General features: G+C 52.9%; 101 protein-coding genes and 1 tRNA gene (2 of these 102 running past the window's edge). 34 read left to right on the top strand and 68 right to left on the bottom strand.

The genetic code is table 11. The features are described from left to right. The 4 genes in view from purF to VFT64_05140 are tightly spaced (at most 57 nt apart) and all read right to left on the bottom strand, a layout consistent with a single transcriptional unit that may run on beyond the window. Window positions 1-87, bottom strand: the 5' end (the start) of a protein-coding gene (gene purF, locus VFT64_05155) for an amidophosphoribosyltransferase (protein ID HEU5047216.1). 1,395 nt of this gene lie to the left of the window's left edge; 87 of the gene's 1,482 nt are visible here — the first part of the coding sequence; its start codon is at window positions 85-87; its stop codon lies beyond the left edge, outside the window. A 24-nt stretch (window positions 88-111) separates the two neighbouring features. Next, entirely contained in the window at window positions 112-735 is a 624-nt protein-coding gene (locus VFT64_05150; protein HEU5047215.1) for a CvpA family protein, read from the bottom strand. Next, entirely contained in the window at window positions 732-2,186 is a 1,455-nt protein-coding gene (gene radA / locus VFT64_05145; protein HEU5047214.1) for a DNA repair protein RadA, read from the bottom strand. The genes VFT64_05150 and radA overlap by 4 nt, the downstream gene beginning before the upstream one ends. Before the next feature lie 57 nt (window positions 2,187-2,243). Beyond that, complete coding sequence (locus VFT64_05140) at window positions 2,244-3,524, bottom strand: transcription antitermination factor NusB (protein HEU5047213.1); 1,281 nt, start codon at window positions 3,522-3,524, stop codon at window positions 2,244-2,246. A gap of 84 nt (window positions 3,525-3,608) precedes the next feature. Between VFT64_05140 and VFT64_05135 the strand changes: the two genes are divergently transcribed. The 5 genes from VFT64_05135 (at window position 3,609) to VFT64_05115 (ending at window position 7,833) form a co-directional block, all read left to right on the top strand. Next, entirely contained in the window at window positions 3,609-4,331 is a 723-nt protein-coding gene (locus VFT64_05135; GenBank protein ID HEU5047212.1) for a class I SAM-dependent methyltransferase, read from the top strand. Continuing rightward, window positions 4,328-6,100, top strand: a complete 1,773-nt coding sequence (gene recJ / locus VFT64_05130) for a single-stranded-DNA-specific exonuclease RecJ (protein ID HEU5047211.1) — start codon at window positions 4,328-4,330, stop codon at window positions 6,098-6,100. The genes VFT64_05135 and recJ overlap by 4 nt, the downstream gene beginning before the upstream one ends. A gap of 146 nt (window positions 6,101-6,246) precedes the next feature. Further along, window positions 6,247-6,504 carry a hypothetical protein gene (locus VFT64_05125; GenBank protein HEU5047210.1) on the top strand — a complete coding sequence of 86 codons (258 nt, stop codon included), beginning with the start codon at window positions 6,247-6,249 and terminating at the stop codon, window positions 6,502-6,504. 124 nt (window positions 6,505-6,628) lie between these two features. Continuing rightward, window positions 6,629-7,309 carry a response regulator transcription factor gene (locus VFT64_05120; protein ID HEU5047209.1) on the top strand — a complete coding sequence of 227 codons (681 nt, stop codon included), beginning with the start codon at window positions 6,629-6,631 and terminating at the stop codon, window positions 7,307-7,309. A gap of 215 nt (window positions 7,310-7,524) precedes the next feature. Further along, window positions 7,525-7,833, top strand: a complete 309-nt coding sequence (locus tag VFT64_05115) for a hypothetical protein (protein HEU5047208.1) — start codon at window positions 7,525-7,527, stop codon at window positions 7,831-7,833. A gap of 114 nt (window positions 7,834-7,947) precedes the next feature. Here the strand turns inward: VFT64_05115 and VFT64_05110 are convergent, their stop codons facing one another. Then, a complete protein-coding gene (locus tag VFT64_05110; GenBank protein ID HEU5047207.1) occupies window positions 7,948-8,691 on the bottom strand; it encodes a 3-oxoacyl-ACP reductase family protein in 744 nt (247 codons plus the stop codon). A 28-nt stretch (window positions 8,692-8,719) separates the two neighbouring features. Beyond that, window positions 8,720-9,439 carry a pirin family protein gene (locus VFT64_05105; protein ID HEU5047206.1) on the bottom strand — a complete coding sequence of 240 codons (720 nt, stop codon included), beginning with the start codon at window positions 9,437-9,439 and terminating at the stop codon, window positions 8,720-8,722. 223 nt (window positions 9,440-9,662) lie between these two features. Between VFT64_05105 and VFT64_05100 the strand changes: the two genes are divergently transcribed. The 3 genes from VFT64_05100 (at window position 9,663) to VFT64_05090 (ending at window position 13,075) form a co-directional block, all read left to right on the top strand. Next, entirely contained in the window at window positions 9,663-10,571 is a 909-nt protein-coding gene (locus VFT64_05100; protein ID HEU5047205.1) for a LysR family transcriptional regulator, read from the top strand. A 152-nt stretch (window positions 10,572-10,723) separates the two neighbouring features. After that, complete coding sequence (locus VFT64_05095; GenBank protein ID HEU5047204.1) at window positions 10,724-12,097, top strand: ATP-binding protein; 1,374 nt, start codon at window positions 10,724-10,726, stop codon at window positions 12,095-12,097. Between the two features lie 126 nt (window positions 12,098-12,223). Continuing rightward, a complete protein-coding gene (locus VFT64_05090; GenBank protein HEU5047203.1) occupies window positions 12,224-13,075 on the top strand; it encodes a prepilin-type N-terminal cleavage/methylation domain-containing protein in 852 nt (283 codons plus the stop codon). 6 nt (window positions 13,076-13,081) lie between these two features. On the opposite strand, the gene VFT64_05085 is transcribed toward VFT64_05090, so the two are convergent. From VFT64_05085 to VFT64_05055, 7 genes are all read right to left on the bottom strand, one after another. After that, window positions 13,082-14,155 (bottom strand): mannuronate-specific alginate lyase, encoded by a 1,074-nt coding sequence (locus tag VFT64_05085; protein ID HEU5047202.1) that lies wholly within the window; start codon window positions 14,153-14,155, stop codon window positions 13,082-13,084. Between the two features lie 82 nt (window positions 14,156-14,237). Further along, complete coding sequence (locus tag VFT64_05080; protein ID HEU5047201.1) at window positions 14,238-14,900, bottom strand: methyltransferase domain-containing protein; 663 nt, start codon at window positions 14,898-14,900, stop codon at window positions 14,238-14,240. A gap of 27 nt (window positions 14,901-14,927) precedes the next feature. After that, window positions 14,928-16,502 carry a response regulator gene (locus VFT64_05075; protein HEU5047200.1) on the bottom strand — a complete coding sequence of 525 codons (1,575 nt, stop codon included), beginning with the start codon at window positions 16,500-16,502 and terminating at the stop codon, window positions 14,928-14,930. After that, window positions 16,495-16,944, bottom strand: a complete 450-nt coding sequence (locus tag VFT64_05070; GenBank protein HEU5047199.1) for a response regulator — start codon at window positions 16,942-16,944, stop codon at window positions 16,495-16,497. Before VFT64_05070 ends, VFT64_05075 begins: the two co-directional genes overlap by 8 nt. Then, window positions 16,919-19,264: a PAS domain S-box protein gene (locus VFT64_05065; protein HEU5047198.1), complete on the bottom strand. Its 2,346-nt coding sequence runs from the start codon at window positions 19,262-19,264 to the stop codon at window positions 16,919-16,921. The genes VFT64_05070 and VFT64_05065 overlap by 26 nt, the downstream gene beginning before the upstream one ends. Window positions 19,265-19,267: 3 nt before the next feature. After that, a complete protein-coding gene (locus VFT64_05060) occupies window positions 19,268-19,822 on the bottom strand; it encodes a YfiR family protein (GenBank protein ID HEU5047197.1) in 555 nt (184 codons plus the stop codon). After that, the gene (locus VFT64_05055) at window positions 19,810-21,804 is read right to left on the bottom strand and encodes a TonB-dependent receptor (protein HEU5047196.1); all 1,995 of its coding nucleotides are present in this window, start codon (window positions 21,802-21,804) and stop codon (window positions 19,810-19,812) included. The genes VFT64_05060 and VFT64_05055 overlap by 13 nt, the downstream gene beginning before the upstream one ends. A 302-nt stretch (window positions 21,805-22,106) precedes the next feature. Here VFT64_05055 and VFT64_05050 point away from each other — a divergent pair, with 302 nt between their 5' ends. Then, the gene (locus VFT64_05050) at window positions 22,107-23,813 is read left to right on the top strand and encodes a hypothetical protein (GenBank protein HEU5047195.1); all 1,707 of its coding nucleotides are present in this window, start codon (window positions 22,107-22,109) and stop codon (window positions 23,811-23,813) included. A 9-nt stretch (window positions 23,814-23,822) separates the two neighbouring features. Here the strand turns inward: VFT64_05050 and VFT64_05045 are convergent, their stop codons facing one another. From VFT64_05045 to VFT64_05025, 5 genes are all read right to left on the bottom strand, one after another. Further along, window positions 23,823-25,235, bottom strand: a complete 1,413-nt coding sequence (locus VFT64_05045) for a TolC family protein (protein HEU5047194.1) — start codon at window positions 25,233-25,235, stop codon at window positions 23,823-23,825. Further along, window positions 25,228-28,386, bottom strand: coding sequence for a multidrug efflux RND transporter permease subunit (locus VFT64_05040; GenBank protein HEU5047193.1), 3,159 nt, complete (start codon window positions 28,384-28,386; stop codon window positions 25,228-25,230). The genes VFT64_05045 and VFT64_05040 overlap by 8 nt, the downstream gene beginning before the upstream one ends. A gap of 33 nt (window positions 28,387-28,419) precedes the next feature. Next, on the bottom strand, window positions 28,420-29,619 hold the full coding sequence (locus VFT64_05035) for an efflux RND transporter periplasmic adaptor subunit (protein ID HEU5047192.1): 1,200 nt from the start codon (window positions 29,617-29,619) through the stop codon (window positions 28,420-28,422). A gap of 115 nt (window positions 29,620-29,734) precedes the next feature. Continuing rightward, window positions 29,735-30,367: a TetR/AcrR family transcriptional regulator gene (locus VFT64_05030; protein HEU5047191.1), complete on the bottom strand. Its 633-nt coding sequence runs from the start codon at window positions 30,365-30,367 to the stop codon at window positions 29,735-29,737. A 107-nt stretch (window positions 30,368-30,474) separates the two neighbouring features. Further along, window positions 30,475-30,636: a hypothetical protein gene (locus VFT64_05025; GenBank protein HEU5047190.1), complete on the bottom strand. Its 162-nt coding sequence runs from the start codon at window positions 30,634-30,636 to the stop codon at window positions 30,475-30,477. A gap of 148 nt (window positions 30,637-30,784) precedes the next feature. Here VFT64_05025 and VFT64_05020 point away from each other — a divergent pair, with 148 nt between their 5' ends. Then, window positions 30,785-31,807, top strand: a complete 1,023-nt coding sequence (locus VFT64_05020; GenBank protein HEU5047189.1) for a hypothetical protein — start codon at window positions 30,785-30,787, stop codon at window positions 31,805-31,807. Between the two features lies 1 nt (window position 31,808). Next, a complete protein-coding gene (locus VFT64_05015; GenBank protein ID HEU5047188.1) occupies window positions 31,809-32,552 on the top strand; it encodes a heparin lyase I family protein in 744 nt (247 codons plus the stop codon). A 6-nt stretch (window positions 32,553-32,558) separates the two neighbouring features. Here the strand turns inward: VFT64_05015 and VFT64_05010 are convergent, their stop codons facing one another. From VFT64_05010 to VFT64_05000, 3 genes are all read right to left on the bottom strand, one after another. Then, a complete protein-coding gene (locus VFT64_05010; protein HEU5047187.1) occupies window positions 32,559-33,875 on the bottom strand; it encodes an HD domain-containing protein in 1,317 nt (438 codons plus the stop codon). 72 nt (window positions 33,876-33,947) lie between these two features. Beyond that, window positions 33,948-34,538 (bottom strand): SCO family protein, encoded by a 591-nt coding sequence (locus tag VFT64_05005; GenBank protein HEU5047186.1) that lies wholly within the window; start codon window positions 34,536-34,538, stop codon window positions 33,948-33,950. A 20-nt stretch (window positions 34,539-34,558) separates the two neighbouring features. Further along, a complete protein-coding gene (locus VFT64_05000) occupies window positions 34,559-37,006 on the bottom strand; it encodes a membrane-bound PQQ-dependent dehydrogenase, glucose/quinate/shikimate family (protein ID HEU5047185.1) in 2,448 nt (815 codons plus the stop codon). Window positions 37,007-37,115: 109 nt separating this feature from the next. Here VFT64_05000 and VFT64_04995 point away from each other — a divergent pair, with 109 nt between their 5' ends. Further along, on the top strand, window positions 37,116-39,128 hold the full coding sequence (locus VFT64_04995) for a TonB-dependent receptor (GenBank protein ID HEU5047184.1): 2,013 nt from the start codon (window positions 37,116-37,118) through the stop codon (window positions 39,126-39,128). 67 nt (window positions 39,129-39,195) lie between these two features. Here the strand turns inward: VFT64_04995 and VFT64_04990 are convergent, their stop codons facing one another. Together VFT64_04990 and VFT64_04985 are read right to left on the bottom strand one after the other, a co-directional pair. After that, entirely contained in the window at window positions 39,196-39,612 is a 417-nt protein-coding gene (locus tag VFT64_04990; protein ID HEU5047183.1) for a hypothetical protein, read from the bottom strand. A gap of 104 nt (window positions 39,613-39,716) precedes the next feature. Continuing rightward, a complete protein-coding gene (locus tag VFT64_04985) occupies window positions 39,717-40,103 on the bottom strand; it encodes a hypothetical protein (GenBank protein ID HEU5047182.1) in 387 nt (128 codons plus the stop codon). A gap of 144 nt (window positions 40,104-40,247) precedes the next feature. On the opposite strand from VFT64_04985, the gene VFT64_04980 reads away from it, so the two are divergent. The 4 genes from VFT64_04980 (at window position 40,248) to VFT64_04965 (ending at window position 42,137) form a co-directional block, all read left to right on the top strand. Next, window positions 40,248-40,766 (top strand): CreA family protein, encoded by a 519-nt coding sequence (locus VFT64_04980; GenBank protein ID HEU5047181.1) that lies wholly within the window; start codon window positions 40,248-40,250, stop codon window positions 40,764-40,766. Window positions 40,767-40,837: 71 nt separating this feature from the next. Next, window positions 40,838-41,002 (top strand): Flp family type IVb pilin, encoded by a 165-nt coding sequence (locus VFT64_04975; GenBank protein HEU5047180.1) that lies wholly within the window; start codon window positions 40,838-40,840, stop codon window positions 41,000-41,002. Between the two features lie 29 nt (window positions 41,003-41,031). Then, window positions 41,032-41,571, top strand: coding sequence for a 2'-5' RNA ligase family protein (locus VFT64_04970; protein HEU5047179.1), 540 nt, complete (start codon window positions 41,032-41,034; stop codon window positions 41,569-41,571). A 143-nt stretch (window positions 41,572-41,714) separates the two neighbouring features. After that, entirely contained in the window at window positions 41,715-42,137 is a 423-nt protein-coding gene (locus VFT64_04965; GenBank protein ID HEU5047178.1) for a PEGA domain-containing protein, read from the top strand. 43 nt (window positions 42,138-42,180) lie between these two features. Here VFT64_04965 and VFT64_04960 read toward each other — a convergent pair whose 3' ends face one another. Then, a complete protein-coding gene (locus VFT64_04960; GenBank protein HEU5047177.1) occupies window positions 42,181-42,576 on the bottom strand; it encodes a hypothetical protein in 396 nt (131 codons plus the stop codon). 105 nt (window positions 42,577-42,681) lie between these two features. Beyond that, window positions 42,682-43,233 (bottom strand): thioredoxin family protein, encoded by a 552-nt coding sequence (locus VFT64_04955; GenBank protein ID HEU5047176.1) that lies wholly within the window; start codon window positions 43,231-43,233, stop codon window positions 42,682-42,684. Between the two features lie 1,387 nt (window positions 43,234-44,620). Here VFT64_04955 and VFT64_04950 point away from each other — a divergent pair. The 3 genes from VFT64_04950 to VFT64_04940 all read left to right on the top strand — a co-directional run bounded on the left by VFT64_04950 (window position 44,621) and on the right by VFT64_04940 (window position 55,732). Then, window positions 44,621-47,368 (top strand): hypothetical protein, encoded by a 2,748-nt coding sequence (locus tag VFT64_04950; GenBank protein ID HEU5047175.1) that lies wholly within the window; start codon window positions 44,621-44,623, stop codon window positions 47,366-47,368. A 92-nt stretch (window positions 47,369-47,460) separates the two neighbouring features. Further along, window positions 47,461-53,595, top strand: coding sequence for an MG2 domain-containing protein (locus tag VFT64_04945; protein HEU5047174.1), 6,135 nt, complete (start codon window positions 47,461-47,463; stop codon window positions 53,593-53,595). A 1-nt stretch (window position 53,596) separates the two neighbouring features. Further along, on the top strand, window positions 53,597-55,732 hold the full coding sequence (locus VFT64_04940) for a transglycosylase domain-containing protein (GenBank protein HEU5047173.1): 2,136 nt from the start codon (window positions 53,597-53,599) through the stop codon (window positions 55,730-55,732). Between the two features lie 78 nt (window positions 55,733-55,810). On the opposite strand, the gene VFT64_04935 is transcribed toward VFT64_04940, so the two are convergent. The 3 genes from VFT64_04935 to VFT64_04925 are packed head-to-tail and all read right to left on the bottom strand — an operon-like array spanning window position 55,811 to window position 58,530. Further along, a complete protein-coding gene (locus tag VFT64_04935; GenBank protein ID HEU5047172.1) occupies window positions 55,811-57,286 on the bottom strand; it encodes an alkaline phosphatase family protein in 1,476 nt (491 codons plus the stop codon). 23 nt (window positions 57,287-57,309) lie between these two features. Next, window positions 57,310-57,630: a hypothetical protein gene (locus VFT64_04930; protein ID HEU5047171.1), complete on the bottom strand. Its 321-nt coding sequence runs from the start codon at window positions 57,628-57,630 to the stop codon at window positions 57,310-57,312. A 9-nt stretch (window positions 57,631-57,639) separates the two neighbouring features. Next, entirely contained in the window at window positions 57,640-58,530 is an 891-nt protein-coding gene (locus VFT64_04925) for a hypothetical protein (protein ID HEU5047170.1), read from the bottom strand. Between the two features lie 106 nt (window positions 58,531-58,636). On the opposite strand from VFT64_04925, the gene VFT64_04920 reads away from it, so the two are divergent. Both VFT64_04920 and VFT64_04915 read left to right on the top strand, forming a co-directional pair. Continuing rightward, complete coding sequence (locus tag VFT64_04920) at window positions 58,637-58,981, top strand: DUF423 domain-containing protein (GenBank protein HEU5047169.1); 345 nt, start codon at window positions 58,637-58,639, stop codon at window positions 58,979-58,981. A 32-nt stretch (window positions 58,982-59,013) separates the two neighbouring features. After that, window positions 59,014-59,102, top strand: a tRNA-Leu gene (locus tag VFT64_04915). 2 nt (window positions 59,103-59,104) lie between these two features. Here VFT64_04915 and VFT64_04910 read toward each other — a convergent pair. The 3 genes from VFT64_04910 to VFT64_04900 are packed head-to-tail and all read right to left on the bottom strand — an operon-like array spanning window position 59,105 to window position 61,648. After that, entirely contained in the window at window positions 59,105-59,977 is an 873-nt protein-coding gene (locus tag VFT64_04910; GenBank protein HEU5047168.1) for a DMT family transporter, read from the bottom strand. A 13-nt stretch (window positions 59,978-59,990) separates the two neighbouring features. Next, window positions 59,991-61,088 carry a 3-dehydroquinate synthase gene (gene aroB, locus VFT64_04905; protein ID HEU5047167.1) on the bottom strand — a complete coding sequence of 366 codons (1,098 nt, stop codon included), beginning with the start codon at window positions 61,086-61,088 and terminating at the stop codon, window positions 59,991-59,993. Further along, entirely contained in the window at window positions 61,085-61,648 is a 564-nt protein-coding gene (locus tag VFT64_04900) for a shikimate kinase (GenBank protein HEU5047166.1), read from the bottom strand. The genes aroB and VFT64_04900 overlap by 4 nt, the downstream gene beginning before the upstream one ends. Window positions 61,649-61,685: 37 nt before the next feature. Here VFT64_04900 and VFT64_04895 point away from each other — a divergent pair, with 37 nt between their 5' ends. From VFT64_04895 to VFT64_04885, 3 genes are all read left to right on the top strand, one after another. After that, window positions 61,686-61,817 (top strand): hypothetical protein, encoded by a 132-nt coding sequence (locus tag VFT64_04895; GenBank protein ID HEU5047165.1) that lies wholly within the window; start codon window positions 61,686-61,688, stop codon window positions 61,815-61,817. Continuing rightward, window positions 61,798-63,219, top strand: coding sequence for a hypothetical protein (locus VFT64_04890; protein ID HEU5047164.1), 1,422 nt, complete (start codon window positions 61,798-61,800; stop codon window positions 63,217-63,219). The genes VFT64_04895 and VFT64_04890 overlap by 20 nt, the downstream gene beginning before the upstream one ends. 102 nt (window positions 63,220-63,321) lie before the next feature. Next, entirely contained in the window at window positions 63,322-63,831 is a 510-nt protein-coding gene (locus VFT64_04885) for a hypothetical protein (protein ID HEU5047163.1), read from the top strand. Between the two features lie 3 nt (window positions 63,832-63,834). On the opposite strand, the gene VFT64_04880 is transcribed toward VFT64_04885, so the two are convergent. From VFT64_04880 to VFT64_04860, 5 genes are all read right to left on the bottom strand, one after another. Continuing rightward, window positions 63,835-64,545 (bottom strand): prepilin-type N-terminal cleavage/methylation domain-containing protein, encoded by a 711-nt coding sequence (locus VFT64_04880; protein ID HEU5047162.1) that lies wholly within the window; start codon window positions 64,543-64,545, stop codon window positions 63,835-63,837. Further along, the gene (locus tag VFT64_04875) at window positions 64,542-66,635 is read right to left on the bottom strand and encodes a glycosyltransferase (protein HEU5047161.1); all 2,094 of its coding nucleotides are present in this window, start codon (window positions 66,633-66,635) and stop codon (window positions 64,542-64,544) included. The genes VFT64_04880 and VFT64_04875 overlap by 4 nt, the downstream gene beginning before the upstream one ends. Window positions 66,636-66,699: 64 nt before the next feature. Beyond that, on the bottom strand, window positions 66,700-67,875 hold the full coding sequence (locus VFT64_04870; protein HEU5047160.1) for a glycosyltransferase: 1,176 nt from the start codon (window positions 67,873-67,875) through the stop codon (window positions 66,700-66,702). A gap of 14 nt (window positions 67,876-67,889) precedes the next feature. Then, entirely contained in the window at window positions 67,890-68,861 is a 972-nt protein-coding gene (locus tag VFT64_04865) for a glycosyltransferase family 2 protein (protein ID HEU5047159.1), read from the bottom strand. Further along, window positions 68,794-70,320 (bottom strand): glycosyltransferase, encoded by a 1,527-nt coding sequence (locus VFT64_04860; GenBank protein HEU5047158.1) that lies wholly within the window; start codon window positions 70,318-70,320, stop codon window positions 68,794-68,796. Before VFT64_04860 ends, VFT64_04865 begins: the two co-directional genes overlap by 68 nt. A gap of 64 nt (window positions 70,321-70,384) precedes the next feature. Here VFT64_04860 and VFT64_04855 point away from each other — a divergent pair, with 64 nt between their 5' ends. Further along, window positions 70,385-71,197 carry a glycosyltransferase family A protein gene (locus VFT64_04855; GenBank protein HEU5047157.1) on the top strand — a complete coding sequence of 271 codons (813 nt, stop codon included), beginning with the start codon at window positions 70,385-70,387 and terminating at the stop codon, window positions 71,195-71,197. On the opposite strand, the gene VFT64_04850 is transcribed toward VFT64_04855, so the two are convergent. Beyond that, on the bottom strand, window positions 71,194-71,451 hold the full coding sequence (locus VFT64_04850) for a PqqD family protein (GenBank protein ID HEU5047156.1): 258 nt from the start codon (window positions 71,449-71,451) through the stop codon (window positions 71,194-71,196). The genes VFT64_04855 and VFT64_04850 overlap by 4 nt on opposite strands. A gap of 54 nt (window positions 71,452-71,505) precedes the next feature. On the opposite strand from VFT64_04850, the gene VFT64_04845 reads away from it, so the two are divergent. Then, window positions 71,506-72,462, top strand: coding sequence for a glycosyltransferase family 2 protein (locus tag VFT64_04845; GenBank protein ID HEU5047155.1), 957 nt, complete (start codon window positions 71,506-71,508; stop codon window positions 72,460-72,462). Here the strand turns inward: VFT64_04845 and VFT64_04840 are convergent. Then, window positions 72,459-72,734 (bottom strand): hypothetical protein, encoded by a 276-nt coding sequence (locus tag VFT64_04840; protein HEU5047154.1) that lies wholly within the window; start codon window positions 72,732-72,734, stop codon window positions 72,459-72,461. The genes VFT64_04845 and VFT64_04840 overlap by 4 nt on opposite strands. A 170-nt stretch (window positions 72,735-72,904) precedes the next feature. Between VFT64_04840 and VFT64_04835 the strand changes: the two genes are divergently transcribed. Further along, a complete protein-coding gene (locus tag VFT64_04835; GenBank protein HEU5047153.1) occupies window positions 72,905-73,933 on the top strand; it encodes a cupin-like domain-containing protein in 1,029 nt (342 codons plus the stop codon). Here the strand turns inward: VFT64_04835 and VFT64_04830 are convergent. From VFT64_04830 to VFT64_04790, 9 genes are all read right to left on the bottom strand, one after another. Then, window positions 73,924-75,999, bottom strand: coding sequence for a hypothetical protein (locus VFT64_04830; protein ID HEU5047152.1), 2,076 nt, complete (start codon window positions 75,997-75,999; stop codon window positions 73,924-73,926). The two genes, VFT64_04835 and VFT64_04830, sit on opposite strands and share 10 nt — an antisense overlap. A 184-nt stretch (window positions 76,000-76,183) precedes the next feature. Further along, window positions 76,184-76,759 (bottom strand): flavodoxin family protein, encoded by a 576-nt coding sequence (locus VFT64_04825; GenBank protein ID HEU5047151.1) that lies wholly within the window; start codon window positions 76,757-76,759, stop codon window positions 76,184-76,186. A gap of 81 nt (window positions 76,760-76,840) precedes the next feature. Further along, window positions 76,841-77,722 carry a succinate--CoA ligase subunit alpha gene (gene sucD, locus VFT64_04820; GenBank protein ID HEU5047150.1) on the bottom strand — a complete coding sequence of 294 codons (882 nt, stop codon included), beginning with the start codon at window positions 77,720-77,722 and terminating at the stop codon, window positions 76,841-76,843. Window positions 77,723-77,755: 33 nt separating this feature from the next. Next, the gene (gene sucC, locus VFT64_04815) at window positions 77,756-78,928 is read right to left on the bottom strand and encodes an ADP-forming succinate--CoA ligase subunit beta (protein ID HEU5047149.1); all 1,173 of its coding nucleotides are present in this window, start codon (window positions 78,926-78,928) and stop codon (window positions 77,756-77,758) included. Between the two features lie 27 nt (window positions 78,929-78,955). Continuing rightward, the gene (gene mdh, locus VFT64_04810; protein HEU5047148.1) at window positions 78,956-79,900 is read right to left on the bottom strand and encodes a malate dehydrogenase; all 945 of its coding nucleotides are present in this window, start codon (window positions 79,898-79,900) and stop codon (window positions 78,956-78,958) included. Between the two features lie 111 nt (window positions 79,901-80,011). Continuing rightward, a complete protein-coding gene (locus tag VFT64_04805; GenBank protein HEU5047147.1) occupies window positions 80,012-80,728 on the bottom strand; it encodes a prepilin peptidase in 717 nt (238 codons plus the stop codon). Next, window positions 80,728-81,960 (bottom strand): hypothetical protein, encoded by a 1,233-nt coding sequence (locus VFT64_04800; protein ID HEU5047146.1) that lies wholly within the window; start codon window positions 81,958-81,960, stop codon window positions 80,728-80,730. Before VFT64_04800 ends, VFT64_04805 begins: the two co-directional genes overlap by 1 nt. Window positions 81,961-82,035: 75 nt before the next feature. Then, window positions 82,036-84,816, bottom strand: coding sequence for an AsmA family protein (locus VFT64_04795; protein ID HEU5047145.1), 2,781 nt, complete (start codon window positions 84,814-84,816; stop codon window positions 82,036-82,038). 30 nt (window positions 84,817-84,846) lie between these two features. Beyond that, window positions 84,847-85,368 carry an FYDLN acid domain-containing protein gene (locus VFT64_04790; GenBank protein HEU5047144.1) on the bottom strand — a complete coding sequence of 174 codons (522 nt, stop codon included), beginning with the start codon at window positions 85,366-85,368 and terminating at the stop codon, window positions 84,847-84,849. A 115-nt stretch (window positions 85,369-85,483) separates the two neighbouring features. Between VFT64_04790 and aroA the strand changes: the two genes are divergently transcribed. Continuing rightward, entirely contained in the window at window positions 85,484-87,499 is a 2,016-nt protein-coding gene (gene aroA / locus VFT64_04785) for a 3-phosphoshikimate 1-carboxyvinyltransferase (GenBank protein ID HEU5047143.1), read from the top strand. 52 nt (window positions 87,500-87,551) lie between these two features. On the opposite strand, the gene VFT64_04780 is transcribed toward aroA, so the two are convergent. The 10 genes from VFT64_04780 to rpsF all read right to left on the bottom strand — a co-directional run bounded on the left by VFT64_04780 (window position 87,552) and on the right by rpsF (window position 97,078). Next, window positions 87,552-88,487 (bottom strand): stomatin-like protein, encoded by a 936-nt coding sequence (locus VFT64_04780; protein HEU5047142.1) that lies wholly within the window; start codon window positions 88,485-88,487, stop codon window positions 87,552-87,554. Between the two features lie 10 nt (window positions 88,488-88,497). After that, a complete protein-coding gene (locus tag VFT64_04775) occupies window positions 88,498-88,977 on the bottom strand; it encodes an NfeD family protein (GenBank protein HEU5047141.1) in 480 nt (159 codons plus the stop codon). A gap of 1 nt (window position 88,978) precedes the next feature. Then, window positions 88,979-89,560 (bottom strand): cytochrome c family protein, encoded by a 582-nt coding sequence (locus VFT64_04770; protein HEU5047140.1) that lies wholly within the window; start codon window positions 89,558-89,560, stop codon window positions 88,979-88,981. 122 nt (window positions 89,561-89,682) lie between these two features. After that, window positions 89,683-90,849 carry an MFS transporter gene (locus tag VFT64_04765; protein HEU5047139.1) on the bottom strand — a complete coding sequence of 389 codons (1,167 nt, stop codon included), beginning with the start codon at window positions 90,847-90,849 and terminating at the stop codon, window positions 89,683-89,685. A 44-nt stretch (window positions 90,850-90,893) separates the two neighbouring features. Continuing rightward, the gene (gene odhB, locus VFT64_04760; GenBank protein ID HEU5047138.1) at window positions 90,894-92,081 is read right to left on the bottom strand and encodes a 2-oxoglutarate dehydrogenase complex dihydrolipoyllysine-residue succinyltransferase; all 1,188 of its coding nucleotides are present in this window, start codon (window positions 92,079-92,081) and stop codon (window positions 90,894-90,896) included. Between the two features lie 36 nt (window positions 92,082-92,117). Next, on the bottom strand, window positions 92,118-94,835 hold the full coding sequence (gene secA, locus VFT64_04755) for a preprotein translocase subunit SecA (protein ID HEU5047137.1): 2,718 nt from the start codon (window positions 94,833-94,835) through the stop codon (window positions 92,118-92,120). Between the two features lie 161 nt (window positions 94,836-94,996). After that, window positions 94,997-95,176 carry a hypothetical protein gene (locus VFT64_04750; protein ID HEU5047136.1) on the bottom strand — a complete coding sequence of 60 codons (180 nt, stop codon included), beginning with the start codon at window positions 95,174-95,176 and terminating at the stop codon, window positions 94,997-94,999. A gap of 236 nt (window positions 95,177-95,412) precedes the next feature. Continuing rightward, complete coding sequence (locus VFT64_04745) at window positions 95,413-96,339, bottom strand: hypothetical protein (GenBank protein HEU5047135.1); 927 nt, start codon at window positions 96,337-96,339, stop codon at window positions 95,413-95,415. A gap of 68 nt (window positions 96,340-96,407) precedes the next feature. Next, a complete protein-coding gene (gene rpsR, locus VFT64_04740; protein HEU5047134.1) occupies window positions 96,408-96,677 on the bottom strand; it encodes a 30S ribosomal protein S18 in 270 nt (89 codons plus the stop codon). 32 nt (window positions 96,678-96,709) lie between these two features. Then, window positions 96,710-97,078: a 30S ribosomal protein S6 gene (gene rpsF / locus VFT64_04735; protein ID HEU5047133.1), complete on the bottom strand. Its 369-nt coding sequence runs from the start codon at window positions 97,076-97,078 to the stop codon at window positions 96,710-96,712. Window positions 97,079-97,305: 227 nt separating this feature from the next. On the opposite strand from rpsF, the gene fabD reads away from it, so the two are divergent. Together fabD and VFT64_04725 are read left to right on the top strand one after the other, a co-directional pair. Then, a complete protein-coding gene (gene fabD, locus VFT64_04730) occupies window positions 97,306-98,247 on the top strand; it encodes an ACP S-malonyltransferase (GenBank protein ID HEU5047132.1) in 942 nt (313 codons plus the stop codon). Window positions 98,248-98,261: 14 nt separating this feature from the next. Further along, entirely contained in the window at window positions 98,262-98,768 is a 507-nt protein-coding gene (locus tag VFT64_04725) for a CHAP domain-containing protein (GenBank protein ID HEU5047131.1), read from the top strand. A 205-nt stretch (window positions 98,769-98,973) separates the two neighbouring features. Here the strand turns inward: VFT64_04725 and VFT64_04720 are convergent, their stop codons facing one another. From VFT64_04720 to VFT64_04705, 4 genes are all read right to left on the bottom strand, one after another. Beyond that, window positions 98,974-100,584 carry a Dyp-type peroxidase gene (locus VFT64_04720; protein ID HEU5047130.1) on the bottom strand — a complete coding sequence of 537 codons (1,611 nt, stop codon included), beginning with the start codon at window positions 100,582-100,584 and terminating at the stop codon, window positions 98,974-98,976. A gap of 14 nt (window positions 100,585-100,598) precedes the next feature. Further along, a complete protein-coding gene (locus VFT64_04715) occupies window positions 100,599-101,234 on the bottom strand; it encodes a hypothetical protein (GenBank protein HEU5047129.1) in 636 nt (211 codons plus the stop codon). Window positions 101,235-101,251: 17 nt separating this feature from the next. After that, on the bottom strand, window positions 101,252-101,926 hold the full coding sequence (locus VFT64_04710; GenBank protein ID HEU5047128.1) for a hypothetical protein: 675 nt from the start codon (window positions 101,924-101,926) through the stop codon (window positions 101,252-101,254). A 123-nt stretch (window positions 101,927-102,049) separates the two neighbouring features. Beyond that, on the bottom strand, window positions 102,050-103,249 hold the full coding sequence (locus VFT64_04705; GenBank protein HEU5047127.1) for a cytochrome P450: 1,200 nt from the start codon (window positions 103,247-103,249) through the stop codon (window positions 102,050-102,052). Between the two features lie 212 nt (window positions 103,250-103,461). Between VFT64_04705 and VFT64_04700 the strand changes: the two genes are divergently transcribed. The 3 genes from VFT64_04700 (at window position 103,462) to VFT64_04690 (ending at window position 106,231) form a co-directional block, all read left to right on the top strand. Further along, on the top strand, window positions 103,462-104,490 hold the full coding sequence (locus tag VFT64_04700) for a DUF2235 domain-containing protein (protein HEU5047126.1): 1,029 nt from the start codon (window positions 103,462-103,464) through the stop codon (window positions 104,488-104,490). A gap of 34 nt (window positions 104,491-104,524) precedes the next feature. Beyond that, window positions 104,525-104,899, top strand: a complete 375-nt coding sequence (locus tag VFT64_04695; protein HEU5047125.1) for a hypothetical protein — start codon at window positions 104,525-104,527, stop codon at window positions 104,897-104,899. 186 nt (window positions 104,900-105,085) lie between these two features. Beyond that, window positions 105,086-106,231, top strand: coding sequence for a glycosyltransferase (locus tag VFT64_04690; protein ID HEU5047124.1), 1,146 nt, complete (start codon window positions 105,086-105,088; stop codon window positions 106,229-106,231). Here the strand turns inward: VFT64_04690 and VFT64_04685 are convergent. Continuing rightward, a complete protein-coding gene (locus VFT64_04685) occupies window positions 106,215-107,180 on the bottom strand; it encodes a glycosyltransferase family 2 protein (GenBank protein HEU5047123.1) in 966 nt (321 codons plus the stop codon). The genes VFT64_04690 and VFT64_04685 overlap by 17 nt on opposite strands. 94 nt (window positions 107,181-107,274) lie before the next feature. Between VFT64_04685 and VFT64_04680 the strand changes: the two genes are divergently transcribed. Next, complete coding sequence (locus VFT64_04680) at window positions 107,275-108,375, top strand: acyltransferase (protein ID HEU5047122.1); 1,101 nt, start codon at window positions 107,275-107,277, stop codon at window positions 108,373-108,375. Here VFT64_04680 and VFT64_04675 read toward each other — a convergent pair. The 6 genes in view from VFT64_04675 to VFT64_04650 are tightly spaced (at most 28 nt apart) and all read right to left on the bottom strand, a layout consistent with a single transcriptional unit that may run on beyond the window. Next, on the bottom strand, window positions 108,356-109,438 hold the full coding sequence (locus tag VFT64_04675; GenBank protein ID HEU5047121.1) for a glycosyltransferase: 1,083 nt from the start codon (window positions 109,436-109,438) through the stop codon (window positions 108,356-108,358). The two genes, VFT64_04680 and VFT64_04675, sit on opposite strands and share 20 nt — an antisense overlap. 5 nt (window positions 109,439-109,443) lie before the next feature. Beyond that, complete coding sequence (locus VFT64_04670; GenBank protein ID HEU5047120.1) at window positions 109,444-110,457, bottom strand: glycosyltransferase family 2 protein; 1,014 nt, start codon at window positions 110,455-110,457, stop codon at window positions 109,444-109,446. Next, a complete protein-coding gene (locus tag VFT64_04665; GenBank protein HEU5047119.1) occupies window positions 110,454-111,956 on the bottom strand; it encodes a lipopolysaccharide biosynthesis protein in 1,503 nt (500 codons plus the stop codon). Before VFT64_04665 ends, VFT64_04670 begins: the two co-directional genes overlap by 4 nt. 9 nt (window positions 111,957-111,965) lie before the next feature. After that, complete coding sequence (locus VFT64_04660) at window positions 111,966-112,784, bottom strand: CpsD/CapB family tyrosine-protein kinase (GenBank protein ID HEU5047118.1); 819 nt, start codon at window positions 112,782-112,784, stop codon at window positions 111,966-111,968. Further along, entirely contained in the window at window positions 112,781-114,472 is a 1,692-nt protein-coding gene (locus VFT64_04655) for a hypothetical protein (GenBank protein HEU5047117.1), read from the bottom strand. Before VFT64_04655 ends, VFT64_04660 begins: the two co-directional genes overlap by 4 nt. A gap of 28 nt (window positions 114,473-114,500) precedes the next feature. Then, window positions 114,501-115,343, bottom strand: the 3' portion of a protein-coding gene (locus VFT64_04650; protein HEU5047116.1) for an outer membrane beta-barrel protein. It continues 417 nt past the right edge of the window; only the last 843 of its 1,260 coding nucleotides appear in the window; its start codon lies beyond the right edge, outside the window — the gene reads right to left on this strand; the stop codon is at window positions 114,501-114,503.

Below are 115,343 nucleotides of genomic sequence, written 5' to 3'. Positions count from 1 at the left end.
TTCCGGAGAGTTACCGAAAATACCGAAAACACCGCACTCTTCATGCAGCCTGTCGTCATCAAAAGGATTCGTTGTGATGTTGTCCATACTACTTACTGTTGCTACTCGTTACTACCTGATCGCGTTGTTAAGATTCGGGTGAAAATCATGCTTCGTATCCGGCGCAGGATAATTTTGCGGATTATTGGCATGATCGGCCTGCGCTTTCATTGCCTGTTCGATATCCATCATATATTCCGGCGCGGCACTGACTAAAATATCCGCTCCCTGTTTCAGGAAAGGCTTTGTGATCGACGTTTTCAGCCATTGCGGCTCTTCCGGCCCTTTGGGCGTCACGGCGGAAATTGCGATATAGGCGAAGGAAACGATGAAGATGCCGCGCAACAGGCCGAACATCAGGCCTAAGAAATTGTCCAGCAGGCCAACTTCAAGTCCGGTTTTAGCATAACGTAAAATGATGGAGTTGACGATGGAAATCGAAATCAGGGCCACGAAATAGGTGATAAGCGCGCCGGCACCAGCGGCTACTTTGATATTCTTCACATAGTGGCGCATCATCTCGTCCGAATGCGGGAAGAGATAGATCGTAATCACCGCCGCGCCGACCCAGGCACCGAAGGACAGAATTTCCCTCAGGAATCCGCGGAAAAATGCAATAATGGCAGAAAGCCCAACCACTGCCAGAATAATTATATCAAACGTATTGATGCTCAAATGCACGTTCACATCGGTCATACATTTCCCTTTCGTGCGGCAGCCGCCCCGTTGCCTGTTTCGTCTCCTGCTTCCGCCAGCTCCGGCATACGTGTCTGCGATCTATCCCTATTCGGGCGAGATTGACGGAAGAATGACAGGAGCTCTTGTACATGATGCAACCCCTCATTGCCAATAGCCAATTTTCCCGATTTGATCACGGGGGTAATGGAGGTCTTAAACCCTAGTTTTTCCGACTCTTTCAGGCGCGCTTCGCTGCGGCCGACCTGGCGCACTTCACCGGAAAGACCGATTTCGCCGAAAATAACGGCCCCGTCCGGCACGGGAATATTCGTCAAAGCCGATAAAAGCGCCGCCGCCACCGCCAGATCCGCCGCCGGTTCATTCACTTTCAGACCGCCTGCTACGTTAAGATATACTTCCTTATCGTGCATGACCACTCCGCAGCGCGTTTCCAGCACCGCCAGAATCATGGCGAGACGAGCACTATCCCATCCCACCACTGCACGCCTTGGCGTTGCCAGCGGGCTTGCCGCCACCAGCGCCTGAATTTCCACCAATAACGGTCTTGAGCCTTCCATAGCCGCAAGCACCGCCGCTCCACTCACCTGCCCCTGCCGCTCGGACAGGAACAAAGCAGAAGGATTACTGACTTCTTCCAGCCCCTTATCCGTCATCGCGAATACGCCGATTTCGTCCGTGCCGCCGAAACGGTTCTTCACCGCACGCAGGATTCGGAACTGATGGCCGCGCTCGCCCTCGAAATACAGCACCGTATCCACCATATGCTCCAGCACGCGCGGCCCTGCGATTTGCCCGTCCTTCGTTACATGGCCGACGATGAAAAGCACCATATCGCGGCGTTTGGCGAGCTTGATAAGCTCAAGCGATGCCGCGCGCACCTGCGTCACCGTGCCCGGTGCGGATTCAATGTTATCCAGAAACATGGTCTGGATGGAGTCGATCACCGCCACATCCGGTGCGTTCGGCCCGTCGAGCGAGCTGATAATGTCACGCACATTCGTTGCCGCCGCAAGTTCTACATTTGGCTGCAGAAGGCCGAGCCGGGAAGCGCGCAGGCGCACCTGCGCTATGGATTCCTCACCGGAGATATAGGCCGTCCTGCGGCCCGATTTCGCCAGAGCGCTTACTGCCTGCAGCAACAAAGTGGATTTGCCGATGCCCGGGTCACCGCCGATCAAAATCGCGGAACCGGCCACGAGTCCGCCGCCCAGCATCCTGTCCATCTCACCGATGCCCGTGGCAATGCGCGGCGGCTGCTCCATACTGCCGACTAAGCTTTCAAACTGGATTTTGCGGCCTTTGCCGACACCGAGCCCCTTGGGAGTAATTTCCGCTGCCTGTTCCTGAACAATGCTGTTCCACTCGCCGCACGCTTCGCATTTGCCCGCCCATTTGGTATAAGACGCCCCGCAGGACTGGCAGACGAAATGACTAGAGGATTTGGCCATGTATTTTCAATGCAATATGGGTGTTGCGCTAGACTATACAGTTTTATACGCGATTGATCAAATCTTCTCCAGCAGGGCGGCAAAAAATCCGTCCATGCCGCCGGAGTCTGCCCAGAAAGACGGCAAAGTACGTACCATTCCCTGCTCATTCACACATTCTGCAGGTACGCCTGTGGCCGGAACCAGCCTAAAATCCGGATGCGTGGACAGGAAATGCTCGATCTGGCGCTCCCCCTCTTCGGGCTGCAGCGAGCAGACGCAGTACACAAGCCTTCCGCCTTTGCCGAGCCAGCCGGAAACGCGGTTCAGCATTTTGCGCTGAATGCCCATGAGTTCGGTTACGTCTTCAGGCTTTTTATGCCATGCCGCTTCCGGGTGGCGGCGTAATGTGCCCGTGGCCGAGCAAGGGGCGTCCAGCAAAATGGCATCGGGTGTAAAAGGCGGTTTCCAGCGCAAGATATCGGACTCTGCTATTTCTACTTCTAATTTAAGGCGTTGCATGTTTTCCTGCAAAAGCTGCAACCGCCGTTTCGACTGGTCTACCGCCAGCACTTGTGCTCCTGCTGCGGCTAATTGCGCGGTCTTACCGCCGGGAGCCGCACATAAATCCAGCACCTTCTTTCCCGCCATATCCCCGAGTAGCTTAGCGGGCAATGAAGCTGCGGCATCCTGCACCCACCATGCACCGTCCGCATATGCGGCAAGCACATCTACCCTGCCCGCCTGTGTGAGCCGTACGGAGCCTGTGGGTAGTACCACACCGCCCAATTTTTCTGCCCATATTTCGGCATCTTTCTTCACGGTGATATCGAGCGGCGGCGGGGATTCCAGCGGGAGGGCGAGTTTGTGTGCCGCTTCCTCGCCATATGCCTGGCTCCAGGCGTTAAACAACCACTCCGGCACGCTGAGAAGCGCCGCATCCTGCTGCGCAATGATGCTTTCACCCTCGCCTGCCACGCGCTTCAGAACCACGTTCACAAGTCCTTTCATGCGCTCATGCCCAAACTCAGCCACCGTATCCACCATTGCATGCACGGCTGCATGGACGGGCGTTTTGAGCCAGATAATCTGCGCGACACCCAGCCGCAGCGCGTGCATCACCTCGTTGCCCTTGCCGTGCAGCGGCTTTTCAAGCATTGCGGCCAGCAGCGCGTCTATCTGCCCGAGGCGGCGCAGCACGGTCATTATCATCAGGCGCGCGAAATTACGGTCACGCTCGGAAAGCACCTGCAGCCCTGCATGGCGTGCCACAGCCTCATCAAACGGGCGCTTGCGGTCCAGTATCTCGGACAACAGCTCAACCGCACAAAAGCGGGCTGAATTTTCTTTTGCAGACATAGCCTTGTTCATAATAACATTGTATAATTCGCTGCCGTAAGGTAGATGGATAACTATAGCAGTAGGATTAGGCAACGTTATTTTATGTTCTGGCCGGACGTTATAGCCCTTAAGGAGTTCTACAATTCGGCGCTTGGCCGCATTACAGGGCGGCATATCGGCACCTGCATCAGACAATTCTGGTCGGATACCACAGATTGTACGGTGCTGGGAATCGGCTTTACCCTGCCCTATCTGCAGCATTTCACCGCCAATAACCGCTGCACCTTCTCCCTCATGCCTGCCGGTCAGGGCGTAATCCACTGGGCACCGAATAACCTCAATCTTTCGCTGCTGGCGGATGAAACCGAGCTTCCTTTCCCTGATAACAGCATTCAACGCGTGTTGATCGTCCATGCGCTGGAAAACAGCGAAAACACCAAGCAACTCATGGCGGAAATCTGGCGCGTGCTGGCTCCCACAGGCAGGCTGCTTGCCGTCGTTCCGAACCGACGCGGTATCTGGGCGCGTTCGCTGCAAAGCCCGTTCGCCCACGGCCAGCCTTTTACACACTGGCAGTTGCGCCAACTATTCGCCAAGCATTCCTTTACACCGGTCAGTATCGGCTCTGCCTTGTTCTTTCCGCCCAGCAACCGGCAATACATATTGCGCAGCGCCGGATTCTGCGAGCAAGTGGGAAGGAATTTCTTTCCCGGATTCGGCGGCGTGCTGATCATGGAAGCGGAAAAGCAAATTTATGCTCCGGCAATACAGAAGGCGATGCGTTCCCCTAAGATGACTTATATTCCTGCGGTACAGCCCATATGAACGATTTGCAATCCGTCACCGGGCGCACCTGGCGCGAACGCCCTTTCGATCCACGCACCGCAATGGCCATCTCGCAGCAGCTTGGCCTGCCGGAGATTGTAGGAAGAATTCTTGCCAGCCGCGGCATTGCTCCGCATGAGGCCGAAGGCTTCCTGCAGCCAACACTGCGTGCATTTCTGCCTGATCCGTTTCATTTAAAAGACATGGACAAGGCCGCGCGGCGCGTGGCGGAAGAGATAATATTATCTAAGGGGGCGAGTGCATCGCCTTCCTCTATCGCTATCTTCGGCGATTACGATGTGGACGGGGCTACCTCCAGCGCACTGCTGGTGCGGTATTTTCGTATGCTCGGGATTGAGCCGCTCGTGCATATCCCCGACCGTATTAAGGAGGGCTATGGTCCTAATGCTGCAGCATTGCTGGCCTTAAAAGAAAAAGGTGCAAGACTTGTTATTACAGTGGATTGCGGAACGCTTTCTTTTGAGCCACTGGCAGAGGCAAAAAAAGCAGGACTGGATGTCGTTGTTATCGACCATCACAAAGGCGAAGCGAAAATGCCGGAGTGCTATGCTCTCGTCAATCCGAACCGTTATGACGAGACCAGTCCCCATACACAGCTTGCAGCCTGCGGCGTAGTATTTTTGCTGCTGGTAGCGGTGAATAAAGTATTAAAGGAAATGGGGGGCACGCTACCTCTTCCCGATCTCATGCAGCTACTGGACATCGTAGCGCTTGGCACCATCTGCGACGTTGTTCCGCTTACCGGTCCTAACCGTGCATTCGTGACGCAGGGTCTAAAGATCATGAGCAGGCGTAATAACCCCGGCATCAATGCAGCGATGGATGTTGGGCGACTGACCGAGGCTCCCACTGCCTATCATGCCGGATTCGTGATCGGCCCGCGCATCAATGCGGGAGGGCGTGTCGGCAAACCGGACCTTGGCGTGCGACTTCTCTCCACCGATGATGTTCTGGAAGCACGCGCTATTGCGGCGGAACTGGATGCATTCAATGCGGAGCGCAAAGCGATCGAAGCACTCGTGCAGGAAGAAGCGATGCAGGATGCGATCACCTTGCCGGAATCAGATGCAGTTATTGTAGTTGGGCGCGCGAGCTGGCATCCCGGTGTGATCGGCATTGTGGCGGGCAGGCTGAAAGAACATTTCGGCAAACCCACGGCGGTCATTGCATTGAAAGACGGCGTCGGCAAGGCATCCGCGCGCTCTATTCCAGGAATCGATCTGGGCGCAGCCGTCATTTCGGCAAACCAGGCGGGGCTACTGCTCGGTGGGGGCGGTCATGCGATGGCAGCGGGGTTCTCCGTTGCTGAAGATGGTATTCAAGCCTTACGCGAATTTTTTAATCAGAGACTTGCTTCCAAAGTGGCCGAATTGGCGCGTGAGAAAATCCTGCATTATGACGGGCATGTGAGCCTGCAGGGTATTACGCCGGATCTCGTACAGATGATCGAGCGAGCCGGCCCATTCGGCGCGGGCAACCATTCCGTGCGCCTGCTGCTGCCAAAGGTCAGGGCGGTACGTGTGGATATCATCGGCGACGGGCATGTGCGCGCAATATTAGTGGATGCAGAAGCCGGCTCCACTTCTTCAGGATTAAAATGCATGGCATTCAGAAGCGCCGATACTCCCATCGGCCAGACATTGCTGAATGCACGCGGAAAGCCGCTGCATGTTGCCGGGCAGGTTAAAATCAATCTCTGGCAAGGAAGGCAAAGCGTCGATTTCTATATCGACGACGTCGCTTGTTAACCAACATTGCAAATAATTAATGTGACGGTAAAACTGTCATAATGAAAGCGTTGTATGATGGGTTGCAAGTTAAATGAAAGTCAGGGTTTTGGGTTGTCCTTTAAACCGCATTTAGCCGCTTACGTAATCTAACAGGAGACAATACAATGAATAAACTTCTCGCCACTGTTGCCGCTGCTGCAATCCTTTCCGCTTCCGCTGCTTTCGCTCAGGAAGCTGCTGCTCCGGCTGCTGCTCCCGCTACCGAAGCTGCTGCTCCGGCTGCTGACGCTGCTCCGGCTGCTAAATCCGAAGCTCCGAAAGCTAAGAAGCACGCTAAGAAGCACAAAGCTTCCAAGAAGCACAGCAAGAAGCACAAAGCTGAAGACGCTGCTGCTCCGGCTGCTGAGGCTCCGGCAAAGTAATCTTGCCTTAAGTCAGGTATAAAGAGATCCGCACCAGTTTTTCTGGTGCGGATTTTTTTTGCCGGGTATAATCGATCTGCCGGAAGTATAATGATGAGATAATGAATATTTTAGGTAATGCATCATGCGCATACTGATAGTGGAAGACGATAAGAGTAATGCTGAATATGTCCGCGACGGGCTGATCGAATCCGGTCATAACGTGGATGTGGCTTATGACGGCATGGATGGACTTTACCTTGCGACCGAGCAGAAATATGACGCGCTGGTCGTAGACAGGATGCTTCCCAAGCTCGACGGGCTTGCATTGATCCAGGCATTGCGTTCTTCCGGCAATAAAACACCGGTGCTTGTGCTGAGTTCCCTTGCCAAAGTGGAAGAGCGCGTGAAGGGACTACGTTCCGGCGGCGATGATTATCTCGTCAAGCCATTTGCCTTCTCCGAACTGCTGGCAAGATTGGAAACATTAACGCGGCGTGGTGACCCTGCGCAGGCACAGAACGGCACCCTGCAGGTGGGCGATCTGGTGATGAACCTGATCAGCCATACGGTCACGCGCAGCGGAAAGGTTATTCCCCTGCAGAATCGTGAATTCAAATTGCTTGAATTTCTCATGCGCCATGCGGACCAGGTGGTCACGCGCACGATGTTGCTGGAAGGCGTGTGGGACTTCTATTTTAACCCGCAGACTAATCTCATTGATGCTCAGGTCAGCAAACTGCGCCAGAAAATCGACAAAGGATTTGATAAGTCCCTGATCCATACGATTCGCGGCGCAGGATACAAGCTTAGCACAAATATGTAATAATTGCAGTAACTTACCCTTGTAACAAATCTTTCACTACCGAACCGCTTTTTGCCCATGCTACTATGCCTAGGTTGTATTGGTGTGGTTTTCGTTCCATCGCGTATTGTGGTTCGTTGCTCCCGCCAATTGCGGCGTGAGTACCATGCCCGTATGACAACCGCAGTACAGCATTGAGGAAGGGACCAGCCCTTCCCAGTCCCCGAGGAGGACCTATGCTGGCACAGCTAATCGCAGAGAAGGTGGCCCGGCAGCGACGCGCTGGGCGGCCGTTCTTCGCTCCGCAGGACGCCGTCGTGTTCGTCGTGGGTGGGATCGTGGTGTGGGTCGCCCACAGCCCCGACCCGGTCGCACAGCACGTCCGCCGGACCGCTTCCACCGCCCGGAACGCGGCTTCCGCGGGTCTGACGGCGTTTGTCACGGCCTGGAAGGCGCAGACCACCGACGCGGTCGACGCCGAGATCAAGGACGTCCCTGCAAACAGCGCCGCTCCCGGAGTCACCGGAGGCGGTTGCACGCAGTAACACACTGCGTGCTGAGCTGAACTGAACCAGGCGGCCGTTCGTGAAGGAAGAAGTTTTTCCTTTTGTGCCCGATGCACCACGAACGGCCGCTGCAGCTCTATCTTCTATTATTCCTTACGCATTCGCCCCGCCATCGACATTCAACGTCGCGCCCGTGATGAAGCTCGCATCCGGTCCGGCAAAAAATGAAACCGCTGCGGCAATCTCCTCAGGTCTGCCATAACGCCCCAGAGCTGTCATTGCACGCTGCGAGTCCGCATGGTCGCTGTCTTCCGGATTCATATCGGTTGCAATCGGCCCAGGCTGCACGGCATTAACGAGAATACCCTTTGCTCCAAGGTCCTTCGCCCAGCTGCGTGTGAAACCTGTGACTGCAAATTTCGACGCGTTATAGACGCCGAATGCTGGCATGATTGCACGTTCGCCAAGAATCGAGCTGATATTGACGATACGGCTACCGGATTTCAAATGGGGTACGACTTCGTTAGTCAAAGCAAATACCGCCTCCACATTCACGCTGAACACTTTGTTATATTGCTCCAGCGTGATTTCACCGATCAGACCACCTTCCGCGACACCTGCATTATTGACGAGGATGTCGATGCTGCTGTAATCCTTCAGCACATTCTGCACAAGCGCTGAAAGTGCTTTAGCGTCGGCAGCATCCGCGCGGTAGGCTTTCGCTTTCGCACCTGTTGCCGTCAGTTCTTTTACAAGCGATTCCGCTTCGGCGGCAGACTTGCCATAGGTGAACGCAACCTGCGCCCCATCCCTTGCCAGCCGCCTGACAATCGCTGCACCAATGCCGCGTGAACCGCCTGTAACGAGTGCAGTTTTTCCTGAAAGTGTTTTGCTCATAACCTTCTCCTTTTTATTATCGTTGTTATTAATGTTGTGCAGCGGAACCGGCAGGCACATCGATCACGATCACTTCCGCATCGCTTTGCGCAATAATGGAAAGTTCTTTCTCGTCCGTGACTTCCGCACCGTCACCCTGCTGCAGTGTCTTGCCGTTCAGCGTGATGCTGCCGATGGATGCCAGCACATAGGCCTGATGGCGGATCGTTTGCGTGACTTGTGTGCCTTTCAGCAGGCGGCCACCGTAAATCGCCGCATCCTGATAGATCATCAGCGCATCGCTTCCGGCATGTTGTGCCTGCCCGGAGACGAGCACTTTCAGGCTGCCCTGCACGGGTTCTTTCGGAAACTGCTGGCTTTCCCAGCGCGGTGTCACATCGCGACGGTTCGGCTGGATCCATATCTGGTATAGCGTCGTGTCTTCCGGCTCCAGATTATATTCGGAGTGAAAGACTCCCGTGCCAGCACTCATGACCTGAACATCACCCGCCTCTGTGCGGCCTTCATTGCCCATACTGTCGCGATGCGAGATAGCCCCCTTGCGCACATAGGTAATGATTTCCATATTATCGTGCGGATGAGTGCCAAAACCCATGCCGGCCTGAACGCGGTCGTCATTGATCACGCGCAATGTGCCGAAGCCGACTCTTTGTGGGTTCCAGTAACGTGCGAAGCTGAAATGATGCCTTGCGTCCAGCCAGCCGTGATCGGCGTGGCCCAGCGCATTATAAGGATATACTTTAATCATAATATGTCTCCTTTCGTGTGGTGAATAAGGCCATCTTAACTCTTTCCTAAAAAATGATAATATAATAATATTGCACTATATTAGTAATTTTTAGTTATTAATTAATATGGATTGCGTTCAGACGCTAAAGCGTCTTGGGCGCCACGTGAGGCTCACGCTCCCGCTTGGTCGCTAGTCGTCGCTGCGCTCCTCCCTCCGAGGAAATTAACTTGAGGATAGAAATATGCCTACCATCGGACGTACGGAAATCTTTGTAGAAGTGGCGCGGCGGCAAAGCTTTGCTAAGGCCGCCAAGGCGCTGGGCATTACCGGTCCCGCTGCGAGCAAACAGGTCATGGCGCTGGAAGCGGAACTCGGCGTAAAACTGCTGCACCGTACGACACGTCTCGTTACGCTTACGGACGAGGGCCATATTTATTATGAGAGCGCACGGCTTGCGCTTGAGCAGATGCAGGATGCCGCCGAGCAATTGCGCAATATGCGTATGGCACCGCAAGGCGCGTTAAAAATCAGCGCACCGGTTTCCTTCAGCCTGGTGCACCTGCTGCCTGTGCTTTCCGGTTTTGCCAAGAAATATCCGGATATCACGCTGGAAATCGTGCTGGATGATAAGATGATCGACGTGCTGGCGGAAGGGTTCGACATTGCCATCCGTGTCGGCGCACCGACGGATTCCTCGCTTATCTGCCGTCATCTGGCCGCCTGTCCGCCTCACCCTATTGTTGCATCACCAGCTTACCTTGAGCAACATGGTTTGCCAGAAACGCCTGCTGATCTCAAGCAACACCGCATGATCGCCTACACCAACCAAGGCGGCACGGCGCAATGGCATTACCGCACACCGCAAGGACGAACCGGCATGTTCCGCTATACGGGGGCATTCCGCTCCAACAACGCCAGCATGATGCTGCAGGCAGCTTTGGATGGCGTCGGTATTGCCATATTGCCGATGTTCTGCGTGGCGACACACCTTCAGGCTGGTCAGCTCGTGCAGTTACTGCCGGATTATGAAACCCTGCCGCAACGCCATATCTGCGCACTCATGCCGCCTAACCGTTATCGTCTGGCCAAGGTAAACCTCTTACTGGACTGGATTGCGCAGTCCTGCAAGGCCATGCCTCTGGATATTTAGAATAAGGGGGGAACGCTTCCCCCATTCCGGCTCCGCCGGAATCCCCCCGCGAGGTCGTCGTATAGAACTCCTCCGCGTACCCTCGCTTCTTTCGTGTTACTTATTGCTTGCTGCTTGCCACCAGCCTCGCCGCCCGCTAAATATTGTAAATCATGCTGACCCGCAAGCTTTTCAACTCAACTATCCTGCGCCTGACCCTGCTTTACGCGGCGTTTTTCAGTATTTCGATCATTTTCATCCTGACCTTTGTTTATTTCGCCACCGTGCGCGAGATTGAGAACCAGATCACGCACCGTATCAACGTTCAGCTCAATCAGGCGCAGAGCATTTACCATGCAGGCGGGCTGGATGCGCTGAAGAAGGCCACCAGCGAATTTCTGGAAGAGGATGATGACGGGCTTTCCATTTACCTGCTCGTGGATAATCAGGGCAAGCAGCTTGTGGGCAATATGGAAGCCTGGCCGCAGGAGGTGGAATATTCCGATAACTGGATGATGTTTTACATCGAATCCCAGGTGGAGGCAGGCGGCATTCATGTGCTGGCGCGCGAGCGCACTTTCCCAGGGGGTTACCGCCTTCTCGTCGGTTACAGTCTCAAAGGCCCCGACCGAACGCGCAAGATCATGTTTGACGTCGTCTCGGCCAGCATCGTGCTCGCCTTCATTATCACGGCCTTCGGCGGCGCGATGTTTTCCGGCGTTATCCGCAAGAAACTCGAAGGGGTGAACCAGATCTGCCGTCAGGTGATCGGCGGCAATCTCGATGTGAAAGTGCCGGTCACCGGCAGCGGCGATGAATTCGATCATCTGGCCGATAATGTTAACGGGATGCTTACGCGTATCGCCGAGCTCGTCAACGGCCTGAAACAGGCTTCGGATAATATCGCGCACGATCTGCGCACACCGCTTAACCGCCACCGCATCCGCCTGGACGGTATCCTTACGCATGACCTGCCCGTTCCCAAGATGCGCGAGAATGTGAAAGCGGGCATCGAAGAGGTGGATATGATCGTGGAAACGCTCAATTCCATCCTGCGTATTTCACAGGCGCAGTCCGGCGTGGCGAGCGGGCATTTCGTCACATTCGATCTCTCGCTTGTGGTGGAAAACGTTATCGATTTTTACGGCGATCTCGCCGAACAGAAGCATATTACTTTGGACAGCACGATTCCTCCCGGCATCTCCGCCACCGGCGATAAACCGCTGATCACGCAAGCGATCGCCAATTTGATCGACAATGCGATTAAATACACGCCCAAGAACGGCAAGGTCAGCGTGACGCTGCGCGTGAACGAACAATATGTGGAATGCATCGTTGCCGATAACGGCACCGGCATCCCTCCGCATCTATACGACAAGGTCAAGGAACGTTTCTTCCGCATGGAAGCAAGCCGCACCTCCGCAGGCACCGGGCTCGGCTTAAGCCTCGTGGATGCCGTGGCCAAGCTGCATCGTGGCGAGCTTATTTTTGAAGACAATGCGCCGGGGCTTAAAGCGACTTTCAAATTTATGCTTTTGTCGTTGTAGTAATGGAGCGACGGTATCCAGTATATTACACTGGTGGTTGTACCATACCGGTTAATTATATTGTATAATAAACTGTCTGAATTTATAGTAAGACTATCAAATAATTGATATTTTCGCTTGGTTATTATGCAATATCGCAACTCCGGCTTCACTCTCATCGAAGTTTCTATTGTTCTGGTTATTATAGGACTGATTGTGGGAGGAATACTGGCAGGACAGGATTTAATCAATACTGCTGCAATTCGTGCGCAGATAAGCCAGATTGAGAAATACAATACCGCTGTCCATGCATTTCAAAATAAGTATGGGGGATTGCCCGGGGATTTATCCAATACTCTTGCAAATCAATTCGGATTTGTTACCACCAGTTGCAATGCTAGTTTGGGCCAACGCGATGGAAATGGAATCATTGACGGGTATTGGTCCGGCGGTCCTGTTTATACGACAGAGCAAGGTGAAGCTGTGTTATTCTGGTCTGATTTAAATATGGCAGGCCTCATTGGAGACGTATCTCCCAATAACTCTGCTGGCATTTTTACTGTTCAGTGCGGCGCCCCGAGCACTGCGTTATCTCTTACCGCTGGAACTTATTATATCGGTAATTTTTTACCTGTCGCTAAGATAGGCAATGGTAACTTCGTTTATGTATACGATAGTAATACTGTTGATAACGGGATCGATAATAACAATTGGTTTGGTATTTCCGCGGTTACATCCGTACCGACAAACGGCAGTATGCTCACCAATCCTGGAATGTCGGTAACGCAAGCCTACCGAATTGATCAAAAAACAGACGATGGCTTCCCTCTTAAAGGAAACGTGAGAACAGGTTATCTAACGGGAGAATGGGTTCAACATTCTCCGGATGCTGCAAGTGATAGCACTACAACATGCTATAACTGGACTACAAACACCTATTCTATCAGTATCAATCAGGGAACAGGTATAAACTGTGCACTCTCTATGAGACTGCAGTAATAGAAATTACTGCTGGAATATAGTTGTAACCTCTCCGCCAAGATTAGTGTTGCTGATCACACCGTAGGTATTTAATCGTTGCTCTACAGCGTCAAAACAGGGTTCTGCATAACAAAATGGCGGTATCCATGCCTGCCTTGAATTATGTGTAATCTCATCAGTCTGCTGCTTTATTCCGGTTTTGGCCTCAAAATCGCTTTTATCATCCATTCCCTTCAGTACTACTTTTGCCACGCGACCAATCGCATTATTTCCTCTGCTTGCTTCATTGATATTATTTGCTCTAGCAAAAGCCGCTATCATTGAAAGCGGTAACAGAGCATACTGGTGATAACTAAATGCTCTGGTCTTGCGTGCTAACTCATTGGGTAGATATCCGTCTTTATCTACCTGAGTAGTAAAGTAATCATATGTTTTAAGCGACCAATCGAACATGTCCTGCCTGTTGAGCACGACCGAAGTGGCCATTACCGCCCATGCAGCCCAGTAATAATGGTTATTGATCTTGTGCGAGGAAGATGAATCTATGTTCCAGTCGGACATCACCTGTTCACCTAATCGTCCTAACCATGCTTCTATCTTTTTATTCTGCTCAGGGTAGGCCTGTAATGGCTCAGAACGTGAAAATTCCAGGCGAAGATAGGCACCGCTTAGGCTTCCCAGTGCCCATTTCCTTACCGCTTTTCCCATGTAATCATTCGTAGGTTGCTCCAGAGCATGCGCATCGCTCCATGCTGCCATCCAGGAAAGTATACATTCTAATCTTTGTGGGTCGCCCTGCTTCATATATTTATTCGTCATCACCACAATCCCTTTTTCAAGATCATCAACGGCTTTGGTTGACTCTTGATATTCAGCAAAGGCTTGAGGGTTCAGTTGATCCTGGGAAGGGCCGGAACCTTGATACTTACTTGTAAAAGCCAAAGTGCCAGTAAAAGGAGGGGGCGGTGTTTCACAAGTAAAGGATTCTCTTTTTTTCTCGATAACCGGTTGGTAGTAGCCTGGAGGGGGATGCAAGGAATCTGCGTAAGCTTGTACGGAGAAGAAAGGTAACGCTATCAAGAAATACAAAAAACGCATATTGCCGCCTGCTGAGCCATATATTCTCCATAATATACGGAACAAAATTGATATTCAACAAAAGCGAACTAGCAGATTAAGGTTATGCATGAAGGCCTTTGCCCCTAAAAAGCGCCACCTTACCGTGTCTTTGAACATCCACCTCTTTGAAATGCTTTTCCAATATGAATTTCAGCTCCTGCATTGTGTCGGCCTGATTGCCGAAAATGCCTTTTTGGTTATAGATTTTCATCAGTTTTTTGCCGAACCGATTATGGTTTGCCTCTTCCCCCAGAATGGTTGCGCCATAGAGGATTCCGCTCGGAGAAAGTTTCTGTTTCAGGTTGGCGATTGCTTTTTCCTTTTCGCTGAACTTGCCCGGCAGGCAGTGCAGCAGATAGAACAGGGAAATGGAATCGAACTCTATCTGTTGCGGCAAAGGCTGCATGATATCATGCTGAACGCGCTGCGTCTTCATATGCGGGATGCGTGCACCGGCGGCTTCAAGGCTATTACGGTTCAGGTCCAGTAATGTGATCTCCGCATGGGCCGGAAATTCCGTATTCGCGGGATAGAACCCTGTCCCTACGCCCACATCCAGATGCCGGGTGCTGGTATGACGGGCGAAAAACGGCAGCAATATCTGATGCGTCGGGCATTCCCAAGCGAAGCGGTTGGAAACACCGAGCACCCACCAGTCGTAAAGCTTTAGAATCAGCGGTGTGTAGATTGCCGAGCTTTTCTGCGCATGATGAGCTGAAGCCATGAGAAATACATCCCTGTTGATATTGTATTAAGCGGCACGCAGTAAAGCATAACCGCTTCCCCGCGAACAGAGCGAAATGGTGGGTATCGTCTCGATGATGGGCTTTAACCCCTCCAGCCCTGCAGGCTTGGTGATATAGCCTTTCGCACCCAGTTTCTTCGCATTGTTTACGTCCTTACCGTAATCGGATGTGGTGCACATGACAACGGGTATACGATGCAGTTCCTCTTCTTTCTGCATGTGCTCAAGCAGCTCGAACCCATTCATGCCCGGCATATTGATATCCAGCAGCACCAGATCCACCGACTCATTCTTTTCCTGATTTGCATGCATGGCGGCAATCGCTTCCTGCCCATCATGCGCCACAATCAACTTACATTGCAGCCCTGCTTCTTCAATCAGCATGATACGCGCAAGTTCAATATCCGCTTCGTTATCTTCGACCAGCAGGACATTGGCAAGAGGGAGTTCACCGGTTTTCGCAGGCCCGTTCTGGGTTGCTTTATCCTGTGCAGCCGATTGACTCGCTGCCGCAGAGGCAGGCTTGGATATGGTAAATAAAAATGTTGTGCCCTTGCCTAGCTCAGATTCACAGCGGATTTCTCCTCCGTGCGATTCCACCACTTTCTTGCAGATCGCGAGCCCCATGCCCATTCCCTGCTCTTTGTTATGCGAGAATTTCCGGAACGGTTCAAAGATCTTCCTGCTGAGCTCGCTGCTGATGCCGGGGCCATTATCGCTCACCAGGAATTGCCAGTTTCCTTCATGTTCTTTCACGCTGACATGTATTTTGGGAGTCGTCTGCGCATGATAAATGGCATTGGCAATCAGATTCTGCAGCACCTGAATCAACTGCATCCGGTTCGCGTACACTTCAGGCAGATTGTCGCTGGTCACCACAGCGCCACGTTCGCGGATAAGCTCGCTGAGATTCTGTTTTGTCTCTTCAAGCACAGTGTTGGCATCGCACATTTCCCTTGAAACCTGTGCATTATCCAGCTGCGTATAAAGAAATACCGTATCGATTAACGCGTGCATGCGCTTCGCCGCTTTCTGGACGTAATCGAAATGCACTTTTCCTTTTTCCGAGAAATTCTCGTGCGCTTTCATCACGTCCAGAAAAGAGCGGATGGTTCTTACCGGTTCTTTTAAATCATGCGCAAGCGCATGCGCGAATATTTCCAGCGACGCACGCTGTTCATGAATGCGTTTATGCAGGACGCAGCGCTCAATGGCGCTCTCTATGACGCGTTGCAGGGATTCCGGTGTGATGTTCGCCTTGGCAATATAATTCTGCGCCCCTTCCTGAATGGCGCTTACGGCCACCTCCTCATTCCCCTGCCCCGTCAGCATGACGACCGGCACAAAAGGAAACTGGCTGCGGACCTGTTTTAATACTTCAATGCCGTTATGGCCGGGGAGTGAGTAATCCAGCAGGATACAGGCGGGCAAACCGGATGACAGGCTTTGTATCCCCTCCATGCCATTTTCCGCTTCCGATACGGCATATCTTTGCTCAGCAATTTTCTGCAGAGTGCGCTTGTAGAACATGCGATCATCTTCGCTGTCATCGATGATCAGTATTGCGGTCTGTTCACTCATGCATTCCCTCCTTCGGCAGCAAGGCTATTTCAAACCAGTATTCCTTGAGCTGTTTTAACGCATCTATGAGCCCGTCAAAATCGACCGGTTTCTGGATGTAGGTATTGGCCCCCAGATCATAGCATGCCGTTACATCACGCTCATCGTCAGACGTGGTCAGAATCACCACAGGAATATGTCTCAGTGATTTATGTTGCTTGATAGTCTCAAGCGTTTTTCGACCATCCATGCCGGGCATGTTCAAATCCAGCAGAATGAGGCCCGGTTTTGCATTGCTTTCGTCTCTCAGATAGGCAAGCGCTTCCTCGCCGGAATAAGCATGCACGATGGGATTATGCAGATTCGCCTTGGTGAAGGCGCGGCGCGTTGCGTCGTAATCATCTTCGCTATCCTCCACGATCAGAATAGGTTGCGACTTACTCACCGGCTTTCCGACTGTCATGTTGCCCTCCTAAAGTGAAATAAAATGTGGTGCATTCCTTACCTTCAGATGCGATCCAGATTCGGCCATTATGACGTTCCACGATTTTCTTGACGAAAGTGAGGCCAACGCCTGTTCCCTCCGTCTTTGCATTCTTACTGCTCTGCAGGCGCTTGAATATCCTGAAAACCTCTTCGTGGAATTCGGGAGCAATTCCTCTTCCGTCATCCTTTACATAAAAGACGTTGTGCAGCATGGTCCCATCCGTATAAGGATGCGCTTCCAGGAATCCTATTTCAACATGTTTTTCCGGCCTGTCATTATACTTTACAGCGTTGATGATCAGGTTGCGGAATAGCTCAGTTACACGCGTCTTATCGCAAATGATGGCAGGCAGCGGGAACGGTATGATGATATGCGCGTTATGCTCTGCCATAAACACGTCCAGCGTGTTTTCAATATCATGAATCACGGCATTGATATCGGCCTTACCGATCGCCAGATCCTGACGCCCCAGACGTGAAAAATACAGCAGGTCGTTTACCAGCTTTTCCATACGCTGGCTGAGATAGGTCAGACGGTCCAGACGCGCTGTGCTGTCGGGATCCAGCTTATCCTGATTGTCTTCCAGCAGGAACCGTGCGTGATTATGTATGCCGCGCAGGGGTTCCTTAAGGTCATGCGAGGCGATGTAGGCAAAATCGTCCAGCTCTTTATTACTGCGCTCCAGCGCCCTTGTATAATGCAGCAGCTTGGTTTCAGCTTCCTTGCGAGCCGTAATGTCGCGGATCATACCCACAAACGCTTTTTCACCCCCGGCCTGAAACATGTTGATTCCCAGTTCCATGGGAAAAATTGTTCCATCCTTGCGTTTGGCTGTGACTTCCCGCCCGATTCCAATGATCTTGGCCGTACCGGTGCGCAGGTAATTGGAAATATAGGAATCGTGCTCGGTGTGATAAGGCTCAGGCATCAGGATCTTTACATTCTGCCCCATTACCTCTTCGGCCTTATAACCGAATATCCGTTCGGCCGACGCATTGAATCCCTGAATGAGGCCCCTGCTGTTTATGATAATGAGCCCATCCAATACCGTATCGAATACGCTTTGCAGACGGGCAGTGCCATATTTGATTTCTTCAATATTGCTCTGGACTGCCTGCAATACCTGCGTCAGTTTTCCTATTTCATCATGGGTGTTGGCGGCATGCGGTACGGATACCGTTTCGCCTTTCGTTGTTCTGACCAGTGCGGACACTATCGCGTTGATGGGATAAATAACACGATGATTCACCACGCGGAAGCTGTATAAGGACAGCGCCAGAACAAACAGGAGAAATACGGAATCCATCATAATTCTATGACGCGCTTCGGCTTCCAGCCCGGTCATATATCGCCCGCTTTGCCGCAATGCTTCATCCTTCAGCGCATACAATGAATCCGTTGTCTGTGTTGCAAGTTCCAGCCAGAAGATGATGCTGATCGGATAGGAAGCCCCATGACCGCCGGCACGTGGTATGAAGAACATATCCCTGGTCATATTATAAAGCATGAAATAATGGCTGCGCGCATCTTTAAGATAAGGAGTAATGGCAGGCGTTAAACTTCCCTGATCGGCCAGTGTGGCGCTGATTCTCCAACCGAGATCCACCGCCCCCTGCCATTGCAGCAACGCTGCCTGCTCGGACGCCTGCGGATCGGCATTTTCCGCTATCAGCCGTCCAATCACAGAACGTTCCCTGCCGGAATATTCCATGATAATGCCCAGCACATGCTTGAGGCGCACATGTAATGTTACCAGCGGGTCGATATCGCTGAAGTGGCCCGCAAAATCCATCCATAAATTTTGTGTCTGCAGAATCAGGGAAGTTGCCTGCTCAAACCATTGCGGCGACAGCGCATGGTCTCGCTCTTTTGGGGGCAAGGACAGAGCCGTATCTATTTTCTTGCGCAGCTCCTGCAGTTTTAAGAATTGCTCTGCAGTCTGCTGCAGCTGTTCAGCCTGACCGGGAAAATGGTATTGCCCTATTACTTCCAATACTTTCAGTAACTTCTCATCCGCTTGCTTACGGACAAGAGTCAGCCTGGGTGTAAGATCAGCAACACTACCTTTATCCTGTGTGTAGAGCAGCGAATAGGCTATGTCACGCTCCTCTGCAAGCTTCTCAGTGGCATCAAATATCTGGTCGCTTATGACCATGGCACGTTTCAAAGTCTGAATCCTGTCCAGACGCTGCCATTGCATATAAATTCCATGCGCGGCAAATAACACGATGAGTAAGGCCAGCGTACTGATCGTTGCCAGCAAAATGGTCCGGATGGAGGGTTGTTCCATACGCATGGGTTATGGCCTCCCACTTCCCAGCACAGGATGCACCACCGTTACCAGTTTCAGCAGGCGATCCTGTACCTGCAGACGGGCAGCCGTGAGCGCCTCCATATTCAGATCAACATTTATATGATCATTTTTGCGGCCGAATTCGATCATTCCGCCTTCTTCTGCAAACCCCTTGTAATCGCTGACAGTTAACACTGCCTTGCCTGCAATTGTCTTTTGTACTTGCGGCCAGACCGTTTTTTCATCGGCATTCAGGAATAACAGATTACAGCCCTCCGTTTCCTGCGGGACGGTAATTTTATGCAGAACTATTTCCGCCTGATTGACGGAACGTCCGGCAATCGGCTGTAAATAACCCTCGAACGGATCTTGTCCGTAAATACATATCACCATGGAGCGTGGTGCTGCGGGCCATTGCGTGTATTTCAGAAAGTTATAGAGCAGCCCGGCTTTGATTTCCTGCTCCTGCAACTGGAGTTCCGTATCCGCGCAGACCCACGCCGGAAAACCCGCCGTTAATAACAGCACAAAAAACCATAGCTGTCTGATCAGTAACGCCATGTGATGCTGCCAAAAATACTGCGCGGAATTTCCGCGGCGCTTACATCGGTGGCCGACGAGAACTCCCGGTGGCTGGACATCAGCAGGTTCTGTCCTGTAAGACTGAATTGAAGCCCGTCCATAATCCGCCAGCTATAGCGTGCATCCAGACGCCAGTAATGCGGTATCTTATAATATGGCAGCTCAGACGTATAATACAGCGTCGTATCGAACGAAGTATTGGACGTCACATCCCACCGTGAGGTCGCGTTAAACTGACTGGTCGGGGACTGCGTATCAGCTTGCTGCGAGGAAATGGCTTTGCTGCTGGGGGGACCATGCAGATCCACCTGCAGCAGGCTATAGGATGCCGAAAGTTTCAGGTTCTTTTGTGCACGCCAATCTGTCAGAAGCTCAATACCATGCGTTTCCCCGGAAGTATCATTGGTAAACTCAAAAGGAAAAATGATGTGAGTTGGACTGCTTCCCACTGAGAAAGGCATCAACGTATTCGTTTCCAGATTACTGTAATCATTATAAAATGCCGCAATGTCAGTGGATAATTCAGGCGTAATCTGACGCCGGTATCCGATTTCATACGCCACGAGATCCTCGCTCGCAAAGTCCGGATTCGCTCTTAGTATCAGGTCAATAGGGGTGGTGGATGGCGCTCTTGGTGGAATAGTGAACTCATTAATCGTCAAATCGTGCTCAAGGCGGCTGGGAGTGCGCACCGCGCGGGAAACGGAGGCCCATGCCATCTGATTATCGTCGGGGAACCATTGCAGCCGTGCGTTCGGTTCAACCTCAACCCCTGTATAGTCGTTATGCTCTATCTTGGAACCCAGCGTCAGGAACCAGCTTTTGGGCACAAGCGTTATTTTATCCTGCAGGAATCCGCTGAAGATCGTCGTCCCTTCAAATGCGCCAGGATAACTAATAAAAGACGAGGAACTTGACAGATCGTCCGCACTGTAACGATAATCTCCGCCGATCGTTATAGCATGACGCCCTATCGGTGCCAGATCGTATTGCGCCTCCACGTCGAACGTCGTGCGTCGGTCATTAATTATCTCCTGGCTTTGCGTAAAATAATCTACATAGCTCTGAAGCATAAAGGTGGACTTATCCGCAAATGTCCGGTTCCAGCGCCCCAGAATATTGGCGCCGTCCTCATTCAGATTTTCGATCTGCGTTAACCCGTAAGGAGCGACCAACAGCGGGGTCGTTCGGTAATCGCTCGCCTCATTACGAAAAATATCACCCTGCACGGTGAAGTTATCCCGGGAACTACTGCCGTTCAGGTCGGCACGGAATCCGGCGCGGCTATCCGTCATGCCGTCATGCGCATCGGCACCGGATGGTGTTTTGTCGTCGGCAACGCTGCGGTATTTTCCATATATGCGGTAATAACCTTTCTCGCCATTCTCCCCTATGGCACCGCCAAAGCGGTCCTCCACGGTTCCCCGCTCCTTATTACCCGCGGTCACACTTGCCAGATTGCCCTGCGTATCCTTTGCTTTCTTTGTGATGATATTGATCACGCCATTAACTGCATTGGCTCCCCAGAGGCTCGCGCCCGGGCCGCGAACAACCTCTATGCGCTCAATATCCTCAAGCACCATATTCTGCGCATTCCAATGCACTCCTGAAAACAGAGGATCATACACTGTTCTGCCATCCACCAGCACGAGCAGTTTATTCGCCAGAGCGCTATTGAATCCTCTTACACTGACTGCCCAGCTATTGGCATTGATCTGTGCTACCTGCACCCCCGGAACCAGCCGCAAAGCTTCGGGAATTGAGGTAGCGCCTGAACGTATGATATCTTCATTGGTCAGCACGTATACCGCTGCCGGCGCATCCATCACTCTTTCAGGAGCTTTGGAAACTGATATAACCTTTGCATCAAACAACTCTTCGGGTGAAAGATTAAAGTCATCTATTGGGGCTTCTGCATACGCTTCGCAATGCATACCGGCCGCTGCAAGTATAACAGCCATGCATTTCCAGATACTGTCTCGTTTTCTGCGATATCCTGAACGCCGCTGCATCCACCCACCCATTGTATTGGTTGCTTCATTTTGAATGAAAGGCGGTTTCAGCATACCCCAATTAAAGAGAGTGTAAATAATTTTTTGCCTACTATCAGTTGTGCATTAATAACAATTGCTACAGATGCAATGTTCCGCTAAAGGCTAAGGAAGCAATAACTCACAATGTGTTTCATTGTGAGAAAATTATCTATGCAATATTCCGGATACATTGTAACAAATTAGTAGTTATTTATTTCTTACTAAAAGATATGCAACGTTCTGACTATTTCAGCTTCTGTATTGGCAAAAATTTTAAAATACCTGGCATAGTAAAGCTGACCTTATTGATATGCCTGCTCCTGATCACAGGCATTGACCATGATCCCTGGTGGAAGCGTGGTGAAGCCTATAGTTTCGGCGTTATTTATAATTTTTATATTACTCATACATGGATCATTCCCATGAATGCGGGCGTTCCTTTTATGGAAAAGCCTCCGCTTTACTATTGGACAGCCGTTTTATGCATGAAATTATTTGGCGGGATATTGCCTTTGCACGACGCGGCGAGGCTTGCAAGCCTGCCATATCTCATCCTGACGGGTTTTTTCATCTGGAAGACTGCAAAGACATTATTTCAGGATCATGATCATTGCGATACGTTAAGTAAGATAACAGTATATCTTCTGCTGGGCACTTACGGCTATATCCGCTTCAGCCATGTGTTGATCACCGATACCGCTCTCGTTGCCGGCACTGCGATAGCGCTTTACGGTATTGCCCTGCAATGTAAAACGCCAATGCGCTACCTCTCAGCAGGATGCTGGCTTGGCATCGGCCTTGGCATAGCTTTTATGTCCAAGGGGCTCGTCATTCCCACTATCATGGGAATATCGGGTATCATTTTGTGGCTAACGCTTACATCACTCCATAACCGCTATACCTGGCGCGCTTTGCTGATCGCCGGCATCACAATATCCCCGTTCCTGCTGATCTGGCCTTATTTAGTATATACGCATTCTCCGGAACTATTTCATGACTGGCTGTGGGATAACAATATAGGCCGCTTTTTCGGTTCATCTGTTGCACGGCTGGGGGCGGAAAACCGTCCCGGATATTTTATCTGGATGGCGCCGCTTTATGCATTTCCTGTTTTTCCGCTTGCATGCGTTCATATCGTCAGAGCCAGAAAAGAATGGCGCACACCTGAATATTTATTGCCGGTCTCCGTATCTTATATCGGGCTGCTTGTCCTTTTAATCTCCGCATCCGGCCGAGCCCCTTATCTTTTACCGCTTATGCCGGGATTTGCGCTGCTGGCTGCACAGGCTGTGATGCGCTTCTCCGATGGCTGCAGGATCATTCTGAACAAAATTTTGTTAACTGCATTCAGCGTGGCTGCTGCTACAACATGGCTGATCTGGTGGACATTGCATTATCCACGCGCTCATCGCCCTCTGGTCTGGCTGTCTTCCATGTTCAAAAAGCTCCCTCCCGATTTTATACCGCCGGCATCGCAGGGACTGGCATGTCTCGTGGCACTTCTCGCAGCATTATTCTGGATATCATGCTTAAGACTGGAAAAACATAATCCGCTGAACCTCGCCCGTATATGGTTTCTGGGCGCTCTTTTGATGTGGTGCACGATCTATACACTTCTCATGCCCTGGATTAATGAAAGCATGAGCTATTTGCCTGTCCTGAAACGCCTGGATAGTTTCATTCAAAAGTCCGGTTATTCCACCGATTGTATAGGGGACATTGAGCTAGGTGAGAATATTGCTCCCCTGATACAATATTACTATGAAAAAACGCCGTGGCCCCGGGTGACATGGGAGAATAGCAGATGCCCGCTTATTCTTGCATTCATGCCCCGGGAGGCTTCCGAAGATGCTTATCCTCAATGGAAAATGGTATGGAAAGATTCTCATCTTCCCAGCATCAAGAATATGGACTTACGACTGTATAAGAGAAATTAACCCGCTTTCTTATTCCTTCCATCCTCCACCTGCCGCAGCGTAAATATTCACGAGGTCTTTACGCAAGTTTGCATCTGAAGCGGCCTGATTTGCTTCCGCATCAAGCAGATTGCGCTGCTCCACCAGCAGATCCAGCAATCCGGTGTAACCGTTCTGATACTGTTCCTTGGCAAGTGCAGTGGCTTTGCGGTTCTGTGCAACACCCGCAGTTAAAGCAGCGTTACGCGTCGTTTCATGGATATAACCCGAAAGCGCATTTTCCATGTTTTCCAGCGCCTGCAATACGGTCTGCTGGTAATTCAGGAAAGCCTGTTTCTGCCTTGCGTCCGCAGCATCGATCTGTGACTCGATACGGCCGAAATTCAGCACGGGCTGAACGAGGCTTGCCCCCACTCCCCACGGCGTGGAGGAAAACGGAGTCGCAGATTGCGCGCCAAAAAGCGCGGTCAGGGAAATGTCAGGGAAGAGCTCCGCTACAGCGGCTCTGCGCGCTGAAATGCTTGCCGCAAACTGGCGCTCTGCCGCACGCACATCCGGCCGTTCCGCCAGCACTTTAGCAGGGGCTGAGATGACAATATGCTGGTCGAGCGGCTTCATTTCCGCTTTGGCCGTCAGCATGGCATCCTTGCTGCCGGGGGCATAGCCTAAGAGTACGTTCAGTCGGTTAAGCGACGTATCATACGCCGTCTGGAGGTTCGGTATAAGCGCTTCTGTGTCTGAAACCTGAGCCGCCGCACGCTGTACGTCAAAGTCGCTGGCCAATGCGCCTTCCTTTTGGACCTTAATCAGCTCCAGTGTCTTTTTCTGCGTGTCGAGATTTTCTCTGGCGATAGCGACCTGACGCTCGAAATTACGCATATCGAAATAGGTGCGCGCCACCTCCGCCAGCAATCCTACGCGCACAGCCTGCCTGCTTGCTTCCGCAGACTGCCATATCGCTTTTGCTTCCGCAGTGCGTGCCTGATTGCCGCCGAACAGGTCCAGCTCCCACGTCGCTGCAATATCGGCCTGAGAAATATTGACCACCTTGTTGGCGGTCGCAAATCCCTGATTACCGCGTTGCGCACTTGCTTCCGCGTTGATCTGCGGTAACAGACTGGATTGCGCCAACAATCGCCCTGCCCGCGCTTCTTCCACACGGGCGGCGGCTATCTGAAGGGTTTTATTATTCTTCAGCGCTTCCGCAATGATGCTGTCGAGCGTGGGATCATTGAAATGTTTCCACCATGTCTGGTCCACATCCGCATCGTTATTCGCCACGAGCGGCTGATTAGACGGCCCGGATGCTGTTCCCGTCAGCCTGCTCCATAACGTTGGTGTTTCGATGCCGGAGTTCTGCTGCCCTGCCGGTTCGGTGCAGGCAGAAAGCAGAATTGTGCTGGTGAGAAGCACCGCAAAGAAAGAGCGTGTTGTGTTATACATGATGATGTACCTTTTCTGTTTTGGTGATGCGCTTTTCCAAAGCACGGATCAGCACATAAAATACAGGCGTGAGAAATATGCCGAAGACCGTCACACCGAGCATGCCCGCAAATACGGCAATCCCCATCGCATGACGCATTTCTGCACCTGCACCGGAAGTGAACACCAGCGGCGTAACGCCCATGATGAACGCCATCGACGTCATCAGAATCGGGCGAAGGCGCAGGCGGGCGGCTTCAATGGCAGCATCAAGTGTCTTGCTGCCCTGAATCTCCAGCTCACGTGCGAACTCCACGATCAGAATGGCGTTTTTGCAGGCCAGACCGATCAGAACGAAGAACCCGATCTGCGTAAAGAGGTTGTTGTCACCACCGCTGATCCATACGCCTGTAATAGCAGACAGCAGGCACATCGGCACGATCAGGATGATGGCGAGCGGCAGGAAGACACTTTCATACTGCGCCGCAAGCACGAGGAACACCAACAGCACGCAGATAGGGAATACAAGCAGCGCCGTATTGCCGGAAAGAATCTGCTGGTACGTCAATTCCGTCCACTCGAAGCCCATACCTTTAGGCAGCGTCTCATTCAATATCTTGATGATCGCTTCCTGCGCCTGCCCGCTGGAATATCCGGGAGCCGGACCACCGTTGATATCGGCAGAACGGAATGCGTTATAGCGCATTGCGTTATCCGGACCGGTAGTTTCCGACACATTCACGATCGCACCGAGCGGCACCATCTTGCCATCGGCATTACGCGTCTGCAGCTTCTTGATGTCATCCGGCTTGGAACGGAACTGCTTATCCGCCTGCGCAATGACTTCATACGTACGGCCGAATTTATTGAAGTCATTGATGTAGAGCGAACCAAGATAGATCTGCATGGTGTTGAATACATCCTGCACATCCACCCCGAGCTGCATGGCCTTGGTACGGTCCAAATCGGCGAAGAGCTGCGGCGTGTTCACGTTATAGCTGGTAAAGACACGCGACAATGCCGGGTCCTGATTGGCTTTGGCAAGCACCGCTTTCACAGCCTTATCCAATGCGTCATACCCCTGGTCGGTACGGTCTTCCACCTGCATCTTGAACCCACCAATGGTGCCGAGACCATGCACAGGCGGCGGCGGGAAGATGGCGATGAACGCATCTTTTACACCCATATATTTCTGCTGCAGCTTCTGCGAAATGGCAAAACCGGACAGCTCAGGCGAAGTGCGTTCTTCAAACGGTTTCAGTTTTACGAATACAATACCTGCCGAAGGCGAGTTGATGAACCCGTTGATCGAAAGGCCGGGGAATTCCACGGCGCCTTCCACGCCCGGTTCTTTCAGCGCGATGTCAGACATCTCGCGGATTACCGCTTCCGTACGGTCAAGCGTAGCGCCGTCAGGCAACTTGGCGAAGCTCACCAGATACTGCTTATCCTGCACCGGCACGAACCCCGGAGGCACTTCATGGAACCCGACAAAGGTAAAGGACAGCAGGCCGACATAGATGGCAATGGCCAGTGTCTTACGATTCAGGATTCCTGCCACGCTGCGCCCGTATTTTTCCGAACTGCGGTGGAAGAAACGGTTGAACATCGCAAAGAAAGGCCCGAACAGATTGTCCATGAAACGAGTCAAACCGTCTTTAGGCGCATCATGTCCCTGCAGCAGCAGTGAAGACAATGCCGGTGATAGTGTCAGCGAGTTGAACGCTGAAATCACCGTTGAAAACGCGATGGTCAACGCGAACTGGCGATAGAACTGTCCCGTCAGACCTGTGATGAACGCAATCGGTACGAATACCGCGCACAGCACCAGCGCGATGGCAATAATTGGCCCGGTTACTTCGCGCATGGCTATCAGAGTGGCCTCACGCGGTGTATGTCCGTTCTGAATGTTACGCTCCACATTTTCCACGACCACAATCGCGTCATCCACTACGATACCAATAGCAAGCACGAGACCAAAGAGGGACAAGGCGTTAATCGAGAACCCGCACATATGCATGATGGCAAATGTGCCCACAATGGAGACCGGCACGGCGAGCAGCGGAATAATCGAAGCCCTCCATGTCTGCAGGAACAGAATCACCACAAGCACGACCAGTACAATCGCTTCCAGCAGTGTGTGCACTACGGCTTTAATGGAGTCGCGCACGAAGATGGTCGGATCGTAGACGATTTCATAGTCAACATCCTCAGGGAAGTTCTGCTTCAATTCCGCCATCGTCTTGCGAACGCTATTGGAAATATCCAGCGCGTTAGAACCCGGAGCCTGGAAGACCGGAATAGCAACGGCAGGCTTATTATCCAGCAGCGAACGTAAGCCGTATTCGGCAGCATCGATCTCGATGCGTGCCACATCCTTAAGGTAAGTGACGACGCCGTTCTCACGTTTGATGATGATCTTATTGAACTGCTCCACATCGGTCAGGCGTCCCTGCGCGTTGACGGGCAACTGCAGCTCAATGCCTTTATCGTAAGGAGGACCACCGATCACACCTGCAGCCACCTGCACGTTCTGGCGGCGGATTGCAGCAACCACTTCCTCCGCTGTCATACCGCGTTCTGCAATTCTCTGCGGATTGAGCCAGATACGCATAGCATAATCACCCGAACCGAACAGACCGACATTGCCGACACCCGGAATCTTGGCCAGCTGATCTTTCACGTTCAGTACCGCATAATTGCGCAGGTAGAGCATGTCATACCGCTCATGGGGTGATTTCAAATGCACCACCATCGTCAGGTCAGGCGAGCTCTTAACCGTCGTCACACCAATCTGGCGCGTCACTTCCGGCAAGCGGGAAAGCGCCTGATTCACGCGGTTCTGCACGAGCTGGGTCGCAAGATCCGGGTCCGTGCCGAGCTTGAAGGTCACCGTTAAAGTCAGCGTACCGTCGCTTGCGGCCTGCGAGAACATATACAGCATGTTTTCCACGCCGTTGATCTGCTCTTCGATAGGCGTTGCCACCGTTTCAGCGATTACCGTGGGGTTAGCCCCCGGAAACTGCGCTTTCACTACCACTGAAGGAGGAACAACTTCCGGATATTCCGAAATCGGCAATTGGAAGACCGAGATCAGCCCCGCCAGAAAAATGATAATAGAAATCACTCCGGCAAAAATCGGCCGGTCGATGAAGAACTTGGATATGTTCATAATACTGTTTCCTGAAACGGAGCTTGTGAAAGACTAGTTAGCGGCAACCTTATCAGCGGCGTTCTTGTGAGCGACTGCCTCCTTCGGCTGCACGACCGCATCCGGCCTTACATGCTGGAGACCGTCAACAATCACCTTATCGCCGGGATTGAGCCCACTCAGAACAATACGCTGGCTTTCATCTGCCTGCTCGCCAAGGCTGACCTCACGATATGCCACCTTGTTGTCATTGCCGACCACATAAACGAACCGCTTGTTCTGGTCGTTGCCAATGGCACGGTTGGGGACAAGCAGTACATTCTCAGCCATATTGCTGGCAAGCTTCACAGAGACCATCATTCCCGGCACGAGGCTGCCGTCTTCATTGGCAAATTTAGCGCGTGCCCTGATCGTGCCCGAGCCTGTATCGATATGATTGTCAAAGCTGTAGACGGTCCCTTTATAAAGATGTTTTTCGTCCCCCTGCACTGCCAGTTCCACCGGAATGGATTGTTCCTCATTCTGCGTAGCGGCATGCGAACGGATGCTTCTCATATAGGTTTGTTCGTCCACCTCAAAATCCGCATAGATGCCGTCATTAGAAACGATCGACGTCAGAAGCGGCGCATTCGAGCCAGACTGCACGAGATTGCCTACTGTGATTTCCGCGCGGCTGACACGGCCTGAAATCGGCGCCTTCACATAGGCATGATCCAGATCCACTTTTGCCTGCTTCAGCGCAGCTTCTGCTGCTTTTACATCGGCTTGCGCAACGCGGTTGTCGTTCGCGCGTTCGTCATAGACGCGCTTGGCAATAGCCTGTGATTTAATCATATGGGTGGCGCGGTCCAGCTCGGTTCTGGCAAAGGCTGCCTTGGTGGTCGCCGCCGCAAGGTTTGCTTCCGCCTTGGCGACTGCCGCTTCGTAAGGCTGCGGCTCGATCACCATCAATACGTCACCGGCTTTCACCACCTGGCCGTCATTGAAGCGCAGGCTGGCAATACGTCCGCTGACTTCCGGACGAATCTCAGCGTAGTCCACTGCTCTCATCCTGCCCGAAAAGGCAGACCAGATGCGGATATTCTGCGGATTGACGGTCTGCACATCCACCGGAACCGCCTGACTTGCCGCAGCTGCAGGAGGGGTAGACTTGGACAGGCCATGGATGGCAAATCCCGCTGTCGGCAGGATGATAATGGCAACACCTGCCAGTAACAGCGCTTTATTTCGTATATAGAGTGAAAATTGAGTCATGGCATTTCTCCTGTGTCTTTTTAGGATTTGACCGGTCGGTTTAGTAAGGGTTTCAAAAAAAAGCCGTGCATACGACTTCCCTACCGTTAGATCCTTATATTAAATAAATTCTTTGTTACTTCTGCTGGTGTTGAGGGTTGATAATTTTCAGTAGTCCTGGTTTTAAGTCACGCTTTAATAGTTCAAGATCATTCTGAATCCGGGCAAATGTGAGCTGCCCAATCAGATAGGTTACTATTTCCTGCCCTTTTGCCTTCACATCCGTATTGGCAGGCAGCAACCCATCTGCGATCAGATCACGAACCCCACTTTCATAATAGCGCTCGAAGCGCTTGGTGAGCTCGGTCATTTTCTCGCGTATACCCTTTCCTTCTTCCTGGCCCGCCATCTCCGAACTCAGAGAAGCGTGGGGGCAGCCACATACCTGACCATGCTTGGTGGCCGCTGCTTCCTGCATATTATAAATAAAATCTGCGAGCTGTTCGAACCGCTGCAGCGCAGGCGTTTGCGGTGAAAAAATACTATCATAAGCCATCTTCTTGCTCTGATAGAATTCTTCCATTGCAGCGATCGCCAGATCCACCTTGGAAGGAAAGAAATGGTAAAAACTGCCTTTTTTTACATTAGAAGCCTTACAGATATCGTCGACACTGACCGAGCCATAACTGCTCTTCCAGATCAGCTCCGAAGCCGTGTCGATTAATACCTGCTTGGTATCTTTCGTGTTTGTTGTTGCAGCCTTGATCATACAAAGCCTCCTTATTTACTCACTATAAGGAGATTTGACCGATCAGTCAACAGTGATTTGCTGGAATCCGCCATCTCTCTGGAAACAAATAAAAAACCCAGCATATTTCAACCGGATGCTTCGCCTACAGCAACAGGATCAGAGCTTTCCGTATCCATTTCGCTGGTCGCTCTGGACTTCTCAAGGGTTGCCACATCGACAGGCTTCTTTGTCTTCGTATTCGTTTCGCTGTTCTTAATATCCTTATTCGTTTCGATTGTGTCAGTCATATATCCTCCTCAAAAGAAAGAAGGCTGTCATTATTCATCTAAAATTTCTATGTGATATTAATTCACTTTCTCGCGTTAGTGCATTGGAGTATATTAGTACTTCTTACGCTTTATACATGCACTATCATCCCATTCATGGAATATTGATATGTCCTCATCCTTTACCGGTTCTGTCGCCCTCAATATCAGCGGTGGAACATTATCGATCACCAACAGTTCGGATCTGGGGCCTACGCAAAGCCCTTATTATTTCTTTCATGGTTTCGCCGGGAACCAGATTGCGGGAGATCCGGTTTTTTACGATATGTCCGGCGCCATGGATAATGCCGTATTTGGCACCCAGCTTATTTCCAGCGTGGCGTGGGGAAACAACGGGTATATTTCGACGCAGCAGCCTGCATCGGCTTCTTTCACAGGAACGATCTCCGGCACAACGCTCACGGTCGTTTCCGGATTGACCGGCACTATTACCATCGGACAGACTGTCACCGGCACAGGCGTCACCGCGGGAACCTATATCGTATCCGGCAGCGGTTCCACATGGACGGTCAATCTGAGCCAGACGGTTGCCTCCACTACCATCAGCACCAGCGGCACCAACGCATCGCTGCGTATGCCGGCGCTTAATCTGGATTATCTGGGAGGTGAAAAACTTATTCTCTGGTGGCTCGGCAGAATCGCGACACCGGCTGCAACGCTCCAGATTATGGGAGACGGTGCCAGTGCAACCTATCACGGCCTCAATGTCAGGGCCACCACTGCCGGCAAGTGGCAGCTCAATCTGGTTGATGGCACCAACAGTATTTTCAGCGGCACCTCTGTCGGCGTTCCTTTTGACGGCGGACTGCATAGTTTCGGTTTTGTAATCGACGGTACGGCAAAACAATACGGCGCATGGACCGATGAGCTATACGATACCAACCTGGGCGGAAACTATGCAGCATTAGGAGGCGGCACAGCAGTGGATACGCGTACGACTAATACTTTTAACATAGGCACGGCATTTCCGGCGGTAGCCAATAGCACAAGCGGCACGATCGTGCAGACAAGAGCCCTGGCCATTCTGAGGCTCCCTTCTGCGACTGCGACACCGTCTATCGCCACAGTCACGGCATTATTCCAGCAGCTACGCGCCAATCCCGGCCAACTTGTAACCAACTCGGCTTTTTAATATGACACAGATTATTAATTATCCGCTATCCTCGACCTTTGCAGGCGTGAATAAACTGCAGGCTAACGGTATTATTGACACAGGCAATAATCTTCCTAACGGCATCCCGGGAGCGCTGGTGATATCCAACAGCGCCATGCTGGCTACCATCAACCAGAGCATGACACCGACGGCTACCGGTATCCGGTCGGAAATTACAATGCCTGCCTGTACACCAACCGGAGAATACTGGTTCTATTGGGAGTTCATGCTGCCTACAGGGTTTGCGCCTCTGCTCGACCCTATTATTCTAATGCAGATCCATACTCCGGATGCCGATCCGGTCAATCCGATCCCGTTTGCCTTTCAGTATCAGCAGCCCGGATACCTGGCCATTTCTGTTCCTTCCCAGACGTTACCCGCAAGCGGTTCAAGCACTACGATCGTAGGGAGCATCAATCCGCAATATAACCACTGGTACCAGGCCTGCTTCCATGTCAACTGGCAGCCCAACAGCAATGGTTTTCGCGAATTCTTTATCGACGGTCAGCCTTTGTTTCGCCAATATAATGTCGCCACCACTTATAACGATCTCGGCAATGGCGGTAATTACTTCAAGGTGGGCTGTTATGACGGCACCCATAACGCACGCTTCGGTTCCTGTCAGATGTATGTCAGAAATGCCAATTGCTGGACAGGCAATGACGGTTACCAACAGGTTATGGGCCGCCTGCCGCTGCCACGCACATTGTTGACGGCCTTATAATAGCGATTACCGATATCGGTGAACACCAGGCTGGGTAGACATAACGGCTAATTCCAGTTCTCTGTCTATGACATTGAGATCCTGCCGCAGCTCAAGTGTGCGCATTCTCTCGAGGAATGTTCTGGGGCTCATAGGCGGCTTTATCCTGAAATCACGGACATGAAGCACTTCGCTATGCATTTCGACACCTTCTTCCCGAACACGTATTCTCTGAACAGATTTATTCCCGGTATCGATTTTCACATCCCTCAGCGACTCCAGCTCGTCACGTATAATATGAGCAATACGATTGGCAGGCGCTTTGTCATCCCCATCCGGTGACACCACAACGCCTATACTGACAATTTTCCCTGTTGTGCGTGATATGGTCACTCTCTGTATCCCGGTTTCACTGTCCGGAGCATAGAAATGCTTTACGATATCAGGTAATGGCAGTTTTTTATCAGCGGAGTTGCGAAAACGTCTCGTATATGAAGTTGCTCGCTTTATCATAGGCTCGATTCCGTCATTCGCCATATTCTCACGGAGAGCCGCTATACCGTCATAATTCTCTTTTTTCTGAAGTTCCTTTAGCTCCTGGAGTTTTCCATATAAATCCTGAAAGAGATATAAAGGTGCCTTGCGATGCATTCTGTCCGCAGCCGAGGTGGCGACGTCATACCCTTTCAGCGCAAGCCGAATTGCCTTTCTGGTCTCCCTCCACGCAGCTTCGTGCGAGATATCCGCCGCCGTGCCGCTGCCGGGCATTGGAAGATGCATGATGTCATCCAGGACGCTGGCCGCCTGATCCACTATTTTTATAGGTTTGACGAGCGGGCTCATGCGAGAGGCCTGATCGACCTGATAACTCCGTTTGCCTTCAAAGCGAATTGCACCAAGGCTCATTTGATATACGCCCTGGCATATTTTAAGGGACAACGCCTCCGCCTTATCTACGCCAAGTTCGGCTATATCCGCATCTATATCGCTATCCTGCAATGGTCTGCCGCCGTTTTTGCGCTCGCCAAGACTCGTAATCACCGCATCGTCCCGGATCGTGCACGGGACCTCAAGTTCTTCGCACAGCTGCCGATGGAGTTCTTTCACGGATTCCAGCTTATCCTCTACCGTATCATGCAGCAGGGCAATGGCTTTCTGTTCGCTACTGCAACCAAACTTATCCAGAATATCATATATAAGCAGCACATGATCCAGATACGGCCTCTGGCTATTGCGGCGTTCCTGCCCTTCATGTGCGCGTTCTGCTACCGTGAGGGCGGCTTTCAGCAGTGGATCATCCGGAATAGCGACCGGATAATCATGGCCATACAGATTATAGAGCATATTGATGGAGAAATTGCCTGATGCGTGCAGCTAATCTACCTGCACACACATGAAAATCCACTCCTAATTACCCTAACTTGCGTGAATCATACGCCGCAGGTCATGCACGATCTTTTCATCTGTATCTTCCGGGGTTGCCAGCAGCCGCGCCTTTCCTGCCGCATTAAAAATATACACAGCGCTGCTATGCGGCAGATCGCCGCTATCCCGGCTGCCGGGTTTATGCGTAGCATGCAGACGCAGGGCAAGCTGCTTGATTTCGCTCTCGCTGCCTGTCAATCCCGTAATATTGGATGAATGAAAACGTGCCAGGTAGTTATGCAGCACAGGGGAAGTATCATTTGCAGGATTGATGCTGACAAACAGCACCTGTACGTAGTTCGCATCATTTCCCAATTGCGAAAGCACATGGTTAAGCCGTTCGAGCGTCAACGAGCATTGCTGCGGGCAGCCTGTGAATCCGAAATACAGCAGCAGAATATTACCGCGATAGTTTCCTTCATTCACATGTTTTCCGGTATCATCGATAAGCGAGAAATGCAGATCCGATACGCGGCCCTTTACATTCCTCAATTCCCACTTATTTCCCGAGAAGGTAAACAGCAGGATACTTGCTGTCACGAGCGCAATTATTCCACCGGCAATCCAATGTATCTTGGGCATACTTCCCTCGCTGGATCACCTTATTGTGCCTTGTTTGTATCGGGCAGCGCATAGGCGATGACATAATCACCCGATAATGTCTGCAGCCCCCCATGTCCGCCTGCAGCAATCACAATATACTGCCGCCCGTCGCTACCTTTATAGGTCATAGGCGTTGCGTTCCCCCCTGCGGGCAGGTGATCCCGCCAGAGCATTTTTCCGGTTCCCTCATCGAAGGCGCGGAAATCGTCATCGGCAGTGGCTGAGATAAAGACAAGGCCGCTTGCGGTAATTATATTACCTCCCATATTGAATATTCCGGTCGGCAATGCGGGACCAAAGTGCGTGCGGAACAGGCCGCTGCCATAGGTGGTTCCGAGCAGGCGCTGCCATACGACTTTACGCTTGTCCAGATCGATGGCCGTAAGTTTACCCCAGGGCGGTGCAATACAGGGCACGCCGAGATAGTTCAGCCAGGGTTCGATCTCAATCGCATAAGGGGTGCCATATTGCGGATTGTAAGATACGTTAAGCAGCTTCGGCACAGGATGGCCCCAGCCCTGCCACGGCAGAACCTTGCCTTCTTTGAGTGCCTCCTCCTGCGTCATGTAGTGCATGACCATTGGCAAGTAGCTGGAGTTGGAAATCAACAGCTTGCGCGCAGGATCGATCGAAGCGCCGAACCAGTCCGTCACCCCGAAGAATGCGGGATAAGCCAGGTATTTTCCTACAGTGGGCGGCGTGAACTGTCCGTCATACCGGCGCTCACGAAAATCGATACGGCACAGAAGCTGGTCGATAGGTGTCGCACCCCATGTGCCTTTTTCCGTCACGTCCGCAGGAGCGAGAGATGGAAATCCGACAGGATAAGGCTGGGTCGGCGACAGATATTCTCCCGACGCAGGCTTTTGCGGCACGGGTCTTTCCTCAATCTGTGTCAGAGGCTTTCCGTTACGGCGGTCGAGCAGGAAAAACTCCCCGCGCTTTGTCGTCTGCACCAGCGCGGGGATAGTACCTGCAGGAGTATTCAAGTCCACGAGCGAAGGGCCGATGGGCAGATCAAAGTCCCACAGATCGTGATGCACGGTCTGGAAATGCCAGCGCTCCTTCCCCGTTGCGATGTTCAGCGCTACGACAGCGCTGGAATATTTGTCGTCAAACGGACGGCGCTTGCCACCGAAATAATCCGGGGTGGCGTTACCCATGGGCAAATACACCAGACCAAGCGCAGCATCGGCGGTCAATGTTCCCCATGCGTTTGGCGTGCCGCGGGTAAAATGCTCACCCGGTTTCAGCGGCGCTGTCGGGTCTGCGCGCCCCAGATCCCACGACCAAACCAGCGCGCCCGTTGTTGAATCATAAGCCCGCACCACGCCTGAGGGTTCACCCTCTGCCTCGTTATCATATATCCACCCGCCCACGATAACGCGGTTATCCACCACCATCGGCTGCGAACTGATGAAATGAAAGCCCGGAGGCACTTCTCCCATATGCTCGGTCAGGCTTACATACCCCTTATTGCCAAAGCCCTGACATAACTCCCCTGTATCCGCATTCAGCGCCACCAAGCTGGCGCTTCCCGTGCCGGAAATAATGCGGCGCGGACATTCAGCGCTTGCCATGTTTTCGGAGTAAGCAACTCCGCGGCATGTCACAAATATGGAGTGCGAGGTTTCACTGTGAGGATCGAATTCCCAATTCTTCTTGCCCGTAGTGGCATTGAGAGAAATGATATGGCGATGGGGCGTGCAGAAATAGAGATTATCATGCACTTTGATCGGCGTTGCTTCGAAACTGAATTCTTTTCCCTTTTCGATATCCTTCTGCGTTGGCAGATCGCCCGTGCGGAATTGCCATGCAACCTTTAACTTCGAAACATTCTCAGGCGTGATTTGTGCCAGAGGTGAAAAACGATCACCATCAGCCGTGCGGCCGTAATAAAGCCATTCATCGTCAGCCACGGGGGGAACCGGCTGCGCTGTAGCGGTTTGCTGCCCCATTGTACCGGGGCGTTGGTATTCCGGTGCAGAAACACGGTATCCCAAAATTATCACAGAAGCTGCCAATACGAAGCAAGCCGTTGTTCCTGCCCAAATATAGCATTTCCTGCGTTGTGCATTTCCCTGAATTCCCTGCATCCTGCCCGCAACCCAGGGCAGGTAAAGCCATATGCCAATGATGGCAGGCGCAAAGACGCGCGGCAGGAGCTTCCAGCCGTCCAGTCCCACTTCCCATATCGCCCAGATCACCGTGCCAAGCAGAATAAGTGCATAGAGCCAGAGGCCCTCTTTCTTGCGCGCAGTTACGAGCAGGCCGGAAAGAATCAGCAACGCACCGGTAATGGCGTAATACCAGCTACCGCCGAGCATCACCAGTTTTGCACCCAGCACGAGCAGCGTAAGCCCGATCAAGGCGACCACCAAACCAGTAATACCCGGTACGGAAATAATATTGCGCCGTGAAAATAAAAATTTATTCTGGGTGTCCATAATAGATTCTTTATTTGTTTGTTAAATAATTTGGGCTCAAATATTCAAGTAACCTCCCTAAGACTTCAGTAACGAAATGTCCTGCTTGCGTAAAAAAACAATAAGGCGGATGTCCGGCATTGTTCTATGTACCATGGCGCAACTGACTCCCTGCCTGGGGCGGGCTGATGTCACTAAGATCACTATCAATCCGCTGCCTAAACCTGTCACGGTGAATGAAGCGCGGCAGGAAGAGGAGCAAGTGCTGAACGCGCCCGGAGGCACTTCCTTCACGGACGATAAGGCCTGGAGCAACCAGCGCGCCACCACGATCAAGGATATTACGGATTACATTCCGGGCATCATCGACCAGCCGCATGACGGTGCGGAGTCTTTCCGCCTTTCCATGCGCGGCTCGGGGTTGGCCAATACTTTTCAAGGACGCGGGCTGCTGATCATGCAGGACGGCATTCCCATCAATATGGCGGACGGAGAGTTCGAGTTTCCCGTCATCGACCCATGGCTTATCCAATATGCCGCCGTTTATCCCGGGGCGGATGCGCTTAAATACGGCTCCAGCACACTTGGCGGCGCTATCAATTTCATTACGCCTACAGGCGCCACGGAAAATGGCTATTATGCACGGGCGGAAGGCGGAAGCTTCGGTACCCTGCACGGCCAGCTTGCTGCAGGGAAGACATGGAATGGCGGCGATATATTTGCTTCTGCGACAGGTTTTTTCCAGCAGGGCTTCCGTGACCAGAACGAACAGCGGACACAACGACAGAATATGAATCTGGGCTGGCAGGTCAGCGACCATTTTGCCAATCGCATTTATGCAAGCCACACGACCGCCGACGCGGATATTCCCGGAGCCATTTCGCTTGCCATGAGCGCACGCAATCCCGAGCAGGCCAATCCTCGCAATCTCTCCGGCAACTACCAGCGCAACCTGGATATTACCCGGCTTGCGGATCAGAGCGTATGGGACAAAGGCAATGATCATGTGGAGACGACGCTGTATTATACCTACCGTACGCTCGTCAATCCAGTGACGACCTTTGAGTTCCAGCAGAATAACGATACCGGCATGCGCATGGAATATACGCATCAGTCGGGCCTCAACCAGTGGCTTATGGGATTCAATCACTATTACGGCAATGCAGGCGAAACACGTTACCAGAATAATGCCGCCGTTGCAGGCTCGCGCATTCTAAACCGCTCGCTCTATGCCTACACTGCCGAAGGGTATGCGCAATACCAGCAGCATGTGGCAGGCGCGCTCTATGCGATCGGTGGCATGCAGACTTCTTATGCCATGCGCGACATCCATCAGGGCTTTCCCTCTATCGCTTCACAGAATGAAAGCTATCGGGGTTTCAGCCCTCGCATCGGACTACGTTATGACATGGCGGACGGTACACAGCTCTTTACCAATTTGAGCCGTAGTTTCGAGCCGCCCACCTGGAGCGAGCTTTCGGGCGGCAATGTGCCGGGTTTCAGTTACCTGCGCGCCCAGCGCGCCACAACCGCGGAAGTGGGCGGCAGAGGAACGCAAGGCAAGCTGCACTGGCAGGCAGCTTATTACCATAGCTGGCTTACCAATGAGTTCGTGCAATATCGTTTCGCGGACGGCGACACCGCCACCATCAATGCGCCGCGCACCCGCAAGGACGGCATCGAACTGGGGCTGGACGGGGATATAAAACAGAATATCTGGATGAAGAACGATGCGCTTGTGCTGCGTACCGCCTACACTTTCAGCCGCTTTACACTCAATCATGATCCCCTATACGGCAATAACACCGTTCCCGGCGTACCGGAACATTATTTGCGCGCCGAGATGCTGTACCGCCTTGCTTCCGGCATCAGTTTCGGCCCTAATGTCGAATGGTCGCCGACCGCATCGCCGATCGATCTTGCCAATACGCTTTATGCGGACGGTTATGCTATTTATGGCGCTCGTGCTTTCTGGGAAAGCCCGGATCAGAATTACGGTATCTATCTTGAAGGCCGCAATCTCGCGAATACAAACTATATTGCTACCTATAATGTTATTCCGGACGCTTCCGGACATGACGGCAATTACTTCTATCCCGGTGAAGGCCGTGCGGTCTATCTCGGGCTGAAGTGGAAGTTATAGAAACCGTTTAAGACGCAAAAAAAGCGGCTCCTGTTCGGAGCCGCTTTCTTGAATATAACCGCCAGCGTTAGCGCGTAGCGGGCTGCTGCAGGTTATGCATGTCTTTGCGTATATCGTCCTTCTGGCGGGCGGCATCCTGACGCTGCCTGTCGATATCCGCTTCCTGGTGCAGGATATCCTGACGGTTCCTGTAGAGATCGCGTTTTTGCTTGTCGATCTGCTGGTCCAGTCTAGCTGCTTCCGCCTTGTCGCCTTTCTTCAGAGCGGCCGCACGTTCTTTCATCTCCTCGTTATAACGGATCTGATCGCGGTTATAATTGGCTTTTTCGTCTTTGATGGCCTGTCCTTCCTGATTGATCGCTTTCATATCGTTCCTGATTGCCTGTCGGTCGGCATTCATATCATTGCCCGCATCCTGCGCTATTGCCGGCGCTACAGAAGATACGGTTGCCAGCAAAGCCAGCACGGAAAGTAATTTCTTCATAGTAAGCCCTTTCTTTTTTTAATGGCATTGCACTATGCCACTATTTTCCATCAGGAAGTTATAGGCGGGGCGATCCTATTTAATAATGATTCCATTAGCAGGACTTAGTAGCAATTCACAATGGGGCCGTTGGAGAAACAGGTCATGGGTTGCCTTGGAGCCGTCATCATCTGTTGCTGCTGATAAGCATTTACCTGATTTGCCCGAAACTCGATCCACTTCCTTCTGGCCTCTTCCTGCGTCATTTCACCGCTTTTAACCGATGCCACGAGGCTATCCGTATAGGCTACGAATGCATTGTCGTTCGACGTGCAATTCTGATGCTCCGTGCACCATGCATTGCGCTTAGTTTCCCCGCAATTGGCTATGGCGGAGAAAGAGGAGAGTTGCTGTGCGCACTGGTCGTAGAAGGTCCAGGGCGGAACATAATTGTTTGCCATGCAGCCTGCCAGCAGGAGAATGGATGGAAGAAACAACAAAAAACGTTTCATGACAGCCTCCTTTTTCCGTTATTCTAGCATGGATTGCTATTCATATCAAATCAGCGGCCACCGCAATTTTATAAGGATGTTCTTATTTTACTTCCTGCGGCAAGCGCATTATGTTTAGCCCTTATTCATTAACAGGAGAATAGGATGCATATTTTCAAACAGGCGGCTTTTGCCTTTATCTCTCTGGCCTGCATAGGAGCAGCCGATTCGACTTTTGCAGACTCCACCCGCGATATCGGGGCGATCAGCACCGAATTCAAACTTCTAGGGCCGAATCACAAAATCGTTGTTTCCGCCTTTACCGATCCGAAAGTCAAGGGGGTAACCTGTTATATCGCCCGCCCAAGGACCGGTGGGATTAAAGGCGGGTTAGGACTCGCAGAAGATCCTTCTATCGCCAGCGTTTCGTGCGTGCAGACCGGGGCCATTACCTATAGCGACAGTATCGAACCCGGTGAAAAAGGCGAAGAAGTGTTCGATGAAAGCCGTTCGTTTATTTTCAAGACATTGAAAATAAATCGGCTCTATGACCAGGAAAACGGCTCTCTTATTTACGTAGCCCGCACCACGAAGATCATTAACGGCTCGCCTATGACCGCCATCTCCGTCGTCGCTCCTGCAAGCTGGAACGGCACGCCTGCCCAGAAGCCTGCTTTGAAATAAGCAGCGCTGTCTTGTATTTATAGAATTTTTGTATATTAATTATTAATATAATTGCTCATAGGATATTGATTATGAAAATGCTTTTAGAATGCCTGCGTAACGAAAATGGTGCAACTGCTATCGAATACGGCTTGATCGCAGCGCTTATTTCCATCGCAGCTATTGTTGCCATTCGCGCTGTTGGCGGCAACCTTACGAACACATTCAATAAAGTTTCCGCTAACCTGAGCCGCTAGTTATTCTCTACCGCAAGGGAGGCACACCCATGCGCTACGGGATTTATTTCTGTTTTGACCCGGAAACAGAGAAACGGCTGCAAAGCCTGCGTGAGCGGTTAGCATCGGATATTCCCGGTCTGCCAAGCATTACCGGTAAGATGCGGCCTCATCTTACCTTGCTCGTGTTCAATGGTTCAGATTTATCAGAAATCCAGCAGCTCTTTGCGGCTTACGCAGAAAGTGTAAGCCGTTTCGCCATCACCCTTCAACAGATTAATGTCTTTCAAGGCCGTAATCATGTTGTCTATGCGGAGCCTTCTCCTTCGCAGATGCTGCAGCAGCAGTTTATTTCCTGCCAGCAACATTTTCCACACTACGTATTCCCATCCACATACAGTGATGCCGCACACTGGCATCCGCATGTGACACTGGCGAAAGGCATGGATCTGCAGTCGTTTCAGATGGCCCTGACACTCGCGAAGCAACTCTGGCACCCGTTGGAAGCGTTAATAAGCAACATTGGACTTATCAATCTTCAGAAGCCGCTGGATGTGCTGGCGGAGCGCCAGTTAACTGGCTGCACTTAAGCCATTTCCACTAACATATTTAATAATCACAATAATATTATTGTGATACAAAATCACTTTATTTACACAACCAACGCTTGCTTTTTTATTAATTGCATTTATGTATTACTTACACTTTTAACAATTACATTTATGATATTTTTATGAAAAAACTCGCCGTTCTGCCTTTATTGCTTATCACTGCCGCATGCTCCACCATCATTGAGGGAAAATCACAGCAATTAACCATTAATACCAATCCTGCAGGTGCTAAGTGCACCTTGAACCGGAAAGATACCGTTATAGGAAGCGTTGATTCCACACCGGGCAGTGTCAATATCGAAAAAACCAAGAACGATATTAAAGTCATCTGCAATAAAGAAGGTTATCAGGAGACCACCTACCTCAATCATTCTGGCATTGCAGGCGCCACATTTGGCAATATTGCATTAGGCGGGCTCATTGGATGGGGCGTTGATTCTGCAACCGGCGCAGACAACAAATATGACTCGCCGATGAATATCACCCTCGCACCGGAAGAGAAACACGCAGCGCGTGCGGATCGCGCAGCTTCTGCTAAGAATTAAGCTATAGAGCTCTACTGCAACTTGAGTCAGCTGAAGGCGTAATCTATTTACAGTCCTTCAGACTGATCTCAAGCGTGGTAAGTTTATTACCGGCAGCGTTTTTATAATTATAATCAAGCGTTGTGCCCAGTCGCCGGAAGTCCGGCATGGCATCGCAAGCTTTCGTCAGCATCTCTGCCTTACGCATATCCTGATTGTTCTGTATCAGCTTTTCCCCTTCCGGGCTCAGCAGCGTATAATTATAGGTGAAGCGGTTGTCCGGTCCGGCTGAGACGCTATCCAGCCTTGTTACAATATCTATCTGCCGGGGCAAATCGGGCATTATCTTATCAGCGGCCTTCTGCAATAATGGATCCGGACCCGCCTGCCCGTAACGCACGGCGGCGAAAGCTATCGCAAAGCCTACAAACCACGCTATATTCTTAAGATTTCGTTGCATACTTGTCCCTTATTGGATGTAAGGAATCATTTTACAGACACGCATATCAGGAGACAAGTTGGTTTGCTTGCGGATCAGCGGCAACAACACGGTTATCGGCAATATCTATTCCCGCCACTTGATTGAGCAGCCGATACTGGAATTCTGTGTGGTGGGACCATGGCCGGTTTGTGCAACCTGCTCCATCGCTTCGAATAACTCCCGGCGATTGCCCGCCGTGCGCTGCATGCCGGAAGAATCCAGCCTGCCGCGATATTGCAGCGTGAGGTTCGCATCAAAACCGAAAAAATCCGGCGTGCATACAGCATCATATTCCTTCGCAACCGCCTGCGTTTCGTCGATCACATAAGGAAATTCAAAGCCGTGCTGCTTTTGGAACTTAGCCATATTCTCGAAAGAGTCTTCCGGATAATTTTCTGTATCGTTGGACATGATGGCGATGCTGCCCACGCCCAGTTGCGCTAACGCCTTACAGTCCTGAGCAATCTTATCCGCCACAGCCTGCACGAACGGGCAGTGATTGCAGATAAACATAACCACGAGCCCTTTAGGCCCTTTTGCGTCTTCCAACGTGTAAAATTTTCCGTCCGTCCCTTTCAGGCGGAAGTTCGGCGCGGGCCAGCCGGTAATGACTTTAGGGGTGGTGAGTGCGGGCATAAGGCCTCCTTTTCGTTTGTAAGAGATGCTATTCCTAGGTCATCCGGATAGGAATTTGAAGCAGAAATACTGAACCATCAAATCTTTGACTATGGTTATTCATACAATGTTAACTGGTGCCTCTCAAACAAGGACACAAGTAACAGAAAATTAACATTTATATCATATAGTGGAGATTGTCCCATAGAAAACCGTATTTTACGGGGAATGCATGAAGACTGAAGATATCGTTCGTCTGACAGAACAATTAAGGAGCGCTAATCCTCCTAAGGATCTTAGCTTTACCGTAACACCTTTTGGTGGAAACGAACCGATTGTACGTACTGGAGAGAGGGCTGCAGCTTTCGCGGAACTTGTACAAGAAATTGTTAAGGTTCCTTCTGTTGACGAACTAAGCATTGAACGGGGGGTGCTGGCGCCTGAGGAGTTAACAGAGCTTTTTTCCGCCTTGGCTCAAAAAGATCCTGCAGTAAAGCGGCTATCCATATGGAATCAGTTGCCTCCAGAGAGCCTTCCTGCTCTCTCTGAATATATAAAGAACAGCAAGAGACTTAAGGAATTGTTCTTTAATGACAATTCTAAAGGCGAAATATCTATTGACGATGCAAGTCTGGAAACATTGTCCGATAGTATCAAACAAAATCGTTCTTTAGAGTGGTTCGAGTTAGCTAAAGCATCTGGAAGTGAGTCGTTCTATACTACCGTCGCAGATATTATAGAACACAATAGTACTATTTCACGTCTCTCCCTACATAGCCCTAACAATGATGGACATCATAATGCCGCAACCAATGTGAGCAGTTTCGCAGCAGCATTAGGTAGAAATAAAACTTTGACACGTCTTGCAGTAACGGATGCTCATCTTTCTGGTGGCGGACTTGCAAATTTAGCAACCGGGATTGAAAAGAATGGTTATCTTACCGATGTTGAACTGAGGGATAATAATTTGGCACCGCCGGATGTTCAGGCAATAGCGCAGATATTAAGGAACAACAATACAATTAGCTATATGAACCTAAATCGCTGCAATCTAGGTGATAGGGGGGCTACTACTATTGGAGGAGCATTGCCAGATAGTGCTCTACAAATATTGACTGTAGAAGATAACAGTGTCCGTGACCAGGGAATCAGTGCTATTGCACAAGGCCTAGAAAGCAATACTAGTCTTCGGCGTCTTCATGCTGGAAGCGAAGCCTTTCGTTTCAGAGACCATAGCAGCACTCCAAATTGCATCGGAGCGTCTGGAGCAAGGGCATTGCGAGAAATGCTTGAAGCTAATCAGGGATTATGCAGCCTGGATATTGTAAACTCGTATGGACAGAATTCTTGGGAAATTTCACCTATTATATCTGAATTAGCAGCAGGACTAAGAGTTAACCGCTCTTTAGTGAGCCTCAGGATTGATGACGATTTCAAATATGGCGGAATTGGGGCCCCGGGAAAGCTTTTATTCTCTCCTGCGGATGCAAGAACACTTGAGCAGGCCATCATTGACAGCAGCCACCCCACCCTAAGCGAGTATGGCTATTCACGTATTGATCCTAGCTTTGTTGAGTCTCCTAATATGGAGACAATATCCAGCCTGACACGACTTTACGACTATTGTGCGGCGAATAAAGCAGTCTTCGTGGATATGATTAATAAGATCCGCTCTCACCCCGATACACTTACCAGTGGTGATATTGTTGTCTGTAAAAAGCAGATGAGGGTAATTCTGTATCTTGCGGGTAGGGATGCAGACGATATCCAAACAACTCTCACCCGCCGTGAAGCGGAGATACAGCGGGCGGAAGCGCTGGTGGTGCGTAAGGCCAGTAATGACAATGTGGTGTGTGACCTCACCGAGTATGCAACTCATAACGGCCTGACGCTGGATACAATGCAGCAGCAGATCGGTGCTGACAATACGGGGACGGCGGAGACTTTCGGACGACTTGTGGGAGGGGATTATACGTTGCGGGATATCGACACGCTGCTGGCTCTCAGCGATGGCACCGGCCAGGAACCGTTTCAGACAGCGCTGCGGCAGTTCGTCAATCACTCCATGATTCCGCATCTGGACTATTTCCTGATCCAGGCAATGAAGAGCGAAGACTTGTCGCAGGTGCGCTCGGAGGATTTTCCCAACATCGCCCGTTTCGGCCAACAGCCCATGCTGGAAGCCGGAATCGCGACTTTCTCCGCCGCGCCGGATAACCCTGCCCTTGCCGCCACCGTGGCACAGGCAACAAATGAACTCGACCTTTCATTCCTGCATGATGCCAATGCCGGCGGTATTCGCGAGCGCCTTGCACGCGCAAGTTCCATGGTGGATACACAGGTGACGGAGTTTGAGGGTATTTTTGATGGTACCAGAGAACGTATTGCTGAAATTCTTTCGCAGACTTCAGATGCGCAGGATGCAAAACAGACCACTGGCAGCACTCTGGATAAGGCTCGAAAGGACAATACTGCTTTAAGAGAAAAAGCTGCTGCCATTGCATGGGATATTGAAACAAAAGAACGATCACTGGCTACAAAAAGTACGATACGAACGCAGACATCAAGACGCATCGCTACAGGACAAATTTTAGGCGGTATTGCATTAAAATTTCTTCCTCCTCCTATAGGAGGGGGAGGCAATAATTCTATCGTCGCTGGTTTGGTAACACTTGCTAATGCCCGTGCTCAAAACAGGATTGAAAAAGCAGGACACGATGTTGAAACGACTCGAATGGGAGAACGCGCTGCGGGGTATCGCTCCCAGATAGTATCTGAGAGCGCCCTGGAAAAACAAATCTCCCAGATAGAGCAGGAAATCGATAAATTGCTGGAATCCCGCGACTATCAGGAGAAATACGGCACGGCGCAAAAGCTCGAATCCGTTCGCAAAGCTTACCTAGCAAAAGACATATTGGATGTCGGCCAGCGCAACAGCAGAAACCTCGAACGCATCAGCCAGCAGCACGGCATCGCTACATTGGAAGATCTCATCGGCGCGTTCGATGGCAGGACTGCGCAGGCACTGACCCATTTCTGCCTCGGCTATGCTGATTCCAATGATCTCAGCATTATCATCGCTACGTCAAACGCCGCCACGCCGGGGACGACCGATCCTGCCCGACTCGCATTGCATGAAATGGTGGAAGAACACGTGAAGGACAGCATCGCCGAGCATTATTCCCGTGCAGCACAGGTGGACAAGGCTTATCAGGCGAATGTGATCGGCATCGGTACGGACTTCTATGACGCACGGCAAATGGTACAGCGTGAGACGGACGATAAACTGGCCGCGCTCATGGGCTACCAGCAGGCCACGCAGCCCGGCCTGATAGAAGGCGAGTTTAATGTGAGGGGCGCAAACGACATCCGCCGCGTGTTCGATTTCTGGCTGCATCGTCACGGCGACAGGATGATCAGCGGCGTGGTCACCGGCACGGTCGGCACCCCCAAGCGCGTTACCGCGCATCCTCCTGACCGGCAAAGGAGTTATGTCGAAACCGTGAAACAGTCTTACGGTCTCGACGGCGGTTCCGTTCCAAGCGTGAGCGATGATTTCCAGCGCGTCTGCGCATATGAATATCTCTATCACCAGAATATCAATAGTCTCGGGCAAGGTGAGAACCTGGCATCCGATAATCCTCAGGCATTGACGATGTATCCCGTGATCAATGCCACGATCAACGAGTTCATTCGTTCCATGAACCTGACTTCCCTTGAGGAATACAGGGCCCATGTGGGGGAACGGCTCGACAACCTGATCGCCCAGACCTTTATTGATTTCTTCTCCGAACTGGGGCACAGACATGCCGCGGATGTCGATATCAATACATCCAAGGCGGAACTGCTGGCGGCACAAACCAAACCGGAGCTGTTCGCGCTGGCTTTTGAAGACCATCTAAAACTGACGGAGTGTGATGCAAGAAACAATTTCCCGCTTTTTCTGGAAATATACGCCCGCAATCTGGAAAAGATGCTCGAAGTGACGCGCGGCGACGACCGGGAAGCCCTGCTCCAGCAGATTGACGATGTGCACGCCCTTACACAGGGCCAGCTAAAACCGGATGTGGTCATGCCCGGAAGCCCGACTGCCTTGCAAAACGCCCTGAACAGGAACCATACTTACGCTAACACCGGATGGAATGCCGGGAGATAACCGTAATCCGGCTGTCATTTCTTCAGGATTTCTGTTGAAGGTAACCCTAATAATTGCTACCCTTCCGGCAAGCTTATTCAAGCAGGTCGGTTATGTTCCGGTGGCGGATTGCGGTACTTAGTCTTACGTTCCTTTGCACGCTGCCTCTGGAGCCGGTTTTCGCCAGCGATACCGCACCCCAACCTCTCAGCATTCTTCATATCACTCCGGACGGCATGGATGTTCCTGCCGGAAGACAGATTGTTATCTCTTTCAGCCGCCCGGTCGTGCCTATCGGCAGGATGGAGCGCAAAGCGGAAGAGCTTCCCATTACCATCAAGCCAGCCATCCCCTGCGAATGGCGGTGGCTTAATACCACGGCGCTTTCCTGCAACCTGCCGGAAAAGAACAGCCTGGCTCCGGCAACACGTTACCGCATCGAGGTAAAACCCGGTATCAAGACTGAAGATGGTGCGACGATTCCGGAAACGTATAAAAGCGAATTTACCACGATTCGTCCTGCTATTGCCGCCAAGCAGTTCCATTTGTGGGAAACTCCGGGTCATCCGGTCGTGCGACTGGTTTTTAACCAGCCTGTCAGCCAGACTTCCGTGGAGCAGCATGTCTATCTGCTGGCCGTGGGTGCGCGCCAGCGTGTTTTCCGTGAAGAAAGCGATGCCCATATCCATCTCAGGGCCACGCCCGATCTGGATGACCGCGAGTTGCCCTCGTTCCTGCCTCTGCCGGGCGAAAAATACCTTGCTTATCTTACGCATACTTCCCAGAAGCCGGATAGCGAGACGCATATTGTGGGTGTGCGCGAAGCCCGCCGCGTCTGGCTTGTGGAACCCGATATCGACCTCCCTCCCGATACGCATATCATCGTACAGGCGGAGGATGGGCTGGCTTCCGCATTCGGCCCAGTTAAAGGCGTTGCGGATAAAGACATCGTGGAATTCGACACGTTCCCGGAATTCGCTTTTCTCGGCATACGTTGCACCTCCATCACCGGGCAGCCCTTGCAATTCCTGACGTCGGAAGGCAAACAGCAGGAACAGGAGACACCGCAAAAGCCCGCTCACGCTTCCTGGCGTTTCTGGCAACACCACAACTTCCTGCAGCCCGCCGCCTCCGGCGCACCTGAGACAGGCCAGTGCGATCCGCTTGCGCCTGTGAATCTGGTTTTCAACGCGCCCGTGGAACAAGGCGCACTGATGAAGGCTTTGCGCTTCACCCCTTCCATCAAAGGCTGGGAAAAGGATCAGGAGCCCGAGGTGGAGCCGGATGCTTCCGAGCCCGCCTATCAGCGCGTTTCCTGGCAGCTCAGGAATCCACATGAAAAAGGCCAGACCTATGAGGTCTGGCTGCCCGCCGGACTCAAGGCCGCACAGCCTTACCATATGGAGTCGCTTCGTGTTTCCATGGGGGAGATGGCGCAGTTCTGGCATTATGTCAAAGCCTTCTTCCGCGCCCGCGCCCCCATTGAAGTGACGGATATGTTCGGTCGCAAACTGGGCGAGCCGGTGAATATCTCGTTCTCCACCGATCACCGCCGCCCGAACTTTATTCTCGAACATCATGATGCAGTGCTGGAAAAATCCGTGGACAGCGATGTGCCGGTGTTCGTCGATAACATTGCACAACTGATCTTTCACTACCGCAAAATTACCGCCGGCATCAGCGCTGCCAATCTTACGCTGAAGCAAAAAGTAGCTGCAGTGCAGGATATTCAGTTCGCGATGCCCTTCGGTATCCGCGAGGCGCTGAATGGGCGTAGCGGCGCGATTTACGGTTTTATGGATACCGATCCTCCGACACCGGGCTGGGAAGGTTCCAAACGTATCTTCGCACAAGTGACGCCGTTCCAGGTGCATATGAAGCTCGGCCACTTCAGCAGCCTCGCCTGGATCACCGACCTTGCGACCGGGCAACCGGTGAAAGAAGCCAAAGTCACACTGTATCAGGATGCACTTAATACGCTTGGCGCCCCAAAAGATATCGACGCTTCTGCCATCACCGATGCTGCCGGTGTCGCCGTGCTTCCCGGTACGGCTACGGTTGACCCCGATCTTACCAAGAGTCCGGATTATGTGGAAGACGAGAAGCCGCGTATGCTCCTGCGCGTGGATAAAGGCGAGGACATGGCATTGATGCCGCTTTCCAGCGCATTTATCATCAACAGCTACCGCTCTTCCGGCACGGATTATATCTGTCCCGCCGTCCGCCATCTTTACGGCCATATGAAAAGCTGGGGCATGACAGCGCAGGGTATCTACCGCGCGGGCGATACGATGCAGTATAAGATTTATGTGCGCAATCAGGACAATGACCATTTCGTCCCGCCGCCGCTGCATGGCTATACGCTCAGGATATTCGATGCGATGGGAAAGAAAGCCAGCGAGCGCAACCACATTACGCTTTCCCCATTCGGCAGTTTCAGCGGTGAATATACTATCCCGAAGAATGCCTCTGTCGGCTGGTACAGCTTCCGGCTTTCGGCAAACTTTACCGATACCAAGGAAGAAGAAGCCGATAGCAACACGGATGAGAATAACGAAGACAGTGATGAAACGTCGGCCACTGCACACTGGACACCGATGCGCGTGCTCGTCAGCGATTTTACGCCCGCCCCGTTCAAAGTCAGCGGCCAGTTGAACGGCGACCATTTCAGCGCCGGGCAACAGATCACCTCCTCCACGCATGCGGAACTGCATTCCGGCGGACCCTATACGCAAGCCTCCACGCGCGTCACCGCCATTCTGCAAAGCGAGCCTTTTACCTCCAAGAATCCGCTCGCACAAGGCTTCCAGTTCGACAGTTTCGAGGGTGAGCAGGATTCGCAGCAAGTGTTCCAGAAAATCGCCCCGCTGGATACGAAAGGTGAGTTGCAGGAATCCTTCTCGGTCGGCGACCCGCATATTGTTTACGGCTCGCTCAATGTGGAAAGCGCCGTGCAGGATGATCGCGGCAAATATATCTCCGCTTCCACCCATGCGGATTATACGGGCGTTGACCGCCTCGTGGGATTGCGCTCTACCGAATGGCTTTACCAGACCGGCAAACCCGCCAGGGTGCAATATATTGTGGTGGATGACCACGGCGTTCCGGCCAAAGGCACAGCGGCGCATATCACCGTGGAGCATGAGGAATCCAAAGCCGCACGTGTCAAGAGCGCAGGCAACGCCTATCTCACGGAATACCATAATAGCTGGGAGCAAGTAGCCGAATGCCAGGGCACTTCCGCAAGCGCTGCAGAGGATTGTATCTTTACGCCCAAAGCTGCAGGTAGTTACCGGGTTTCGGCTACGATCAAAGATACAAAAGGGCACGATCACCGCACGCAGATTTCCGGTTATGCGCTGGGGCATGATTTTGTGGTCTGGGGAGATGAATCCGATAATGCGCTCACGATTATTCCGGAAAAGACTGGCTATAAGATCGGCGATACTGCGCGCTTCATGATCAAGAACCCCTACCCTAACGCGGAAGCGCTGATTACGGTGGAACGTTATGGTATTCTGGATCATTTCGTGCGCAAACTCGAAGGTAATACGCCGGTGATCTCCATTCCGGTGAAGCCGGATTACCTGCCCGGATTTTATTTGAGCGTCACGATCATGTCGCCGCGCGTGGAGAAGCCTCTCAATGGGCAGGTCGACCTCGGCAAACCCACGTATCGTATGGGCTATCTGCGTATGCCAGTGACCGATCCGTATAAGCAGGTGACGATTACCGCCAAGACGGATAAGCAGGTTTATAAACCGCGCGATCATGTCGATGTCACGCTGCATGCGGGCTTACGCCATGATAACGGTCAGCCGATCGAAATCGCCGCTGTGGTGCTGGATGCTTCGGTGTTCGACCTGATTGCCAAGGGCAAGGCAGCGTTCGATCCTTATACCGGATTCTATAGTCTGGAAAATATCGACCTACGCAATTACAGCCTGCTGCAGCGGCTGATCGGGCGGCAGAAATTTGAGAAGAAAGGTGCGAATCCCGGTGGCGATGGCGGTAATGCGCATGAGACTTCCATGCGTTCGCTGTTCAAATTCGTAAGCTACTGGAACCCATCCATCCTGCCGGATAAGGACGGTAACGCACATTTCAGTTTTGAAGCACCGGATAACCTGACCGGCTGGCGCGTGCTGCTGCTGGGCGCCACGCCGGATGATCGTTTCGGCCTTGGCGAAACGGATTTCAAGGTAAACCGCCCAACGGAAATACGCCCCGTCATGCCAAACCAGATTACCGAAGGCGATCAGTTCAATGCAGGTTTCAGCGTCATGAACCGTACCGCGAAACCGCGTACGCTGGAAGTAAAGGTTAAAGTAACCGGCGATACGGCACAGACTGCTCCCTTCACAAAAACTGTTACGATTGCTCCCTACCAGCGTACAACCGTCTTCCTGCCGGTGAAAGCCGCCACCCTGCCGCTGTCGCGCCATGTGCATGAGGGGCATATCGCATTTTCCGCCACGGCAGAAGATGAGACCGATAGCGATGGGCTCACACATAATATTCCCGTGCATAAGCAGCGCTCGCTGGAGTTTGCAGCCAACTACGCCACCACGACCAAGGCGCATGCTTTGGAATCCATCCAATTCCCGGCCGGGATTTTGCCGGATGTGGGCAATATAAGCGTGGTCGTTTCGCCCAGCGTCATCGGCAATATTGTGGGCGCATTCCAGTATCTGCATGACTATCCTTACATGTGCTGGGAGCAACAGCTGACCAAGGGGGTCATGGCTGCGCATTACAAGCAGCTAAAAGCCTATCTGCCCACAAGCTTCACTTGGCCGGACAGCAGCTCACTGCCGCAGACGACGCTCGACAATGCCTCTTCCTTCCAGGCACCGAATGGCGGCATGAGCTATTTCACACCGCTGGATACATATGCCGATCCCTATTTAAGCGCTTATACCGCGATTGCGTTTACCTGGCTGCGCCGTGACGGTTATCATGTGCCGCAGGAGGTGGAAAGCAAGCTGGCTGATTACCTAAGCGATTTGCTTCGCAATAACAGCGTGCCGGATTTCTACTCCGAAGGCATGAGCTCCACGGTACGTGCTGTAGCGCTCGCGGCATTGGCGGAAAACGATACGCTTGAACAAGGCAGCATTGAGCGTTACCGCTCGTTCGTGCCCAAGATGAGCCTGTTCGGCAAGGCTAATTTTCTGGAAGCCGCTTTGAAAGCGGGCGCGAAACAGGAGATTGTGGACGATGTGGTGCGCCAGATTCTGGCCACATCCAATGAAACGGGCGGAAAATTCATTTTCAGCGAAACGCTCGATGACGGTTATGTGCGCATTCTCGCTTCACCCTTACGGGATAATTGCGCAGTTCTGGAAAGCCTGATGCGCTATGCCGCCACGGCTAAAGGCAAGCAGCAGCTTGGCGATGTGCCGTTCAAGCTCGTGCGCACGATCACACAGACGCGCGGCAACCGCGACCATTGGGAAAATACGCAGGAAAACCTGTTCTGCATGAATGCGTTGGTGGATTACTCGCATATTTATGAGAGCACGCCGCCCGCTATGCAGGTGACAGCTAGCATGGATGGTAAAGCTTTCGGCAAGACTGCGTTCCATGATGTCCGCGATACCTCTGTCACGCTTATGAAGCCTATTACAAATTCCGATCCCGGCCGTAAAGCTGAGGTAGAAATTCATAAATCAGGTGATGGCAGGCTATATTATTCCACGCAGCTTTCCTATGCCCTGCCGCCCTCTCAGACACATGAGGAAAATGCCGGTATTGAGATCCACCGCGAATATAGCGTTGAGCGCGACGGCAAATGGAAAATGCTAAAAAGCCCTGCCAGCCTTAAGCGCGGCGAGCTTGTACGAGTGGATCTGTATGTCAGCGTTCCGACAGCGCGTAATTTTGTCGTAGTGGATGATCCTGTTCCGGGCGGGCTGGAAACGGTGAACAGCGATCTCGCCACCGCTTCCAAGGTCGATGCGAAAAAAGGAGCATTCGAAGCCGCAGGCGGTTCCTGGTGGTTCCATTTCTCCGACTGGATGGAATACGGCGTATCGCGCTGGAGCTTCTACCACAAAGAACTGCGCGATAATGCGGCACGATTCTACTCCGACTATCTGCCAGCCGGTAATTACCACCTCTCCTACAGCGCACAGGCAATTGCCACGGGCGATTTCGCCGTAATGCCTGCCATGGCTCAGGAAATGTACGATCCGGATGTTTACGGTAAAACGCAGGCTGCCACGCTGCATATCGGCGAGCAGTAATATGCGCCGCGCATTTGCGATAGCGAGCGTCTGCCTGCTGGTTCCGGCAGTAATGCTGGCAGTGGCCACATGGATGGCTGTGAAGCCTCTTGATGCCGGAGCGCTTAATGACTTTTCCGCACAGACACATTTCGATGTCGTAGATCGCAGCGGCGCGCCACTAGCCGTATCTTACCGCAATGCGCTGAATGATTCTTCTATCCTGCCGCTTTATTCCGTGCCTTCCTTGCTGCAGCAGGCTTTCATTGCCGCAGAAGACAAACGCTTCTTCTCGCATCATGGCGTGGACTGGCTCGCACGGCTTGCCGCCGTCCGGCAGGACATCAAGGCGCTGCACGGCGTACGCGGCGCCAGCACAATCACCGAACAGGTGGTGCGCATCCTGCATCCACGCCCACGGACGTTATGGTCGCGCTGGGTGGAAGGATTCGAGGCGATGTCTCTGGAACGCCATGCGGCAAAAGCGCAGATACTGGAATTCTACCTGAATCAGGTACCTTACGCCGCCAATCGCCGTGGCATCGTGCAGGCAGCGCGTTATTATTTCAACCGCGAAGTGGCAACACTCACGCCGAAAGAAATGCTGGCACTTGCTGTGCTGCCGCGCGCACCCTCGGCTTATGATCTTTATGCGCATCCGGGTAAGATTACACCCGCTCTCCTGCGGCTGGCCACAGCGATGCATCTGCCGGAGGAGGAAACAGCTTCCGGTGCATTCGCCCTCGGCAAACCTGCACTGCCGGTCAGCGCAGATCACTTTGTCTCTTACATACGGCAGAATGTAGCAGCCTCTCCCGGCAAACTTACTACCACGCTCGATGCGCATATTCAGCAGCAGGCACAGCAGACGCTGGATGCACTCTTGCGCGGTATGAAGCGCAAGCAGGCGCATAATGCAGCGGCTATGATCGTGGACCATGAAACAGGGGAAATCCTTGCCTGGGTAACGGCGGGCGACAGTCAGCAGGCAATTGACGCCGTGCTTACACCGCGCCAACCGGGTTCCTCCATGAAGCCGCTGCTTTATGCGCTGGCGCTTGATTCCGGCTGGACCGCTGCCACCATTATTCCGGATGAACCGATCACGCAGGAAATCAATGACGGAATGCATCGCTTCCGCAATTACAGCCATACTTATTACGGTAAGGTGACGCTGCGCGAGGCGCTCGGCAATTCGCTCAATATTCCCGCCATTCATACGATAGACCATGTGGGCGTTGCCCGTTATCTTGCTACCCTGCACAGGCTCGGCATGGAAAGCCTTACGCAGCCTGCTGATTTTTACGATGAAGGCCTCGCGCTCGGTGACGGCGAAGTTACACTTTTCGAGATGATGCAGGCCTATGCGGCGCTTGCACATCGCGGCGTATTCCGTCCACTAACCGCACTGCTCGATTCTCCTTATGCACGGCCCAATGAACGTATTTATTCAGAGGAAGCAGCATCGCTGATTGGTAATATTCTTTCCGACCCGTGGGCAAAGCGCTTGGAATTCGGCACGGGCAGCATGCTGAACCTGCCGGTACAGACCGCTGCGAAAACAGGCACCTCTACGGATTATCACGATGCCTGGGCAATGGGGTATAATTCGCATTATGTGGTGGGTATTTGGATGGGCAATCTCGACGGCAAACCGATGGACGGCGTCACCGGCTCTTCCGGCCCTGCGATTGCGCTTCGCAGCATATTCGCCGCGTTAACAGAACGCATTCCCACCGCGCCGCTTTACTTAAGCCCTCGCCTCGTGAAGCATGATATTTGCACACAAGCGCATGACGGCAGCCGCGGGTGTTTCATGCACTCGGAATATTTTATTGCTGGCACGGAGCCTACCGCTGCTGCGCCAATCGTCTCCACCGCGCCCCACCCTGCGCTGGTGCGTCCCGTCGATGGGCTTTACCTTGCATATGATCCGCGCGTACCTGCCAACAAGCAGGCATTTGAATTTGTCGCCCAAGGCATTTCGCCCGGACAACAGGCAGGCTGGAAGCTCAATGGCAAAACGGTGGCCGTGACTGACAACGGACATTATCTCTGGCCGCTGCAACGCGGTGATTATCAGCTGGTGCTGGAGGTGGCAGAGAGCGGCGGCGGCCAGATGCAACCGGTCGATACAGTGTCATTTCATGTGAAATAGGAGTGTGTCATACCGCGATTCAATCGCGGTATCTCTTACAACTTCTCGAGATGCCGTGGTCAAGCCACCGCATGACAATTAAACCTCTTGTTGAAAATCCAACGCGTGCTGATAGGTCTCTATACCTTGCAACTGTTGCTCAGTCTCTGCCTGCTGCTGCACTGTATCTGCATGCTGGCCTTGCTCCTTGCGGATGGCTGTCGCAATCAGGCTTTTTTGTACGCTGCTTAATTTAATATCCGTGGACTCATCGTCGTCACCAATCGTGCACTGAGCGGTAATCTGCGGCCAGTCGCGCTTATCCTTCTCGGACAATGTCAGTACCTTGTCCAGTGTCGGAGCTGCCTTAATACGCGGGCTTGGAAGGAACGGATCCAGCTTCAGCCAGTCACGCAGGGTCGCAAGAATCGAGGTGTGATCGTAAGGTGTTTTACCTGCTTCCGCACGGAATACCGTTCCGGGTTTAATATAGGATGAAATCACGATTGCGGGCACGCGTACGCCGAAACGGTCGAACTTGAACCTGCCATCGCGCGAAATCGGGCCCGGTTCGGGTGCGGCTGCACCTGACGGCGGCGCAACGTGATCGTAACAGCCTCCATGCTCATCAAACGTAATAACCAATAGAATCTTATCCCGGTAAGGGCTTGTGCGCACGGCTTCATACACATCCGCCAGGAACTGCTCACCACGGCAGATATTATGCGGCGGATGGTAATCATTCGGGTAACTGATTTCAGTATGCAGCGGCTCCATTTCCGGCACGAAGCGCGGTTCCACAAATGAATAGGAAGGCAGCTTCTGATTTGGAGCAGCATTAGAGGCAGCGGCGCAACGTGCCTTGAATTCGTCATAATGATAGAAATGATTGTTCAGCAACGCCAGACGCGGCAGGAACTGCCCGTAAGTGAGCGACGGAATCAGCGTGCTGTTATGAAAGATATTCCAGCTCTTGCCTTGCTTCTGCAGGACGTTGAAGATCGTCTCGATATCGTATAGCTGATAGTTGTCGTTATTCACATGCCCGTCGGAAGAACCGGTATGCACGAAGCCGCGATTGGGCCAGGTCTGGGAGGGGACAGACGCGAACCAGCCGTCGCACACCGCAAAATTCCGCGCCAGATCGTTAATTACATTGGCCTGATCGGGCCCGTAGGTCTGCATAATTTGCGCAGCGGATTGCCCGCCTGCCGCCGTAGTGGCATAATTCTTCAGGAACCCGCACATGGTCGGTTTTATATCCGGCGTGGGTGAAGCCATGCCGAAAATCTGTTCCGTGATAAAATCAAACTCCTCATGCGGGTCCGGTGAAGGAACGGTGTTGGGGTTTTTGGAGGACAGCCAGCTCGTAGTGGGGCGGCAAGCGAAATATTTGCGGCCGTCATGGTCCAGATTGAAAAAACCGTCTATTGAAAGCCCCTCAAATGTCGTAGGAGATTGCTCAGGAATGTTGATCGGCGGCTGATTGTTCACATCCGCATAGAGCCAGCCCAGCAGATTGTCGAACGAGCGGTTCTCCATCATCACGACAACGACATGTTCAATATTTTCCATTGCTCTTTCTTTCCCGCTGACTGCTAAAACGATGTAATAATGTTGATGATCTTATCCAGTTCCGCGCCGATCGACTCAATCGCCTCGAAGGATTGTTTTACCTTGTCGATATCGTTCTGGAATTTTTTGCCTTCCGCTGTGGCTTTTTTGAAGGCATCGCTGATCGGGGAATAATTTGCGCTGGCCAGATTCTTCTGCTCAATAGCGCCGATCTCCGTTTTCAGCGTTGCGATCACCCGGCACAGACACTTGAATTGTTCGCCTTCCACATCGTCACACTGATCCTGCAGCGTGCATTTGGTTTTTTCCAGCCGCTTGATCACTTCATTATTGGAAAGCGCCATAGTGATGCCCTACTCGATTGCTGTTTTATGCACCTGCGCCGCGAGATCCGCATAGGCTATCGCCTGCTGTGCCAGCGCGCGAGCAGACAAATTATTGCCTGCGGCCAGCGCATCGTTCGCAGCTTCCAGTTTCTTCAACGCACTCAGGATATCTTTGCGCCGTGTTACTGCGTGCGTTTCTATTGCTTCCACGGAAGTAAATGCCTGCAGGCGCTCCGCTGCGTTCACACTTTTATCCTCGTAAATGGAATGAAGCATGTTTTTGCGTGAGGATTGCTGGTCTTTCTCAAGTCCGGCCGCAAAGAGGCTGCCTTCAATGGCTTCATCATCCGCTTCGATCATCTTGCGTATCCCAGCAATAGGCTGCCTCCCCATTTCCGCGAGTTTGTGCACCTTGCCCGCCGCCGCATTATCGATAATGGAATGGCCGAAAGTGGCAATCACGGATTCGACCGCGCCTTTCTGGCTGTCGCTCACATGCGCCGCACCGCTATCCTGCAAAATATCCGAGATAGTGCCGGTCGTCTCTTGCGCGTTCTTTTCCAGCCATGCCGTATCGCCGTCGCACGCAAGTACATTCACCATCTGCGCATAGGTGACGAGTGATTCCAGCATCTTCACGCGCAGTTCTTTTGCTTTGGAAAAATCGTTATGCTGCTTAAGCGACTGCGCCACTTCTTTCCACTTGCCGTCATGCGCGACATATTGCTCCGCCGCGCCGAGCCGGTAACTCGCATCGGAAGCCTGCTGTATTTCGTCCATATAGCCGGACTCGGCCTGCAGCAGAGCGGAGGCTGCGATCACGAAATCCTGCGCAGGAACCTGCTGGGACGAGGTCGTATGGCAGCTGGACAATAGCAAAGCCATACTGATAATGCCTACCTGGCGGAAATAGTTCATATCTTGCTCAACTCAATCATGAGTAAATTATGCGGGTCTTTTTTTCGCGCCATTTTATATATAATCATGATCGGTGATACAACTATAAATCGCAAAAGGAGCCGTTATGTTGATTCAGGAACGCGGATGGCGCAGCATCGCTGCGCTTAACGGGCTGATGGCCGTCATTATGGGCGCTGTTGCGGCACATGCCGTGCATGAATCCCTGCCCGCTTTATTCATGGAAAAAGCCTCACGCTACCAGCTTATTCACGCGGTGGTGCTGCTATGGCTTGCGGATAAGCTGCCTAAACGAATGGTGCAGGCACGGCTGGCTTTTCTTGCCGGAATCGTGCTGTTCTGCGGCTCGCTCTATATCCGGGCGCTCACGGGCTGGAGCGACATCACCTTGCTTGCACCTGCGGGCGGTATCTGCCTTATGGCCGGGTGGCTGCTGATTGTGCTGGCGTAAAGGAATCGTTATCGCTATAGAGGGAAAGTCACGCGGGCGTGGCGGAATTGGTAGACGCAACGGACTTAAAATCCGTAGGACTTCAGTGTCTGTGGGGGTTCGAGTCCCCCCGCCCGCACCATCTCAGGTTTTTTGCTCTTTCCTCAGCATATAAAGCGTCAGGCTCCCGACAACGACGGCAATCCCGATATATTGCTGTGGCTTCAGCACTTCATGCAGGAAGATGAGGGAATAAAAGGCGGTAAAAATCGGCTCCGTCTTAGCAAACAGGCTGTAGCGGAATGCGCCGAGCAGCGAGATGCCGTAAAACATACAGAAAGTGCCGAATGCCAGCGCCAGGCAGGCCACGCCCAGCCACGCCGTGCCGAGCATGGAGGGCAAGTGCGGTGCAGGCATGAAAGCCAGCGACAGGGTTGCAAATAACAACGCGAATATGAAATTCTCCGCGCCGACCACAGCAGGGCTGCGCTCTTTCATCTGGTGGCCATACAGGTATAAACGGGCGGCAGCCATCGCCGCGGAAAGAAATGCGAGCCCTATGCCAAGCCAGCTCCCGGGCGCATCCTGATGCGTGATATCCAGCACGAACACCAGCCCCGCCAGCGTGCTGAGTGTTACGAGCACGGTGGGAGTATCAAGCGCCACTTCTTTACGCCACGCCATAAAGAACAGCAGCATCAGCGTATGGGTAAAACAGATAATGATCACGACCGGCGCGGGAAGGTAGACCAGTGCGCAGAATAAAGCGAATACCGAGATCGCCTGGCACAGGCCGCCCCAGAAGGCTTGAATGACATCCTCTCGCCGGGCAAAGAGTTTCCTGCCGCGCACCAGACAATAGAGCACCAATACGAAAGCGCGCGCAAACGTCGTTGCGATCATCACCAGCGCTACATTTCCGCCTTCCGCGTAGACTGCGCGTTCGGCAGGCGTATGGGCGCCGAAAATGATGGCCGTCGTCAAGGCTACGATCACCCCGAGGCGGGGTGCCTGCATCCGTCCGAAATGCTTAAGCATTCACCAGTAACTGTTGCAATTCCTGCCGTGTTATATCGTCGCAGATGACGGTTTTGCCGATGCCTTTGGCGAGTACGAATGTTAGTCCGCCATCTTTCGCCTTCTTGTCATGATAGCAGTGTTCGATGAGTTTTTCAGCATCAAAGGTTTGTTTCACATCCGAAAGCACAGCAGGCATACCGGCCTTTGCCAGGTGATTCTTAAGCCGTTCCAGATCCTTATCTGTACTCAAACCACGCATTACAGAAAGTTTCATGGCCAGCATCATGCCGACCGAAACCGCCTCGCCATGCAGTAATTTATCGCTATAGCCCGTTTCGGCTTCCAGCGCATGGCCGAGCGTATGGCCGAAATTCAAAATAGCGCGGACGCCGGATTCGCGCTCGTCGCACGCCACGACTTCCGCCTTGCTCTTGCAGCTTGCACGCACGATATGGGCAAGCTTCTGCGTATCGCCCGCAAGCGCCTGCTCGCCATTTTCCTCAAGCCAGGTGAAGAACTGGCGGTCGCAGATGACACCGTATTTGACCACTTCTGCATATCCGGCTAGTAATTCGCGCCTTGGCAGCGTCAATAGCGCAGCTGTATCCGCGATGACAAGGCGCGGCTGGTAGAACGAGCCGATGAGGTTCTTGCCATGACGCGTGTTGATGCCGGTCTTGCCGCCGACGGAGCTATCCACCTGCGCAAGCAATGTCGTTGGGATCTGGATAAAATCCACCCCGCGCAGCAGGATGCTCGCTGCAAAGCCCGTAATATCTCCAATCACCCCGCCACCCAGTGCGATCAGCGTCACGTTGCGGTCGGGTGCGAAATCCAGCAGCTTCTCCATGAGTTTTTCCAGCTCGGAGAAGCTTTTGGTCTGCTCCCCATGCGGCAGCACCACTGCGTTATGGGTGATACCCTGCGCCGTCAGCGATGCCTGCAACGTTTCCAGATAGAGTTTAGCCACGGTATCGTCGCAGATAATGATGGTTTTCTTGCGTTTTAGCAATGGCGACATCAGTTCGCCTGCACGGCCGATCAACCCTTCGCCAATAGCGATATCATAACTGCGCGAGCCCAGCTCAACGCGTAGCGAAGACGTCATACCAGATATTTTCCTTTCAGCATTTCCATAATGTTAGCCACGACCTTATCGTGATCGCCGATGTCGTTATCCACGACCATGTCGGCAGTGCCATAGACCGGCTCGCGCTCCGCTTTCAGGCGCATGAGAATGGCGCGTTTATCCCCGTTTTCCAGTAGCGGGCGCGTATTGCGGCGCGAGACGCGCTCCAGCAGCACATCGATATCGGCGCGCAGCCAGATGGAAAGCCCGTGTTCTTTCACCGCCTCGCGGATCTGCGGATTCATGAATGCGCCGCCGCCGGTGGCCAGAATAATGGGCTCGCTGCCCAGCAGGCGCAAAATGACGCGTTTTTCCAGGTCACGAAAAATCGTTTCCCCGTAAATGGCAAAAATGTCGGAAATGCTGCATTCGGCCGCTTCAGCGATCTCATTGTCGGAATCTACAAAGCGCAGGCCGAGTTCAGAAGCCAGCCTGCGTCCGATGGTGGATTTCCCCGCTCCCATCAGCCCGACCAGCACGATCGGCCGGGCGAGCCCAAGCGGATTGCGGTTTTCTTTTATTGTGTTATTATCGCTCATGCCTAACCCATACCCTAAACAACCCAAAGAGTGAAGAATGAAAAAGATCCTTAGCTTACTCATCATTATCGGCCTGGTGGCCGGTGGGGTTTATCTGGAGACCCACACCATTCCCGCCCCGCGCCATAACGTAGAGAAAGTCGTGAGCAATGAACGGATATTCAAATAGCCTGCTGATTTTACTGGCCTTCCTCCCCTCAATCGCTTTTGCCGCGCTGGAAGCGCCGCATGAAATAGCTCCTGCCATCACCGCTCAGGATAAGAGCGACAATAGCGGCGGCGCCATGGATTCCGACGCCGGTGTCGGGTATGAAGAAGCTCCACCCGCCACCATCGAGAGCGCCCCGATGGAAAAACCCTCCACTGACGGGTTCGGCACGCTGACGGAAAGCAGCGGCGGTCTTCCCGGTACGATCTGGCAGTCGGACAACCGCGCGGCAGACGAATTCCTCCTGCAGCAATTGCACACGGGCATTTCGGACCCGGCCCTGCATGACCTGCTGGTCAAGCTCCTGATGACACAAAGTACGCCGCCGACCGGCACTTCCTCCAATGACTGGCTTACCCTGCGTGTCAATGCGCTGGCAGGAATCGGAGAAGACGATAAAGCCAATACCATGATTAATGCGCTGCCGCCCTCGCTGGCAGCGGACCAGCTGCTGGAGTTGCAGATCAGTATCGCACTGGCACATGGCGATTATGACCGTGCCTGCAAGCAGACGCCTCCATCCGGAAGCACCTCTGCTTTCTGGAAGAAAATCTCTATTCTCTGCCAGACCCGCGCAGGCAAGTTTGATGAAGCGATGGTCGGCGTCGATATGCTGCGCGAGAGTTCACCTGACGATCCGTTCTTCCAGGATCTGATCCGGCATCTTGCCGACAGGAATGTGCCCCTCAAGACGCTGCCGCGCGATATTTCGCTGCTGGATTATTCGCTGATCGTCATGGCGGGCGAGAGCAACCGCCTAAGCGACCGCCTGGACAGCATGCCTCCCATCGCGGTGAAATACCTCGCGCAGGATACGCGTGTAGATGCAAAACTGCGTGAGAAAGCTACCACTAAAGCACAGCAGCTGGGTCTTCTTCCGCCCACTCCCTCCTCCACGCTACCGTCGCAGCCTTTTGCCAAAGAACTGGCCAGTGATGTCACAACCCTTGTAACAGCGCTTGGTTCAGGCCAGCCGCCGACGGATGCGGATAATGCCGTGATTGCACGTCTTGCCGTGGAAAATGCCGGAGTTCGCGACAGCAGGCGCATCAGCAGGCTGCTGAGTTGCATGGAGCTGTTTGGCTATAAAGTGCCGGATAAAACCTGGAACGTACTCTTGAACCGCAAAGGCCGCTTTGACGGGGAAATACCGCCTGCCATGCTGGTCGACCGGCTCGGCCAGGCGGCGCAAGCGGGCCGTAAGGGTGAAACTATCCTGACAGCGGCGCTGATTGCCGGCAACAGCAGTGCTGATAATATCAGCGATCTGGCCTTGATTCCCATCGTTAAGGCATTGAAATCCATAGGCTTCGAGAAAGAAGCTCGCCAACTCGCTTACGAGGCCGTAAAGAATTATCAATAATGTGCCAAGCTGCGCTATTATAACGCTTTTTGCGACGAACCGAGCCTCCTTGCTTTTTTAGCAGAAAATGGTATAATTATCAGGTAATTATTGGGGGTGTTTATGGTAAACTCCGTCTCAACAGGCATACCGTATTCTTATCTGGGCCAGCTCACCGGCGCGCTGAATGCGACGCAACCTACCACGTCTTCATCTTCCGATTCCAGCTCCACAACGCCGAGCGTTTCCGGCACGGCAGCAGCCAATGCTTCTGCTGCGGTCTCATCATTATTAAGTGGCAATAGCTTTAAACCGGAAATCCTGAGCCTGCTGCAAGGCGGCGGCAACGGCACGTTCGACCCTGTATCGAGTTTGTTAGGCGGCGGCACTTCCACCGACCATACGCTGACAACATTGTTGTCGAATCTGTATTCCACCTCTGCTTCCGCCTCGGTCACGGAAGCGCAGAACGCCGTCAAGGCGGCCTCCTCTTCCCATACAGGAACGAATACCGGAGCGAATCTGATTGACGGGCTGGTCGGCGCGCTGACCCAAGCTTCGGTTGCTTATAACCAGACCTTACAGCAGACCGTGCAGAACAACGTCAATAACATCACTTCGGTCTCTGCTTAAAACCTAGGATGATTGCTTGGGGTCTCTTTCATCGAGCAGGAAGAATATCTTGCATTTGATTGCATCGCTCGTGTTCAGGTAGCTTCCGTAGCCTACCGTGTAATCGTTTGTCACACAGCCCGGCACGCCCTGCTCGTTAAAGCCCATGATACGTCCCGTATCGGCTGAACCGTCATCGTACTTCCTATCCATTTCATAGACATCCTTGGGCGATAATATCGCTGTGTTGGCAAGGTTTGTTGCTGAGTTCCATTTGTTCAGAGAAATCATATGCGCGCTTTTGCCGTAGACGCCGGTCTGATAGGAAACACGGTAATAGCCATCCCGTAATCTCGAACGCGGCAGGGTTGCCGTAGAAGTGCCATAAGTGCCGGGCAAGATATTAGCCAGCTGCAGATGCTGCCATACATAATATTCCTCGCTTCCCCAAGCCCCGCTATTATAATTAATCTTCCCATTACCATCGCCATTATTAGCAGTAGACCAGTAGCTCGATGCGTTAGACATATCTCCCGGCAGCGCATTATATTGCGTATCGAATGCGTTGATCGCCGCGCGGAACCGGTTTACATCCGTCATGACCGAGGCGATTTCCGAAGTCTTAATCAACGATTGTCCGGCGACCACTCCTCCCGCCAGCAGGCCGATAATGACGATCACCACCGTCATTTCCATTAGTGTGAAACCGCTATGTTTGTTCCTGCCGTGTATCATCCATTCATCCTCGTTTTGCCTGTAATTTTATTATACGGTTTGAAGGCAGTCCCCTCTTCGCTCGATTGTTTATTTTTTCGTTGCTGCATAACGCGCAGATACAGCGCATCATACTGCCTGGCCGTTTCACTCACCGAGTAATCGCGCATCATCCGTTTGCGGCCTTTTGCCCTGCGCTCGGCCTTTTCCTGCGGCGTCCATTTTATTATTCGCTTCAAGGCCTCCGCCAGTACGGCAGGGTCTTCGGACACCGGAATCAGTTCCCCTACATCCTGGAGCAACTGCTTCATAATACCAACTTCTGTCGCAACACACAATGTTTCGCATGACACCGCTTCCGCGACCGCAAGACCAAACGATTCACAATGCGAATTAAGCACATGAATATCCAGTGCATTATAAATATCCGCCATATCATTCCTGATGCCCAGCAGATACACCTGTTCTTCCATGCCGAGCGTGCAGATATATTTGCGCAACGCCAGATTGTCCCTTGTCGTATCTTTACCGCACAGGAGGAACTGTGCCTGCGGATAGGATTTCAGCAGCATATGCGCTGCTACAAGAAAATTCGGATGACGTTTGATCGGCACGAATTCCGCCGCCATACCGATCAAAAGTGTATCCGGTGCAATGCCAAGTTCTTTGCGTATCCGCGCGCGCCCTTGCGGCGAATGACAGAACATTGCCGTGTCCGTGCCGTTCGTAATGATCTCCAGCTTTCGTACATCATGCCCCGCCGTTACACAGGTATCGTAAACGGCCTGCGAGCAGCAGATAATGCGCGCGGGCATGAAACGCGAGAAGCGCACCTGCCGGAACGCATCCTTCGTTTCCGGCGGAAGGGCATTATGAATACCCCAGATCACCGGTATGCGCAGCAGCCAGCCCACGATCCCTCCCGCGATATTGGAAGGGGGCAGCCATGTTTTAATAACATCTGGCTTTGCGTGTATAATGAGCCACAGGCAGCGCAGATAGCCTGCGATATTCCATTTATCGCGCGTGATTTCGACTGCGATATAAGGAATACCCAGTGTGTTCTGTATTTCCGCCAGCCTTTCCTTCTGATCCGACAAAGAAAGTATGACATGGTCGTAGCGCTCGCGGTCGCTATGCTGCAGCACTGAGCTTATCAGACGCTCTGCACCACCGGCATAAAACCATTTAACCACGTGCAGCACGCGGATTCTGTTATCGCGCGGCGGGAACTGCTGCTTCGCGCGTTTACGCTGCCAGTGCGCACTAAGCCATGCATGCCAGCGTGCCCTGACATACTGCTTCCGCTCGGTATAACTGACACGTAAATACTCATGGATGCGCCGTGTATGTTCCATGCGATAGTGCTGTAATTTTTCCCTGCCGATCCGCGCGATCAATTCCGGATCGCCATACACGACCGCCAGCATGGAAAAAAGAATGGAGGGCTGCGTAAAAACGCCGCGAGAGGTACTGGCATTATGCTGGCGGACGCTCAGCACCGGCCGATGGCCAGCGCATATAATGTCTCCCATCGCCGCCAGCCTGCACCAGGTGATCCAGTCTTCCCCCTGCCGAATGCCTTCCGGAAAGCGAATCTTCAAAGCATATTCGCGTCGTATACACACGCTTCCATTGGAAAGCAGCGGTATCCCTTCCAGCAATGCCGGAAGAATATCGCCCGAAACGCTCTGTGATTCGAGCGGCAATATTTCACGGTATTTAAAGGTGCCGTTCTCGAGGAATATCTTCTTACCATAGGAAGCCACCGCGGAAGGATTGGCTTCCAATGCTGCCACGAGATGCGATACGGCTCCGGGAATCAGCGCATCATCGCCATCCAGAAACCAAATGTAATCGCCTGTGGCACGCAGCGCACCATTTCGCCGCGCAACGGCCTGCCCGGTGTTTTTCTGATTTATAAGAGTAATACGCGCATCCGCAGTGCATATACGCGCAATCTCTTCTGAGGCCATCGTATTGGAACCATCATTCACCACTACCAGCTCTATATCCGGATAATCCTGTGCGAATACGGAATCGATCGCTTCCTGCAGAAACGTCACGACGTTATAAACCGGGACCACCACGCTTACACGCTGACCTGACATGACCACTCCTAATACAGAATTCGCCCTGCTTCTGGTCTGAGCATAATAGAATCAAAGGGTTTTTCTATCGCGATCTTGCGCAGCGCTCGAATAACTGTGTAAGCGCTGCTGCCTGCTGTTGCGCGCTAAAGCGTGTCTCTGCCCGCACGCGTCCTGCCCTTCCCATTTTCTGCCGCGCATCATCCGGCATTTTTTGCACCTGTATAACAGCTTCCGCCAGAGCCTGCGGCACTGCAGGAGGACACAACACGGCACAATTCTCGTCCACCACCTCCGCCATATCGGCAAACCTTGTCGTCACGACCGGCAATCCCATCGCTATGGCCTCTTTCAGCACCATCGGCGCAGTATCCCGGCTGCCGTCACTGCCCTGCCTGAAAGCGGTGATGGATGCAAAATAGCAGGGACCGTTGCGCGCAATCCATGCGGCAGGTTGCGTTCCCAGAAAATGCACATGCTCTTCCAGATTATTTTCTGCCACGTAGCGTTCCAGTGACTCCCGCAAAGGTCCGTCGCCTATGATATCAAGCTGCGGGCGTGCTTCTTCATGCATTAATTTCCACGCTGCCAGTATGTCGTCGCTTCCCTTGCAATCGATTAACCTACCGCAAAACAGCCAGCGCCCGTTATTCTGCGCCGGATCTGCAATCGGCTTGAAGCGCGCCGTATCCACACCGCAATAGATTAGTTCGCATGGCGTTCCGCCAGCCAACTTCTGCAGATCCTGCACAATGGAAGGCGCCACGCCAATCACGGCACTTGCCGCTTTGCATTTAACCCGCAAATCGACAGGACGCGCATAGACGTCAGAGCCGTGACAGGTAAACGTGACAGGCAGACCGGCGAGCCGGGCCGCCGCAATAGCATATGTCGCCGCTCCCCAGCCAAAATGCGCATGCACATGCGTACAGTTTTCTTTGCGAATATGATCCGCCAGATGAGCCGCGTGTACCAGGAATGGGAAGTACGGTTCCGTCGTCTGGCGCAGCATGAACGGAAGCAGGCGGAGAATGCGCAACGCGTAACGCCGGATCAGTTTCCACCCTTCACGAGGCTCTAGGGGAGCGAAATAGAGCGTCCTGTGCATGAGTGCGTTATCTTCCGACTGAAAACTTCCTTCAGGCTTATGCAATGCGGACAGCACGATATTATGCCCGGCCGCTTCCATCGCGCGGATTTCATTGCCGATGAATGTTTCGGACATAACCGGAAACCTGCCAAGCACATAAGCTATGCGCATCGCCGCTCCTTTAATTAGCGCGTGTAATATTCGCGCGGTGATAGGTGAAATATACCAGCTATGCGTCCAATTGCAAAACAAACCGCCATGGAAGGATGCACGATATGGTTGCGACCGGAGAACACCCCCGGTAATAATCTCAGCGCATAACGGAATGAGTCCAATGCAGCCCGCCATGCATGACGTATTGCCGCGCTCTTCCCCAGTGCTTTCTTATCCGAGATAGTCAGTGTCGCTCCCACCCGCATATTACGGCGTATAAGCCAGCGCCACGTGGTGCGCTCCACAGGCACGGAAGTTTTTACAACCGCCTCACGGCACATGATAATTTTAGCGCCGCTTTGCTTTGCCCGACGGAAGAAATGATGATCGCTTCCTCCCGTGTCCCGGAAAGAAGAATCAAAGCGCAAGCCGGTTTCATTGTATATCTTCGTGCTGAACAAAACGTTGTTGCTCCATGCCGAGTCCAGCGCTATGCCTGTCGGCACGGCGATATCAGTAAAAATATCGAGCGCGGCCAGATGCTCCTTATGGGCGGGGAATGTATAGACAATATGTCCTTTGACGACATCCGCATTATAGGCTCGCGCAGCCTCATAAAGCGCCGCCAGCCAGCGCGGCTCGGCTATATCGTCATCGTCGATGAAGGCAATATAATCCTCGTCTGCCGCCAGCTCCAGCGCCTTATTGCGCGCGTGCGGAATGCCAGGAGTTTCTTCCACTGCATATTCCAGCGCCATTGCGGTTTGCTGCTGCATATTTTGCATTACGGGCAAGGCGCTTCGGGCTGCATCATTATCTACGACTATACAACGTACTTTTATCGATGGCGGTACTTGCAGCTCCTGCAAGGAGCGCAGCGTTACTGCCAGCGAATCCGGTCTGCGCCGGGTAATCACCGCTACCGCGACTCTGCTCTCACTGCTCACCCTTATCCTTTCCCGGGCTGCACAGAAAACGCCATGCACCGGATAATTTTGCTGCATTGATCCTATAGGCCTGCTGCGCTTCCTGCCTGTGCTGCCATGCCAGACGCTCTGCATCCCACTGCTTCTGCAGAATGGTGCGCTGCTTTTCCTGCTCCGCCAGGAGTGTCCAGCGCTTCTTCTCGTGTTGCTGAATCAATGTCGCGCGCTGCGTTTCCAGTTTCTGCTGGAGCAGTTTTCTGCGCTCTTCCTGCTGCCGCACCATTTCAGCCCACTGCGCATCGTATTGCTGCTGGGAATAACGCCACTGCGTATCGAACCCGCTGGTCAGCGCCATCCATTTTTCATCATATGCCTGCTGAATAATACGCAGCTGCCCTTCATGTTCCCATACGGCTTGCGAAGCCGGCTCAGACTGCGACCGTGTTTTATCCTCCCATTGCTGCTCATGCATTTGCATGGCATCAGCGAGCGCCTGTTCGTGTTCCGTGGCCGCCGCCGCAAGTGTTACCTTATGATCTGTTTCCCACCCCGTTTTGCGTATCTGGAATCCTTCTTCCGCCTGCCTATACTCTGCTTCCAACTGCCGGATCGCCTCTTGCGCTTGCATATCCTGCGTATGCAACACCACAGCCATTTCCTGCTCCAGCACTGCCAATGAAGCTGCGCATTGCTGGTTATATTCCTCTTCTTCATTCCCTGGTTTCTGCCCGGCGGCGCCCTTATTCATCTTTACCGCATACCTTGCCGCCAGGCATATTGAACGCGCCAGTAATATGAACGTCTTGCATAAAGCAATCACCATACCCCGGTATTTGCGGTGCATGTATAAATAAGACCAGGTGGAACTGCACAGTTTTCGTTTTTCAATAGCAGGCGTAACCTTGCATGAGCGTCCGGGAATATGCTCTACCTCCAGCCCTGCAACCAGCAAAAGCTCATACCCTGCACGGCGTACACGAATGGAAATATCATCATCTTCATAGAACAGAAAAAAAGCCGGATCGAAGAAACCTATCCGCTGCATCTGCTCCATGCGCCATAAGGCCACCGCTCCGGAGATAACGGATGCTGGCAGGATATCCCCTTCCCGCCTGCCCGTAACCGGGAGAGCTGCATTGGCAATGACAGGCTGACGCAGGGACGATGTGCTTGGATCCCCTCCCTGCCATGGCAGTACCGGCGCAATAATTGCGGCTTCCGGGTGGGATTTCGCCTGCGAAAGCAATGCTTCTATGCTGTCCTTTCCCATGACGGCATCGGGATTCAGCAGAAGCGCGTATTCGGTCTTCACCTGCTGCAGGGCGAGATTACAAGCACGGCCAAAGCCCTGATTATCGAGGTTTGCGATTATCCGCACATCGGGGAAGCAAGAGCGTATGAGTTCAAGCGTTCCGTCCGTGCTCGCATTATCCACCACGATGCAGCGCTCTACTTCAGAATGAGCGCAAACGCTACTGAGCGCGGCGCCAATAACTTCCGCACTGTTATAGCTGACTATGATTGCCGTTATGCTCATTATGCGCTAACTATATCGGATAGCGCCTGCGCTGTACACCCTCTCTTTGCCGCCCCAATACAGTATGAAAACGGGACTCGTCAGTATCATTATCCCTACCCGCAACCGCGTCGCTTTTCTCCAGCAAGCGCTGGATTCCGTTTATGCGCAGAGCTACCGGGATTTTGAGGTGATCGTGGTGGATGACGGTTCTCAGGATAATACGCGGGAGCTTGTTATGCTTTATGACAGCAGGCTACGCTATTTCACGCAAGCCCATTCAGGCGCTGCAGCTGCACGCAACTTCGGCATTCGCGAAGCACGGGGCGAATTTATTGCATTTCTGGATGATGACGATCTGTTTGCACCGCAGAAGCTGCAACGCTGCATTGCTTATCTTCAGGCACACCCAGATGTTGCATGGCTGTGCTCAGGCTTTGCCTTTATCGGTGAAAGTCGAAATTCACTGCCACGCTCGCCTATCATTCCGGCAAAGCCTGCGATGACACTGCACGATATCGCCATGTTTCCTCTCATTCACACTTCCTCCGTGGTGACACGAGCACAAAATCTTGCAGCTACAAAGGGATTCCCTGAGGATTTTACCGTGTCGGAAGATTATGCTTTATGGGCTGAACTGCTGCAGCATGGCAAGGGTGCGGCACTGCCGGAGATACTCACCTGTTTTCGCCGCCACAAAGGCAATACTACGCTTTCTTCCCAGGCATTAATGAAAGCCAATACCGCCATTATAGACACTATACTGAAGACACAGGCACCGGGATTGATGTCCCGGGATTATTACATCCAAAACCTACGCCGTATTGTTGCTGAAGGCCTATTACACAGGCGTGAATATCTGCAATATGCTTTGTTCCGCCTGCGCGAGGAATGCTAGGCCTGCACGAGTCCCTGCTCAGCCATGCGCTCAATGAACGCTTTCACATCCGCTGTCAGTTTCTCCGCAGCGACATCATATATTTTCATCATGGCCGCTACGATTTCTTCCACAGATTTGCCTTCGGCCAGTAGTTTCCAGATGGTGCTGCCGACTTTGTTGAGCTCAATGAAATAGCCTGCGGAAATCAACAGCACGACCACGAGGCCGTCGACCTCTTTCCATAAAACCTTCTTTGAGTCTATCAGCGGCATAAGCCTTTCCAATCAATGAGGATTACCTGCTAGCCTTAGCATAGGCTATGCGCTATGATCAAGCGCATACATCCGGATACGGCCATGCTCTCGTTGTTTGCCCTTAAAAACCTACTGCGTCCCGCCAATGAGCGTGTTGCAGTTATTATTCCTGTTTATAACGTCACAACTTACCTGGAAGCGGCGATACGTTCCGCCATTACGCAGGATTATCCCTACAAGGAAATCATCGTTGTGGATGACGGTTCCGAAGAACCTGCCGCAACAGAAATACGCCGCATATGCCAACCTTTCGGCACTGTCGTCACCTTGCTGCATCAGCCGCATAGCGGAGCCGGAGAAGCCCGCGACCACGGCGTACATCATACCAGCGCAGAACTTATTCTCTTTCTTGATGCTGATGATGTATTGCTTCCCGGCGCTATGCGCTATCTGGTCCGGGGTATCTGGCGGCATCCTCACGCCGTGGCCGTTTATGGGGGGCTTCAGCAGACCGATGAAACCGGGGCGCTGCTAAAAGATCCGCAGACACGTACTTTCACCTTTTCAGGGCGTGACGTGCTCTATCATCTGCTTGAACGCCGGAATCCCTTCAGTAACGGCGCGATATGCATACGTAAACAGGCGCTGGAAAAACTGTCAGGCTGTAATCATCGCTTACGCTTCGGAGAGGATTGGGTGTTGTGGTGCCATCTTGCCTTATCGGGAGAGATCGTATCGGTGGGCAAGCGCATCGTGCTGCATTACCGCAGGCATGACGGGAACGTCAACGCTGCTTTCCTGGAAAACCCTTCTCCGCTCTTTATCGCTTTCGAGCGTGTTTTCACTAATCCGGTTTTTATTGCGGCGGTGGGAAAAGAGAAGTTGCAGCAGCTCAATCAAAAACTGCTCAGCCGTATTCATATTGAGCTGGCAATGGCTTACCTCAAGGAAGGGGACGCACAAAGAGCGCAATATTATCTGGAGAGAGTCAGCGTACCTGTTTCCACTTTATTCAGCAGCAAAAACTAGGTAGCAACATTGACAAACACTGCCTTGGCTTCATTCACAAACACGCTGTCGAACACATGGAACGACGGTGTTTCATACGGCAGCAAGCCTTTATTGTCGGCCTGTTCGGCAGTGGGGGCCTGCTCTGCTCCCGTCAGCTTGTTGGCCAGCTGGGTGCCCAAGCCTGAAAACAGCGACATCACTACTGTGAAGGCGGAGAATACCGTACCAAAGCGGAATAATTTCATACCAAAGCGCTTTGCTTTGGAAGACTCGGAAGAAGGTTTCTGCATGGCGGTATCCTTTTCATTCCTGTTAACGTCACCAAGTATATGATGCGTATACTAATTTTAGCACGAGTGGAGATGAAGGCAACCGGTTTCGCATTTCATCACTAGGTCATTATATTTATTGAAAAAATCCTTTCACATGCGATACTTTAGCATCGCATTACTGGAGAGATATGGATAACAGCCTGAGAGAGTGGATCGCTTCCAGCCTGCTGGCGGGCTACCAGACGGATCAGTTACGGCAGACGCTTCTGCATTGCGGTTTTTCCGCCGAAGCCATTGAACAGGAGTTTGCCTGGGCAGCGCCTTACATTAAAACAGCCCAAACACTAAAACGGCAGCTGGGTGCCCGTGAAGGGCTGATGAAAACTCTCGACCGACAGATGCGCGCCCTGCCGCACTATCTTACCGTCGAGAAGACCGCTCTTCCCCCTTACGCCCAGTTCATGGAGCAATATTACTATCCCAACCGGCCCGGCCTTTTTCATAATGTGCTTGAGCATAGTGAAGCCCGTCACTGGACGCCGCGCGGACTGCTTAGCAAAATCGGGGCCGATACGGTGGTGCAGATACAGTATGAATACGGCACGTTAGGGGATGAGCGTTATCAGCAGAATGCAGAGCAATTCGGCAAGATGATACGGTTCGGCGAGTTTATCGACATGGTGGAGACGACCGAATCCAGTAACCGCTTTTATCTCAGTGCGGGTAATTATACGCATAACAACACCGCACTGGCAGCCCTGAAAGACGATATTAAAGATATTGGCGATGGGTATTTTGCCCCGGAGTGCAATGATCAGCGGATGTATTTCCTTATCGGACCAAGAGGCACGCAGACGGCATTGCACTTCGATTGCGTTAATAACATGCTGATCCAGATTTATGGCAGAAAACGGGTACGCCTTGTGCCTGCATTGCAAGTCCCTTATCTTTACCACTCCTCCAGCACGCATAGCGATGTTGATCTGCGCGATCCCCAGCCGGGCATTCATCCTGAGTTTCTGGAGGCAACCATTATCGATCTCGAACTGGGGCCGGGAGACTGTCTTTTCATTCCCGTGGGATGGTGGCATCATGTTGTCAGCCTGAGCCCCAGCATTTCCCTGGTATGCACACATATCAAGACATCTGAAGCCTGTCCTAACCGCTTCATTGATAATTCCGTGCTATTCAGGCATCTGGCCCAATATCAGAAATGAAAATACATCCGCAGCGTATAATAAATCGTAAGCAAGCATACGCCAAACGATACGGTCTGGGATACGCCGCGGCCGACAATACGTGCATGGCGCCGCAACACCGTTCCATCTTTTAGGGAAGCGATTTGTTCCCTGCGCTGCTGGTAAGCCGCCATCGCATCGTGGAAGTTGTTATAGTCGTTGATGAACAGATTGGCATTCAGCATCAATCTTTCTATCTTCTTCAGGTTACCCGTTGCTACCGCCTGTACCAGTTCCTTCTGCATATTCGTTCTGATGGCGCGTTTATGGATATTATCCAATATGGGTTCAAGCTTGAGCGCCACCCAGGTGCAGAGCCCCGGAAATATGGTGTTCTCCACTTTATTCTGCGCGCGCAGCAATAGCTTCAGCCCCACCAGGCCCGGATTAGCGGCGAGTTTAGGCAGCACATCCAGCTCCGTTACTCTGACTTCCTTACCCATATCCAGCCTGCTGGCGATGAAACCGCCGATATGCCGGTCCATGAAATCATCCTGCTCCGCTCTTTGCTTCGCTACAATATTGAGCTTTTCCAGCAGCTCCGCGAGCGTGGTGACATGGTAACCCTTCAGCAGCCGGCTCTGGCAAGGCAGCGAAGGATACATCTCATAGATGCAGCGCTCCACCCCAAATCCCAGGCTGTTAATTCGTATGTAATTACGCGCGCGCTGCAGCTTCAGGATTGCCGCAGAATAATCACCCGCACCGTTTTGCTGTTCCAGCCAGAACCATGGCAGATCGCTTTCCAGCATCTGGATAATGGTTTGCACGTCTTCACGTTCGCCCGCCAGAAACGAGCTGGTAAGCAGGCAGCCTATCCCGTCCAGCATCACGGAAAGGTGTTTCAGGCGGATGGGGCCGGAAGGATCCAGCAGGATGATAGTACGCGCGAGAAGATCGTTATTCTGCCGCTCGGAGCGGATATTATCGTTGGTTATACTGGTGACATAACGCAGAACCGAATCTGCTACATCCGGCTTATGGGCCGCCGTTTCCATCCATCTTCCGAGCTTATTGTCGAAGATGACCATACGTGCTTCCTGCCAGTTGCGGAAGATCGCGTAGGCAATACTTTTGCGATTGAAATAGATTTTCCCCAGCAGCTCGAACCCACGGGTTGCTTCGCTCGGGAGAGAGGGAAGAATCAGGTTGAAATGCCGTCCCGCCAACCAGCCATCCAGGCTTTCAGGATTCCAGCGCTCGCGTCGCGCGTCATTGAGCAGGCCACGGAAAAAGTCCTGCATATCGTCAGAGAAGTCCCATTCAATGGCCAGCGTATGATAAGTGCCGCGCGCGAGGATGCTTTCGATGAAGCGATCTTTCTCTATGCCATCGAACGGCTTGAACCCCAGCAGGCAATGCAGGATCAGCACGGCCAGCGCATAACAATCGGCCCCGATGGCATTGTCGGATTTCGCCATCGGCATGGTCAGAATACGCTCTATGGGCTCAAACAGGAAAGGCTGCGAAAAGCCGGACGGTTCCGAAACGCACTCCCCGAGCATGACCGTATTATTGGCAATATAGACATTTTCCAGATTGATCCGGTTATGACTGATACCCATCTTGCTGAAGCTTAAGAGAATTTCCACCATCGGTCGCAGCACATATGTGATCAGCACTTCCTGCGAAGCCGAATTCCTGCCATTGGAGAGAATGGATGAAAGCGACTGGCCTATGGGACGCTCCAGAATGACAACAAAGCGCATTTCCAGAAGGGTGCTGATTTCCGTTGTACCGTAATCCAGCAGCGCCACCATGTTGGGATGCCTATACTCCTTGAGCGCTTCGATATTTCTTTGCCGGATCGGAACGTCATTCTTGTACACCAGCGCATAAAGGAATAATGACGGCTCCATCTCGTCCGACACCACATAGGCATCGGCAAATTGCGAGCTGAGCTGCTGCAGCGGCTGGTTCAGCAGAATACGGTAGCGTCCCCCTATGATGTCACGGCCTACCGCCTCCGGCTCCGGCGGACGGTATTGCTTCAGCATCGCCAGAAGCTGTTCGTGCTGCGCAGTGGTAGGTTGGTTTTCAGTCATCGGGGTCTGAACCTATCATAACATGGGCGGGTGCCGCACTGGCGACCGGATGTCGCTTCATGATTGTAGCTATTATGTTTTCGCAAATAAAGGGGGAAATGGGGTCGGGAACGGACCGTTCCTAAAAGAAAACCGCCCTGTTTGCATATAACAGGGCGGCTGTTGTATTTTTATCTCAAGTCTTTTAAGGATGAACTTTCTTAGCCCACTCTGCCACGCGCGCACCGAAAAGGCGCGCCGTTTCCAGATCTCCCGGAAGCGGCCCTTCTTCCGGCGAACCGTCGGTCGGCGACTGCGCCAGCGCACCGCCAAATCCGCCAAGCCAGTTCACATCATTACGCTTTGCATCTTTCTTATTGGACGGCATCAGGCCCGTTCCCACCCATACCATGCCATGCTGCATGGCCAGCGTGTGGAAGCTGGTCAGCGTATTGAATTTGTCGCCGTTAATGGTGCCCGAGTTGGTAAACCCTGCAGCGATTTTATCCTTCCATTGCTGGCTGAACCAGACCTTTGAGGATGCATCCGCAAATTTCTTGAACTGCCAGGCCGGTCCCCCCATATAAGTGGGGGCACCAAAAATGATCGCGCCTGCTTTTTCAAACGTTGCCCACGCTTCATCAGGGATATTGCCTTCTTTATCGATCGTGATGGTCTCGGCCTTTATGCCCTGCACTCCCGCCACGCCCTGATGCACGGCTTCCGCCTGCTTCTTGGTATGCCCGTAACCGCTGAAATATACAATTGCAACTGTCGTCATCGTCTACTCCTTTCGTGGTGGTGGTTAAAAAAAGGGGTGGCATATGCCACCCCTCTACATTTTGGGCTGCTTAAACTTGCTTTAAGCCGCTTTTTTGAGAAGCTCAGCCATCGCCTTACCGAGGGAAGCCGGAGTTTCGGCCACCTTGATCCCTGCGGAGCGCATTGCTTCGATCTTGGATTCCGAACCGCCTTTGCCGCCGGAAATGATTGCACCCGCATGGCCCATACGGCGTCCCGGAGGAGCGGTACGGCCTGCGATGAAACCGACAACCGGTTTCTTAATTTTGCTCTTCTTCAGGAATTCTGCAGCTTCTTCTTCTGCAGAGCCGCCGATTTCGCCGATCATGATGATCGCATCGGTTTCGTTGTCTGCGAGGAACAGTTCCAGTACGTCCACGAAATTCGTGCCGTTGACCGGGTCGCCGCCGATGCCGACGCAGGAGGACTGGCCGAGGCCTTCCGCCGTGGTCTGCGCCACTGCTTCATAGGTCAGCGTGCCGGAGCGCGAAACGATACCGATACGGCCTTTCTTATGGATATGGCCCGGCATGATGCCGATCTTGCATTCACCCGGCGTAATAACGCCCGGGCAGTTCGGACCGACGAGGCGGGTCTTGCTGCCGGAGAGAGCACGCTTCACCTTCACCATGTCGAGTACCGGAATGCCTTCGGTGATGCAGATGGCGAGTTCGATCTTCGCGTCGATCGCTTCCAGAATCGCATCCGCAGCATACGGAGGCGGAACATAGATGACCGAAGCGTTTGCACCGGTTTTAGCTACGGCTTCTTCCACCGTGTCGAATACCGGGAGGTTCAGGTGCGTGGTACCGCCTTTGTTCGGGGTAACACCGCCAACCATCTGCGTGCCGTACGCCAGCGCCTGTTCGGAGTGGTATGTGCCTTCTCTGCCGGTGAAGCCCTGGCAGATAACTTTTGTGTTTTTATTGACCAATATGGACATTTTACATTCCTTCAAATTTCACTGACTAAACCGTTACGCCGCTGCTTTCCGAACCGCGTCCACAATACGCTGCGCAGCATCGGCAAGATTGTCGGCAGGCAGGATCGGAAGGCCGGAAGAAGCCAGCATTTTCTTGCCCAGTTCCACGTTCGTGCCTTCGAGGCGCACGACCAGCGGAACGTCCAGGCTGACTTCGCGTGCAGCAGCGATAACGCCGTCTGCAATCACGTCGCAACGCATGATGCCACCGAAAATGTTCACCAGAATGCCTTCAACGCTTGCATCCGACAGGATGATCTTGAACGCTTCGGTCACGCGTTCTTTCGTTGCGCCACCGCCAACGTCCAGGAAGTTCGCGGGCGTGCCACCGTAATGTTTGATGATGTCCATCGTCGCCATGGCGAGACCTGCGCCGTTGACCATGCAGCCGATATTGCCGTCCATCTTCACATAGGACAGGCCGAACTTCGCAGCTTTGCGTTCAAACGGATCTTCTTCGTCTTCGTCACGCAGTTCCTGCACATCCGCCTGACGGTAGAGCGCATTTTCGTCGAAGTTGAACTTTGCATCAAGCGCGATGATGTTGTTTTCCTTCGTGATTACCAGCGGGTTGATTTCCAGCTGGCTTACGTCCTTTTCTACGAAAGCACGGTACAGGTTCGTTACGAAATCCGCGAACTTTGCCTGCAGTTCCTTCTTGATGCCAAGCGCGAAAGCAAGTTTGCGCACGTGGAAAAGCTGGATGCCGCTGGCCGGGTCGATCCCCACCATAATGATCTTTTCAGGGTGCTTCTCAGCAACTTCTTCAATATCCATGCCGCCTTCGGAAGAAGCCATGCAGGTAATGCGCGAAGTCGCACGGTCCACGATCATGGACAGGTAAAGCTCGGTCGCGATGTTGCTGCCTTCTTCGATATAGACACGCTTGACTTCCTTGCCTTCCGGCCCGGTCTGGTGCGTCACGAGCGTCATGCCGATCATTTTGCCAGCATATTCGGAAACTTCATTCAGGGATTTAGCAAGCTTTACGCCGCCGGCCTTACCGCGGCCGCCCGCATGGATCTGGGCTTTTACCACCCAAAGATTTCCGCCCAGTTTCTGCGCAACGCCTTCCGCTTCGGCCGGGGTATAGGCTACACCGCCCCTGGGAACCGGAACATTATAATGCGCTAATATGGCTTTTGCCTGGTACTCATGAATATTCATAACACTTCCTCAATACTCCTCAAAGACTTACAGTTTGATCCCTGCACACAGGCTGCGCACGGCTTCGACTGATTTGTTAAACATTTCTTTTTCCTGGGCGTTCAGTTCGATCTCAACGATCTTTTCCACGCCGTTCGCACCGATCACCACCGGCACGCCCACATACAGGTCTTTCACGCCGAACTGGCCGTTCAGGTGCGCCGCGCAGGGAATGATGCGCTTCTGGTCGAACAGGTAGGATTCGGCCATTTTCACCGCTGAAGCTGCCGGGGCATAGAATGCCGAACCGGTCTTGAGCAATCCTACGATTTCCGCACCGCCGTCACGCGTACGCTGCACGATTTTGTCGAGCTGGTCCTGCTGGAGCATACCGAGCTTCACCACATCCGGCAGCGGAATACCGCCGACGGTGGAGTAGCGCACGAGCGGCACCATGGTGTCACCGTGGCCGCCGAGCACGAAGGTCGAGATATCCTGCACCGAAACACCGGTCGCTTCCGAGAGGAAATAGGAGAAACGCGCGGAATCGAGCACGCCTGCCATGCCGACTACTTTATGATGCGGCAGGCCGGACACTTCACGCAGCACCCACACCATCGCGTCGAGCGGGTTGGTGATGACGATAACGAATGCATTCGGCGCATATTTCTTAATGTTCTCGCCAACCGTCTTCATGACGCCCGCATTGGTGGCCACGAGATCGTCACGGCTCATGCCGGGCTTGCGCGGCACGCCTGCGGTCACGATGATAACGTCGGAACCGGCGATATCTTTATAGTCGTTCGTACCTTTGAGGCTGACCGGGGAACCGTCTACGAAAGAAGCCTGCGCAATATCCAGCGCCTTGCCTTGGGGAATGCCTTCGTTAATATCAAATAATACCACATCACCAAGCTGCTTTTTCATGATAATATGGGCGAGCGTTCCGCCAATCATGCCAGCGCCGACAAGAGCTATCTTCTTACGAGCCATTCGTTCCTCCTTGGTTTATTGTTGCCTTAATACACCTGTAAAATAATAATACAAAGGGTTTTTTCACTTTTTCCCTCCGGGAAACAGCCGCTTCCCCTTCGTCCCGGAACATTACAACGCCATGGCCGTAATCACCCCGGCGATAATCGCCCATTCCGCGAGCCTCTCCTGCTTTACCTGCCTTCCAATGAGGCCTGCAACCAGCGTTGCAGCGAGCAATACCGCAAATGGCACTGGATGCACCCAGATTCCGGCCGCCACCAGAAGCTTGAGATAGCCCGGGAATGCCCCCATATCCCGCGCCATGGGGCGACCTGAAAGCTTCCATGCCACCGCTCCGGCCAGTAATCCCGCATATCCGGTTCCCAGAAACCCATAAAGCGACCCGTCTACCAGCGTACGGTCCAGCATTCCGAACATCATCGCTGCTACCAGCGTACGGTTGGAAAAGAAATTATCGATGTGGATCATCGCCGCGATCATAATAAACGCCGTCGCCCCGAAGGAGGCCAGCATGAAACGCTCGGAAAACCCGTATTTCAGGTAAAACAACACAAACAACAGCCCCGTGACGGCTTCCACAATGGTATAAGACCCCGGAACGTTTGCTCCGCAATAACGGCAACGGCCACGCGTGGACAGCCATGAGAACACCGGAAACAGATCGCGCGGCTTCAGGAGCGCATTGCAATCGCCGCAATAGGGATCACGCCCGAACAGGGACTCGTTTCGCGGCAAGCGATAAATGGGGTTGGTCGCGAAATTACCGATTGCAAGCCCAAGAAAGCCCGACCAGATAATTCCGGGCAGTATGTCCAGCCAATGCATTAGTTTTCTACTTTCTGAGTGGGATTCAGGAGGTTGTCGATATAGCGCCCCTGAAAAAGGTTAATGCCCATGGCCTGACCATAATTGACCGCCTGCGCATTGTCACAACGGCTCAGGATAACGCGGTTAAAACCAAAGCTTTTCACTGCTTCCATGATCTTCTGGTTTTCCCTGGCGCCGATATCCTCTTCCAGATCGGCATTCCATTGCAGCTTGGCGAAATCGAACCCCAGTTTTTCACGGTCGATCTGCACAATGCTGAAATTGGTAAGTCCGTCCACGCATATTTTATATCCCATCTGCTGCACGATATTGCGTGCCGCAACAAACGCGCGGATATCGCCGAATACATCCCCTATCTGGATTTCGATCACAATCGAAAATTTCACAAGGGGTTTGATAAGCGTATCAAATTCCCTGAATTTCCTGGATAGCAACGTTTCCACATTAAAATTCAGGCTGACGGGCGAATCGAGGTAGCGCAGCGGGCTCATGCTGAGCAGATCCAGCATGCGCTCATCCAGAATCTGGGTCAGATAGGCAAATAACAGCCGGTTGCTGAAGAAATCCGTCTTCACGTTCAGCATGCGGCGCAGATGCGAGATATGAATATAATATTCATCAAATACACGACGCGCATTCTTACCGCTCATAGCGCAGATGGGCTGGCGGCGCAACATACGGCTTAAATCCGCCTTGTTCAGATCATGCTCGATATGGGCAAGCCGGGTTGGAGTAAAGCTTACATTCGCGTTTTCGGACGTCTGCGGCGCTTCCCCGATCGGAGCGATCACCATTTCTTCTTCCGTGCGCTCGACCCGCTTGCTTTGCGACAGCTTGCGCCGGCAGAGATGATAAAATTCCGCATATTCACGCCCCAGATCGAACACCCGGCAGAAATTCGGATTTTCCTCGCCGGCGCTATCGTAGGCGAGCGGATCGTCGATAAACAGGTAGCGCAGCTGGAAAATGGCCTTGTCTATCTTGTTTTTGCTGATGTTGCGGCAGATCATGAAAATGGTCTGGTCAAAACAAACGAACACCCCGCCTTCATGTTCCCCCAGTAAATCGCTCAGCAGATTGACAGCGATCTGTATCTGGTACTGGCTCCGGTATTGTTCCTGCAGCTTATCGAAATTAAAGTAGACGGCGCGCCAGCTTATGGCCTCTTCCGCAAGGCCTCCCACCATCTCAACCAGCTTTATTTCCGCATCTTTTACAATCGTAAGCATATTTTCCCGCTGGAATGCCGGAAGGCGGTCATATCGTCAGCCAAGATACAAAACCACCCACCCGGAAAAAATCCTTTAATGCGCTCCATAATCATGAAGCATCCGCTCCGAAGTCTTGTTATTCACATACTGCTCAAGTGCACTTGTATCGAAATCCAGCTTAGGCTGATCGATGTTGCCCGTGACCTTAACCAGTATTTTAGGCATATTAACGGGATCGAGCGCCTTCAATGCGAATGTGATGGCGGTATTGCTTGTCCAGTTGATCAGGTCGAGCTTGCTGACGATAGCTCCGTCCGCCTGGCTATTCGTCACCCTGGCATTAAGCGTCTCCAGCGTTCCCTTGGATACATTCCATTGCGCTTCAAGCGTATTGAATAATGTATTTCCACCCGGCACAGCACGTTCAACCGCATTCAGAATGTCTGCCACCGTTCTTACATAAGCCACTGCGCGAATAATGCCCGGCAGATTAAAGCCTCGCACTTCGATATTGCGGCCACTGACGCTGACACCACCCTGCATATTGGACATCCAGGACATGGCGCTGATACCATTCGTATTGAGACTTACGCTCATATTGCACACGCCCGCAACACCGTTCAGTGCGGGCAACAGCGAAGCTGCCTTTTCCAGCCGCAGTCCCAATATATTCGCGGCGCCACTAAAGGTTGGGATGGCGCCGCCCGTCAATGTAAACTTGCCGCTGATACCGCTGCCCAAAGCATTCGCCTTCAAGCTTTCGACATTCATTTTCTGATCGGCCAGCGTTCCCACCATGCTGACATCGTCTGCTTCTATATTGCCATATGTGAGATGGCCGAACCGGATATCGTACGTGCCCTTGAGCAACTCCATCCAGCTGAAATTCAGCAGATCGTTCGACCAGCGCGTATTGCCCTGGCTGCCTGAAGCCGTTTTGGGAAACAGCGTATCCAGGTTAAGAGTATCCACCAATGCATGAATGTCGAATTCAGGGGTCTTTCCGGATACGTTGATCCCCATCCTACCGGATACCACGGAGGATTGATACGGTACTTTCAGAGCCGTCATCTCTATTTTACCTTCCGCGGCACTGATAGTCAGGTTTGCCTGATCGTAGGATTTACCGTTCAGCGTATAATTCTGCAGCGACGTGCTCACCAGCATGTCGTATCCCAGTTTCTTCAACCATACGGAGATGGCACCTTCCTTCTGGTCCCCCAGATCGTTCCGGCTCAGCAGCGTACCGCTCAGGCTCTGCAATCCCCACAGCGCCGCGATATTGTCAATGTTAAGTCCGCGGATGCCAAGCGCCGCCTGCAGGCTGGCGCGATTATCGAGCTTTACGTTCAGCCCGCCATTGATCACCATGTTTTCCACACGCGCCACCAGCTCCGACAGCATGACTTCCTTGGACGAAGCCAGCGCGTTAGCTCTCATGTGGAAACGGCGGAAATCATTGGACGGCAAGGTAATGCTGTTTGTTTTGAATAATGTCAGCAACTCGACAAGACTGCTGCCCTCAACATCCACCTGGCCTTCAACCGTAAGCCCATGAACGCCTGAATGGCCGATACCGGAGAAATCGAGGCGTGTGTCGCCGGGAAGTGTGGCAATGCATTGCGGCACCATCATGTCATCGCCAGTCGTGCTGACAGATACAGACGCGTTACGGATGTGCTTATTGTTATACACCATATCTTTGATGGTGATATCGCCTGTAATGCTCACAGGATTGGCCGCATGCGCAGGCGCCATAACCCCTGCCTGTTCATTATGTTCGTTCTTGCCGCGCAACAGGAATCCATTCGTTACAATTCCATCCAGATCCATCGTGTCGATTGCAGCTTTTACACTGGCGCTCACAGCCGGATTCAGATTGGCAATATCTTTCCCTTCGCTGGCCACGAGATTTACATCCGCCTGCGCGCGTCCCTGAATGGTCGTTCCGCTCAGTGCGATATCCGAAAAAACCATTTTTGCCGGGTTCGCCATTGTCAGCTTGGCTGTCGCGCTGACAGGAAGCTTTTTATAACCGGCCATATTATCTGCCGGCTCTTCGTTATGATAGAGGTCTATCCAATAGGCCAGGTCGTCCGTATCTAACTTGATGTCGCCATTGAATATGGACCGATTATTCTTGTATCCGGCAGTGCCTGCATAGGTAAAATTGCTCTGGCCGCTCGTGGCATTGACATCCACCGGCACGGTATCGGTCGTAAAGAGCTTCATCAGATTGCCTTTTACGGAAGCGGCTACGGTATAAGGCCTGTTGCGGTAATTGAGCCTGATATTAGCGCCCGCCTTGCCTGCCGGATCCGCATCGAATACCGCGTTTACATTATCCAGCGTAGCCGCTGCACCTGTGAGGGAGTTGCTGTAATGCAGCTGCCCCCCCAGTACCACTACGTTCATGGCGCCGGAGACCGCCTCGTTTTTCATTTTTTCGGTCTGGAATATCCCTTTATCCCAATAAGAAGATACTTCCTGCCAGTTCAGCCTGCCGCCGCTCAGCACTTCCGCGTCAATATTCACTCCCGTCAATTCGACTTTGCGTATTCCTGCCTTGCCATGAAACAGGGTTGTAATGCTCGGCCATATATTGGCATGCTTAATCGTCAGGAGAAAAGGCGATGTGGCATCCGGGGTATTAATGACATACAGAGAATCGATGCTTATGTAAGGCAGCAGACTCACCTTGAATTCCGGCGTGCCCTGCACTTCGAGCTTCATGCCGGTGGCCGCCTGGAAGGCTTCCTGCAGGTCTTTACGCACATCATCCTTATTGACGGCCATCGGGAGCATTACGCTCCATAAAGTAAGAAAAACGACCGCAACCAGCGTTACAGCTATGATTATTGCTTTGTTTTTCATAAGGCCTTCAGGCTTTTAAATAAGCGTTATTTATTTCTTCTTCTTTTTACTGCTGATCGCCGCTTCCTGTTCTTCATCCTCAATTTCCTGAACGAGGACCATAGCTTCCTCATCCTCAACATTTTCCACGATTACATTGTCGCCCGTATCGAGTTCCTCGATCAGCGCTTCCTCATCCGCATCGTCTTCGTTAATGGAATTTTCTTCCACTTCTTCCAGCTCGCTCAGTTCATGGAGATTCTCGATATCGTCCACATCCTCGATTTCCATCAGCTCGCCGATACCGTCGCCCACATCGTCATCGTCCATCTTTTTCTTCATTTTGCGGCCGGAGGCTCCCTGCTTCAATGCGGGACCGCCCTGCGTCTCCATATCCTCGTCCTTCGCGTTACGTTTGCCCGCTTTACGCTTTGCACGCGCAGCAACCGTAGGGTCGAACTCATTGCCGCATTTCGGGCAGGAGGCCGGGTTATGGTTCAGGTCGTAAAATGGCACTCCGCAGGCGGTACAATTGCGCTTCGTTCCCCAGTTTGGCTTGGACACTTTGCTCACTCCCATTGCTATAACTCGCGCAACTATACACCAAGATAATTGCACTTTCTACTTTCATTAAATTTTTGTATGGTGTGTTGCAATATAAATATCATCAGGCAATGTAAGAAAAATAATGCTCTCTTCGACTCCCCTACCTATGCAGTCCCAGTCCGCGGGCAAACCGCTCGCTGGCTCGCTGACCGTCCCCGGCGACAAATCCATCTCACACCGCGCACTTATTCTTGCTTCTCAGTCACTTGGTGGCACCGATATTCAGGGGCTTCTGGAAGGCGAAGACGTTATTAACACCGCTAAGGCGCTTCGGCTGCTGGGCGTCACCATAGACCGCAAGACCGGCAACCACTGGCATGTGCAGGGCGTAGGCGTGGGCGGGCTCAGCGAAAGCTCCGACATACTCGATATGGGCAATTCCGGCACGGGCGCACGCCTGATGATGGGGCTGGTCAGCCCTTACGATTTCGTCACCTTCTTCACCGGCGACGCCAGTCTGCGCGGCCGCCCGATGAAGCGCGTGATGACGCCGCTTTCGGAAATGGGCGTACGGTTTGAAGCACGTGACGGGGGCAAGCTTCCGCTCGCCGTGCATGGCACTTCTGCCACACTGCCGATTACCTACCGCCTGCCCGTTGCCTCGGCACAGATTAAATCCGCCATATTGCTGGCTGCATTGAACACGGCGGGTACGACCACCGTGATCGAGCCTGCGGCCACACGCGATCATACGGAACGCATGCTGCGCCATTTCGGCTGGGAAATCAAAACGGAAAAGCTGCCGGAAGGCGGTGTGGCTATTTCACTGGCCGGCCACCAGAAAATATCACGCGCCGAGCGCAATATCCTTGTTCCGGGCGACCCCTCTTCGGCGGCGTTCCCGGTCGTGGCTGCCCTGATCGTTCCCGGTTCCGACATCACAATCACCAATGTCACCATTAACCCTTTGCGCACGGGGCTGTATGACAGCTTACGCGAAATGGGTGCGGATATCACCTTCAGCAACCGCCGCATCAGCGCCGGGGAAGAAGTGGCCGATCTTCGCGTGCGCCACAGCAAACTTAAGGGCATCACCGTCCCGGCAGAACGCGCGCCCTCCATGATTGACGAGTATCCTATTCTCTCCGTTGCTGCGAGTTTTGCAGAGGGTGAAACCATCATGCACGGACTGGGCGAGCTCAAAGTGAAAGAAAGCGACCGCTTGCTTGCCGTCCATAACGGATTATTTGCATGCGGTGTCACCTCTTCCATTGAGGGGGAAACGCTGATTGTCAAAGGCAGCACCATGCCGCAGGGCGGCGGTACGGTTACGACACATTTCGACCACCGGATCGCGATGAGCTTCCTGATTATGGGCATGGCCACGAAACTGCCCGTCCATGTCGATGACGGCAGCGCCATCACCACCAGCTTCCCTGGGTTTGCCGAGCTGATGAACGGCATCGGCGCGCGCATTGCCATTGATACGCCACACTCCACTATCCAACACGCGCATCATCCGATCACGGTCGCCATTGACGGCCCCGCCTCCTCCGGCAAAGGTACGCTTGCAAGGCGTTTGGCTGAATATCTTGGATTCCCCTATCTGGACACAGGCAGCATTTACCGCGCTGTGGGCCTTAAGCTGATTTATTCCAATAAGGACCCCAATGACAAGACCGCCGCATGCGAAGCCGCGAAGGCGCTGGATGTTGAAGATTTGCATAATCCGCGCCTGCGCCAGGAAAAGATCGGCATGGCTGCCTCTATCATTTCTGCGATGCCAGAAGTGCGTGCGATCTTGCTGGAGTTCCAGCGTAATTTCGCCAAGAATCCCAAAGGGGCTATTCTGGACGGGCGCGACATCGGCACTATAGTCTGCCCGGATGCCGATCTGAAAGTCTTTATCACCGCAAGCTTAGAGACCCGCGCTCAGCGCCGCCACCGCGAGCTGCAGGGCGAGAATATCGAGGTGGTTTATGACTCGGTGCTCACGGATTTGCGCGAACGTGACGAGCGCGACGCCAACCGTAGTGTGGCCCCTCTCGTTCCGGCCGACGATGCTTTTATCATCGACACGTCGCATTTGAGCGCCGACCAGGTGTTCAACCAGGTGCTGGATATGGTGAAAGAGAAAATCCGGAAGATGGCCGCATAAAAAAAGACGCCAGGCCTTGCCGCGGTCTAGCGTCTTTTAACTTCTAAGAATATTAGCCTTGGACGCGGTTATTGCGGATGGTATCGAATACGCCCAGCGCCTGCGCGACCATGGAGCCTGCATCGCCGATATTGCTGGGCAGCAGGATCGTGTTGTTGGTCTTAGCGAGATTCTTGAACGCTTCGATAAACTGCTCGGCAACTTTCAACTCGATCGCTTCACGACCGCCCTGCTCATTGATCGCGGAAGCAATTTTCTTAATGCTGCCCGCCGTCGCTTCCGCCACCATCAGCAGCGCTTCGGCTTCACCGCGGGCACGGTTGATCTGGTCGATCTGCGCCGCTTCGGAACGCAGCACGACCTGCTGCTTTTCACCTTCGGACACGTTGATCTGCGACTGGCGTTTACCTTCAGATTCCAAGATCACCGCGCGTTTCTGGCGGTCTGCGGAAACCTGCATTTCCATCGCTTTCAGCACGCTTGCGGGGGGAGTGATGTTACGGATTTCATAACGCATGCACTGGATACCCCAGCTCTGTGCCGCCTGATTGATAGCCGTCACGATATTCGTATTCAGGCGGTCGCGCTCTTCAAAAGCGGATTCCATCGTCAATTTTCCGATCTCGGAGCGCATGGTGGTCTGGGCCAGCTGCGTTACGGCAAAGACCGGATTGCTCACGCCATAAGAAGCATGCACCGGATCCATGATTTTCAGGTAAATCAGCCCGTCAATTACCAGCGTCACGTTATCGCGCGTGATAGCGGTCTGTTCCTGTACATCCATCGCATATTCTTTAAGCGAATGTTTGTATGCAACCGTTTCAATATAAGGAATGAGGAAGTTGAGACCCGGTTCCAGCGCACGGTCAAACTTGCCAAGCTTTTCGACGATCCATACCGATTGCTGCGGCACAATACGGATGCCTTTGAAAATCGTCACTACGCCAACGAACGTAATAACCAGACCAATCACTGTACCAAGCGCCATACGAATCTCCCTACCTGGGTTTTACTTTTAATGTGTTACCGGAAACCGATCTGATTTCCACTTGCGCACCCGCGGGCACGGAATCAACTGCGGAAGATGCATCGAGCTCCGCATTCATCACCGCACCGGACCAGGTTACCTGCCCTGTCTCTCCGCGCTTCAATCCGCGTTCACCATGCACTATTGCCGTGTCGCCGACCATGTTATGGTATTTGGAACCGCTGCTTCCCTTACCCGAGGCGCGAAACTTCATCAAGGGTTTCCAGAGGGCAATCGTCCAGAGAATCGTGAATGCAAAGAAGCTTGTGAATTGCAGTGCAGTGGATGCCGTTTCAATCCAGCCTGCCTGAACGATAATACCGGTGCATAGTGCCCCCAGGCCGCCCAGAAAGAGTCCCAGCCCCGGCGCTGTCAGGGCTTCGAGTACGATAAGCAATGCCCCGAATGTTAACCATATATAGGCCGGATTGCTTATCAGGGTTTCGATCATATTATTTTTCCGGAACAGGAAGGGGTTTATCGCTGAAATTTTTATTGATATACGCCAACAGAGCGGCTCTTTCTTCAGGCTTCTTCAGACCGGCAAAGCCCATCTTCGTTCCTGGCACCACTTCCTGCGGCGCGGTGATGAAGTCGGACAGTTCCTGGAAACCCCACGTGCCTTTTCTTGCCTTCATGGCGTCGGAATACTCATAACCTGCGACTGCTGCAACTTTACGGCCAACCAGCCCATACTGGTTCGGACCGACAGCATTGGGCTTACCCTTCTCAAACGTATGGCAGGTTTCACAGCGCTTGATTAGGCGGGCACCGAGTGCCAGGTCTGCTTTTTGCAGGTAAGAGGCAATATCTTCTTTTTTCGCATCGGAAGCGGCCGGAGCGGCCGCTCCACCGGCCACCTGCATGGTCGCCGCAGGGGTTCCTGCAATATCAACCTTATAACCGCGTCCTTTTTCTTCTTCCTTGCCGTAAAACAGATTCGCTCCTTCAACCACCAGTACCGTTGCCACTGCGGCCATAACCACCGCTCCGCCCAGTTGCACCAGCAAGCACCCCAAACCGTTATTCTTCATAGCATTCTCTTGCGAAATTGTTCTCGTCTTACGCTCATTTATAATTGCTCTTAAATTATTGTTCAATTTATTTATCGTTAATTTATAACTCGAAAATTCCGGCACGGGCATCGCTGATCGTATCAGGAATGGCGCATTAATTTCATAAAGCATGGAATGGCTAATAACTCAGCCACGATGCAGAATGCCATTACCGCCGCAATGGAGTGATCGTAGCACAGACCGATCACCATACTGCCTATAAACCAGGCCCCGCCATAGAAGGCAGAAAAGATACCATAAGCCGAGGCGCGCCGTGCAGGCGGCACCATTTTCGTCACCGCTGCGGGCATAATGGATTCATGCACGCCCATACCCAGCCCCCACAGGGCCGTTCCAGCCAGCGCCAGCCAGAATCCTCCCAGATAGACCATCGGCACGAATATTACGACTGCGAGCGTTAAAGGCAGCAATACTGCCACTCCTTTTTTGTCGAACCATTTGCCGAACAGGAGAGAGCCTAAGCCGCTGGTTCCCATGGCAATCGCATAAAATATCGGTATCCAGGATTCCGGCACCGCAGCCGTTTTGCTGAAGTGGAACGCCATCAGCGCAAAGTCAGGGAATCCCGCCGCGACCAGCATTGCTCCGGCAAGGTATATCCAGAACCGACGCGGCAAGCCTTCTGTCTGCAGATCTTCCAATGGCGCATGCAGATTTTCCGGCGTGGGGAAAAGGCAGCGGGCCAGCGCAACTGTGATGAGCGTCAGTAATGCAGGTATCAGCAGCATCGCGAATGCTGTTTTATAATTGCCCTGTTTTGCGAGCACGACCGCAACACATAACGGGCCCATCATCGCACCGAACTGATCCATCGCCTGGTGCATGCCGAACACCCAGCCATGGCCAATCACATCGCCTGCATGGGTCAGCATTACATTGCGCGGAGGATTGCGCGTTGCCTTACCTACACGCTCCGCCACCACAAGCAATGCCGCTACCTGCCAGCTTCCCGCCAGCGCCAGCAGCGGCACGGCAAACATCTGCACGACGTAGCCGAAAATGGTGATGGTCCAGAATTTGCGGGTCTTTTCGCTGATGCGCCCGGACAGCATACGCAGCCCATAGCCCAGCAATTCACCCAACCCGGCAACGATGCCAACCGCCGCACCGCTTGCGCCCAGATGTGATAAATAAGGCCCCACAATGCTGCGCGAGCCTTCATAGGTGAAATCGGCAAACAGGCTGACAATACCGATAATGAAGACGAACCGGAACGCCTGACGTTTTTTATCCTCAGATTCAGCCATTGCTCCTCCGAAATAAAAAAGGGCGGTTGCCCGCCCTTTTCGTTTTAGACGCCCAGCAGCAGGCGGCGCGGATCTTCCACCGCTTCCTTGATCTTGACGAGGAAGGTGACGGATTCGCGGCCGTCGATAATGCGATGATCGTAGGACAACGCGACATACATCATCGGGCGGATAACGACCTGGCCCTTGATTGCAACCGGGCGTTCTTCGGTCTTATGCATACCGAGGATGGCCGACTGCGGCGGGTTGATGATCGGCGTGGAAAGCAGCGAACCGTATACGCCACCGTTGCTCACGGTGAAGGTGCCGCCCGTCATGTCGCTCATGGCGAGCGTGCCGTCTTTGGCTTTACCGGCAAGGCGTGCGATTTCAGCTTCGATTTCTGCAATCGAAAGTTCATCGGCATCGCGCACGACCGGAACCACGAGTCCCTGCGAACCGCCAACAGCAACGCCGATATCGAAGAAGCGCTTGTAAACGATCTCATCGCCTTCGATGCTTGCATTCACTTCCGGAATTTCCTTCAGCGCCGCAACGGCCGCTTTTACGAAGAAGGACATGAAGCCCAGGCGGATGCCATGTTTCTTCTCGAACGCGTCCTTATATTCGTTACGCAGCGCGATCACGTTCGTCATGTCGATTTCGTTAAACGTGGTCAGGATTGCAGCGGTATTCTGAGAATCCTTCAGACGCTTTGCAATCGTCTGGCGCAGCTTCGTCATTTTCACGCGCTCTTCGTGGCCAGCGGAAGAAGCGGTCTTTTTCGGAGCCTGTGGTGCAGCAGCGTGAGCCAGCACATCGCCTTTGGTTGCGCGGCCATCTTTGCCGGTGCCCTGTACGTCCGCCAGATTCACACCTGCTTCTTCTGCAATCTTGCGTGCAGCCGGGCCGGAAGCGTTTGCAGGCGCGGAGGAAGCAGCAGCCGGTGCCGGAGCGCTTGCCGCAGGCGCCGGAGCAGCAGCCTTCGCAGCCGGAGCGGCTGCAGCCGTTGCGCCTTCTTCAATCCTGCCCAGCAGCGCACCGACTTCCACGGTGCTGCCTTCTTTCGCAATGATTTCCTTCAGCACGCCGCCAGCGGGAGCGTTGACTTCGAGCGTTACTTTATCGGTTTCAAGTTCAGCGACCGGCTCGTCCTGCTTCACCGCATCGCCCGCTTTCTTGAACCATTTTGAAATGGTCGCTTCCGAGACTGACTCGCCCATGGAAGGAACGATAATATCTTTTACTGCCATAAATGCTCTCCGTTTGTTTTTGCGTTCATTCGTTTTTTATACAATCGCCCCGTGGCAATGTTTATATTTCTTGCCGGAGCCGCAGGGGCAAGGCTCATTGCGCGAGATTTTTCCCCAGGTCGCAGTATTTTCCGGATTACGGTCTTCCGGTGCAATATGCGTGCGCAGCGGCGTATGGGCTTCTTCCAGCCCTTCCTCTTCCGCACCTTCGAGAGCCGGGTCGAACCTGCTTTCCTGCATCTTCTGCATATGGTTCATTTCCGCAAGCGAGCGCATCGGCTGTTCGGTATGGATTTCCATATGCGCCATGCGCGAGGTCACCATCTCACGCAGCTGTGACAGCATCTGTTCAAACAGGGAGAATGCTTCCTGCTTATATTCGTTCAGCGGATCGCGCTGGCCGTAAGCACGCAGGCTGATACCATGGCGCAGGTGGTCAAGCGACAGCAGATGATCCTTCCACAGCTGATCCAGCGTCTGTAGCAGGAGGCGCTTTTCCGCCACGCGCATGATCGGCTCGCCATACATATTCACTTTGTGCGCAATCTGCTCATCGGATGCTTTCTGCAGGCGCTCCAGCATTTCCTCTTCGGCGATGCCTTCTTCCTTACCCCAATCCTGAACCGGCAGATGCAGGCCGTAAATGCGGAAAACTTCCTTTTCCAGCCCTTCCATATCCCACTGCTCGGCATAGGAACGTTTCGGGATGAAATTACCCACCAGTTCTTCGTTTATCTCCGCGCGCATGCCCGATATGATTTCGGAGACATCTTCCGCCGTCATCATCTCGATGCGCTGTTCGTAGATCACTTTGCGCTGGTCGTTCATCACATCGTCGAACTTCAGCAGGTTTTTGCGGATTTCGTAGTTGCGCGCTTCCACCTTCTGCTGCGCTTTTTCAATCGCCTTGTTCATCCAGGGGTGGAAGATCGCTTCGCCTTCCTTCAGGCCCATTTTCTGCAGCAGCCCGTCAATACGTTCGGAGCCGAAGATTCGCATCAAATCGTCTTCGAGCGAGAGGAAGAATTTCGATGCACCGGGGTCGCCCTGACGGCCGGAACGGCCGCGCAGCTGGTTGTCAATACGGCGGCTTTCATGACGCTCAGTGCCGACGACATAAAGCCCGCCAGCTTCCAGCACTTCTGCTTTCTCACGCTCCACTTCCGCATAGATTTTCTGCGCAGCAACTGACTTGCGATCCGTCTCCGGTCCAAGTTCATCCGTAATACGCATTTCGGGGTTGCCGCCCAGCATGATGTCCGTACCGCGGCCCGCCATATTCGTAGCAATCGTCACCGCGCCGGCGCGTCCTGCCTGTGCTACGATATGCGCTTCGCGGTCGTGATGGCGTGCATTGAGTACGTTATGCGGAATCTTAGCTTTTTTTAGCACCGCAGAAAGATGCTCGGATTTTTCAATGCTGACCGTGCCCACCAGCACCGGCTGCTTGCGCGCATGGCATTCCTTGACCAGCTCAATAACAGCTTTGTCTTTCTCATTGCTGGTGCGGTAGATCTCGTCATCCGAATCCTTACGCTTGACCGCAATGTTCGTCGGAATCTCCAGCACTTCCAGCTTATAGATATCCCGGAATTCATTGGCCTCGGTCATGGCCGTGCCGGTCATGCCGGAGAGCTTCGGGTACAGACGGAAATAATTCTGGAACGTAATCGAGGCCAGCGTCTGGTTCTCATTCTGGATATGCACGTTTTCCTTGGCTTCAAGCGCCTGGTGCAGCCCTTCGGAATAACGCCTGCCTTCCATCATACGACCGGTGAATTCGTCGATGATGATGACGGAGTCATCTTTTACGATGTAATCCACATCGCATGAGAACATCTTATGCGCGCGCAGCGCCTGGTTCACATGGTGCACGAGCGAAACGTTGTCGATATCGTACAGTCCCTTGCCTTCTTCCAGCAAGCCCGCTTTCACAAGCAGTTCTTCCACATGCCGGACACCGTTTTCGCTGAGCACGACGGTCTTGGCCTTTTCGTCCTTCTCGTAATCTTCCGCAGAGAGTTTCGGAATAATGCGGTCGACTTTGGTATAAAGCTCGGAATTATCCTCGGTGGGGCCGGAAATAATCAGGGGCGTACGCGCTTCGTCGATCAGGATGCTGTCCACTTCGTCCACAATAGCGAAGTTGAATGGACGCTGCACCATCTGCTCGACGGAATATTTCATGTTGTCGCGCAGGTAGTCGAAGCCCAACTCGTTATTCGTCGCATAGGTAATATCTGCGTTGTATGCCTGTTTGCGCTCATTGTCATCCATGCCATGCACAATAACACCTACGCTTAGGCCCAAGAAGCGGTACACTCTGCCCATCCATTCGGAGTCGCGGCGGGCGAGGTAGTCATTCACCGTCACGACATGCACACCTTTGCCGGAAAGCGCATTCAGATAAGCTGCCAGCGTCGCCACCAGCGTCTTGCCTTCACCGGTGCGCATTTCCGCGATCATGCCACGATGCAATACAATACCGCCGATCAGCTGCACGTCGAAATGGCGCATTCCCATCACGCGCTTGGATGCTTCACGCACCGTTGCAAAAGCATCCGGCATGATTTTATCCAGCGGCTCACCCTTGGCGATACGTTCTTTGAGCCAGCCCGTGCGCGCCTTCAATTCATCGTCCGAGAGCTTCTGAACGTCCGCTTCCAGCGCGTTAATAGCATGCACATAACTTTTCAGCGAAGCGACATAGCGTTCGTTGGCGGTGCCGAATATTTTTCTTGCAAGATTTCCGATCATGATGGCGTAAACAAATAAGAGCCGTACAGGCTTATGTCAATGACTGTTATATCGGAATGCCGGATTGAAGCTAAATAGGAAGGAAAATTGTTGAGCTGCCCGTCCGCGGTGTCCAGAGACACAAAAGGAAAACTTTCTTCCTTCACGGACGGAACGGCTCACGGAACGATCGCGAACAGCGCCACTAGCAGAGTGGCATTGGCAATGGCGAAGAACCCAAGCGAAGCAACCGTCTTTCTTGCTCCGAGTTCTGTGCGATGACGCCGCACATACCAGACGGCTCCGGCCCATTCCGCCAGCAGCGAGACGGCAACGAGCAGCTTCAGCGCCATTTTCACCCCCTTCGGGATTACTCACAGAGATTTTCTGCGAGGCAGCGCAGGGATTAAGGCGCCTTAGGCCTTTTTCCCAATTGTGGCGCGGTTATCCCACACCGTATGGCGGGATTTGTTGACCAGCAATCTGCAAGACTACTAACCGCGCCAAACTGGTTTTATTATAGCATGCAAAGCCAGCGCCTTAAATGAAGATTTTATTACAACACGGAAGCCTAATTAGTTGTTTTATATAAATATTAATCGCCAAAACGTTTCAAAAGCGATCCCATTTGCGTATGGACACCTTTGGCAATGAACAATACCATTGCCCAGGGAAAGAACAGGAATCCTATATAAATCATACCGAGCCAGAAACGACGGTTACGCCACGAACGTGAAGTATTATGAAGGCTGACCAGCCCGGATAGGAAATAGGGCAGCATAAGGATCAGGAACACGGTTTCACCGGCAAAATGATCGTTTCCCTTGCCTAGAAAAGCAAGCGCCATACCGGCCAGCACCACCGCGGGCAACCATGCAGGTATCCCCTGCGGCGTCAGCGCCAAACTCGGGCGCAGCGCCATATGCTGTGAGTTCAGGAACATATTCACCAGCAGCGTCATCCCGTAAATCATCATGACCCAGAGCCAGCCTGTGAGAGCGAAAATCATAAATACCCAGTCGCTCATGATAAGCTTCATGAAATGGGCCATGTTAGGATCTTTCGTATCGATCTGGCTGCCAAGCTGGCTCAGAATCGACTGGGATACGAGGGTTTTTAAATCGCTATGCTCAGGATAATTAATTGTCAGCACGGCCAGCATAAAAATGCCGGCAGCCATCAAGGTCAGGTCCGACAATATTTCCAGCACCGGATACCATTCGGTTTCAGCGTCTCCACCCCGCCACAATAATGCCTTGCGGATGAAATGGCATGCAGGAATAAGGAGCATTGCGGCCATGAACAGTACTGTGCCGCTATCGGTTGCCACGAGGACAATAAACGCTGCGATTGCGGCCGCTGCCAGGCTATGCCTGAAAGAGACCGACAATCCGATAAACGCCAGCGGCAGAATGGGCAGGAATAAGGGTAAAAGCTGCGCCTGCGGGCTATATACCGCCAGCAGAAAGGCGCTGCCGGACAGGATCCCGCATAATAAAACCGTTATAGCCTGTTTGGACAAAGTCACTAGGCCTCGCTGATTTTAGAAAGCCCAGACGGCTGGCCGCTTATTTATAACCGCAGGATAGCTTATTGTACGACAAACGCCAGCAATGCGAGATTGCGTGCACGCTTGATCGCACGGGAGAGTTCACGCTGCTTCTTAGCAGAAACGGACGTGATGCGCGAAGGCAGCATTTTGCCGCGCTCGGAGATGAAGCGGGTAAGCAGCTTCACATCTTTATAGTCAATCTTCGGCGCGTTGGGGCCGGACAACGGGCAGGATTTACGGCGACGGAAAAATACGCGACGCCCTGCTCCACCTTGTCCCGACTGTGATTCTGCTGCCTGGTATGCCATAATCTTAATCCTTAGTATTTTTTATTTAATGCTTATGCAGCGCCTTCAAACGCCTGGGATGTTTCTTCTTCGTCACGGCCGGACTTCTGCAGCATGACCGACGGACCTTCTTCGATCGCGTCAACGCGCACCGTCAGATGGCGAACCACGTCTTCATGCAGACCGATGTTACGCTCAAGCTCCTTCACTGCTTCATGGGAAGCGTTCAGGCCGAGCATCACATAGTGACCCTTGCGGTTTTTATTGATTTTATAAGCGAGGTTACGCAAGCCCCAATACTCATTCTTTACAACCTTACCGTTCTGCTGCTTGACGATATCGGTGAAGAATTCAGCAATTTTAGTTACATCCGCGCGCGAAACGTCCTGACGCACAACAAAAGTACTCTCATAGAGAGGCATACGATACTCCAAATATTGTTAGCCCGGAAAAGCCTGCCGGGGGATGCGTAATATACAGATTGTGAGCGATAATGCAAGCGATAATCGGGAATACATGTTTATCGTGATATTCCAGATTATTAACAATTGTTTATTGCCAAAAAACCTTTTACCCTTTACTAGGCACTGGACACGCGCAGAGCATAGGCTTACAGCGTGATATACACTATATATAAGGGAATGAATATATGAAACGTGCGATCGTATTTCCGGGACAGGGTTCACAAAGCGTCGGTATGGGTAAAGAGCTGGCGGCCAACTTTGGAACGGCAAAGCTTGTGTTCGAAGAAGTAGACTCCGCGCTCAGCCAGAATCTTTCCCGCATCATGTTCGATGGGCCGGAAGCCGACTTGACACTGACCGAGAACGCCCAGCCGGCGATTATGGCCTCTTCGATTGCGCTGCTGCGCGTACTGGAACAGGAAACCGGTTTTAATCCAACCGCTTATGGTCATTATTTCGCCGGTCACTCGCTGGGTGAATACACGGCACTGGCCGCTGCAGGCTCTTTAACGCTTGCCGATACGGCCCGACTGCTGAAGACACGCGGAAAGGCGATGCAGAAAGCCGTTCCGGTCGGCGAAGGCGCCATGGCCGCTATTCTTGGCCTCGAATTCGACCAGATCGCCGCCATTGTTGCGGAAGCTTCTGAAACCGGCATCTGCGCAATCGCCAATGATAACTCCCCGGGGCAGGTCGTCGTCAGCGGTACAACGGCGGCTGTGAATAAAGCCGTGGAGCTTGCCAAGGAAAAAGGCGCGAAACGCTCCGTGCTGCTGCCGGTCAGCGCACCGTTCCACTCACCGATGATGCAGCCCGCTGCCGATGTTATGGCAGGCGCGCTTGCCACCGTGACCGTTAATGCTCCTTCCCTTCCCGTGATTGCGAATGTTACCGCCCAGCCTGTCAATTCGCCGGACGACATCCGCAAATTGCTGGTGGAACAGGTGACTGGTATGGTACGCTGGCGTGAATCGATGCTGCAGGCAGCAACGCTCGGTGTCACGCAGGTGCTGGAAATCGGTGTCGGTAAAGTGCTGACGGGACTTGCCAAGCGTATCGATAAGAATCTGGAAGCTACATGCGTTGCATCGGTGGAAGATATCAAAGCGTTCAAGGTCGCGGCTTAATCTTTTCTTCGCTTATGATTCGCCGTTACTGTCGAAAATATGCTGCACTGCCATTCCTGCTGGTGCTGCTACTGGTAGCAGCGTGCGGCCCTTCAGGCGGCTTCCATCATGATTACGCATCAGGGCATTACGCTTCGGACATCACCCAATGCGCGCTTTATGCACGCGATGCTTCAGGCGTTGATCTTTACGGTGATGCCGGAAGCTGGTGGTATAAAGCTGCTGGCCGCTACCGGCGCGGCCATGTGCCCGAGAAGGGATCCGTGCTCGTTCTGAAGGGCAGTTCCCGTATGCCGCATGGGCATGTGGCCGTGGTAAAAAATGTTGTAGACCGGCGCAGTATTGATGTCACACACAGCAATTGGGGTCATAGCAGCAAAAGCCGCCATATTATTTATGACTCCATGCGCGTACTGGATATTTCACCCAATAATGACTGGACTTCCGTGCGCCTGTGGAACGACGAGCAAAACGTTTTCGGGTTTCCGTATGCCGCGTATGGGTTTATTTATCCTAATTGAATTGCTCCCGCTCCGCCCTACTGGCCTTCGCGATGAGCCTAACGCCTTCGGCGACTAAAGAGCACCAGTCTACTGACTGTGGTCCACGCTCGCCCACCTACGTTTAGCCCTTCGTCATACCGCGACTTGATCGCGGTATCTCCTGCTAACAATTCTTAGATGCCGTGGTCAAGCCACGGCATGACACAGCTGGTAAAACACTCCACTATGTCGGATCGACGGTGCCGTTGCCGATCATATTCAGTGCAGTCAAACTGGGGATGAAGAAATATTCGCCGCCGCGCGTTTCGATGAAGCGCGGGATGCCCTTGCAGAAATGCGGCGATTTGCCGGATCCCGGCTCCGCCGGAAACTGCATTCTTCCCTGCCCGTTGCCTTCTTTGTCGCAGGCATTATTACCCGTCAGCGGGTCTTTCTCGTTGGCGAGCTTGAAATCGTTGCTGTAGTTGATCCATTGCTGCTGCACGAATTCAAACTGGCGGGAGATGCTGGCTGCGAGTGCCATGAAGATAATACCGTGATTGCCGTTATCCGTTTTATCGGATGCGTTACCGTAAGGCAGGCCGCGGCGAAGGATGCGGCGACGATTGGATAATGCACCGGGCGTATTGAACGCGTCTTTCTGGCCGAACTCAAGGCTGCCGCGCGGGTTGGCACGGCGGATATGCGCGCCGAGCGGGCAGCGGCTTCCCTGCAGATCGTCTTTATAATCAAAACCCACAAGCTTGCTCAGCAGCGTCAGGTATTTGATTTCCAGTTCCGCTTCCTGCAGCATGCCGCGCGCATTATGCAAGGCGTGGCGTGTATCCTGCAGCTCTTTCATGAACGCATCAGCTTCTTTTTCTTGTGGAAACAATGCCAGCGGCGCGCCGTTGCGCCAACGGCCTGCGAACTTGGCCGCGATCAATTCCTTATCATTCTCCGGATGACGCGCTGCTTCCTGTTCCAGATAGGAGTTGAAAGAGCCGACATTTTCATGCAGCTTGCGGTACACCATGAATGTGCCGTTCTTCCCCAGCAAATACGGGCTCGGCGTTGCCGATTGTTCCTTCGCTTCGTCACGCAGCCCCATGATGAATTCACCGGGTTCCAACGCATCCCATCCGAACGGCGAGGCCGGATTACGCCCGTTAGGCTTGCCTGCACCTAGTACATAAGCCGGGTTTTCTCCGGTGCCTTTAAAGAACGGATCGCTGATGCCGTCCGTATAGCCGAAATGTTCCTTGGGCGTCACTTTGCCTGCGTCATCGAATAACGCCGCCGCTTCCTGATAGGGCAGATTATCCGCGCCGTTTTCACCGCGGTGTCCGTGTAGCTGGATAACACCGGGGCCTACAAGAGTCAGTTTCTGCTGCAAAACAGCATAGGCTTTTTCCAGCGCTTCCATGCTCTGCGCATTGATGGCCACCCATATTGCTACACGATGTTCTTCGTGGCACCAGACCGGGTCCCAATATTCCGGCGCGCTTTTCTGATCATCCCCGAGAATTTCGCGGCGTGTTCTCATGCCCTCGGTAAAATCCGATGGGAAACTATGCAGACTTTCATCGCATAGCCCCAGGCTTTTAAGACCGTGATAAGTGAAGGCGATATTAAGCGTGCTATCTGGCTTATGCAGTCCCTCAGCGCCTTCCTTTTGTTTCCATGCGACCGCCGTTGTCACCAGTGGTGTCAGTTCGCGAACAAATTTGCGTCCTGCATCGCCGTCATGCACGCTAAACAGAATATAGCGCGCATACGGAAAACCATAACGTCCATAGGACTTTATGATATTGCCCTGTATATCCGCCAAATCGAGAGAGATGCTATTATTCATCGCCGCCCCTTATCCTATAACTTGTTGTAATGATGCTGCGGGTTTTCCTGCGTCATGCCCGGAGTCCAGGTCGGCCCTGCCAGGTTTTCCGGCTGTACGGCGCTGATGAATTTCTCGAATGCCGCCTGCAGTTCCACAGCGCTCTTGCCGTAATTGTCATACACAAAGCGTGAGAATTCCTGCTTGAGGTAAAGCGATTTGAGCTGTTCTGCCAGCGGTGCGCCGTTGGAGCCGTTGAAGAACAGATCGTTATTGACCTGGCAGCGTTTAACGTAGGCAATGAAGTCATTCACGCTGCGCACATGCTCGAACGCTACGCAATATTCCCAGATGGAACGGATATCCCGCTCGGCATTGCGCCACATTCCCTCCAGGTAAGTATCGAGATCGCCATGGAAGTTTGCGCAGAACACAAGGTAGCGCGACTTCAGATGCTCCTCGCATGCCGGATAGCTTTCGTAGAACACATCGTCGAGTACATAAAACCGGCACAGATAGGTGTTCGGCACTTTCGCCATCGGGCTCAATGCATCCAGCGGAAGCGCCTCTAAGCGGTTGCGCACGATATTGCCGCAGCATGCCCCGTCAATATCGCCCTTGATAGGGCATAATAATGTCAGGCCGTATGCGCCTGCTGCTGTATTTGCCATGGTGTTTTTCCTTCCCGTTATGCTGCTGTCTGACGCCGCGCCAAGACGGCCTGCGTTGCGAGGCTTACGATCGGCGTCGGTTCCATCATGCTGATATTGCTCTGCATCGCATTGAGGAATGCGTCATAGCGTTTTTTAAAATCCTCCGGCGTGGTGCCGCGTGTTTTGCTCACGAAATCCAGCAGCCCATCCCTGAGCTCTTTGGCGGCCTTAACATCGTTGGAGGCAGCCAGCGGATAGGCATTATAGTAATGATTCGTCCATATCTGGTTATACGTAATATAGGAATGAAACGGCGACAACGGCACGGAACCGGGGTAGCGCACGTTCCATTTCCAGAACAGGTTCAGGCCGGTCGGAATGGCCATATGGAATGAATCGACATATTGCGTCCAGCTGCCATTGAAATTGCTGAAGAAGAACATATAGCTGTATTTGATCGTCTCGCGCGGCTGGGAAGCATCCAGATGCGGAAAATCACACGGCCTTACAATGGCCCAGCGCGCATAATGAATAAGCGACAGTGTCATCAGCCCCTTGAGCTTGCTGATAATGAAAGGCGTAAAGAGCGGAATGGAGACTTTTGTCCCGATGGTCACAGCAAGAAAAATGCCGCGGTTGAACCAGCGCGTCCACCAGCGGATGGGCGTGACGACATTCATGGCATAGGATTTTCCGGCGATATTGGACATAGTGTTTATTCCTATAATTTAGAGGTGGCGAGTGCATCGCCCCCTACGGCTTCGCCTACCCCCTCTAAAGGGGGCGTCATATAAAATTCCTCCGCGTATCCACGCACTGCTTTTCTTTGCATGTTACGCACCGAACTCCACTTTCAGGCTAGTGGGGAATCCGTCGCGGCTCTGTATCTTGCCTTCCTCGCCGCCCTTGCGCCGCAGGTTCGGCAGTTTCAGGATAGCTTTCACGATAAGGGGAATCTGCGCCATGTTAATATACTGGCCAAAGCAGGTATGCATGCCATAGCCGAAATGCATATACTGGTAATCCGGGCGGTCGAGCCTGAAGCGGCACGGCGACTTCACCTGCCTGCCGTCCAGCATTGCAGACTGAGTCAACACCACGACTTTTTCGCCTTTGCGGATTTTGGTCGCATGGAACGAGCCTGCCGCCACGGTATAATCTTCATTCGTGATACGGAAGATACCGGGTGAGAACGGATTGAGGCGCAGCGATTCCAGCACGTATTTACGCATGAGCGCGTTGTCATCACGCAGCGCCGCCTCATGTGCTGCAGCCAGCAGATCAGGATGATCCAGCAGATAGTCGATCACGAGCGCCACGCATTTGGATGTAGTCGGAATCGCGCCGATGATGATGCCGATCATATTGTTGCGAATATCTACATCTGTCATACCGGGCGTACCGGATGTCTGCAGGGCCAACGAACGTGCTATCGTATCATCCCCTGTAACACCTGCGGCTTTGCGCTTCGCAATCAGATCATCAAGATAGGCTCGCAGTTTTGCAGCATCAGTAACGGCCTTGTCATCCACTTCCTTGGGATTTTTCGGAGCAAAAAGATATTGAAAGAGATAAGTCGTCCAGTCGATCAATTCGGCCTCGCTTGTACCCGGAACCCCCATATATTCCTTGACGAAGCGTGCCGGCACTGCACCGCCCAGATCTTTCACCACGTCAAGCTCGCGCGTGCGCCCCGAAAGCACTTCCCTGCACAGCCGCTCGATCATCGGCATGATGATGCTGTCAATATCCTCGCGGCAGATCAGGATGCGCATGTTCGAAACATCGCGCATATAAGTCGGCGTGTTATCCATTCCGAGGAAGAAATTACTGCCTGCCGTCACCACTCCCATTTTCTGCGCATAGGTCACACCGAACACATCCGGTCGCGACAGCACTTCCTGCACATCCGCAAACCGGCTCACAATCGTAAGGTCGCCGAAGGTCAGAACAGGCTTAATATTACGCAACAGACAGAACGCGAAAGGAAGGTGTTTTAGCGCAAACGCCTGTAATGTATCTTTCAATGCCATTGTTCAACCATTAAGAGAGATTATCGGCTGACCTGTAGCATTGCCGTTCATGCTTTTCAATTGAGCCTTTTCGTTTTTGGAATATATTCGCGCGCAATTGCAAAACTGCAACAGATGGTTGTATTTCAACTTACGGTTATTGCATATCCTGTGCTGGCAGCATATAGTCGCGCGCATTTCTCTATACAATATAACTAACCATTCGAACATACATGGCCAATATCATTTTCTGTGCGGACGGCACATGGGATACCGACCTGCCGGATAAAAAGCCTCTCAGTAACGTCGCAAAATTATTCAACGCACTTGAGCAGTCCGATGCACAAATTACTCATTACGATGACGGCATAGGGGCAGACGGCAACCGTGTCGAAAAGTTTATGGGCGGTTTTTTCGGTGTGGGCCTGTTCGAGAAAATCAAGAATGGGTACGATTACATCGCTCAACATTATAATGAGGGCGACCGCCTCTATTTTTTCGGCTTCAGCCGCGGCGCCTATACAGTGCGCAGTCTTGCCGGAATGATTGCAGCCTGCGGTTTGCCGGATAAAAGCCTCATCACCGCCAGCACCAGTTCGGATGTATTAAGCGCTTACCGCAGCCGCAACAGCGCGCAACTGGAAGCCGTCCGGAAACAATATGGCAATCGTGAAATTACTATCGCTATGATCGGCGTGTGGGATACGGTCGGCTCGCTCGGTATTCCCGGCGATATTTTTGAAGGCTTTGACACCAAAATTTATGGTTTTCTGGATACGACCCTGCATCCCAATGTCGATGCGGCATATCAGGCATTATCTGTTGACGAACGGCGCAAAGAATTTCCTCCTACATTATGGAACGGCCCCACTCGTCCGGGACAAAAACTACGGCAGACCTGGTTTGCCGGAGTGCACTGCGATGTGGGAGGAGGTTATGCGGATTGCGGACTTTCCGAAATCCCGCTTGCATGGATGATGCACAGGGCGAAAGAGGAAGGCGTGCTATTTAATGCGGACAGTTTTACAAGCTGCACTACGCTTGCGGAAGCGAATGCGCTCGCACCGGCACATGAATCCTGGAAAAAGACCTGGGGAGCGCCGAGGATGCGTGATATCATCGATATCATCACGCCCGATATGACAATGGCTAACAGCGTGCTAATACGCACGCAGAAAATGCCTTCCTACAAGCCGCTCAATTGCGAGCCGATTTTTGCCGTGACTCCTTATGCCTTGAAGATTGAAGACGTAATGGGATAATCTGCCTATCGCCACATTATGAAAGAGAGTGTTTATGATACTCCACGCCCCATTCGTGCTTGCCGCGCTCGTGCTGATGATCATTGCATATTATATCAGCAAACATTTTGCGCGCATGCATGCGACGATCTATCGCAATACTTTCCGAAAAGACGCACAGGATACGTTCTGGCATGAGGTGGATGAAAGGATTAAGCAGCACCAATCCACCGCGGTTAAAACCAATGAGTGGGTTTTCAAAACGCTGCTGGCGTCATTCATCGCGCTGCTCTTTCCGGCCTATATTTCCACCTGGATTATCGTAGCCGCACTTGTTGCGATCACGCCTGTATTCTGCTGGTCTATCTATGTCAGCCAATATGCTGCTACGGTGAAGGAAGTGCTTCATACAACGCATCGTCCTCGTTAAATATTACAATCCATCACTGTCTTAAGAAGAGATTCTGTCTCAATCGAAGGACCATGAAATGGCTGCTTTATAACCTTCTTTATCGAGCGCTTATAGTTTCCTTATAACAAAAGAATTGTCGGGTTATATACCTCTTACGTTACAGCCAGTACCAATAGTGCTTCGTTATCATCAGCCGGAGGAGATATGGCACTGGCAATGTTTGCATTATGCGCTTTTTTCCTGCTCATCGCCGCGCATCCTTTTGTTACTTACCCTCTCACGCTTTATTTTATCCGCGCGCGCGGATGGCGTCCCAGATTTGTTCCGACGGATGGGCCGCAGCGCATGGCCATTTGTGTCTGCGCCTATAACGAGGAAGGTATTATCGAGCAGAAAGCGGAAAACCTGCTCGAGATCAAGCGTGCTTTTCCCGACACTGAAATCGCCATCTATGTGGATGGGGCGACTGACAGGACAGCGGAAATCCTGAGCCGTTACAGCGATGAGTTCAAACTCCATATTTCCCCGCAGCGCTACGGCAAGACGCATGGCATGAATCTGCTGGTCGCTCAGACGACTGCTCCCATCGTCATTTTCACCGACGCCAATGTCATGGTGGATGTTAATTCACTTCGCGCCCTGCCCGGCTATTTCAGCAATCCGGAAGTAGGATGCGTCTGCGGTCACCTGAAATATGTCAACTCTCATGAAACCGTCACTGCGCAAAACGGCTCGGCCTACTGGCGCCTGGAAGAATTCATTAAGACGATGGAAAGCGATACGGGCTCTGCGATGGGCGCGGACGGTTCTCTGTTCGCTATTCGCCGCGAACTGCATAATCCGCCGCCGGATGATATTATCGACGATATGTTTGTTTCGCTCAGCATTCTGTGCGACGGCTACCGTATCGTGCGCGCGCCGAATGTGATTGCTTACGAGAAATCCGTCACCTCGGCGCAGGAAGAATTCCGCCGCAAAGTGCGCATTGCCTGCCAGGCATTCAACGTGCACCGCCTGCTCTGGCCGCGCCTGCGTAAGCTCAGTGCGCTCGACCTCTATAAATACATCTCGCACAAGTTCATCCGCTGGCTCAGCATTTACTGGCTGGTATGTGCCGCGCTTTCTTTTGAGGCGGGCATGATCAGCGCAGGCTCCCCTATTGCCGGGCTTATAATCATCGCGCTTGGCATCATGGTGCTCTCTGTCGGTGTGCTCGCGCAACTACCCATCATCACGCAGGTAGCTGATCTTATCAGCGCGTTTGTTGCCACGGGACTCGGCGTGTGGCGTTCACTCTCGGGAGACCATTTCCAGACCTGGTCGCCGGCTTCTTCTATCCGGCGCGCTTAAGCGCAAGGATTCTGCCGAACGTGCGCAGGTAAAGCTGCTCGACAAGCCGCTCTATGAGATAGGCGGGCACCGGATGCGGACGACGGAAAGCCGCAAGCGCTGCCTGCGTATTTCGCTCTTTCACCGCGCGGATCAGCAGCCGCCACTGCAGGCGGCAATCGACGCTGCGGGCATGGCGGCGCAACGCTTCCCGGTCCTCCCTGCTTATGCCCAGTTCCGACAGAAGCTGCACACCGCAATCGCGTAAAATCTGCAAGTCCGTTTCGCTATGCGTGCCGCTCAGTGAATTCGGACGTACGACGGAGACATAGCCCTGCGGCGGAACCAGTACCAGCCGCGCCCCGAGCGCAAGACTGCGTGCATAAAGCTCAAAATCTTCCCCTAAGCGCATATGTTCCTGATAGCGTATGCCGTGCTCTGCCAGGAATTCCCGGCGCATCAGCGGCTTGATGAATCCCAGCTCCTTGCGGTCGCTTCCGCGCCCTGTCACATTCGACAGGACGAATTCCTGAAACCCCACGAGGCGTGGGCCTTCCAGCGCATCTCCCAGCAGACTTTTGCGCGGGCCTTCCACTGCTGTTTCCGGCACCTGCCAGAGATCATCCGCTATCATATCCGCGTTTTCACCATATGCGAGCAGGCCTGCCGTGCGGCCGGGCAGCAGGAAATCATCCGCATCCAGAATGCCGATCCAGGCCGAAGTGCTGTTTGCGATGGCGACATTGCGCGCTGCTGACGGTCCCCGGTTTACAGGCTGCACGAGCACTTTAAGACGTCTCGTTCCGTCGTCACACATGAGTGCTGCTTCCACGGTACCGTCCGAAGAAGCATCATCAACCACAACCACTTCCGTTACCTCAGGTTCCGCCAATGCAGAGCGGATTGCGCGGGCGATAGTAGCTTGTGCATTATAAGCGGCGATAACGATGCAAACAGTGTGATTATCCATGGGCCTTATATGTTTATGATGTTTTGTGGGGAACGAAGTATAGTATCTTTATAAAGCTCCCTCCTACCTTGGCGTTTTATAAAGGGGACACCTAATGGGTTATTCAGCCGATCTTTCAACATCGTTCGGGCGCATACCGGGCGTTCATTATTTCCTCCGCCCGCAGCGCGAATCCTCCGAGGACAATTCCCTGCCGGAGATCAGTGCGCTTGCGAAGAAGCGCGTGCCTTACCTCGATGGCTGGCGCGGCATGGCGATCCTGCTCGTATTGACGGCGCATTTTTACGGCATCGTCTATAATCTCGGCTATCTCGGCGTAGACACTTTCTTTGTGCTTTCGGGTCTGCTGATGGGCCGCATTCTGTTCGTCGATCAGGTTCCGTTGCGCACATTCTACCGCAACCGTATCGCGCGTATCTTTCCTGTATACTATCTCTATCTTGCCGTGATCAGCTTCATGATGCTGCACCATATGGTCAAACTGCATGCTAGCGACATCGGCTATGCTGCGATTTTCATGCGCACCTATTTGGGCGATTACTCCATATGGAATGACGATGCGATCCAGCTCAGCCATACCTGGTCGCTCAATATTGAAGAGCATTGCTACCTCCTGTTATCCATCATCAGCCTCATTACCCTGCGCAAGAACGAATCTGCAGCACGTCTCTTTGTCACCGCTGCGGCACTGCTATGCATTGGGTTTCTGGGCTATTACAAAACCCATCCGCCCGCCAGTCCCTCGCCGTTCTTCCTGCGCACGGAATGTGCCGGTTTTTCCATCTTCGCTTCCGCAGCCATTTATCTGTGGCGCAGAAAACTACCGTTTACCGTTCCATCCTACGTACCGCTTGCCGCCACCGCTTTGGGCTTTGCCATCGGCGCATTCTCCACGCATGGCTTTGGCAAGTTCATCTACCCTTCCCTGTTCCTGGCGATTGCCGTCAATACACTTGACGCCGCGCCTGCCTGGTTTCTTTCCATCCTTTCGAACCCGGTGCTCATGTGGTTCGGCATCTGCTCCTACTCCATCTATATGTGGCAGCAGATCTTCTTCTCCATGGTGATGGAAAGTGCGCCTTCGATACGAGTACTCGGTGTTTGCATCGCCGTCGCAGTAGGCGCATTCTCCTTCTATTTCTATGAACAGCCCATGCGCAAACGCCTGCATGCGCCTAAGCGGCAACAGCAGTAGGCGTAGGCGTTGCGGCTTCGGCAAGAATCTGCTCCAGCTGCTCCATTCTCACTTCCGTGCGCATTTCCGGGCGGTTGAAGTGGCAATGCGCCGCCATGGAAAGATAAGCGTAGTGTTTCTCGTCATGCCATAAGCGCCGGATACCTTCCACCCATTGCTCAATCGGCCCATCCGGATCGAGCACGATTCCGCCCTGTCCTACGGCTTCCGGCAGGCCGCCGCGATTGGAGGCTACAACAGGAATGCCGCTGCACTGGGCTTCACTCGCCACACGCCCATACGCTTCTTCCCAGCGGCTCGGCGCGAGCAGGATTTTACTTTTGCTGTAAACCTGACGCATATCACGCACGGACGGGCTTAACGTGACATTGGGAACGGCTGAAAGCTGCTGCATCAGCTGCGCCTTATAACCCGGCTCCAGCGGCCACGCCTCCACAAAGGTAAAAGGTATATCCGGGCAGCAGCGTGCAATATTGATCGCGATATCCACGCCCTTTTTCGGGTGGGGATTAATGAATGTCACATTCTGCCTGGATGTCTGCGTTTTGTAGTGATCCGGCGATACGAACGGATAGACCACATAAGGGCTCACGCCAAAAGCGTTATGATATCTGTGCGCGGTGAAATAAGAGTTCGCGATGCAGGGAACATTACCCAGTTCTTCAAATGGGCCGCCATGATCGTCGAATTCAACATCCTGAAGCATCATCAGAACAGGCACGCCTGCACGCTGCACGGCCTGCGCCATGCGTACGGGCTGCCTTGCCAGCACAATCACGAGGTCGGGCTTGGTCTGTTCCAGTACGTAATCCGCGCTTTCCCATGGAAACCAGGCACGCCAGATGGGGATGCCGTCTATCATGTCGCGCGCAGCCTTACGCCGCATCAATTTCATGATCACCCTGCCGCGCATACCGATATAGCCTTCCCCCATCAACGCGCAAAGGAAAGATACTTCATGTCCGCGCTGTTTCAACTGCAATGCCATCTGCTTGGAGCTGGACTGCAGCCCGCCGAGCATCTGGGGAATGAAAGGATGTGCCGTAGCGAATAAGATTTTCATACTGCCTACCAATCTTGCAATGGACTATAAAGACCGAACGGGTAACAGACCCCGACATACGCAACATTCAGCGGATACCACTGCCAGAAACGCCGGTCGCTACGTATCATCGACAACAACTGGTCAGAGTGCCAAGAGCGGTGCTTCAGATAATAGCGAACGCTCAGCCAGGCGAAAGCACGCCGGATTTTCCGGATCCGGTGATCGAAAAATTTAGCATCGTCTTCGGAAAGACGCAGCGTATTCCTGAATCTGTATAGCGCAAGAAGGATGCCCATATGGCGCTCCAGATGCCCCGGTTCATTCCAATCGTATTTGCTGGAATAGATATTCACCCCGTCGGCACAGCTCACCAGTTCTTCCAGCACGCAGCAGATGCGCCTGCTTTTATCGATAAGCTGAAACAGGAACAGGCAATCCTCGCCCGCTATTTGCAGCACTTCATCAAACCGGAGCCCCTGCAGAATTTCGCGCCGGAACACGATCGTCGGCATCATGGAGACACGGTTGCGTAGCGAGAAGCGGTAAAAGTCTTCTTTATTAGGCTCATATACATGGTCTTCGATGGCTTTTGCCTTCGTGCGGTAGAGAAACTGCGCAAAATCTTTTTCTGAAAAGAACGACTCTTCGTTGCCCTGCCTGCGGCAGTCACAGAAATAATAATCGAAGCCCTGTTCGAGAACACCGACCGCCCTTGCAATATGACGCGTATTCCAGATGTCGTCGGAATCGAGAAACGCGATATAGCGTATGGACTCATTATCTGCACGCTCGAGCCCTGCATTACGTGCCGCCGCTACGCCTTTATTCGGCTGTTTCACGACTTCCAGCATATGCGGCTCTTTTACCTCAAGCCCTTCCACTTCCTTATCCACCGGCGCAGGCGAGCCGTCATCCACTACGATAATCTTCATGCTCACTTCCGGCGGGAGATCCTGCGCGACCACAGAATCCAGTGCACGACGGAGTATTCCTTCGCGTTTCTGATAATAGGGAATAATCACAGCCACAGTAATCATATACGTCCTTCCTTGCCCGGATACATGTGGAACAGCAGACGGGTTGCGAATTCCGCCGAGCGACGCAACGTACGGCGGCCATTGCGGAACAGGCCCATGGTCAGCGCGAATATACCGTAGGATATGACCAGTCCTTCGATGAGGAGCAGGATATCCGGCCCGGTGACCGTCTGCTTCAGATAATAGAGCACCATTGCCGTTACCATGCCGCTTGCCGTGTGAGGCATCACGGAGATGATCACATCCGGCAGTTGCACGGGACCGCGACGTGTGGCATACCACCACAGCAGCGGCGTGCGGATATATTCGCTGGCCGCATAGGCAATCGCCACTCCCATGCCGCCGTAAGGCAGGCCGATTACAAAAGCCGCTACGCTTGTGATTGCATTGAAGATGCCCCATTTGGCGAAGTCACCTGCACGCCCCTGGCTAATGAACATCCAGCCGGTGGGAGAATTAAGTATCTGCGCAAGGCTTGCTATGCCCAGCGGCACAAAAATATCGGCCGCATCGCTCCATTTACGGCCCAGTACGAACGGCACGAGCGTATGCGACAGCATCACGGCCCAGATGATACCCGGCCATATTGCCACCAGTAATTGTTCCTGCGTATTATGGATGAGGCTGCGGTATTTACCCGTTTCCTCCCTTACCCGCGACAGCAGCGGAATCATCGTGCCCGCAAGCGGCGAAACGATGCGCTGGATCGGGAATAGCAAAAGCTTATAAGCACGGTCGTAGAAGCCCAGCGACTGTTCGCCCCAGGTGCGACCAATCAGGATATTGTCAGCGCATCCGGCGATAAAGGTGGTAATATTGACGCTCGTGATGCCTGCGCCGAATTTCAGCATATCCTGCAGGCCCGCAACACGTTTGGGAAAAGACGGACGCCAGCCTGATGCGACCCATGCACCGATGACCGGGATAATTACGGCTGTGGCCATACCAAAATAGAGCGCCCAATATTCTTTTATGACTATAGCTGCTATCACCGACACGACCAGCCCGCTCAAAGTGCCAATAATATCAATGATGGCGAGGCGGCTAAACTCCATACGGCGCTGCAAAAGCGCGCCGTGCTGCCCGCCGAGCGAGCCCACCCATATCAATGCGCCTACCGCAATAGAAAGAGATACGACACGCTGGTCGTGATAATACCAGCCTATTACAGGGCTGAACAAAGCGATCAGCAGGCAGAGCACGGCTCCCATCGCGACATTCAGCCAGAAGAAGACATTCACTTCGCCATGAGACAGATTTGCCCTCTGCACCGTTGCTTGGCTTAAGCCCAGATCATGAAAAATAAGCACGAAGGAATAGACAGGCGCCACCATCGCCATCACGCCGAAATCCGCAGGTGAAAGCAGGCGCGACAAAATGATGACCGAGCCGAACTGGCTCAGCAATTTAACTGCCTGCACGACGCCGGAATTGATAATACCCGACGCCATATGGCGCGACAGTTCCTTGTGCCTTGGTTCAAATAATCCTTCGCTCATAGATAGCCATCATGCTCTGCCGAACACGGTTCTCTTGCCGGAATCGTTGAGCACCGTTCCGATAACGTTGGCCCGGGAAAGCGCATGCATGCTGCGGCGGATATCGTCCACCTTCGTCACGCCTTCATTTACAATCAGCAAGACCGCGTCGACGCTCGGCAGCAATGCGATCGGATCGTCCTGCGCGAGGATCGGCGGCATATCGTAAATCACGATACGTTCGCGGTAGCGTGATTTCAGCTCATTTGCCAGCGCGGCCATTTTCACCGAGCCCAAAATTTCTGAGGAATTATCCACCGCCTTGCCGGAAGGCAGGATGGAAAGCCGGTCGAATGATGTGCGCAGCATGCAATCCTGTATGGGGCGGCCATCCATCAGATGATCCGAAATCCCAAGCGCCGTGCCGATACCGAGATAGCTTGTTACGCCGGGTTTGCGCAAATCCAGATCCGCCAGCAATACGGTTCTTTTGGGATCCTGCGCCATGCTCACGGCCAGATTCATAGCGACGGTCGTTTTGCCGTCCCCGTAATGCGGGCTTGTGATCGCCAGCGTGCTATACCCTGCCTGTTCCATGACCTGCAGAATCTGCGTGCGCAGCATACGGAAAATATCCGCTTTCCGGTTACGCGTGCGGTGCGCCAGAATACGGCGACGCTCCAGCGTATCTTCCTTAAGTTGCAGTACGCGCCTTGCATGCGGAAGTACGATATCCGACAGCTTATTACCGGTTTCTATTGGTCTCAGGATATAGTCATTCGCCACTGCAGTAAGGTTCTCGCTGCGTTCCTGCCTGGCTTTCTGCAACGCTTTTTCCAGTTTGTTCATGCCACCCTCCGTAATATCTGCTTCCTGCGCCGCTCCGAGCGTTCCCGGTCTTCCTGACTGGGCAGGAACGGCACCGCTGCCAGCGGCGGCACTCCAATAATGGCGGCAAGGTGATCGCGTCCATGCACGCTCTGATTCATGGCTTCGAGCAGGATCACGCTTCCCAGGCCACCGATCACGGCCAGCACGAAACCGCCCAGTATCAGCAGCAGGCGCGCCGGATGCGTTACACCCGGATGGGAGGCAGGCTCAGATACTGCCAGCCTCTGGCCCATCTGCTGCGCATTGAGCTGTTCGTTCATATCGGCGGCCATTTTCTTCTCTTTCAACTCGCGGTAACGCAGCTGCGAGTTTTCATAGTCACGCGAGAGCGTTGCCATCTGCTGCTGGATGTCAGGATTCTGGGCAATAGCGCGCTGGTATTTTTCCAGCTGTGCCTGTAGCCCTTCTTTCTGCTGCACCAGCGATTTATGCTGCTCTTCCGCTGCATGCAACTGCGCCACCAGTTCAAGGTAAGCCGGATTGTCGGCGTCCTGCTTCAGGCCGTCCTGCCGCGTCGCGGAAGTGGAAGCCAGTTTCTTTTCAAGCGCCTTCAACTGATGCTTTAAAGCCAGCGTATCCGGGTGGTTCGGTCCCTGGGCGCTTTCCGCAGCCGCAAGATTCGTGCGCACATCCGCTATCTGGGCCTGCAGCTGCGAGGAATTGCCGCTACCGGTGCCACCACCGCTGGCGCGTATTTCCGCTTTCAGCGCCCGGATCTGGTCGCGCAGCTTGACCAGGTCGGGATAAGACGGACCATACTGGCCGGACAATGTTGCATACTGCGCTTCCAGCGCTTTGAGCTGGATGGCGGGCGTGGTGAGCACCTGCCCGTCCGCAATGACCCTTGAATACGGGTCGACGGTTGCGATCTGGGAGCGCAGCGTTCCCTGCTGGCCTTCATTGCTTGCAATCTGGCTGTCGATATTCTGTATGCTCATAGTGGTCGTCACCACAGCCTGCTTGTCGAACATCAGCACGTCAGGGCCGGATTCGCCATTTTTCGCACGGAAATCCGCCATCTTCTTTTCCTGCTCCACCAGATAGCCTTCCATCTGCTTGATCTGCGATGCAAGAAATGCGGAAGTCTCTTTCGCCTGAACACGGCTTTCCTTCGCATCTTCCTCCAGGAAGCGCTGCACCAGCGCATCGGTCACCTTCTGCGCCATAGCGGGATTGCCGTAATCGAAGCTTACCGTAAATGCGATTGCCGCAAGCTGCTGTGCGGTTTCCTTCTGCACTACCGCAGGATTGGCCACGACACTGTCCACAAAGTCCAGCTTGATTTTTTTACGCATTCTGGCCGCCTGCGCCTGCGCTTCCTGCAGATTCGATGCGCCGTAAAGATGATAGCGCGCAATCAGCTGCGCCAGCGAATCGCTTGCCAGCACCTTCTGCTGGATTTCACTGATACGGCGGTCGGCAAGCTGCTCGAACAATTCGGGCGAATTGGCGGCGTCTGTCGCCGTCAGCCCTTGCGGTATATAAGGCCGCTGAATTTCGACCGTTGCCACGGAGCGATAGTTAGACCAATGCAACGCGAAAATAATCGCCGTTGCGAAGATCGCGCAGAACACAGCCCAGAACAGGCGGCTGCGTACTCTGAGAATCGCGATCATATCGGGTAAAGAGAGTGTTTCCATTGTCATAACCCCTTGCTACCGATTTCCGGATTAATTAGTCATCATGATTTAACGGCGTCGCTGTAAACGGATGGTAAGCAATGCTGACCAGTACGAGATGGTCAGGTATGTTTCCGTTCACGCCGGTCAAGGTTTCGTTGCGATATTGGTAGGTTGTGTCGAGATCAACATGATCGGTCACATGATAGGCCGCACCGGCACTGGCACCGTATTCACGGTCCAGATTGATCGTGGTGGTCGATGCAGGGGGCGACTTCGCAAACTGGTAATTGCCTGCTGCATTCAGCGCCACCTTGCTGTTGAGATTATGCGTCTCCTTCAGCGCGAAGGAAGTCAGCAATGTTTCCGTGCCGTTACTGAAAGGATACTGCGAACGCGTAGCTGTCAGATCGGTCGTATCCTGTTTTCCCTTGAAGGCAAGATCCGCGGTAAAGATATAATTCCATTCCTGCGATGCGTCAGCAGTTGCGCTTGCTGCCTGCCAGGATTTCTGCACACCGGCCGTGATTTTTCCGGTCAGGCGCGGAGTCAGCTGGGTCACCCAGCCTACGCTCGGGCCGACGCTGTCGACGCGTGTCTTGTTGCCGCTTGTTGCCTGGTAACGCTGGGTCTGGATGGAGAACAGGCCCTGGTTCCGCTCATCGAAGCTATGCATATAAGACGGCGTGACAGAGAATACATTAAAATCCACAAACGCGTCATTATTATAGGTGGAGTGGATCACATTGCCGTCCAGAGCAACACGGTCAATCGACGTAAACTGATAGCTCAATTCCGGTGCTGCGGACAGCCCTGTATGGCGCACGCTCGGGAGATTCAATCCGTATGTCGTCAATTCGCTCGTGCGCACCGTATCGTAATCCGCGCGCCCTTCGAT

The organism is Rickettsiales bacterium, from assembly GCA_035765535.1.
Lineage (GTDB): Bacteria > Pseudomonadota > Alphaproteobacteria > Rickettsiales > JABCZZ01 > JABCZZ01.
Note: the sequence above shows the minus strand (reverse complement) of the source record. Positions and strands in the feature narration are given on the sequence as shown.

Excerpts from the sequence above, each read along its gene's own strand:
- VFT64_05150 (HEU5047215.1), bottom strand. The coding sequence starts at position 735 with ATGACCGATGTGAACGTGCATTTGAGCATCAATACGTTTGATATAATT.
- radA (HEU5047214.1), bottom strand. The coding sequence starts at position 2,186 with ATGGCCAAATCCTCTAGTCATTTCGTCTGCCAGTCCTGCGGGGCGTCT.
- VFT64_05140 (HEU5047213.1), bottom strand. The coding sequence starts at position 3,524 with ATGTCTGCAAAAGAAAATTCAGCCCGCTTTTGTGCGGTTGAGCTGTTG.
- VFT64_05135 (HEU5047212.1), top strand. The coding sequence starts at position 3,609 with ATGTTCTGGCCGGACGTTATAGCCCTTAAGGAGTTCTACAATTCGGCG.
- recJ (HEU5047211.1), top strand. The coding sequence starts at position 4,328 with ATGAACGATTTGCAATCCGTCACCGGGCGCACCTGGCGCGAACGCCCT.
- VFT64_05125 (HEU5047210.1), top strand. The coding sequence starts at position 6,247 with ATGAATAAACTTCTCGCCACTGTTGCCGCTGCTGCAATCCTTTCCGCT.
- VFT64_05120 (HEU5047209.1), top strand. The coding sequence starts at position 6,629 with ATGCGCATACTGATAGTGGAAGACGATAAGAGTAATGCTGAATATGTC.
- VFT64_05115 (HEU5047208.1), top strand. The coding sequence starts at position 7,525 with ATGCTGGCACAGCTAATCGCAGAGAAGGTGGCCCGGCAGCGACGCGCT.
- VFT64_05110 (HEU5047207.1), bottom strand. The coding sequence starts at position 8,691 with ATGAGCAAAACACTTTCAGGAAAAACTGCACTCGTTACAGGCGGTTCA.
- VFT64_05105 (HEU5047206.1), bottom strand. The coding sequence starts at position 9,439 with ATGATTAAAGTATATCCTTATAATGCGCTGGGCCACGCCGATCACGGC.
- VFT64_05100 (HEU5047205.1), top strand. The coding sequence starts at position 9,663 with ATGCCTACCATCGGACGTACGGAAATCTTTGTAGAAGTGGCGCGGCGG.
- VFT64_05095 (HEU5047204.1), top strand. The coding sequence starts at position 10,724 with ATGCTGACCCGCAAGCTTTTCAACTCAACTATCCTGCGCCTGACCCTG.
- VFT64_05090 (HEU5047203.1), top strand. The coding sequence starts at position 12,224 with ATGCAATATCGCAACTCCGGCTTCACTCTCATCGAAGTTTCTATTGTT.
- VFT64_05085 (HEU5047202.1), bottom strand. The coding sequence starts at position 14,155 with ATGCGTTTTTTGTATTTCTTGATAGCGTTACCTTTCTTCTCCGTACAA.
- VFT64_05080 (HEU5047201.1), bottom strand. The coding sequence starts at position 14,900 with ATGGCTTCAGCTCATCATGCGCAGAAAAGCTCGGCAATCTACACACCG.
- VFT64_05075 (HEU5047200.1), bottom strand. The coding sequence starts at position 16,502 with ATGAGTGAACAGACCGCAATACTGATCATCGATGACAGCGAAGATGAT.
- VFT64_05070 (HEU5047199.1), bottom strand. The coding sequence starts at position 16,944 with ATGACAGTCGGAAAGCCGGTGAGTAAGTCGCAACCTATTCTGATCGTG.
- VFT64_05065 (HEU5047198.1), bottom strand. The coding sequence starts at position 19,264 with ATGCGTATGGAACAACCCTCCATCCGGACCATTTTGCTGGCAACGATC.
- VFT64_05060 (HEU5047197.1), bottom strand. The coding sequence starts at position 19,822 with ATGGCGTTACTGATCAGACAGCTATGGTTTTTTGTGCTGTTATTAACG.
- VFT64_05055 (HEU5047196.1), bottom strand. The coding sequence starts at position 21,804 with ATGGCTGTTATACTTGCAGCGGCCGGTATGCATTGCGAAGCGTATGCA.
- VFT64_05050 (HEU5047195.1), top strand. The coding sequence starts at position 22,107 with ATGCAACGTTCTGACTATTTCAGCTTCTGTATTGGCAAAAATTTTAAA.
- VFT64_05045 (HEU5047194.1), bottom strand. The coding sequence starts at position 25,235 with ATGTATAACACAACACGCTCTTTCTTTGCGGTGCTTCTCACCAGCACA.
- VFT64_05040 (HEU5047193.1), bottom strand. The coding sequence starts at position 28,386 with ATGAACATATCCAAGTTCTTCATCGACCGGCCGATTTTTGCCGGAGTG.
- VFT64_05035 (HEU5047192.1), bottom strand. The coding sequence starts at position 29,619 with ATGACTCAATTTTCACTCTATATACGAAATAAAGCGCTGTTACTGGCA.
- VFT64_05030 (HEU5047191.1), bottom strand. The coding sequence starts at position 30,367 with ATGATCAAGGCTGCAACAACAAACACGAAAGATACCAAGCAGGTATTA.
- VFT64_05025 (HEU5047190.1), bottom strand. The coding sequence starts at position 30,636 with ATGACTGACACAATCGAAACGAATAAGGATATTAAGAACAGCGAAACG.
- VFT64_05020 (HEU5047189.1), top strand. The coding sequence starts at position 30,785 with ATGTCCTCATCCTTTACCGGTTCTGTCGCCCTCAATATCAGCGGTGGA.
- VFT64_05015 (HEU5047188.1), top strand. The coding sequence starts at position 31,809 with ATGACACAGATTATTAATTATCCGCTATCCTCGACCTTTGCAGGCGTG.
- VFT64_05010 (HEU5047187.1), bottom strand. The coding sequence starts at position 33,875 with ATGCTCTATAATCTGTATGGCCATGATTATCCGGTCGCTATTCCGGAT.
- VFT64_05005 (HEU5047186.1), bottom strand. The coding sequence starts at position 34,538 with ATGCCCAAGATACATTGGATTGCCGGTGGAATAATTGCGCTCGTGACA.
- VFT64_05000 (HEU5047185.1), bottom strand. The coding sequence starts at position 37,006 with ATGGACACCCAGAATAAATTTTTATTTTCACGGCGCAATATTATTTCC.
- VFT64_04995 (HEU5047184.1), top strand. The coding sequence starts at position 37,116 with ATGTCCGGCATTGTTCTATGTACCATGGCGCAACTGACTCCCTGCCTG.
- VFT64_04990 (HEU5047183.1), bottom strand. The coding sequence starts at position 39,612 with ATGAAGAAATTACTTTCCGTGCTGGCTTTGCTGGCAACCGTATCTTCT.
- VFT64_04985 (HEU5047182.1), bottom strand. The coding sequence starts at position 40,103 with ATGAAACGTTTTTTGTTGTTTCTTCCATCCATTCTCCTGCTGGCAGGC.
- VFT64_04980 (HEU5047181.1), top strand. The coding sequence starts at position 40,248 with ATGCATATTTTCAAACAGGCGGCTTTTGCCTTTATCTCTCTGGCCTGC.
- VFT64_04975 (HEU5047180.1), top strand. The coding sequence starts at position 40,838 with ATGAAAATGCTTTTAGAATGCCTGCGTAACGAAAATGGTGCAACTGCT.
- VFT64_04970 (HEU5047179.1), top strand. The coding sequence starts at position 41,032 with ATGCGCTACGGGATTTATTTCTGTTTTGACCCGGAAACAGAGAAACGG.
- VFT64_04965 (HEU5047178.1), top strand. The coding sequence starts at position 41,715 with ATGAAAAAACTCGCCGTTCTGCCTTTATTGCTTATCACTGCCGCATGC.
- VFT64_04960 (HEU5047177.1), bottom strand. The coding sequence starts at position 42,576 with ATGCAACGAAATCTTAAGAATATAGCGTGGTTTGTAGGCTTTGCGATA.
- VFT64_04955 (HEU5047176.1), bottom strand. The coding sequence starts at position 43,233 with ATGCCCGCACTCACCACCCCTAAAGTCATTACCGGCTGGCCCGCGCCG.
- VFT64_04945 (HEU5047174.1), top strand. The coding sequence starts at position 47,461 with ATGTTCCGGTGGCGGATTGCGGTACTTAGTCTTACGTTCCTTTGCACG.
- VFT64_04940 (HEU5047173.1), top strand. The coding sequence starts at position 53,597 with ATGCGCCGCGCATTTGCGATAGCGAGCGTCTGCCTGCTGGTTCCGGCA.
- VFT64_04935 (HEU5047172.1), bottom strand. The coding sequence starts at position 57,286 with ATGGAAAATATTGAACATGTCGTTGTCGTGATGATGGAGAACCGCTCG.
- VFT64_04930 (HEU5047171.1), bottom strand. The coding sequence starts at position 57,630 with ATGGCGCTTTCCAATAATGAAGTGATCAAGCGGCTGGAAAAAACCAAA.
- VFT64_04925 (HEU5047170.1), bottom strand. The coding sequence starts at position 58,530 with ATGAACTATTTCCGCCAGGTAGGCATTATCAGTATGGCTTTGCTATTG.
- VFT64_04920 (HEU5047169.1), top strand. The coding sequence starts at position 58,637 with ATGTTGATTCAGGAACGCGGATGGCGCAGCATCGCTGCGCTTAACGGG.
- VFT64_04910 (HEU5047168.1), bottom strand. The coding sequence starts at position 59,977 with ATGCAGGCACCCCGCCTCGGGGTGATCGTAGCCTTGACGACGGCCATC.
- aroB (HEU5047167.1), bottom strand. The coding sequence starts at position 61,088 with ATGACGTCTTCGCTACGCGTTGAGCTGGGCTCGCGCAGTTATGATATC.
- VFT64_04900 (HEU5047166.1), bottom strand. The coding sequence starts at position 61,648 with ATGAGCGATAATAACACAATAAAAGAAAACCGCAATCCGCTTGGGCTC.
- VFT64_04895 (HEU5047165.1), top strand. The coding sequence starts at position 61,686 with ATGAAAAAGATCCTTAGCTTACTCATCATTATCGGCCTGGTGGCCGGT.
- VFT64_04890 (HEU5047164.1), top strand. The coding sequence starts at position 61,798 with ATGAACGGATATTCAAATAGCCTGCTGATTTTACTGGCCTTCCTCCCC.
- VFT64_04885 (HEU5047163.1), top strand. The coding sequence starts at position 63,322 with ATGGTAAACTCCGTCTCAACAGGCATACCGTATTCTTATCTGGGCCAG.
- VFT64_04880 (HEU5047162.1), bottom strand. The coding sequence starts at position 64,545 with ATGATACACGGCAGGAACAAACATAGCGGTTTCACACTAATGGAAATG.
- VFT64_04875 (HEU5047161.1), bottom strand. The coding sequence starts at position 66,635 with ATGTCAGGTCAGCGTGTAAGCGTGGTGGTCCCGGTTTATAACGTCGTG.
- VFT64_04870 (HEU5047160.1), bottom strand. The coding sequence starts at position 67,875 with ATGCGCATAGCTTATGTGCTTGGCAGGTTTCCGGTTATGTCCGAAACA.
- VFT64_04865 (HEU5047159.1), bottom strand. The coding sequence starts at position 68,861 with ATGCAGCAAAATTATCCGGTGCATGGCGTTTTCTGTGCAGCCCGGGAA.
- VFT64_04860 (HEU5047158.1), bottom strand. The coding sequence starts at position 70,320 with ATGAGCATAACGGCAATCATAGTCAGCTATAACAGTGCGGAAGTTATT.
- VFT64_04855 (HEU5047157.1), top strand. The coding sequence starts at position 70,385 with ATGAAAACGGGACTCGTCAGTATCATTATCCCTACCCGCAACCGCGTC.
- VFT64_04850 (HEU5047156.1), bottom strand. The coding sequence starts at position 71,451 with ATGCCGCTGATAGACTCAAAGAAGGTTTTATGGAAAGAGGTCGACGGC.
- VFT64_04845 (HEU5047155.1), top strand. The coding sequence starts at position 71,506 with ATGATCAAGCGCATACATCCGGATACGGCCATGCTCTCGTTGTTTGCC.
- VFT64_04840 (HEU5047154.1), bottom strand. The coding sequence starts at position 72,734 with ATGCAGAAACCTTCTTCCGAGTCTTCCAAAGCAAAGCGCTTTGGTATG.
- VFT64_04835 (HEU5047153.1), top strand. The coding sequence starts at position 72,905 with ATGGATAACAGCCTGAGAGAGTGGATCGCTTCCAGCCTGCTGGCGGGC.
- VFT64_04830 (HEU5047152.1), bottom strand. The coding sequence starts at position 75,999 with ATGACTGAAAACCAACCTACCACTGCGCAGCACGAACAGCTTCTGGCG.
- VFT64_04825 (HEU5047151.1), bottom strand. The coding sequence starts at position 76,759 with ATGACGACAGTTGCAATTGTATATTTCAGCGGTTACGGGCATACCAAG.
- sucD (HEU5047150.1), bottom strand. The coding sequence starts at position 77,722 with ATGTCCATATTGGTCAATAAAAACACAAAAGTTATCTGCCAGGGCTTC.
- sucC (HEU5047149.1), bottom strand. The coding sequence starts at position 78,928 with ATGAATATTCATGAGTACCAGGCAAAAGCCATATTAGCGCATTATAAT.
- mdh (HEU5047148.1), bottom strand. The coding sequence starts at position 79,900 with ATGGCTCGTAAGAAGATAGCTCTTGTCGGCGCTGGCATGATTGGCGGA.
- VFT64_04805 (HEU5047147.1), bottom strand. The coding sequence starts at position 80,728 with ATGCATTGGCTGGACATACTGCCCGGAATTATCTGGTCGGGCTTTCTT.
- VFT64_04800 (HEU5047146.1), bottom strand. The coding sequence starts at position 81,960 with ATGCTTACGATTGTAAAAGATGCGGAAATAAAGCTGGTTGAGATGGTG.
- VFT64_04795 (HEU5047145.1), bottom strand. The coding sequence starts at position 84,816 with ATGAAAAACAAAGCAATAATCATAGCTGTAACGCTGGTTGCGGTCGTT.
- aroA (HEU5047143.1), top strand. The coding sequence starts at position 85,484 with ATGCTCTCTTCGACTCCCCTACCTATGCAGTCCCAGTCCGCGGGCAAA.
- VFT64_04780 (HEU5047142.1), bottom strand. The coding sequence starts at position 88,487 with ATGGCGCTTGGTACAGTGATTGGTCTGGTTATTACGTTCGTTGGCGTA.
- VFT64_04775 (HEU5047141.1), bottom strand. The coding sequence starts at position 88,977 with ATGATCGAAACCCTGATAAGCAATCCGGCCTATATATGGTTAACATTC.
- VFT64_04770 (HEU5047140.1), bottom strand. The coding sequence starts at position 89,560 with ATGAAGAATAACGGTTTGGGGTGCTTGCTGGTGCAACTGGGCGGAGCG.
- VFT64_04765 (HEU5047139.1), bottom strand. The coding sequence starts at position 90,849 with ATGGCTGAATCTGAGGATAAAAAACGTCAGGCGTTCCGGTTCGTCTTC.
- odhB (HEU5047138.1), bottom strand. The coding sequence starts at position 92,081 with ATGGCAGTAAAAGATATTATCGTTCCTTCCATGGGCGAGTCAGTCTCG.
- rpsR (HEU5047134.1), bottom strand. The coding sequence starts at position 96,677 with ATGGCATACCAGGCAGCAGAATCACAGTCGGGACAAGGTGGAGCAGGG.
- rpsF (HEU5047133.1), bottom strand. The coding sequence starts at position 97,078 with ATGCCTCTCTATGAGAGTACTTTTGTTGTGCGTCAGGACGTTTCGCGC.
- fabD (HEU5047132.1), top strand. The coding sequence starts at position 97,306 with ATGAAACGTGCGATCGTATTTCCGGGACAGGGTTCACAAAGCGTCGGT.
- VFT64_04725 (HEU5047131.1), top strand. The coding sequence starts at position 98,262 with ATGATTCGCCGTTACTGTCGAAAATATGCTGCACTGCCATTCCTGCTG.
- VFT64_04720 (HEU5047130.1), bottom strand. The coding sequence starts at position 100,584 with ATGAATAATAGCATCTCTCTCGATTTGGCGGATATACAGGGCAATATC.
- VFT64_04715 (HEU5047129.1), bottom strand. The coding sequence starts at position 101,234 with ATGGCAAATACAGCAGCAGGCGCATACGGCCTGACATTATTATGCCCT.
- VFT64_04710 (HEU5047128.1), bottom strand. The coding sequence starts at position 101,926 with ATGTCCAATATCGCCGGAAAATCCTATGCCATGAATGTCGTCACGCCC.
- VFT64_04705 (HEU5047127.1), bottom strand. The coding sequence starts at position 103,249 with ATGGCATTGAAAGATACATTACAGGCGTTTGCGCTAAAACACCTTCCT.
- VFT64_04700 (HEU5047126.1), top strand. The coding sequence starts at position 103,462 with ATGGCCAATATCATTTTCTGTGCGGACGGCACATGGGATACCGACCTG.
- VFT64_04695 (HEU5047125.1), top strand. The coding sequence starts at position 104,525 with ATGATACTCCACGCCCCATTCGTGCTTGCCGCGCTCGTGCTGATGATC.
- VFT64_04690 (HEU5047124.1), top strand. The coding sequence starts at position 105,086 with ATGGCACTGGCAATGTTTGCATTATGCGCTTTTTTCCTGCTCATCGCC.
- VFT64_04685 (HEU5047123.1), bottom strand. The coding sequence starts at position 107,180 with ATGGATAATCACACTGTTTGCATCGTTATCGCCGCTTATAATGCACAA.
- VFT64_04680 (HEU5047122.1), top strand. The coding sequence starts at position 107,275 with ATGGGTTATTCAGCCGATCTTTCAACATCGTTCGGGCGCATACCGGGC.
- VFT64_04675 (HEU5047121.1), bottom strand. The coding sequence starts at position 109,438 with ATGAAAATCTTATTCGCTACGGCACATCCTTTCATTCCCCAGATGCTC.
- VFT64_04670 (HEU5047120.1), bottom strand. The coding sequence starts at position 110,457 with ATGATTACTGTGGCTGTGATTATTCCCTATTATCAGAAACGCGAAGGA.
- VFT64_04665 (HEU5047119.1), bottom strand. The coding sequence starts at position 111,956 with ATGAGCGAAGGATTATTTGAACCAAGGCACAAGGAACTGTCGCGCCAT.
- VFT64_04660 (HEU5047118.1), bottom strand. The coding sequence starts at position 112,784 with ATGAACAAACTGGAAAAAGCGTTGCAGAAAGCCAGGCAGGAACGCAGC.
- VFT64_04655 (HEU5047117.1), bottom strand. The coding sequence starts at position 114,472 with ATGACAATGGAAACACTCTCTTTACCCGATATGATCGCGATTCTCAGA.